This is a genomic window from Actinotalea fermentans (genome assembly GCF_007991475.1).
Lineage (GTDB): Bacteria > Actinomycetota > Actinomycetes > Actinomycetales > Cellulomonadaceae > Actinotalea > Actinotalea fermentans.
On the sequence record NZ_BJYK01000004.1, the window covers coordinates 114111 to 225550 of the forward strand.

A 111440-nucleotide genomic window follows, 5' to 3' on the forward strand; every position below is an offset into this window, starting at 1 on the left:
CTTGCCGGCGAGCGGCGCGTCCGCGCGCACCATCACCCGCAGGTCGTCGCCGGGTGTCCGGACGAGGTCCGGGTGGGCCAGGAGGATGCCCTCGACGAACTCGTCGACGAAGTCCTCGGGCGCGTTGATGATCTTCTTCATGATCGGTCCGTCCGTTCCGTCGGATCAGTGGGTGGGAGCGCTCGTGGCCGGTTCCGGGGCGGCCGTCCCCGACATCGCGCGACGCCCGCGTCGGCGCCGGAACTTCACCTGGTCGAGCACCATGACGCCGACGAGGATCACGCCCTGCGCGATGGCGTACTCGTAGGCGGACAGCCGGAGCGCGGTGAAGCCGCTGGAGACCACCTGGAGGGTGACGGCGGCGAGGAGCACGCCGAGCACCGTCGCGGAGCCGCCGTTCGGGTTCGTGCCGCCGAGCACCACGATCACGATGACCAGGAGCACGTAGCTCGAGCCGTAGTCGGCGCTCGCGGACGGGTTCCGGGCGAGGAACATGAGCCCGGCGACCCCGGCCAGCAGGCCGCTGGTGACGTACGTCGTCATGAGCGTGGCGCGCTTGCTGATGCCGGAGTACGTGCTCGCCACGGGGTTGGCCCCCTGGAGCTGCACCTTGCGACCGATCGGCGTGCGGTTCACGAGCACGGCCACGAGCGCGGCCGCGACGAGCAGCACCAGCGCGAGCACCGGTACCCCGGCGACGGCCGTCGACCCGAGCGAGCGGAGCGCCGCCGGCGCACCGGAGATCGTCACGCCACCGGTCCACACGAGCGCGAGCCCGTTGAAGACCTGCATCGTGCCGAGCGTCGCCAGGATCGGCGTGATGCCCACCATGCTGATGAGCACGCCGTTGACCGCACCGAGGAGCGCTCCGACGGCGAGCCCGGCGAGCAGCACCAGCGGCGTCATCGAGGCCGCCGCGTCCGCGCCCTGCGTCGTCGCGAAGTGCGTGTAGATCGAGGAGACGGTGATGGCGGCGCCGTTGGCGATGGAGACCACCGACAGGTCGATGCCGCCCGTGAGCATCGCGAGCATGAGGGCGAGCGCGAGCACGCCGATCTCGGGCGCGGCGATGCCGATGTTCTGCAGGTTGACGCTGTTGAGGAAGATCTCCGGCCGCAGGACCGCGAAGAACCCGAACGTCACGACGAGCAGCAGGGCCATCCGGCCCACGCCGTGGGCGACGTGGATGCGGTCGATCGCCGCGGAGAAGGCGTTGTCCACGCGGCCGTTCATCTCGGACAGCGCGCCACGGGTGCCGTTCACGCCGCCACCTCCTTCTGGACCGCGACGGGTCGGCTCCGGCCGCGCGTGGCGGCGAAGGCCTGGATGCTGACGCCCAGCAGGAGGAGCACGCCGACAGCAGCTCGCTGCCAGGTGCTCGGGATGCCGACGAGCACGAGGTTGTTGTTGATGAGCTGCACGAGCACGACGCCGAGCACCGTGCCGCCGACGGACCCGCGCCCGCCGAAGATCGACGCGCCGCCCAGGACGACCGCGGCGATGATGTCGAGCTCCGTGCCGACGAGGCTCTGGGGGTTGGCGTTCTTGCCGAGGATGACGTAGACGACGCCGCCGAACGCCGCGAGGGCACCGACGAGCATGTAGAGCCAGACCTGCGTGCGCACCACGCGGATGCCCACGCGCCGGGCGGCCTCGGTGTCGCCGCCGATGGCGTAGATGCTGCGCCCGAAGACGGTCCACTTCAGCATGGCCGCGACGAGCAGCACGATCACGACGACCGGGACGATCAGGAAGTGCAGGTACCCGCCACCGGCGACGTCGACGAGGTGCCGGTCGGAGGCCTCGGTGATCGCCGAGGGCAGGTCGCCCGCGGAGATGTAGGCCGAGCCGATGTAGGCGATGAGGACGCCCTTGAAGATCCCCTGCGTGCCGAGCGTCACGATCAGCGTCGGGAGCCGGAACCTCGCGATGACGACGCCGTTGAGCATGCCCAGGCCGGCGCCGATGAGCATCGCCACGGCGAAGATCACCAGGGCCGTCCCACCCGAGCCGTCCATGAAGAGCGTGACGGTGGTGTAGGCCGCGAAGATCGCGATGGCGGGGAACGAGACGTCGACGCCGCCCGAGATGAGCACGAGCAGCACGCCGAGCGCGAAGATCAGCGGCACCATCGAGCTGCGGACGAGGGCGAAGAACGTGCCCGCGGTGAAGAAGGCCGGGCTGGCCAGCGACATCGCGATGACGACGAGCACGATGACCGCGAGCAGCAGACCCTCGTTGTTGGGGCCGCGCAGACGGGCGAGCCGGGCGGTCATGCTGCCATCCTTCGCTGGATCTCGTCGGCATCGATGTCGTCGCCCGCGAGCTCGGCGACGACGTGGCCGTCGTGGATGATGAGGATCCGGTGGCAGCAGCTGACCAGCTCGGGGATGTCGTCCGAGATGACGACGATGCCCATGCCGGCCGCGGCCTGCTCCCGCAGGATCGTGACGATCTCCTCCTTCGAGCCCACGTCGACCCCGACGGTGGGGCCGTTGAGCAGGAGGATCGCGGGCTTGCGGTCGAGCCACTTGGCGAGGACGACGCGCTGCGCGTTGCCGCCCGACAGGCTCCGGACGACGGCCGAGGAGTTCGGGGCCTGGATGCGCAGGCGACCGAAGAGGTCCGCGATGGACCGCCGGATCCGCCGCCTGTCGAGCAGGCCGAACCGCGTGCGGTAGGCGTCGAGCGAGGCCGCGACCATGTTCTCGGCGATCGGGATGTCGAGGAACAGGCCCTGCGTGAGCCGGTCCTCGGGCACGTAGCCGATGCCCGCGTCGACGGCGTCGTGGATGGACGCGATCCGTCGGGGCTTGCCCTGGACGAGGATCCGGCCGGAGTCGGCCGGGTTGATGCCGAACACCGCCTCGGCGATCTCGGAGCGGCCCGAGCCGAGGAGCCCGGTGATGCCGAGGATCTCGCCGGCGCGGAGCGCGAAGGACACGTCGTCGAACCCGCCGGCCCGGCTGAGGTGCTCGACCTCGAGCAGCTGCGGGGCGTCGGGGGCGACGTCGTTGACCAGCCGGGTCTCGCTCACGTCGCGGCCGGTCATCGCCTTCGACACGGCGCGCCGGGTGTAGCCCGACGCGTCGCCCGACTCGACCACGCGGCCGTTGCGCAGGACGGTCAGCCGCTGGGAGATGGCGAGCACCTCGTCGAGCTTGTGGCTGACGAACACGATCGCGACGCCGCGCTGCTGCAGCCGGCGCACGATGACGAAGAGCCGCTGGACCTCGCTGTAGGTCAGCGCCGTCGTCGGCTCGTCCATGATGAGGACCTTCGCGTCGTTGACGAGCGCGCGGCAGATCGCGATGAGCTGGCGGTCGGCGACGGACAGCCGCTCCACCTCGGCGTCGAGGTCGAGGGACAGTCCCAGGTCGTCGACGACGCGCTGGGCGGCGGCGCGGATGCGCGACCGCGACGAGAGGACGCGGCGCTCGGCGAGCTCGCTCAGCATCGCGATGTTCTCGGCGGCGGAGAGGTTCGGGAAGAGGGAGAAGTCCTGGTAGATCACCTGGACGCCGCTGCGGATGGCCTCGTTGGGGGTGAGGTGCCCGTGCGTCGTGCCGTCGATGGTGATCGCACCGCTGTCGGCGCGCTCGACGCCGCTGATGATCTTGATGAGGGTCGACTTGCCGCTGCCGTTCTCACCGGCGAGGCAGTGCACCTCGCCCGGCGCGAGCGACAGGGAGACCCCGTCCAGCGCGTGCACACCGCCGTACGTCTTGACGATGTCGCGGACCTCGAGGACTGGTGTGGCAGTCACGGTCATGGGTTCCACCTGCATCCCTTGGCGCCCCCGCCTCCCGGGTGGGCCGGGCACGAGGCCCGGCCCACCCAGGAAGCGAACGGCTCAGCCGGTCAGAAGTCGTAGTCGGCCACGTTGGACAGGTCGACCGCGACGCCCGCGTTGCCGGCGAACGCGTTGTCAGCGCCCGCGAGCTTCACCAGGGACTCGTAGCCGGGGATACCGAGGTCGGTCCCCTCCTCGATCGTGCCGCCGTCGGCGAGGATCCGGGCGATGGCGAGCTGCGCCTTGCCGGCGAGAGCCGGGTCCCAGAAGAAGATCTTGTCGATCGCGCCGCTCTCGAGGTAGCTGCCACCCACGGACGGGATGCTCGTGCCCATGACGCACACGGAGTCGGACTTGCCGGCCTCCTCGACGGCCCGCGCGATGCCGACCACGTCGGTGCCCGCCGAGCCCTGGAAGCCCGCGATGTCCGGGTACTTCGCGAGGATCTCCTTCGCCTTGTTGTAGGCGACCTCCTCGTTCTCCTCCGACTCGATCGGGTCCTCGACCCGGACCATGTCGGGGAACTCGGCCTGCTGCAGGTCGTACGCGCCCTGGATCCACTCGGAGTGGGAGCCGTTGGTCAGGCGACCGACCATCTGCACGTACTGCCCGGTGCCGCCGGTGCACTCGCCCAGGTTCTCCATGATCTGGGCGCCGTACGCCTTGTTCTCGAAGGCCTCGATGTCGATGTCGACGTTCTCGATCCCGACGGCCTCGTGGCTGACGACGATGATCCCGGCCTCGCGGGCCTGGGCCAGGACGCTCTCGAGCCCGGCCAGGTCGTTCGGGACGACCGTGATGGCCACGGGCTTCTGCGCGATGAGGTCCTGGATGATCGACACCTGGCCCTCGTTGGTGGCCTCGGCGGGGCCCTCCTGGCGGGCGTCGAGGCCCGTCTCGGCGGCCCACTCGTCGACGCCGACCTCCATGCGGTCGAACCAGCCGATGCCCGTCGCCTTCACGACGGTCACGTACGCGCCGTCCTCGACCGGGGCGGACGACGAGTCGTCGCTGGCCCCGTCGCTCGGCTCGGCCTCGTCGACCGAGCTGCACGCGACCAGCGCCATCGCCATCGTGCCGACGAGGATCCCGCCGGCCAGCCTCCTGTGCTTCATAGGTTCACTCCCTTGTGATCTGGCATCGCCCTTGCCGTGCCGGCATCAGCGGTGAGCGCGACGGTACGGGTTTCCGCGCGCATCTGTCAACGAACTCGCGCATGCCTCTGCGCGGCTTCGCGAAGGGACATGCGCGATATCGCGCATACCGTGCGCTACGCTGTCGCGGAGCGAGAGGGGGTCGCAGTGTCGCGACAGGCTGAGACAGTCGAGCTACTGCTCGAGCGTGGCTTTGTGTCGGTGACGGACCTGGCGAAGCACTTCGGGGTCACCGAGTCGACGATCCGGCGCAACCTCGCCGAGCTCGAGGCGCGCGATCTCGTGCAGCGCACGCACGGAGGTGCGCTGCCGGTGCGCCAGACCGACGCGCCCATGGACCTCAAGCAGACGCTGCACCGGCCGCACAAGCGCGCCATCGGGCAGGCCATGGCGGACCGGATCCTCGACGGGCAGACGGTGCTCCTCGACAGCGGGAGCACGACGCTCGAGGTGGCCCGCCACCTGCACAGCAAGCACCTCACGGTCGTCACCAACGACCTGCTCATCGGGGCCGCCGTCGCGCAGAACCAGAGCGCGCACCTGGTCTTCATCGGGGGCGAGCTGCTGCCGAACGTCTACACGATGTGGGGCCCGACGTCGGTCCAGCAGCTGCAGAACCTGCGCGTGCACGTGGCGGTCTTCGGCGCCGACGCCGTGAACGAGGACGGGATCTACAACACGAACAGCTACGAGCTCGAGGTCAAGCGGACGATGCGCGCCATCGCGTCCGAGGCCTTCCTCGTCGCCGACAGCTCCAAGTTCGGGCGCGAGGCCCTCTTCAAGGTCTTCGACTTCGAGATGTTCACCGCCGGCATCACCGACGAGTACCTGGACCCGCTCCGCGCGGCACAGTTCCCGGTCCCCCTCATCCGGGCGACGCTCGACCCCCACGAGGACGGCGGCGACGACCATCGGCGACCGGGCCGCCCTCAGCCGCGCTCGGTGGACGCGCGGTCGTTGTAGAGCACCGCGCGCGAGCGCAGGCGCCCCCCGGCCAGGTCCGCGAGCGCACCCTGCGCCTGCGTCATCGGGTAGCGGTCGACGACCGTGCGGATCTTGCCCTCGGCGGCCAGGCGCAGCACCGCGCGCATCTGCTCGCGGTTGCCCAGGATCGACCCCTTGATCGTCTGGCCCCTGTTGAAGTGGAAGTCGCGCACGTCGATGGGGACGGCGTTGACCAGCGTCCCGCCCCAGGCGAGCGTCCGCATCGCCTGCTGCGTCACCTCGTCCGAGCCGGCGAAGGTGAGCACGGCGTCCGCGGAGTCCGCGATCGCCTCCATCGCCGCCGGGTCCCTCGAGTCGACGGTGCGCGCCGCGCCGAGCTCGCGCGCCACCTCCAGGTGCGCGGGCGTCCGTCCGACGGCCACCACCTCGGCCCCCGTCAGCGCGGCCATCTGCACGGCCATGTGCCCGACGCCGCCGAGCCCGAAGATCGCCACGACGTCACCGGGGCCGACGTCGACCTTGCTCACGACGCCGTACGCGGTGATCCCGGGGCAGAACAGGGGCGCGGCGTCGATCAGGTCGAGCTCGTCGGGGACGACGTACGTGTGGTGGGCCCAGGAGAGCATGAACTCCCCGTAGCCGCCGTCCACGTGCTCGCCCGTGATGATGCGGCGGTGGCAGAGCTGCTCCCGCCCCGTCCGGCAGAACCGGCACTCGCCGCACGCCCACCACAGCGGCTGCACGCCCACGCGGTCGCCGACGGCGAAGTCCGTCACGCCCTCGCCCAGGGCCGCGACGTAGCCGGTCACCTCGTGGCCCGGCACGATCGGGCTGATCGCAGGCACCCCGCCGTCGACCCAGTCGCCCTCGATCATGTGCAGGTTCGAGCGGCAGACGCCGCAGCCGGCCACCTCGATGAGCAGCTGGCCCGGCCCGGGCTCGGGCCGGGCGCGGTCGCGCCAGGCCAGCGGGCCGGTCGCGAGGGGGGCGGGCGTGGTCAGCTCGTTGGCGCGCATCATTGACACGGGGCCGACTGTGGACCTCGTCGGCCCCATGGTCAACTCGGTGGCCGTATCGATTCGACGGGAATGTACCGTGGGACCGCAACCATCGTGACGAACGTCACCCGCGGCTCAGCCGCCGGCGATCTCCGGCGTCGCGCCGGCGTCCTCACCCGGCCCGTCCAGGGCCCGCGGCCGCCGGTGCAGCACCTCGGCCGCGTGGTCGGCGAGCGCGTCGCCCGCCGAGCCGTACAGGTGGAACACCGCGTCCGCGCCGTGCCGCTGGAGCTCGAGCACGTCGTCGTCGTAGCGGGCGACCGCCGCGACGCGACCGGTGAAGCCGGCCGCGTGCAGCCGGGCGAGCGCGATGAGGTTGGCGCGGTGGAACGGCATGGCGAGCACCACGACGCGCACCTTGCCCGCGCGCTGCACCCGGTTCCAGAACTCCACGTCGGTGGCGTCCGCGCGCAGCACCTCGAAGCCGAGCGCGCGCAGGTCGTTCACCCGCACCTGGTCGTGCTCGACGCCGACCACGTGCAGCCCGTACTCGTCGCGCAGCTTGAGGTACGTCGCCGAGCCGATCCGCCCCAGTCCGAGCACCATCGCGTCGGCGTCCCCGACGTCGACCAGCCGGTCGTCGGGGTGCAGCTGCAGCGTGCTGTGGTGCGGCAGCAGCCGGACCATCCGCGTGGCCAGCTCCACGCCGCGCCGGTTGACCAGGGCGGACACCACGAAGCTGAACGCGACGGCCATCGAGATCGCCACCAGCCAGCGCTCGTCAAGAAACCCCGCCGACGAGCCCACGGACGCGACGATGATCCCGAACTCGGAGAAGTTCGCCAGCACGAGGCTCGCCAGGAACGCGGTCCGCCGGCGCAGCCGCAGCGCCCACAGCAGCACGGCGAAGATCGCCACCTGGAAGGGCAGCAGCGCCAGCACGAGCACGGCCAGCAGCAGCTCCTCCAGCCCCGGCGTCCCGTGGAGGCCGATCTGCAGGAAGAACGCGACGAGCATGAGGTCCTTGAACGTCATCAGCGAGCGCGACAGCTCCGGCGCGCTCGGGTGCCGCGCCAGCAGCACCCCCATGACGACGGCGCCCAGCTGCGGCTCGAGACCCACGGCGTCGAACAGCCCCCAGCCGAGCGCGACGGCGACCGTGACGCCGAAGAGCGCCTGCAGCTCGCCGTGGCCGATGTGGTCCCAGATGCGGTGCAGCACCCATGAGCCCGGGACGAGCAGGACGAGCGCGAGCGCCCACGGGCTCGGCGGCTCGTCCGCGACGAACGCCATGAAGAGGACCGCGACCACGTCCTGGAGCACCAGCACGCCGACGGCGATGCGCCCGTAGAGCGAGGTGGTGTCCGACCGGTCCTCGAGCACCTTCACGACGAACACCGTGGAGGAGAAGGACAGCGCGAACCCGATCAGCGCCAGCCCGCCGACCGGCTCGTCCGCGAGCAGCGGCGGGCCGACGAGCGCGACGAGCCCGAGGAACCCCATCCCGACGGCCGTCGCCAGGACGATGTGCACGCTCGTCGTCACCCAGATCTCGCGCCGCAGCAGCGTCCGGGCGTCGAACTTCAGGCCGATCGCGAAGAGCAGGAGCACGACGCCGAGGTCCGCGACGGCCTCGAGGCCGGCGGGCTCGGGCGCGCCGAACGCGCCGAGCGCGAACCCCGCGGCGAGGTACCCGACCAGCGGCGGGAGCCGCAGCCCGAGGGCGACGAGCCCGCCCACCACGGCGGCCACGAGGTACAGCCCGATGCCCACGTGCGCCTCCTCCCGCCGGTGGGGCGATCATCCCGCGTCCGGAGCACCCCGCGGGCACACCGCCCGAACCTTTCACCCCGGGCGCGCGGGCGCCGTCGCCCGGTGGTTGCATGAGCGCCAGGACGCGCCGCGCGACCGCACGGGGCCCGCCCGGACCGAGGGGAGGCTCCCGGATGGCGCTGCGGATCGAGGACTACGGGATCGTCGGCGACCTGCACACGGCCGCGCTCGTCGGGCGCGACGGCTCGATCGACTGGCTCTGCCTTCCCCGCTTCGACTCCCCCGCGTGCTTCGCGGCGCTGCTCGGCGACGAGGACGCCGGGCTGTGGCGCCTCGCCCCGGCGTCGGGCGGGCTCGCGACGAGCCGCCGCTACCGCGGCGACTCGCTGATCCTCGAGACGGAGTGGACGACGCCCGACGGCACCGTCCGGGTGGTCGACGCCATGCCGCCGCGGGGCGAGGCCGCCGACGTCGTGCGCGTCGTCGAGGGCGTCAGCGGGCGGGTGCCGATGGAGATGACCCTGCGCATCCGGTTCGACTACGGCCGCGTCGTCCCGTGGGTCCGCACGGTGGACGGCCAGCTGGAGGCCGTGGCCGGGCCCGACGCCGTGTGGCTGCGCTCGCCCGTGGAGCTCGAGGGCCGGGACCTGACGACGTACGCGCACTTCGCGGTCGCCGCCGGGGAGCAGGTCCCGTTCGTCCTCACCTACCGCCCGTCCCACGAGCCGCGCCCGACGCCCGCCGAAGCCGGGCGCGCGCTGGCGCAGACCGAGGAGTTCTGGGCGCGCTGGATGCACCACTTCCGCTACGACGGCGGCTGGCCCGACGCCGTCCGCCGCTCGCTGCTCACGGTCAAGGCCCTCACCTACGCGCCGACCGGCGGCATCGCCGCCGCCGCGACGACGTCGCTGCCCGAGCAGCTCGGCGGCCCGCGGAACTGGGACTACCGCTTCTGCTGGCTCCGCGACGCGACCTTCGCCCTCCAGGCACTGCTGGGCACCGGGTTCGTCGCCGAGGCCAAGGCGTGGCGCGAGTGGCTGCTGCGCGCGGTCGCGGGCGACCCGGCCGACCTGCAGATCATGTACGGGCTGGACGGCACCCGGCGCCTGCCGGAGTACCAGCTCGACTGGCTGGGCGGGTACGAGGGCTCCCGGCCGGTGCGTGTCGGCAACGCCGCGTCCGGGCAGCTGCAGCTGGACGTGTGGGGCGAGGTCCTCGACGGCCTGCACCTGTCCCGGGTCGCCGGCATCCAGTCGGAGGGCGGCGCCTGGGACCTCCAGCGCGCCCTGCTCGACTTCCTCGAGGGGCACTGGCACGAGCCGGACAACTCCCTGTGGGAGGTCCGTGGCCCGCGGCGGGACTTCGTGCACTCCAAGGTGCTCGCGTGGACGGGCGTCGACCGGGCCGTGCGCGCCGTCGAGCAGTTCGGGCTCGAGGGGCCGGTCGCCCGGTGGCGCGACCTGCGCGACCGCATCCACGCGGACGTCTGCGCACGCGGCTTCGACGCCGACCGGGGCACGTTCACGCAGTTCTACGGCTCGGCCGGCCTGGACGCCGCCCTCCTGCTCATCCCGCAGACGGGCTTCCTCCCGTGGGACGACCCGCGCGTCGTCGGCACGGTCGAGGCCGTCGAGCGCGAGCTGTACCGCGAGGGCTTCGTGCTCCGCTACGACCCGTTCGCCGACGGCGGCGTCGACGGCCTGCCCGGGGCCGAGGGCTCGTTCCTCGCGTGCACCTTCTGGTTCGCGGACGCCCTGCACGGCACCGGCCGGACCGCCCAGGCCCGGGAGGTCTTCGAGCGGCTCCTCGACCTGCGCAACGACCTGGGCCTGCTGGCCGAGGAGTACGACACCGCGACCGGTCGCCAGCTCGGCAACATGCCCCAGGCCTACTCCCACGTGGGCCTGGTGAACGCGGCCCGCCACCTGAGCGGGACCCGGCCGGCCCGCACCCCGGCCGCGCCCTGACGGCGACGGCCCCGCCCCCGAGGAGGAAGAGCACCATGCGCGCACTCACGGTGGTCCCCCAGCAGCCGGGTTCGCTCCAGGTCACCGAGATGCCCGACGCCATGGCGGGCGACGGCGACCTCCTCGTCGAGGGCCTGGCCGTCGGCGTATGCGGCACCGACCACGAGATCGTCGACGGCGACTACGGCTGGGCCCCGCCGGGCGAGGACCGGCTCGTCGTCGGGCACGAGTCGCTCGGTCGCGTGCGGACCGCCCCGCGCGGGAGCCGCTTCGCCGAGGGCGACCTCGTCGTCGGGGTGGTCCGCCGGCCGGACCCCGAGCCGTGCGGGGCGTGCGCGGCCGGGCAGTTCGACATGTGCCGCAATGGCCGGTATACCGAGCGCGGCATCAAGGCGATCCACGGCTACGCGAGCGACCTGTGGCGCGTCGAGGAGGACTACGCGGTGGTGCTCGACCCCGGGCTGGCCGACGTCGGCGTGCTCATGGAGCCGGCGAGCGTCGTGGCCAAGGCGTGGGAGCAGGTGGAGCACGTGGGCCGGCGGGCCTGGTTCGAGCCGCGCACGGCGCTTGTCACGGGCGCCGGACCGATCGGGCTGCGCGCGGCGCTCCTCGGTGTGCAGCGCGGCCTGGACGTGCACGTCCTCGACCGGGTGACCGACGGCCCGAAGCCGCGGCTCGTCAGGGACCTCGGCGCGACCTACCACCACGGCGACCTGGACGACGTCGCCCGCGAGACGAGCCCCGACGTCGTGATCGAGGCGACCGGTGTCCCGGCCCTCGTCTTCGGCGCGGTCGCCGCCACCGCCGCCTACGGCATCGTGTGCCTGACCGGGGTCTCCCCCACCGGGCGGCCGCTCCGGATCGACGGGGGCGGCCTGAACCGGGAGATGGTGCTGGAGAACGACGCGATCGTCGGGTCGGTGAACGCGAACCTTCACCACTACCGGCTCGCGGCGGACGCCCTGGCACGGGCCGACGTCGGCTGGCTGAGCCGCCTCGTCACGCGCCGCGTGCCCCTCGACCGGTTCGCGGAGGCCTTCGAGCGGCGCGCCGACGACGTCAAGGTGGTGCTCACGCTCGGGGGCGGGGCGTCCTGAACGCGGGACCAGGCGGGCCGCGCCGGGTGTCCGGGGCCGGCGCTACGGTCGCGACCTGCGCGAGAGAGGGGGAGGGCATGGAGATCCTGCTCGTCGGAGGGCTGTGGCTGGACGCGTCGGTGTGGGACGCCGTCGTCGGGGCGCTCGAGGCGCGCGGCCACCGGGGCGTCCCGGTCGCGCTGCCGGGCCAGGGCGACGGCGACACCGCCGCGACGCTCGCCGACCAGACGGCCGCGGTCGTCGCCGCCGTCGACGCGGCCGACCGCCCGGTCTGGGTGGTCGGCCACTCGGCCGCCGCGACGCTCGCGTGGCTGGCGGCCGACGCGCGGCCCGAGCGCGTCGCGGGCGTCGCGCTCGTCGGAGGCTTCCCGGCGGCCGACGGCGGCCGCTACGCCGACTTCTTCCCCGTGGCCGACGGCGTGATGCCCTTCGCGGGCTGGGACGCCTTCGAAGAGGCCGACGCCGCCGACCTCGACGACGCCGCGCGCCGCGCGTTCGAGACCCGCGCCGTCGCGGTGCCCGAGGGCGTCGTCCGCGGCGTCGTGCGCCTGCGCGACGAGCGGCGGTTCGCGGTGCCCGTCGTCGTGGTGTGCCCGGAGTTCTCGCCGGACGACGCCCGCGCCTGGGTGGGCAGCGGCGACGTGCCGGAGCTGGCCCGGGCCGCCCGCGTGTCGTACGTCGACCTCGACAGCGGCCACTGGCCGATGCTCACCGCGCCGGCCGAGCTGGCCCGCGTCCTGTCCGAGGCCGTCGACGGCGCCGACGGCGACGCTGCGGGACGCGCCGGCTGAGCACCAGGGCGCGCCCCGCAGCGGGTGCGTCGGCAGGGCACGCCGTCAGCAGAGGGCGGTGTCGACCGCCTGCTCGGCTGCGGCGAGTGCCTCCATCGACGGCACGAGCGACGTCGTGACGATCGTCGCCGCGCGCCCGTCCGCGACCACGCCGCCCCGGCTGGAGTACCCGGGGATGTCGCCGCCGTGCCCCCAGGCGACGACGCCGCAGCTCAGCTCCGTGCTGATGAGCCCGAGGCCGTAGCCGTCGCCGGGGTACTCCGGCGGCATCGGCACGGTCGTCTGCATCTGCTCGAGCTGCGCCGCCGGCACCACCTCGCCGGCGACGAGCGCCGCGAAGAAGCGGTTGAGGTCGCTCGGCGTGGACACCATGTCCCCCGCGGCCCCGCCCATCGACGGGTCGAGGCGCGTGATGTCGTCCAGGGTCCCGTCGGGCCGCGGGTGGTAGCCCTGCGGATACCGCCCGCGCAGGTCGCGCTCACCCGGCAGCGGGACGTACGTGTCGTGCAGGCCGAGCGGCTCGATGATCCGCTCGGTGACCTGCTCGGCGAGCGGCCGGCCGGTGACCCGCTCCACGATCAGCCCGGCGAGCACGTAGTTCGTGTTGTTGTAGGCCCACCGCTCGCCCGGCTGGAAGTCCGCGCCCTGCGCGAGCGACAGGTCCACCAGGTCTCGCGGCTGCCAGTACCTGTCGCGGATGGAGAAGAAGTCGGGCGGGCTGCCCAGGTCCATGCCGAGCAGGTACTCGGCCAGTCCGCTCGTGTGCTGGAGCAGGTTGCGCACGGTGATGGCGGTCGCGTCGATGCCCTCGCCGCGGACGACGCCGGGCAGGTACGTCTCGACCGGCTCGTCGAGCGCGACCTTCCCCTCGGCGACGAGCTGCAGCACCACGGACGCCGTGAACGTCTTCGTGTTGCTGCCGATCCGCACCTGGCCGTCGGGTGGTACGCGGCGGCCGGTCGCCAGGTCGCCGACCCCGGCGGTGTCGTCGCGCTCGCGGCCACGGGCGTCGACGACGGTCGCGAGCACCCCGGGGAACCCGTGGTCGGCAACGAGCCCGTCGAGGGCGACCTGCAGCTCGCGGTCGGGCGCCGCCGGACGGGTGGGCGAGGCGACGGCCGTCGGGCCGGGCTCCGCTCGCCCGGCCGCGCCGGCGGCCGGCGCGGTCCCGGCGAGGCCGCCGACGACGGCGCCCGCGGCGAGCAGCGCGGCGAGCGCGCGGCGCCGCGGGCCGCGGTGGTCGGGTGTGGTCATGGGTCCTCCTACGGTGGGGCCCGCGGCTGCGGGCGATGACCGGACCCGTCCACCCTCGGTCGGCAGGGCGACGCGCGCGATGGCGCCACCCCGCCGACCGGTGGTGGGGCCAGCCCCACCGTGCGGACCCCCGCCCGCGGCTAGTTCCAGTTGTCGATCTTGACGTCGCGCGGCGCGGGCCGACCGGCGCCGGTCTCGACGAGCTCCTTGAGACTCATCAGGAACACGGCCCACTTGGTGCTGCAGTGGTGCATGAACTCGACCGGCTCCGCCCAGCCCAGGTGACGGAAGAGCACCTCCGTCCAGCCGTCGGACTGCGCGAGGTCGAAGCCGACGTGCGTGCCGATCCACTCGGCCGGCCCGTCGACGACCTCCCACAGCACGCGCTGCCCGGGCACGGCCTCCTTCACGAGCATGTCGAAGCCGTCCGGGCCGTTCGCCGTCTCGAAGCGGAACCGGATGACGCCGCCGGGTGCGACGTCGCCGGTCGTGTCCTGCGTCCACCAGCCGGCGAGGCCGTCGAGGGTCGTGAGCGCGGCGTAGACGCCGTCGGGCGACGCCGATCGCACGGCGACCCTGTGCAGGATGTCCACCATCGTGATTCCCCTTTCGTCGCAGGAGCCGCGTCCGCCCTCGTCCGGGCGCGCGCGACCGACACCACCGCGGCGCGGTGGTGGTGGTGCAGGCGGGGGTCAGTCCGCCTGGCTGCGCTGGATCGCCTCGGCGATCCGCTTGATGCGGCGCAGACGCGCGTCCCACGCGGCGCCGACGTCGGCGAGCTGCGCGACCGCGCGGGCCAGCTGCGCCTCGTCGACCTCGTAGAGCCGCTCGCGCCCCGCGGGCGTCGAGCGGACGAGGCCGGCGCGGTCGAGCACGGCGAGGTGCTTGGCGATGGCCTGGCGCGTCACCGGCAGGTGCCGGCTGAGGGTCGTGGCGGTGCCGCGGCCGTCGGCCAGGAGCAGGTCGAGCATCCGCCGGCGGGTCGGGTCGCCGACCGCGGACCACAGGTCGTCGTCGACGGCGGTGCTCATCGCGGGGACACCAGCCCTTCGGCGTAGGACACCAGGCGCGGCAGGTAGTACGCCCAGCCGACGACGTTCTGCTGGTACCGCTCCTCGAGGACGGCGGCCTCCCACCCGCGCTCGCGGAACCCGATCTCCGTCAGCCGCAGGAGGGTGCCGGTGCCCGACGGCGTGATCTCGAACGTGGCGAGGTAGGAGTTCGTCGACGACGCCACCTCGCCCTCCTCGTAGGCCCAGCGGAAGGAGAAGCGGTGCGGCCGCTCGGCGTCGACCACCGTCATGGGGACGACGACGGCGTCCGGGTCGCCGGCCCGGCCGAAGGTCATGCGGCCGGCGCCGCCGGGTGCGGGGTCGAGCTCGATGTCGTCCGGCCACCACTCGCGCAGGTGCTCCGGAGAGGAGACGACGTCGTAGACGAGCTCGGGCGCGGCCTCGACGTAGATCTCCCGCTCGATGCTGCCGAACTCCATGGGGACCTCCCGCGATGCGCAACCTGTCGTTGCGTATGACAGTAGGGGACCTAGGCGGGATGCGCAACCTTTGATTGCAGATTCGTCCCGCCGTCGGGACGCGGGGCTAGGCTCGCCCGATCCCGCCGCCCGCGGGCGCACGAGGACGGGAGCCGACGATGCCAGGACACCGGATCTTCGCGATGAGCGTCGCGGACCTGCACCCGCTGTACGTCGCCAAGGCCGAGCGCAAGGGCCGCACCCGCCCCGAGGTCGACGAGGTCATCTGCTGGCTGACCGGCTACGACGCCGAGGGCCTCGCGCGCGCCATGGCCGACGGCGTCGACCTCGAGACGTTCTTCGCGCGGGCCCCGGCGATGAACCCGAACGCCGCGCTGATCACCGGCGTCGTCTGCGGCGTGCGCGTGGAGGAGATCGAGGACCCGCTCATGCAGAAGATCCGCTACCTCGACAAGCTCGTCGACGAGCTCGCCAAGGGCCGTCCGATGGCGAAGATCCTGCGCGGGCCGGCCTGACGGCGAACCGGTTACCCGCGCGTCGGCAGCTCCTGGACGGCCCAGGTGTTGCCGTCGGGGTCGGCGAAGTGCACGAACCGGCCCCAGGCGAGGTCCTCCACCGGCGAGACGTCGACACCGCGGGCGACGAGGTCGGCCCGCGCCTCGTCGGCGGAGGCGACCACCACCTGCAGCGCGCGCAGCGTGCCCGGCGCCATGTCCTCGCCGATGCCCTCCCCGAAGGCGATCGAGCAGGCGGAGCCGGGCGGCGTCACCTGCACGAACCGCAGGTCGTCGCTCACCCGGACGTCGTGGTCCACCGGCCAGCCCAGGGTGTCGCCGTAGAAGGCGCGGGACCGATCGGCGTCCGCGACCGGGACGAACACGAGCTCGATGCGGTAGTCGACCATCTGGGACCCCCTCGGGTGGACCGCCGGAACCCCACCGCCCCGGCCAGGACCGCCAACGTAAGCGGCGCCACCGACACCGCCATCGACACCGCCGACGCCCGCCCGCCGGCCGCGCGCGGGCGTAGGGTCACGTGCTCGTGACGCTCCCCCTCCCGTCCGCAGACCCCGCCGCCCCGCGCGTCGGGATCGTGGTGACCGACGGCTACCCGGCCGAGGACCCCGACCACGACACGCCCCTGCTGGTCGCGGCGCTGCGCGAGCGCGGCATCGACGCGGCGCCCGTCGTCTGGCACGACGGCGCCGTGGACTGGGCCGCGTTCGACCTGCTCGTGCTGCGCAGCCCGTGGGACTACCCCGAGCGGATGGCCGAGCTCACGGCCTGGCTGGCGCACGTCGAGGGCGCGACGACGCTCCTGAACCCGCCGGACCTCGTCCGCTGGAACCTCGACAAGCGCTACCTGGCGCGGCTGGCGGACGCGGGCGTCGCCGTCGTGCCCACGGTGTACTGCGACGACGTCGACGCGGCGGGCGCCGCACTGGCCGCGCGGACCGGCGCGCGGGTCGTGCTCAAGCCGGCCGTCTCCGCGGGCGCGCGGCACACCGGCCTGTTCGACGCGGACGACCCCGCCGCGCTCGCGCTGGCGGCGCGGATCGTCGCGGCCGGGAACGCCGTGATGGTGCAGCCGGAGATCCCCGAGCTCTCCGCCGGTCGCGAGAAGGCGCTGTACCTGGTCGACGGCGAGCTCACCCACGCCATCGCCAAGGGGGCGCTGCTCGCGCCGGGCGGCGGCCTGATCGGCGGCGTCTACCAGGAGGACCCGCAGCCGGTGGCGACGACCGACGCCGAGTCGGCGTTCGCGCGTCGGGCCCTGGCCGCCGTGCAGGCCGTGACGGGGTGCGCGATGCCGCTGTACGCGCGCATCGACCTCGTCGACTCGGCGGAGCACGGCATCGTGCTGCTCGAGGCGGAGCTGTTCGAGCCGGCCCTGAACCTGCACGTCGCCCCGCACGTGACCGCCGTCGTGGCCGACGCGGTGCTCGGCCGCCTCAACCCCGCGCGCTGACGGAACACGCCGCGAGGCTCCCCACTGAGCCGTAGCCTGGCCGTACCGCACGGCTTGGGGGGCTCCATGAGCGAGGACCAGGACCGACCGATCGTCGCCGCCGGGGTGCCCACGGGCCTCCACACGCCAGCGATGGGGATCGCCGCGCCGATCGGTGCGGTCAGCCGCAAGGACCGCCTGCGCGCCGCGCGCACCGCGCTGCGCCGCGACGGGTCGGACGTCGTCCTGCGCGTCGCGTTGCCGGGCACGGCGAGCCTGCAGCGCCGAGGGACTGACGGGGTCTGGGAGACCGTCGCGACGCGGCGCGTCGGGCGCCTGCGCACCGCGCGCTTCGCACCGGCGCCGGGCGCCACCGCGCGCGTGGTCTTCGCGCCCAGGAACACCGACATCTCGGCATGGGTCTCGGAGCCGCTCGAAGGCTGATAATGGAACCGTCCGCCGACGACGGCGGGGGGTGGGCGAGATGACCAAGGACGCGTGGTCGCGGCTCGCGGCGGCCTACGACACGGACCACACCTTCATCGCGGGCGCCGACCTGGTCGACGCCGTCCGCGAGCATCTCGCGGCGACGGTGCCCCGAGGCCGCGTGGTCGAGCTCGGCTGCGGGACCGGCCTGTACACGACCGCCTACGCCGGGCACTGCGAACAGGTGCTCGCCCTGGACCTGTCGAGCGACATGGTCGAGATGGCCCACTGCACGCTCAGCGCGATCCCCCAGGCCGAGGCCCGGGTCGCCGACGCCACCGCCACCGGGCTGCCCAGCGGGGAGGCGGACGCCGTCGTGGCCGTGAACCTGCTGCACGTCGTCCCGGACGCGAAGGCCGTCCTCACGGAGGTGCGCCGGCTGCTACGACCGAACGGGGTGCTGATCGCCGTCGACGCCACCGGCCAGGGCCTCTCTGCGCGCCAGATGATCGCCGCAGGCTGGCGGATCATCCGCCGGTGGGGGCCGGTGCCCCCACGCGCCAAGGGCCAACGCGACCTCGACCAGCCGGGGCTGGAGGCGCTGGTGCTCCAGGAGGGCTTCGAGTCCGTGACGGGACACCTGCTCACCGGCCGCCGGATGAACGCCGCGTGCGTGCAGGCGCTCACCCCCGCGCTCGCCGCGGCCGCGTGAGGCGCGTGCATCCGGCGGCAGGCCCGCCGACGGAGAACGGGGCTGGTGAGCCCCGCCCGAAGGCTCAGGGCGCGACGGCCGCCACGGCCTCGATCTCGACCAGGGCGCCGGGCGGGCCGACGTCGAGCACCTTGACCACGGTGATCGCCGGCGGTGCCGCCTCGCGCGGCCAGAACTCGCCGAACGCCGCGACGCCCTCCTGGAGGTCCGCTCCGTCGACGTAGAGGATCCGCCAGGCCACGATGTCCGTCACCTGCGCCCCGGCCGCCTCGACGGTGGTGCGCAGGTTGGCGAGCGCCTGCCGGGTCTGCTCGGCCATGCCGGGGCCGACCACCGCGCCGTCGGGCCCGACGCCGTCGTGTCCGCCGAGGTGGATGGTGTCGAAACCGGCCGGGACGCGGACGGCCCAGCTGAACAGCGGGCTCGCGTGGAGCTCGGGCGGGTTGATGTGGGTCGTGGTCTTCCGTTGAGTCGTCATCGGCCCATGTAACCAGTTAAACTAGTTACATGCACCTGGGGAGCGAGGCGGACCTGCATCGGCGCTTCCGCACGGGCCGGCCGTGCCTGGACCTCGTGCACACCGGCGGCGACGGCGGCATGGCACAGTTCGAGATCGCACACACCCCCGACGACCTGGGCCGCCTCCTCGGGCGCATCCTCGGCCTCCCGCCGCTCGAGGCGGACGATGCCGACCTCGTCGCCGCCCGCCGCCTGCGCGGCGCGATCACGCGCATCGCCTACGACGTCGCGGGCGGCTCCCTCCCGCCCGTGCCGGTCGACGCCCGCCGGCCCGGCGACGAGGACCTGGTCAACGCGGCGGCGGCCGCCCCGCCGCTGGTCCCGGCGCTGCTGCCGGACGGCGGCCGGGCGGTCGTTGCACCGACGGTGACGGCCGCGCTGTCCACGCTCGCCCGCGACGCGATCGACCTCTTCGCCGGACCGCTCGTCGCGCGGATCCGGGTCTGCGCCGCGGAGAACTGCGGCCTCCTGCTCGTCGACACCACCCGCGCGGGCGCGCGCCGCTGGTGCTCGATGGAGGTCTGCGGCAACCGTGCGAAGGTCCGCGCCCACCGCGCCGGCGCGTGACGCCCGTCGGGCACGGGAGAATCGACCCATGACGGCGACCGTGCAGGCCAAGGGCGTGAGCGCCGCTTTCGGTGACCGAACCCTCTTCTCCGGCGTCGACCTCGTGGTGGCGCCGGGCGACGTCGTCGGGCTGGTCGGGCCGAACGGGGCCGGGAAGTCCACGCTGCTGCGCGTGCTCGCAGGGCTGCTGGCGCCGGAGGCGGGCAGCGTGACCGTCTCCCCACCCGACGCCGAGCTCGGGTTCCTCGCGCAGGAGATCGAGCGCCGCCCCGACGAGTCGGTGGCCGCGCACCTGGAGCGGCGGACGGGCGTCGCCGCCGCGCAGGCCGCGATGGACGACGCCGCGCACGCCCTCGCCGAGCCGCCGGGCGGGGATCATGACGCCGCGGCCGAGGCGTACTCCGATGCCCTCGAGCGCTGGCTGCGCCTGGGCGGGGCGGACTTCGAGGCCCGGCGCGACGCGATCGCCGCCGACCTCGGGCTGACCGTCGACCTCGACCTGCCGATGACGGCCCTGTCCGGCGGGGAGGCGGCGCGGGTCGGGCTCGCGGTGCTGCTGCTCTCGCGCCTGGACCTGTACCTGCTCGACGAGCCGACGAACGACCTCGACGCCCACGGCCTGGACCTGCTCGAGGAGTTCGTGGCGCAGGCGACCGCCCCGATCGTCGTCGTCAGCCACGACCGGGAGTTCCTCAGCCGGACCGTGACGACCGTCGTCGAGATCGACCGGAGCCTGCAGCGGGTGCTCGTGTACGGCGGCTCGTACGACGCCTACCTGGAGGAACGCTCGATCACGCGGCGCCGTGCACGCGAGGCGTTCGAGGAGTTCGCGGCCCGGCGCGACGCGCTGGCGGCCCGGGCACGGATGCAGCGCGCGTGGATGGCGAAGGGCGTGCGCAACGCGCGCCGGAAGGCCTCCGACAACGACAAGCACGTCAAGCACCACCGCGGCGAGACCTCGGAGAAGCAGGCGGCGAAGGCCCGGCAGTCCGACCGGGCGCTGGCCCGCTTGGAGGCGCAGGCGGTCGAGGAGCCGCGCAAGGAGTGGCAGCTGCAGATGTCGATCCAGGCAGCGCCGCGCTCGGGCGCGGTGGTCGCGACGGCGGCGGGCGCGGTCGTGCGGCGCGGCGGCTTCACGCTGGGCCCGGTGGACCTGCAGCTCGACTGGCAGGACCGCGTCGCGGTGACCGGCCCGAACGGCGCGGGCAAGTCCACGCTGCTCGCCCTCCTGCTGGGCCGGGTGGCGCCGTCGGCGGGGAGCGCGTCGCTGGGCTCGGGGGTCCTCATCGGCGAGGTGGACCAGGCGCGCGCCGCGTTCGAGGGCGACGAGCCGGTCGCCGCCGCGTTCGGGCTGCAGGTGCCCGACTGGCCGACGGCGGACGTGCGCACCCTGCTCGCCAAGTTCGGCCTGGGCGCGCACCAGGTGGGGCGACCGGCCTCGTCGTTGTCTCCTGGCGAGCGTACCCGGGCGGCGCTCGCGCTGCTGCAGGCGCGCGGGGTGAACCTGCTGGTCCTGGACGAGCCGACGAACCACCTCGACCTGCCGGCGATCGAGCAGCTCGAGGCGGCGCTGGAGTCCTTCGACGGCACGATCCTGCTGGTCACGCACGACCGCCGGATGCTGGAGACCGTGCGCCTCACCCGCCGGTGGCACGTCGAGGGCGGGCGAGTCGCGGAGGTCGAGCCCGGCTGACGCCGGTCGCGCCCGACCGGGCCTGACGGGCCCCGACGGGCCCTGACGCAGCCGGGGTCAGGACGACGCGCCGGAGACCTCGTCCAGTCGCTCGAGCAAGCGGTCCGCCGCGCTCTCGATCGCGTCGTGCCCGTTCTGGGCCGCGCGTTGCTTGGCGTGGATGAGCGCCGCGCGGTTCACGCGCCGGAAGTCCCCGTAGGGGAAGGCGTAGCGGCCCTTGGTGTCCTCCGACGCCTCGGGGTCGACGGCCAGGTGCCACGCGCCGAACCCGTCGTAGCCGTCCCGCTCGACGACGCGGTTCTCCTCGTCGGCGCTCGGGGCCGCCTCGGACCACTCGGTCGTGGTGTCGTACGTGCCGTCGTCGATCAGGCGGCGGGCCTGACGGACGGCCGCATCGTTCACGGAGTAGGTGGGCATGTCCTCGACGGTAGGCGCGATCCGCCGGCGCGCATCCCGAGCGCTAGGTTCGGACGGCTCATCCCGGTCGGCCCATGGCCGATCGGAACGGTGCGACACCCCGCCGCCCGCGTCTTGCCAGAAGGAATCGCCTGTGCCCAGAGCCCACGTGTCGGCGCCCGGCGTCGTCCCGGCGCCGGCCCGGCCGAGGGACGACGCGCCGTGCGCCGACCCGCGGGACGCCGAGGAGGCGGCCGTCGTCACCCTGGGTGCCGATGCCCTCCGGAGCGTCCTGCAGCCGGTGGTCGACCTGCGCACGGGCGAGGCGGTCGCGCACGAGGCTCTCCTGCGGGGCCCCGCGGGTACGCCCTTCGAGTCCCCGCTCGCGCTCATCGCGGCCGCGCGCGAGGCCGGCCGCTCGGCCGAGCTCGACGTCGCCGCTCTGCGCCGGCACCTGACGCACGCGGGCTCGAGCCTCGCCGGGCCGGAACCGCTGCTCTTCGTGAACCTCGAGCCGACCACGCTGTCGGTGGCCCTCGACGAGGTGCTCGGGGTGCTGGCGTCCCGGCCGGACGGGCTGCGCCTGGTCGTGGAGTTCACCGAGCGCGCCCTCGCCACCGATCCCGCGGCGATCATCGACGCCGCCGAGCGCATCCGCGAGACGGGCTGCGCCGTCGCGCTGGACGACGTCGGGGCGGAGCCCGCCTCGCTCGCCTTCGTGCCCCTGCTGCGGCCCGAGGTGGTCAAGCTGGACCTCCGGCTGCTGCGGACCGTCGACGACCCGGCGACGATCACCGTCGCCCACGCGGTCCGCGCCTACGCCGAGGAGTTCGGGCGCGACGTCGTCGCGGAAGGCGTCGAGACCGCCGGGGACCGCACCCGCGCGGTCGTGCTCGGCGCGACGCTGGGCCAGGGCTGGCTGTGGGGGCGACCGGACCCCGCCCCGCGCCCCGCCGACGGCCGCGCACTGCGGGTCCGTGCGTCGCTGCCCCGCCTCGGCCGGGCGCCACGCACGCCGTTCGAGCTGCTGCGCCCGGACGAGACGCAGGCCGGCCCGAAGGAGCTGCTGCTGTCGGTCTCGCGCGGGCTCGAGCTCGCCGCGGTCCAGTCGCGGGTCCCCCCGGTGCTGCTCAGCGCGTTCCAGGACGTGCGCAACTTCGGCCGCCCGACGGCGCGGCGGTACTCGACCCTCGCCCGTGACCTGCCGCTCGTGGGCGTGCTGGGACACGGCATGGCGGGCACGCCGTCCCCGGGGGTCCGTGGCGCGTCGATCGCGCCCGACGACGACCTCGCGCGCGAGTGGACCGTCGTCGTGCTGGGGGCCCACGAGGCGATCGCGCTGATCGCGCGCATCCGGCCCGACGGTGCGCCGGGTGGGCCCGCCGCGGAGAGCGGTTCCGGCGTGTGGTTCGACTTCGCCGTGACGCACGACCGGGCCCGCGTCACCGAGGCCGCGCTGCTGCTGCTCGAGCGGCTCAGCGTCCGGGCCAGGTGACCCGGTCGGCGGGGCCGACCTGGCCGTGGCGGTCCCTGCCGTAGAGCACACACAGGCCCTGGCCCCGGCGCTTCGCGTCGTACATCGCGGCGTCGGCTGCGGCGACCATCGCGTCGACGGTCGGCAGGCCGTCGAGTGCCACGGCGACGCCGACGCTGGCCGTGATCGTGTAGCTGTGCCCGTCGAGCTCGTAGGGCGCCCGGAGCGTCTCGGAGATGCGGTGCGCGACGGCGAGCGCCGCCTCGGCGGTCGCGACGTCGTCGAGCAGGACGAGGAACTCGTCCCCGCCCACGCGCGCGGCGGTGTCGCCCGCCCGCAGGGCCGCGCTGATGCGGTCGGCGACCGTGACGAGGAGCTCGTCGCCCGCGGCGTGGCCGTAGGTGTCGTTGACCCGCTTGAAGTCGTCGAGGTCGAGGAAGAGCACGGCGAAGCCGGCGGAGCGGTTGCTCGCCAGGTGCATGCGGTGGTCCAGGCGGTCCCAGAACGCCGCGCGGTTGGACAGCCCCGTGAGGTCGTCGTGCAGGGCCCGGTGACGGAGCTCCCGCGTGGCGGCCGCGAGCTCGGCGGTGCGATCGGCGACGCGGCGCTCGACCTCCTCGAACGACGCCGCGAGCTCCTCGCCGAGCGAGTTCACGCCGGCGGCGACCGCGTCGACGATGTCGCCGTCCGGGCCGACGGTCGCGCGCGCGTCGAACCTCAGCGCCGCGAGCTCCTGGATCACGCTGACGACCTCTTCGAGTCGGCGCTCCAGGTCCGGAGGGCTCGCAGGGCCTCCAGGCTCCTGCGGCGGAGTCACCCCAGGTACCCCGTGAGCCAGGCGACCGCGGCGTCCTCGTCGTCGAAGAGCCGGGTCGGCGCCTTGGGCCGGTTCACGTTCATGAAGAAGTTGCCCATCATCCGGCTGAGCGGGTTCCCGACGACGATGCCGACGGCGGTCACCACCTCGTGGCGCCGGATGAACTCCAGGCGCCCGGCGCGGTCCTGCGGGCCGGCCTGCCGGACGTCGACCATGAGCGGGGCGGGGCGACCACCCGTGACCTCGGTCATCGCCTCGATCGTCGCGACGGCGTCCTCCAGGCCCGAGGGGACGGGCGGGGACCAGACGAGGCGGACGACGCCGTCGGGCGGCAGCCACATCCGGAACTTGGGGTGCGTGACCTCCGGGCGGCTCATCGCGAGCCCCCGGGCACCAAGGAGGTGCTCTCGTGACTCGCGGGCACGATGGTCACAGGTCCATCCCTTGTTCGGCGGCCCGGCTGACCTCGAGGGCCCCGTGGCTTTGCGTCCCCGCCTCGCGGCGGGTTTGCCTTGTCGTCGCTCACCTTCCTTATCGGCTCACGAGGGCGCCGTGATGAGGAAATGCCGGGCCCGACGGGGCGCCGACCGGGCTGTCGACGCCCCGCCGGGGGGACCGGCGGCAGCGCTCAGCCGCAGGCCACGCCTCCCAGGGCGACCGCGCTCGGCGCCGGTGACGACGGGCCGTTCGCGACGAAGCCGACCGTGACGGACGCGCCCGGGGCCAACGACGGCGACCACGCCGGCGCGGAGACCGTCACCGTGCGGCCGGACTGCGCGAAGGTGCCGTTCCAGCCGTTGCCGATCGTGACGCCGTCGGGCACCGAGAAGCTCAGCGTCCATGGTGAGACGGCGGCCCCGCCGTCGTTGGTCACGGTCACCGCGCCCTGGTAGCCGCCGGGCCACGCGTTCGCGATCGTGACGTCGGCACTGCAGGTCCCGACGGGGTCGGGCTCGCCCGGGTCGCCGGGGTCGCCCGGGTCCCCGGGGTCGCCGGGGTCGCCGGGGTCACCGGGGTCGTACGGCCGGGGCTGCGGCGGCACGAGGGAGTCGGCCAGGATCGCGTACTTGCGCTGGTTCACGGTCTGCCAGTCGTCGCCGACGATGCCGCCGGTGTCGCCGGAGTTCGGGTTCCACGACCAGTACGTGAACGACGTGCCCTTGGTGTCCATGTAGTCCATGAGCGCGGCGAGCCACTGGGCGTCCTGCGGGTCGGCGAGCGTGCTGCCGAACTCCCCCACGAGAACGGGGGCGATGTCGTCGGTCTGCAGGTAGCCCCAGAAGTGCTCCCACACGTCCGGCAGGTTCGCCGGGAAGTCGGGGTTGCGGGACGTGTCGAACCACGGCTGGCGGTCGTAGACGGACAGGCCGTAGTCGTGCGCGGAGTAGACCAGCCGGTTCGCGTGCTGCAGGCGCACCGGGTCTTCGCGCGCCCCGGCGAGGTTCCCGCCCCACCAGGTGCAGCCCATCGGGTCGTCCGGGATGTCGTCCCACGAGTTGGCGGTACCGCCCGACAGGCAGCTCACGCCTTCGACGACGATCAGCCAGTCGGGGTTGACCTGGTGAATGGCGTTGCCGATCCGCTCGGCGGCGAGCCGCCAGTCGCGGGCGGGGTCGCCGCAGCCCCAGCAGGCGCCGGTCGCTGCGGGATCGGTGCCCTCGGCGTGCGGCTCGTTGAACAGGTCCGCACCGACCACCGTCGGGTTGTCCGCGTAGCGCTCGGCGAGCAGCTGCCAGTCGGCGATCATGCTGGCCTCGGACACCGTGGGGGTGTACCAGAGGGGCGTCTGGCCGGCGGCGGACGGGCGGTGACGGTCGAGGATGACGCGCATGCCCAGGTCGCCGGCCTGCGCGATGACCTTGTCGAGGATCTCGAGCGGGCTCAGGCCCAGCAGGTCGGGGTTCACCGAGCTGTTGATGCTGGTCGCCTGGGCCCCCGGCCGCAGCGCGTCGCCCGCGAACGGGACGCGCAGCGTGTTGAAGCCGAGCTCGGCCATGTGGGCGAGCTGGTCCCGCCACGGCACGGCGGACCACAGGCCGTGGAAGGTCTTGTTGTCCGTCTCCATGCCGAACCAGTTGATGCCGGTGAGCCGGACCTCGGCGCCGGTGGCGTCGAGGATGCGGGCGCCGTCGGTGTGCAGGTACCCGGTCCCCGTGCCGACGGCGGCCGCGGCCGCGACGGGTGCGGCGGGCGCCGCGCCGGCCGTGCCGATGGCGCTGGCCATCGGACCGGCCGCGAGCGTCCCGGCGAGGAGCGCCAGCCCGGTGATCGCCCCGGCGAGGCGCGGTCGACGGCGTCGTGCTGTTCTCATGACCACTCCTTCAGCGCGCAGGCAGTCGTCGGCGGGCGCGACGGGCGCTCGTCGGCCTGGCACGACCAGCCATGCAAGCGGGAAGGAGGGGCGCCGCGGAGGGCCCGAAACGTGTAAGTCCTGCGGTCAGCCGGCGTCGGGCACGGCGGCCGGCTCCGGCGCGCGCCACACGCGGTACTGCGGCGGGAACACCCCGCGCGGCTCGTAGTGCGCCCACATCACGCGGTCGAGCAGGAGCTCCACGAGCGGCGTCTGCGCACCCGGCGTGAACGGGCACGCGGCCACGGCGGCCTCGCGCAGCGCGGCCTCGTCGCGCACGACGGCGTGCCCGGCGACCATGAGCTCGTCGTCGACGTCCTCCGAGCCGGTCGAGTGCAGGGCGTACCGCCCGTCGCGCTCGAGGTCACGCAGCTTCGGGGACGGCTCGATGAAGGCGAACAGCGAGCCGGAGGCCCAGACGGGCATGATCGGGTGGATCCGCGGCGCCCCGTTCGCGCCGACGGTCGCGAGGTAGCCGAACCCCTGCCCGGGCACCGTCAGCAGCGCTCGCGCCGCCTCGGCGACCTCAGGTGCGGACTCGGCGAACTGCCCCCATGTCGTCATGCGGGGATGCTCGCACCGTTGATCATCAACCCGCCAATCTCCGCGCCTGCCGTCCCCGCCCCCGTCCCCGCGCCCATCCCGCGCTCCGTCCCCGCGCCCATCCCGCGCTCCGTCCCCGCGCCCATCCCGCGCTCCGTCCCCGCGCCCATCCCAGAAGTCGCACCGCTCACGGAGGCCGTGTTCTCGCGCGACGGCTCGCGGAGGCGGGGACACTTCCGAGAAGTAGTTGCCGCGGAAAGCAGTTCTGAGAACAGTCCCCCCGCCGCGGCCGTCGCACCGGCACCAACAACGACTCGAACCTGCAACCGGCGCGGTCCAGCTGCCCCGCTCACGGCCGGCGGGTCAGCGACTGAGGCCCTGCAAGCGGGGGACGCAAGGAGCACGGGGCACACACGACGCACGGGGCACGCAAGACGCACGGGCACGCAAGGAGCACGGGGCACGCGAGGAGCGGGAACGCTTCTCAGAAGTAGTTGCTGCGGAAAGCAGTTCCGAGAAACCTCCCCGGCCGTCTGCCGCACCACCGCGCGAACCCACAGCGGATCGCTGAGCCGGTCAAACGCACAACGGATCGCCGGGCGGCAGCGCCCACAGCCGCCACAGCACCGACGCGCGGCATCCCGTGCGCGAAGGGAGGATCCGTGCGGCGCCGCGTCGGGCCGGCGGAGGCCCGATGCGGGAGGGCGTGGTGGGAGCCGAGGAGGACGTGGTGGGAGCCGAGGAGGACGTGGCGGGAGCCGAGCGGGGCCAGGTCGAGGACGGGTCCGAGGCGATCACGGCGGAGGACGACGCCGAGCTGTGGCGCCTGGAGCGGGCTCGGCAGGGCTGGGCGGAGCTCAGGGACGCGACTCGCGCAGCGCGCGAACGGAAGCGCGCCCGCCACCTCTGGCTCGACGACGGTGACGACCCCGCAGACGACGGCGACGCCCCCGGACGTGACGGCGCCAACCTGCAGGGCGGCCATGACGGCCCCGCGGACGACGATGGCGACCTGGCGCGGACCCGGCGGTGGCGCATGACGGCGTCTGAGGCGACGACCTGGGGGGCGCTCGCCGCTGTGCTCACCGCACTTCCGGCAGCCCTGGACGTCCAGCTCCGCCAGGACGCGGGCATGCGCCTCGTGGAGTTCCGGGCCCTCGCGTGGCTCGCGACCGCCCCTCGGCAGGCAGCGCAGCTGGCGGTCCTCGCGGAGGCCCTTGCCATCAGCCAGTCCCACGTGTCCCGTGTCGTCGGCCGCCTCGAGCAGCGCGGCTGGCTGCGGCGCGTCGCCGACCTCGACGACGGGCGCGGGATGCGCGCCGAGCTCACCGCCACGGGCCTCGACGCGGTCCGTGGCGCCGCACCCGAGCATCTGCGCGAGGTGCGACGACTCGTCGTCGGCGGCCTGCCGACCGCGGACCTCGCACAGCTGGAGCAGACGAGCCGCCGCATCCTCGAGGCCGTCCGCCCTGGGTATTGCCTCCGCCTGCCGTACTAGCGCGGGCGCCACCCATCCCGGTGCAGGCGCAACCTGGAGCCCCTCACCCGCGGGCGTCGGCGGCGAGGGCCTCCGTGAGCAGCGAGACCAGGGCCTCGAGCTGCACGTCCGTCGACGCCGACCCCTCCTCCTCGGCCGCCGCGCCGTCGAGCGCCCGGGCGGCCAGGCCCGACTTCGCGTCGATGAGCTCGGCGATCTTCGAGTCGATCGTCTGCGCTGCGATGATCCGCCACGCGGTGACCGGCTCCGACTGCCCGATGCGGTGGACGCGGTCGATCGCCTGCGTCTGCTCGGCGTCCGTCCAGGACAGCTCGGCGAGCACCAGGTTCGAGGCCACCTGCAGGTTCAGCCCCACGCCCGCGGCGAGCAGCGAGCACACCACGATCTGGACCTCGGGGTCCTTCGTGAACGCCGCGATGGCCTTCTCGCGCGCCTTGGGCGTCTGGTCGCCGCGGATCGACGTGTAGCCGATCCCCCGCTCCGCGAACGTCTGCTCGGCCGCGTCCATCACGTCGACGTGCTTGGCGAAGAACACGACCTTGCCCACGTTGCGCGCGAGCTGGGCGGCGTAGTCCGCGGCCAGGCCGGCCTTGGCCTGGCCGATGCGACGCACCATCGTGAAGACGTTGTCGCCCGTCTTCTTGTCGCTGGAGTCCTTGAGCTCGGCCGCCGCCACGCGCCGCGCGAGCTGCAGGTCGATCCCGACGACGTCCGCGCCGTCCGGCCGTGCCGCCAGGGCCGCCCGGTAGCGGCCCACCAGCCGACGCGCGAGCGCCTCCTCCGACGCCCGGATCGAGCGCCCGATGGCGCCGTCGAGCTCCACCGGCAGGTCCGCGACCCGGCGCGCGGGGATGTCGGCCGCGACGTCGACCTTGCGCCGACGCACGATGCCCATGTCGATCACCGAGCTGCGCGCAGCGGCGGAGAACCCGGGATCCGCGGGCGTCAGCCCGGTCTCCTCGAGCGCCGTCATGAGCGCGCCGAGCGGCTTCTCGTCGTCGATCCAGCCGAGGAACTGCCAGATCGCCCGGAAGTCCTCGATGTCATTGATGAGCGGGGTGCCCGTGAGCGCCATCATCAGCGGGCGCGCGGTCCGGGTGCGGAGCCGTTCCGCGAGCGCGAGCACGTTCTGCGAGCGCTGGGACGCCTTGTTCTTGATGAAGTGCGCCTCGTCGACCACCATGCCGCGGAACCCGTGGTCGCCCAACCAGCCCACGTGCCGGTCGAGGATCTCGTAGTTCACGATGACGACGTCCGCGAACGCGTCCACGCGGTCGCCGTCCCCGTGCACGACGGTGGCCCGCCGCAGCGGCGTCCACATGCCCACCTCGTGCGCCCAGTTGGTCTTCACGACGTTCGGCACGACGGCGAGCAGCGGGAACGCGTTGGCGGCCTGCGCGGCCAGCAGCGCCTGCGCCGTCTTGCCCAGGCCCGGCTCGTCGGCGAGCAGGAAGGTGCGATGCCCGCGCGCGGCGGCCGCGACCACCTGGGCCTGGTGCACCATGAGCTCCCGCCCGAGCGGGGCGGACACGAGACGCCCGTCGGGCAGCGGCATGCGGGCCGGCGCGCCGGGCCCGGCCACCTCGAAGGAGCGGAACAGCGGCTCGAGGAGCTCCCAGCCCGCGAGCCGGCGGGCCCGGGCGGCCCGGCGCTCGGCCGCGGCCTCGAAGTCCGGCTCGAGGAAGGGGTTGGCGAGCTGGCGCGCGAGCACGGACCGCGGCACCACCCGGTGCTCGGCGGCGGCCGCCGGCGCTGCGGACGCAGCGGGCTCGGCCGGGGCGGGCGCCTCCTCGGGGGGCTCCATCCCGCCCTCGCGCATGAGGGTCGCCTTGTAGGCGCGCGCGGCGTCGGACACGCGGGCGTCCTCGGCGAGCTGGGCCAGCAGGGAGGTGTCCCGCACGGCGATCCGGGCGAGCATCGTGGCGACACCGTCGAGCCGCTTGAGCTCGTGGTCGCGCTGAGCCGCGGTGAGGGACGCGTCGGTCATCACGCGGGTCCGCTCCTCGCGCACCAGGAGGGCGACGACCTGGAACTTCGTCCGGACGGCGGCGCGTGTCGGGGGGCGGCGGACCGCGTTGTCGACCTCGCGGGCGACCTGAGCCAGGACGGGGATGATCCCCTCCTCGTCGGCGGGGCGCCTGCGCTGCGCGCCCCCGGCGGCGCGCTGGGCGCCGCCACCGGCACGCCCGCGGCCGGACCGGCGCTGGCCTGGTCCTGACACGTCTCCTCCTTCGAAGCGTCGACACCGCGACGGCGACGGCGGCGTGGGCTGCGTCACGACCGCCCGGGACTCGTGGGTCCCGACGACCCGTGCTGCAGTCAGCCCGGGGACGAGCGCTCGGATCGAGCGTCTGGTCACCGCGCAGCGTCCCCCCGCGCGCCGCCCGCGGGCGATGCTGACGCCGGCCGCGGGATGTCTCCGGAGCCACCACGGGGAACGCGACCCCGCGTGGGACTCCAGGACGCGTCGAGCGTACCGCCCCGGACCCCATGCTCAGGTGCGCTGACGCGCGGAGGTCCCCGCGGGGACCAGGAGGACGATGGACTCCTGGTCCCGCGGGGACCTCGGTGGCGGCGTTGCCCGCCCGGGCGGTCACGACGCAGCCGCCCGGGCGACGACGGCGCTACGCCGCCTGGGGCAGGACGTGCGGGACGTGCGGCGGCCGCGGCGGGTGCGGCGGCCGGTGGTGCGGCGGCTTGGGCGGAGGCGGCTGCCGGAGCTCGAGCGCGTCGACCGCGGCCACGAGGGCGTCGGTCGCCGCGTTCACCCGCGCCTGCGGCCCACCCCGGTGCAGGACGCCGACGGCGTGCCCGAGGGCGGCCCGCACCTGCGCTGCGCTGCGCCCGGTGTAGGCGCGCAGGTCCAGGGTCCGCGCGGAGGCGACGACCTCCTCGAGCGCCGAGGTGTCGGTGATCTGCCCCCGCACGCCGAGCCAGCGCTCGGGATCGGCGACAGCAGCGGCGGCGAGCTTCTCGGAGAAGTCGCTGTTGAACAGCTGCGGGTTGTGCGTCGCCCGCCAGTTGAGCTGGTCGGTCAGACCCCAGAAGGTCACCCGGTTGATGTCCGCGGAGTACTTCTTGTAGACCGCGAAGTACTCGGCGTACCGCTGCGCCTGGATCGCCTCGAGCTCGGCCCGGTTGGTGATCTTGCCGACCCAGTACGTGAACCCGTCCTTGGAGATGCGGTCCGCGACGCTCGGGTCCGTCAGGTCGCGGTACCCCGCGGGGTTGGACCCCTCGGGCTCGCCGTTCCACGCCTCCCAGACCTGCAGGTCCAGCTCGCTGATGCTCGCCGTGAAGCCGGCCTCGGTGATCAGCTGGAGCGAGCGCTCGACGGACGCGTGGTCCGAGCAGGCGCCCGGCTGCCACTCCGCCGCGTCGTCGTCCACGAGGTTCGGCAGGCGCGTGAGGTCGGAGCAGGCGAAGGCCGGCGTCTGGTTGATGTAGTTGTGCGACTGCAGCCCGATCGCCTCGACCAGCGGGCGGGGGTCCTGCGGATGCTCGGCGGCGTACCGCGCGTTGAGGTCGGTGGCCATGGCGATGACCGCCTGGGCCTTGCCCTCGGACTGGAAGATGTTGAAGTCGTTGTACTCCAGCCGCACCTCGGGCCCGTAGGTCCGGGCGAAGACGAAGGCGTCGTACAGGAAGTCCGACGGCGTCTCGCCGGCCGCCGCATCGGCGCCGTTGGCGTAGGCGCGGTACCAGGGCGAGAACCCGCCGTTCGGGCCACCGCGCAGGAAGTCACGCCAGTCCTGCGTGGCAGGGTCGAACTCGTCGAGCCCGTCGACGAAGGCCTCGTTCACCACGTCCCACGAGACGACGCGGCCGGAGAAGTGCGTGAGCACCTCGCGGATGTACCGCTCCATGTTCGCCTTGGCGAGCGCGCGGGTCCCACCCGTGGTCCCGCTGTTGATGCGCGCCGGGGACTGCCCGTGCCAGACGAGCACGTGACCGTGCACGTCCATGCCGCGGGCCAGGGTCTCGTTCACGAACTGGTCGGCGACGTCCCACCGGAACGTGAACGCCCCGGTCGCGGGGTCGATGTTCGCGTTCGGCAGCAGCTCGACGGGCTTCATCGCGTTCTCGGCGGTCATCACGGAGTAGTGCCGGTCGACCGTCGCCGAGTTGGGCGAGCCCTCCGCGTACGTCTGCGACCCCGACCAGATGTTGCCGACGTCGAAGTAGTCCCGGTAGGCGTGCGCGAGCGGCGCCATCTCGTGGCGGAACGTCGTGTCGAGGACGACGTCGCCCTCCGGCATCGTGAACGAGCTGACGCGCGCGCCGATCCAGCCGAGCTCGGCGGACGTCCAGCCGCCCCAGACGTGCCGGGCGGCCGGCACGGCGGTCAGCTCGACCGTGTCGCCGGGGGCATAGCTGCCGGCACCGGAGACGGTGCCGCGGCCGGTCGAGCGGATCTCGACCTCGTAGGTGGCCTCGGCGACGGCCCCGCTCGTGGCCTCGCTGGTGGGCTCGGCGGTGACCTCGGGCTCGGCGGTGGCCGTGGCGGTCTCGGTGGGCTCCGGCTCCGGCTCCGGCGTGACGCTCCACGCCGGCCCGGCGAACCCGGCTGTCGCGAGCGCTGCCGCGGCGCCGGTGGCGATCCACCGCGCCGCGCGTGGCGTCGTCCTCGCGAGCGCACCGTCACGTCGTTGTGCGGTACTCCCCATCATGCGGTTCCTCCCCGGTCCGAACTGGAGCCGGCAGGACGGAGGGCGACCCCGCCCAGCCGGCATGCATGTCGTGCTTCCGACGCCTCCTCGCGCTCACGCGTGGGCGTCGGACCGGTCAGGCACCTCACCCCCTCCCCGTCGATCTGCAACGTTGGAGAACTCCGGAAAAGACGTCACCAATGACGTCATGGGGGGTGAGGGCACCGTAGGGACGCGCGCGGACGGGCGTCAAGGTTCCGGGGCTCGGCGCACGGGCCGCGGTGGCGACGACGACGGCGCGCCGCTCGCCGGAGCCCTACACCGCCAGGCGCGCGAGGAGGTCGACCAGGGCCAGCCCGGTGTCCCGCATGCGGTGCTCGACGTCGCAGGTCGGGTCCCAGGAGGCGATGGTGGCCGACGCGAGCGGCAGGCGTGCGAGCGCCGCGGCGACGGTCTCGCGGACCTCCTCCGGCAGGAGGCCGCCCGGTGCCGCGTAGGAGTTCGCCGGGGCGACCGACACGTCGTGGACGTCGAGGTCGACGTGGATGTGCACGGCGTCGGCGTACGCGGCGACGCGGTCGAGCACCTCGCCCGTGCGGCCTGCGCGGATGTCGGCGACGCTCAGCCAGGCGGGCCCGCCCTCGTCGAGGAGCGCACGCTCTGGCGCGTCGAGGTCGTGCCCGCCCACCAGGACCGCGCGCTCGTCGGGCAGCGGCACGAAACCGGGCACGGACGCGGCCAGCGTCTGCCAGCAGCGGCCGCCCATCATCGCGAAGCCCATGCCGTCGAAGAAGCCGCTCGCGGACGTGCTGGGGCTCTGCAGGTCGCCGTGCGCGTCGAACCAGAGCACCGCGACCCGCCGCTCGGGGGCCGCGGCGCGGAGCCCGGCCACGACGCCGAGCGTCACGCCGCAGTTGCCGGCCAGCACCACCGGGACGCGGCCGGGGTGCGCGGCGACGTCCTCGGCCACCCGGCGCATCACCTCGGCCCCGGTCGCCGCCTCGATCGTGAAGCCGCTCGGCCGGTCGAGCTCGACGCGGCCGTGGGCGACGTCGGCCCCGCGGGCACCGAGTCGCTCGACCGCTCCCGCGGCGACGAGGGCGCCCGGGCCGGCGCCGTGCCGCGCGTCGCGGTGGCCGGAGTCGTAGGGCACCTCGAGCAGGCGGAACCGGACGCTGGTGGACACGTCGCCCATCATGCACGGGAGCGGCCGGGCGCGACGTGGCCGCGCCGATGGCGCGCAGGCCCGGGTGGGGTCCACGCGCCATCGGCTGCGGCTCGGGGGTGGCGGCTACCGGTTCAGGCCCGGCGGGGTGCGCGGGGAGATGCCCGGGGTCGCGTTGGTGAGCGTCTCGAGCAGCGCGTCGTACGCCGGCTTCTTCTCGAAGTCGCCGGTCATGATCGTCGCGTAGCCCTCGGGGAAGACGAAGGGCACCCAGGAGCGCTCGTCGTCGAAGCCCCAGACCGTGAAGCTGGTGCAGGCGGCCACGTTCAGGCAGGCCTCGAGCATCGCGTCGTAGCGCTCCGCCTGGAGCGCGATCTGCTCGGCGGTCGGCTCGCCGTCCTCGCCCAGCGGCATGCGGACGTCGGCCTCGGTGACGGCCACCTTCAGGCCCAGGGCGGCGAACCGCTCGAAGTTCTCCTGGATGGTGTCGTCGAACCCGTACTGCAGGCTTAGGTGACCCTGCGAGCCCATACCGCCCAGCGGCACGCCGTCGGCCAGGAGCTCCTGCGCGAGCGCGTAGTAGGCGTTCGTCTTGGTGTTGATGCCCTCGGCGTTGTAGTCGTTGAGGAACAGCACGGCCTGCGGGTCGGCCTCGTGCGCCCAGCGGAACGCGTCACCGATGAGCGCGACCGGGTCGTCCGCGCACGCCGCGAGGAACGGGTTCGCCTCGGTGCGCAGCCGCACGCCGCCCGCGTCCCAGTCGTCCTGGAAGATCTCGTTGGCGACGTCCCACTCGTAGATCTCGCCGGCGTAGCGGCCGACGACGGTGCGGATGTGGTCCTCGAGGACCGCGCGGGCCTCGTCGCAAGTCCACGTCGCGGCGGCCTGCGTCACCCACTCGGGGTTCTGGCTGTGCCACAGCAGCGTGTGCCCGCGGACCTCCATGTTGTTGGCCTTGGCGAACGCGACGACCGCGTCGGCCCCGGAGAAGTCGTAGACGTCGGGCTCGGGGTGGATCTCCGCCCACTTCATGTCGTTCTCGGGCGTGATCGAGCTGAACTCGGCGGCCAGGATCCGCTGGAACTCGGTGGGGTTCTTGCGGTCGTAGTCCAGCAGGTCGCGCTGACCCCAGACTGCGGTGCCGATCTCGAGGTCACGCGGCGCCTCGTGCCGCAGGGTCGACGCGCGGGGAGCGGCCTGGGCAGCAGGCAGGGAGACGGCGACGGCGGTCAGCGCCGCTGCCGCGACGGCGACCAGGCGCGTCGCGGTTCGTGGATGGGACATCGTTGTTCCTCTCCGATCAGGTCCGGCGGCCTCGGACAGGTGGGCGCGCACCGATCTGGACCGGTCACGCCGCGGACGTCGATAACGATTTCTCACGGTCTGAAGGTCGGCAACCGGACGACGGAGTCCGGGCGCCGAGGCCGCCGGCCCGCGAGCGCGGGCCGACAGCGTCGCGCCCGGCCGCGGACCAGGCGATCAGTTCCCGCCCGCTCCGCGGTCTGTTCCGACAGGCGTGGCACGCGCCGCGCCCACCCGCCCCACCGCGCACCGGAGGCTCCCATGACGACCCCGCTCACCGACCCCGCCACCGACCCGACCGCGCTCCCCGGCCGACCGCGCGTCGTCGACCGGGAGAGCTGGCAGGCCGCCCGCGACGAGCTGCTGGCCAAGGAGAAGGCGCACACGCGCGCGGGCGACGAGCTGGCCGCGGCCCGACGCCGGCTGCCCATGCTGGAGTTCGACGGCTCGACGCAGGTGGTCGGACCGGACGGGCCCGTGCCGTTCCGGAAGCTCTTCGCCGGCCGCGACGAGCTCCTCGTCTACAAGCACATGTGGTACGACCACACGCCCCACCAGGGCCAGTGCGAGGGGTGCACCTTCACCGCGTGGCACCTGCGCGACGCCGTGTACCTGGCCGCCCGGGGGGTGTCGTTCGCCATCGTCACCGAAGGCCCGTGGGACGAGGTCGCCCCGTTCGTGGACTTCATGGGCTACACGCAGCCCTGGTACTCGGTGCGCGGGCTGGCGGAGCCGATCGGCGGGCCGATGGGCACCTTCGCCGTCTACCTGCGCGAGGGCGACCGCACCTTCCTCACCTACGACACCACGGGCCGGGGCGTCGAGGGCGGCGTCGGCACGTTCGCCCTGCTGGACATGACGCCCTACGGCCGCGGCGAGGCGTGGCAGCAGAGCCCCGCGGGCTGGCCGGAGGGGCACCAGCCCTGCTGGTACTGGCGCACCGACGTCGAGGGCACGCCCACGTTCGGCCCGACGAGCCGCCCCGCCGCCCAGTGGACCCGCCCGGGTGCGACGCCGGAGACGACGCTCGGCAGGCACGGGCACCACCACGGCTGACGGGCGGCGGCGCGTCGTCCGCGCGTCGTCCGCGCGTCGTCCGCGCGTCGTCGGGGCGTCAGCGGCCGGTGGCGCAGCCCACCCCGATGCACTGCGGGGTCGACGCGTTCGCGGCTGCGGCGTTCCCGCCGCCGTCGACGACGCCGGACACCTCGATCCCGTAGCCGCCGTTGCGGTAGGCGGTGTTGCGCGTGAGCGTCGCGACCCCTGCGCCCGTGCCGACGATGCCCGTACCGCCGTTGCCGACGGCGCGGTTGCCGACGACGTCGACGCGCCCGAACGAGCCGAGGACCGAGAAGACGAGGCCCTCCTCCGCGTTGCCGAGGAACTGGTTGCGCTCGACCCGCACGCCGTTCGCCCCGCTGCCCGGGGCCGCGACGTTCAGCTCCACGCCCGTCCGGCAGTCGATGAAGCGGTTGCCGCGCACGAGCGTGGGGCTCGCCGGCCAGCTGTCGCGCGCGTCCACGCCGACGTCGCAGCGCAGGAACGTGTTGCGCTCGGCCACGACGTTCGCGGCCAGGCCGGTGGTGACGCCGCCGCCGATGAACGTGGAGTCGTAGACGTCGGTGTAGGTCTGCGCGGTCGAGTCCACCCCGGACCGGACGAAGTGCGAGCGCCGCACCACGGTCCGCGACTCGACGTTCCCGCCGCCGACGCCGGCGTCGACGAACGTGGACCGCTCGACGCTCAGCGTGCCGGGATAGAGCGGCCCGGCGCCGAGCCACTCCCGCACGCCCCGGACCGTCAGGTCCTTCAGCGTCAGGTCGAGAGTGCCGTCGCCCCCGACGGCCGTCTGGAATCCGCGGACCTGCCCGTTGCGCACGACGACGGCGCCACCCCCGGTCGAGGTGACGCGCACCCCGGTCCCGGTGCCGTCCCCGACGACGGAGCGCCGGCCGAGGTCGAGCGTGATGGTCTGCCCCGGACCCACCTGGACGTTGATGGCGGTGCCCGAGCACCGCAGGTCCGAGCGGAGCGTGTAGCTCGAGGTGACGGTCAGGCCGCAGTCGGCCGGGCGCGCCTGCGCGGGCGCGGCCGCCAGGGTCGCGATGAGGGCGAGCGCTGCGGCCGCGGCCAGCTGCGCTCGTCGGTGGGTGGTGGTGGGTGCTCGTCGTGCCATGTCAGTTCCCCGTTCGTCGCCGGACGGGTCCCGGCCCGATGCCGGAATCCCCCTTGGACGCGCGTCTGGCGGCGCGCGTCAGGGGGATTGTGCACACAAACCGGGCGATTACACCCGGACTTCGCGAGTTTTTCTCGCGCGCAGGGGCTGCCCGCCGCGGCGGACGAGCGCGACCACCCCGAGCGCGAGCGCGAGGAGCACGCAGGCGACGACGAGCACCATGCCCGCGCCCAGGCAGACGAGGCCGAACACGAGCCCCGCCAGCCAGCCGCCGGGGGTCACGGTCTGCCGGGCGAAGGGCAGGCCCCCGCCGTCGGCGTGCGCGCTGCGGAGACCCTGGGTGCCGAGGGACGTGATCACGACCGGGGACGGGGCGACGAGGGTCTGCGACATACCCTCAGCCTCCCGACCGGGCCCGGGTCGGCGGAACCACCCGAGGTCGGGTTCGCCGTCATCCGAAAGCGGTGCTTCTCCCCCGCCCGGGGTACGCCTGAGGGGGGACAGGCCGGGCTCAGGACGCGCGGGACGGGGCAGGACGGGTGCCGATCGCTCCATGACTCTTTCGACCGTCGGAGGCAGGGTCAATGATTGGCCGATGACGACCTACTTCCGCACCAAGGAGTTCGAAGGCGCGAGCTTCGTCAAGGCGAGCTTCAAGGGCGCCACGCTGCGGTTCTCCGACGTCAGCGGCGTGACGATGCGCGCCGTCGACGTCGGCGGGCTCGACATCGACAGCCACGACCTGTTCTTCGGCAGCCTGATCGTCAACGGCGTCGACGTCGTGCCGCTGGTGGATGCCGAGCTCAACCGGCTCTTTCCCGGGCGCGAGCTGCAGAAGGCGGAGACGCCCGAGGGGCTGCGCGAAGGGTGGGTGGCGGTGCAGGCCGCGTGGCGGGAGACGGTGGAGGGCACGCCCGCCGAGCTCCGCGACGCGCACGTCGAGGACGAGTGGTCGCTGGCCCAGACCCTGCGGCACCTCGTGCTCGCGACGGACGCGTGGCTGCGCGGCGGCATCATGCGGATCGACCAGCCGTTCCACGAGATCGGGCTGATCTTCACCGGCGCGGCCGAGATGGGCTTCGACATGTCGATCTTCCGCACGGACGAGCCGACGTTCGAGGAGATCCTCGCCGTGCGGGCGGAGCGGCAGCAGCTGGTCACGGACTTCCTGGCCGACGTGGCGCCGGAGCTGCTCGCCGAGGAGCGGGCGGACCCGTGGGGCGGCGGGGACGAGTGGCGGCCGACGGTCGGCGACTGCGTGCGCGTGATCCTCAAGGAGGAGTGGGCGCACCTGCGCTACGTGCGCCGGGACCTGGCGATCCTGAGCGCGGACTAGGCCACGGCCGCGGGCCAGCGAGCCTCGCGCCACTGCGCCCAGGTGGCGAAGCCGGCCGGCGGGTCGTCGAGGGGCTCGGTGCCGTCGATCTCGCCGGGCGTCGGCGGGGTGAAGCGCGCGGCCCAGCCCGCGAGCTCGGCGTCGGACATGTGCCAGGTGGTGTGCGGCTCGTCGGCCTGCCGGCGGTCCAGGCGGCGCCGCTGCTCGGCCAGGTCGAGCTCGAGGTAGCGGATGACGACGCGCGCCCCGACCGCCGCACCCGCCTCCCGCAGCGCCGTGCGCTCCTCCTTGCTCCACAGCCCGAAGTCGACGACGACATCGACGCCCAGCTCGAGCGCGCGCAGCGCGATGGCGATCAGGCGGCCCTCGATGACGTCCGTCGCCTCGGGTGGGTTCGCCTGCCCGTAGAGCGCCTTGACCCACTCGTCCTTCGTGAGGCGGAGGGCACCCTCGGCCTCGACCTGCCGCGCGACGGTCGTCTTGCCCGTGCCGGGCAGGCCCACCATCAGGACGAGCGTGGGCCGCACCGTCGTCTCCTCCGCCACGCGGAGACCCTAGCGGCGCGGCGATGAGTTCGGGCGCCGGCGGGAGTCGTCACCGACACTGGCCCTGCTCGCACCATCCCTGGAGGCACCGTTGAAGCTGCTCCTCACGTCGGGCGGCGTGACCAACCCGAGCATCCACGCGGCGCTCGAGCGGCTGCTCGGCAAGCCCGTCGGCGAGGCGCACGCGCTCTGCATCCCGACGGCGCAGTGGGGCCACCCCGCCTGCGGCCCGACGTCGGTGCGCGGCCTCCTCGCGGCCGACTCGCGGTGGGCCCACCTGACTGGCCTGGGCTGGGCGTCGCTCGGGGTCCTCGAGCTCACCGCGCTGCCGACGATCGGCGCGGAGCGGTGGGTGCCCTGGGTGCGCGCCGCGGACGTCCTCCTGGTCGACGGCGGCGACGCCGCCTACCTGGCCCACCGGATGCGGGAGTCGGGGCTGGCCGACCTGCTGCCCTCGCTCGAGGAGACCGTCTGGGTGGGCGTGAGCGCCGGCAGCATGGTGCTGACGCCGCGCATCGGGCAGTACTTCCTCGAGTGGGCAGGAGCGCCGGACGACCGGACGCTCGGCGTCGTCGGCTTCTCGCTCTTCCCGCACCTCGACGCGTTCCCGACCAACACCATGGCCGACGCCGAGCGGTGGGCCGCCGACCTCGACGTCCCCGCCTATGTCATCGACGAGCAGACGGCGATCGTCGTGGCCGACGGCGCGGTCGAGGTGGTCTCCGAGGGCCGCTGGGCGATGCTGGAGCCTCAGGAGAGGGGGCGTCGATGACGCAGGATCCGCCGGGGTGGACGCCGGTCACGTACGAGAGCTGTGCCGACGTCGTCGGGCCGTTCTTCCACGGGACGCGGAGCGAGGTCACGGTGGGGACGGAGCTCGTGCCCGGGTACGGGTCGAACTACCAGGACGGCCGCGTGTCGAACCACATCTACTTCACGGGCCTGATCGAGACCGCCGCGTGGGGCGCCGAGCTGGCCACCGCGCTCGCCGGGGTCGAGGAGCGCGGGCACGTGTACGTCGTCGAGCCGCTGGGGCCCTTCGAGGACGACCCGAACGTGACGAACAAGCGCTTCCCGGGGAACCCGACGCAGTCGTACCGGACGCGCGCGGGCCTGCGCGTCGTGGAGGAGGTGCCCGACTGGCCCGGGCACGAGCCGGAGGTGCTGCAGTCGATGCTCGACAGCCTCGCGCGGCTGCGCGAGCAGGGGCTCGACGTCATCGACGACTGAGCAGACGGGCTGCGGGCGCCGCCCATTCCGCCGGCGCAACCAGTGCGTCAACTCCTCTAAAAATCGGCGACGGCGGCCGATGGGGCAGGTGCACGCAAAGACGCGTGGCAGGGACGCACGGCTCACCCTCCCCCCTGTGGCCGTAGATCAGGACATGTCGGATGAAGGCACTGGTCGTTTTCGAGTCCGCGTCGTCGAACACCAAGATGATCGCCGCCATGGTGAGCAAGGGCATGGAGGAGTTCGGTGAGATCCAGCGCACCGACGTCGCCACCGCCCCCGCGGAGATCCCGAAGGACCTGAACCTGCTCATTGTCGGCGCCGCGGGCGGCGACGGTCAGAAGGCACTGATGAACTGGCTCGACAAGGTGCGCGTGCCGCTCGGCTGCTCGGGCGCGGCGTTCGACACCCGGGTGAAGAAGCCGCTCTTCGGCGATCCCGCGGCGCGCACCGTCGAGAAGCGCCTCGGGCAGATCGGCTTCCGCGTCTCGGCACCGGCCGAGGGCTTCATGGTCGACGCCGCCACGGGCGGCCTGGTCGCCGGCGAGTCCGTGCGCGCGGTGCGCTGGGGGGCGACGGTCGGGGCGCCGTTCAAGAACCGCTAGGGGCGCGCGCTCACCACTGGGGCTCGAAGTACGGCGGCGACATGGTCTGGAGGATCTCGCCGGTGTCGGCGTCGAGCACGACGACGGCGTCCGGCGGCAGCGCCAGCCCTGCCGGGACGGCGTAGTCGGGGATCGAGCTGCAGGCGATCCGGTCGAAGGACTCGAGGACCTTCCCGTTGCGGGTGTCGACGAGCACGGTCCGCGGGTGCTCGCGCATGATCGGTGGCCAGTCGGCGGGGTCGGTGCGCACCCCGCCGTCCTCGGTGGCCGGCGTGGAGCTCCACCAGCCCTCGTAGGACGGCCCGGTGCCGGCGATGCCGGCCGGAAGCTCGGCGCACATCTCGGGCAGGGCGCTGACCGGGTCCGCCACGGCGGCGACGCACGCGTCGACGTCGCTGCCCGGGCAGCCCGCCAGCAGGGCCCGGCCGGGGCCGTCGGTGATCGTGACGGCGTAGCCCTCGCCGTCGCTGACGCCGGCGCTCGGGTCGAACGCGACGAGGTAGAGCAGACGGCCGTCCGGGGTGGGCGCCGCGAAGGTGGGCACCGCGAGCGCGCGGCCGGTGCTCCCGTCGGCGAGCCGCACCTCCCCGCTCAGGTGCAGGGTCACGGTGGGATCGGTGATCCACGACGGCACGGCGCCGAGGAGCAGCGTGTGGCCGGCGACCGACTCCTCCACGACCTTCGTGGGCGCCGGGTAGACGCCGTCGGGGTAGTCCGCCGGGGTGTCGGCCGGCAGCCAGGACAGCGTCGCCACGCGCGTGCGCAGCCCCTCGGCCGACGCCGTCCACACGCGGACCTCCGCGCCGGGCGGTGCGGCGTCGAAGACGGGGTCGACGTCGGGCTCGGGGTTCGCGCCCTGCGCCGGTCCGGTCGTGAGCGCGAGGCGGTCCCCGAGCGAGGGCCACGCGTCGCCGAGCCCCAGGTCGAGGACGGCGGTGCCGTCGGCCAGGGTCGTCGCCACGGGCAGGTTCACGGCCCGGATGCCCTCGGCGAGCCCGACGGCGGCCGCGTCGTCCGCCGGCTGCGGGTCGGCGTCGGTGGGCTGCGGCGTGGTCGGCCCGGGCACCTCGTCCACGGGGGGCGTGGGCCGGTCCCAGCGGTCGGCGAGGGTCACCCCGCCCACGACGACGGCGCCTGCCACCACCAGCGCGGCGGCCGCGCGCGCGCCGCGGACGAACGCCCGCTTGCGCCGGCTGGACGCCAGCACGACGCGCGGGTCCAGGCCGGACGGCGGGACGGCGTCGAGCGCGTGCCCGCGGAGGAAGGCGACGAGGACGTCGTCGTCGGTGTGCGTCACAGCGGCCTCCCGTCGATCGCCGGGGCGAGGAGGGCGCGGAGGCTCGCGAGCCCACGCGCGGCCGTCGACTTCACAGTCCCGAGGGGCAGGTCGAGCTCGGCGGCGACCTGCGCCTCGCTGAGGTCGAGCAGGTACCGGAGCACGACGACGCGGCGCTGCTTCAGCGGGAGCGCCTGGAGGGCGCGCAGCACCTCGTCGCGGTCACCGAGGTCCGGGTCGGTCCACGTTGCCTCGCGGCCGGCGATCGTGTGCGGATCGGCGAGCACCTCGCGCCGCGTCCGACGCCAGCCGTCGACGCGGAGGTTCATGAGCACCCGCCGGGCGTAGGCGAGCGGGTCGCCCTCCCGGGCGCGCGGCCAGGCCCGGTAGGTCCGCTCGAGCGCGTGCTGGGTGAGCTCGTCGGCGCGGTGCGCGTCCCCGCACAGCAGGAACGCCGACCGGTGAAGGGCCGGGATCGCGGCCGCCATGAAGGCGGTGAACTCCGCGTCGCGGTCCTCGGCGGAGCGGGCGGCGAGCAGCTCCAGCTCACCGCTCTCGTCGCTCACGACGTCGCTCCCCTCGGCCCCCACCACCCGTACACGCACGACGCGCGGCACAGGTTCCATCCGGACGGCAGGGTCCCACGGACGGAGTAGTCCGGGCCCGCGAGCGCGCCCGGTGGTGACCACGTCCCACCGGGACGTGTCGCCGCTCCCTACGGTGTGCATGGACTCCCCGGTCCACCCGCCCGGCGCCGACCCCGCCCTACGGCTCGACCCGAGCGGGTACTCCATCGGCGCCGGGACGCACTCGTGGACCCAGACGCCGTTCGAGGTCGCGCATATCGAGGTGACCGACGACGGCGTCGTCGCCCAGGCGCGGTTCACCGACGCAGACGGGCGGCTGATCGAGATCGACGTCGACGACCGTGACGGCCGTCCGCGTCGGCGCGGCGGGTTCCTCGCACCGGTCAGCGCCGCCGTCACCGAGCCGCGGGCGATGCTCGTGGTCTGGATGCCGATCTTCGACCTGGTCCACGAGGTGCCCGGCCGGTCGCCGGTCATCCGGATCGACGGGGAGGACGCCCGCATCGGCGCCCTGCCCGGGCGTCGCCTGCACCGCCGTCACCTGATCAAGTACGCGGGCCCCATCTGCTCGGCCCGCCTCAACGCGGACGACGACGTCGCGGCGGGCAGCCCGGGCGATGGCGTGGTTGAGCCTGGGCCCGACGGCGGCGTGCGGGCCGTGACGGCCGCCGCGGCCGGCCACGGGGTCGCCGTGCGGTTCACGCCGCCGCTGCCCGACCTGGGCCGCGAGGGCGCGGTCGCCGACGGCACGTGGGTGCTCGAGATGGACGACGCGCGGGTCACCGGCGGCGTGTGGTCGGTGCGCCCGGCCGGCGACGACCGCGAGGTGTCGCTGCAGGCGACCCGGCGCTGGCGCCCGCGCCGGCTCCCGCTGCTGATGCGCGTGGTCACGACGGTGGTCCCGGTGTTCCGCCGCTGGCCGACCACGTACGCGTGGCGGGCCGTGGTGACCGCCGACGGTGTCGTGACGGACGCGGGCTGGTCCCGGACGGGCACGGAGGACGGGAAGGGTTACCGGCGCGCGACCGGGAGTTGACGCGTCGGCAGTCCCGCCGCACACCCGGCTCGGTCCGACGAGTCGTCACGACGCCCGCGCGTCCCGCACCGGTGACAGCGCCGCGATGGCGGCAGCCCCGGCGAAGACGACCGCCACCGCGACGAGCGTCGGCCGGTCGCCGAGCTGCCCGACGGCGAAGCCCCCACCGAGCGCCCCGACGGCCGCCGCCGTCCGGTTGGCGGACCGCCTGGTGGCATTGGCCCGTCCGAGCACCCCGTCCGGGGTGAGCGACTGCCAGAGGGCCATCTCGTTCGCGTTCTCCGCACCGGCGGCGAGGCCCTGGATGATCAGCGCGAGGAGCAGCAGCAGGGTGCCGGCCGTGCTCTGCGGGGCGAGCGCGACGAGCGCCCAGGCGAGCGGGTACGCCGCGCGCGTCAGCACGACGACGCGGCCCGGCCCCTGCCACGTGCCGAGCCGAGGCGCCAGCGAGGCGCCGAGCGGCGTTGACGACGCCGACCTCGAACGGCGTCGCGCCGAGCTGCTGGACCACCAGCACCGGGAGGGCGACGCCGGTCACCGCGGTTCCGAACGCGCTGATGGCGTCGGCGGCCCAGTAGCGGGCGAAGGGTCGCGGGAGCCTGCGCGCGTCGTCTCCCTGGGCCCTCCCGCTCGCGCCTCCCGTCACCTCACGCGGCCGCCGCGCCCCGCTCGAAGGACGCCGTCAGCGCGTCCATGGTGGTGGTGCGCTCCTTGCGGGCCATCCGCCGCAGGATCGGCGTCGCGAGGCGCCACATGCCGTACGGGACGAGCCTGGCGTGATGGCGGACCACCGTCGCGCCGTCGTCGGCGGGCTGAAGGTGGTAGCCCGGCCAGCCCTCGAACTTGGGCCGGCCCGACCGGGACGTGCTCCACCAGTGGAAGACGATCGTGTGCGGTGGCTCCAGCTCGGTGACCTCACCGGGGATCTTTCCCTGGCTCGTCTCGTCGACGAACGTCGTCCCGACGGCGGGCGCCCCGGGTGACGTCTGCCGAGTTCGGCGCAGCATCGTCCCGCTGCCCGCCATCCAGGCGTTGTACCCCTCGATGTCGACGAGCCGGGCGAACACCTGGTCGATCGGGGCACGGACGGTGCGCTCGATCTCGAACTCGATCGGAGCCATCCGCCGATCATCCACGCCCGGCGGGTGCAGCACCAGACACCGGTACAAAGTCCGCGCCGCGGGGCGACCGGCTCACCGCCCGCTCAGTTCCCGCGTCGAGCACGGTCTGCCCAGCATGACGACGACGAGAGTGCTCAGCGTGTCCCTGCCCGTGACCGACCAGGACGCGGCCCTGGCCTTCTACACCCAGGTGCTGGGGTGCGAGCTGCGCTTTGACGCCGTGGTGCCGCCCGGCGTGCGGATGATCGAGGTGGTCCCGCCCGGATCCGAGGTTGGCCTGCTGCTCCTCCCCCCGGACAGCCCCATCCCCGTCGCCCTCCGCCTGGGCACCGACGACGCCGACGCGGCCTACGCGCGCCTCGCGGCCGTCGACGGCGTGGTGCACCACAACGACGAGGTGCTCCGGTGGGACGGCGTGCCGCCGATGTTCCACTTCAGCGATCCCGAGGGAAACAGCCTGGTCTACCTGGAGGACGCCGCCGCCGGGTGACCCGTGGCTAGGCCGGCTGCTCCGCGGGCGCCGCGCGCCGGCCGAGCGCCTCGCGCAGGATGAGCCCGGCCACCGCCACGGCCACGGCGAGCGCGAGGGTCTCGCCCACCAGCGCGGTGTCCGTGGCCGCGAGCCTGAAGACGCCCGCGCCGTACTCGAGCATCCCGGGCAGGTCCCGCGCGAGGATGCGCGTGCCGAGGGCGGCGGAGATCGCGGTCGTCAGCGGCGGCGCCAGCCAGACGAGGACGAGGCTCACCAGCGCGGAGAAGACCCGGCCGACCGTCCGCACGCCGGCCCACGCGATCGCCGCCCCGACGAGGACGGGCATGACGTAGGTGAACGCGCGGAGCAGCCCCATCGGGGCCGAACCGGGGCCGCTCGTCTCGACGACGACGATCGGCAGCCACACGCCCACGGCGACGGCGCCCGTCGTCAGGCCGAGCAGCGCGCCGGCAGGCGGGGCCAGCGCGACCAGGGCGAACACCCCGGCGCTGATCAGCAGGCAGGCGACCATGCCGCCCCCGATGCCGACGAGGTACACGGACGAGTCCCGCCCGTCCCGCAGGCCGGGCGCCACGGCCGCGATGGTCTGCACGACGGCGACCACCTGCCCGACGAGCAGCCCGCCGCCCATCCACAGCGCCGGTCCCCGGCCGCCGGCCAGGGCGACGAGCGCGCGGGCCGCGACGCCCGCCACCGCCCCGCCCACGACGAGCAGCGCGAAGATCGACGTCACGTGGTACTGGCTGAACGGCAGCAGCACGACGGGCGCCTCGGCCGGGATCCCGCCGTCCCAGAGGTTCTGCAGGGGCAGGCGCGCCCCGCCGGCGAGCCACGGCGCCAGCCCGACGACGGCGGCGACCATTCCCGCGAGGAACGTCGCCCAGGGCGGGACCGGCCCCGTACGCCCGGCAGCCCGCGCGTCGGCGGGCGGCGCGCCCTCCTGCGAGACGGCGTCGTCCACGAGCTCTGCCATCGGTCCCCCTGCGTGTGCGGCTGCGGCGCACGGCGTGCGCCATCGACCGGCCACGCTAGTCGAGGCAGAACTCGTTCCCCTCGACGTCCTGCATCACGAGGCACGATTCGTCGAACCCGTCGGCCTCCATCAGCCGCACGCGCGTCGCGCCGAGCGCGAGCAGTCGGGCGCACTCCGCCTCGAGGGCGGCGACGCGCTCCTCACCCACCAGCCCCGTGCCGACCCGCACGTCCAGGTGCACCCGGTTCTTGACGACCTTGCCCTCCGGCACGCGCTGGAAGAACAGCCGCGGCCCGACCCCCGTCGGGTCCTGGCAGGCAAAAGCCGAGCCCTGGCGCTCGGCCGGGAGGGACCGGTCGAACTCCTCCCACGAGGTGACCCCCGCGGGCGGCGGCGGGACCACGTACCCGAGCACCTCGCACCAGAACCGGCCGACCCGCTCCGGCTCGGCGCAGTCGAACGTGACCTGAACCGTCCTGACCTGTGGCATGGCACCCACGTTAGGGCGCTCGTCCGACCGCGACGAGCCGATTCCCGACACCGGGCGGCGCGCCTCAGCGGTAGCCGAAGACCTCGGAGGCCGTGGTCACCAGCAGGGTGCCGTCCCGCGCGAGGTGCAGCCCGACGGCGTCGGCGGGCAGCGCCATCCGCCAGCGCTCCTCCCCCGTCCGCAGGCCCAGGGCGGCGAGCGCAGGGCCGTCGGACTCGGGGACGAGAACGACGTCGCCGTCGGTCAGCGGGTCGAACGCCAGGTCGGTGGCGGCCGGGTGCACCCACAGCCACGCGCCCGTCTCCGCGTCGAGGGCCGCCACGGACGACCCGATGGCCACGATCGCGGTGCCCTCCAGCAGGAAGAACGGCCGGGCATCGCCGTCCGGGCCCAGGCCCGCGATGCGCTCGCCGCCGGTCGCGACGTCGCGCAGGGCCGTGCCGACCCGCCCCAACGCCGCGTGGACCTGGCCCGCCCACGTGCGCCTCGCGAGGCCGGGCTCGGGGTCCGCCTCGGCGCCGTCGTCCACGGAGACCGCCACCGTCCGGGCGCCGTCGAGCTGGAGGACCTCGCCGTCCTCGACCAGGTGCCAGCTCAGGTCGGCGAGAGCCTGGCGGGGCCGGACGCCGGAGCCGCTCGTCCAGTCCCAGGCGACGCGCCCGGACCGCGGGTCCACCCGCACGACGCCGACCGCTCCCCCGGCGCGGGTGGTCAGCAGGAGCAGCCCCCCGCCCACCTCGGCGTGGCCGAGGAGCTGACCGGCGACCGTCACCCGCCCCTGCACCGCGCCCGTCTCCAGGTCCACGAACGCGATGGGCACCGACGCGGCCTCGGCCGGCGGAGTGCCGTCGCTGCCGGGTGCGTCGTAGGCGAGGCACATGAGCATCTGCGGCCGGCCGACGGCGGACGGGGCGCTCGCGCCCTGCGTCGCCTCGTCGAGGACCGGGCTGCACTGCTCGTTCGTGTCCGGGCGTTCCCACAGCACCTGGCCGGTGGCGGTCGCGACCGCGCGCAGGGTGAGGTCGGCGCCGTCGGACTGGGTGACGACCGTCCCGTCCGTCTGGGTCAGCACCGCACCGCCGGGCGCCCGCCAGGCCTCCTTGGGCGGCCCGGTCATCGCGGGCATCACCCACCCGAGGTCGGCGAGCGCCTCCCGACGAGCGGCGTCGCGGCGCGCGTCGGCGACGCCCACGGCGACCGCGCCGAGCAGCAGGGCCGCGACCAGCGCGATCCCCAGCCGACGCAGCACGCGCCGGCGTGCCGAGTGGGGAGCGGCGCCATCGGGCCCGGCGGGGGCGGTGCGCTCCGCGGGCACGCCGCCGGCGTCGGTGACCTCCACCATCTCCACCCCGACGCGCGCGTCGGGCCGGCCGGGCCGGCGCATAGCGCCGACCCTAGCCGCGAGGGGTCGAGGGTCGCCGCCCACCGGAAACATGTCCGTGATCAGCGGCGAACACGCCGTTCACGCCGTCAGGGGACCGTGGAGGGGCCTCGCCGAAGGGACCCCCACCATGACCCTCGACATCGATCCGAACCCGGCTGGTCCGGCCGCCCTCGACCGCTCGCCCGCCGCCCGCGAGAACACCCGCGTCACCGCGCTGCTCGAGATGATGTCCCATGCGATCGAGCAACGCTCGGCGCAAGGCATCGCCGTCGGGGTGAGTGCGCTGATCCGCGACGGCGTCCTGCCGCCCGGCACGCGGCTGCCGACCGTGCGGCACACCGCGGCCGCGCTGCACGTGAGCGCGACGACGGTGACCGACGCGTGGCGCCGGCTCGCCCGCGAGGGGCTCGTCCGGTCGGCCCGGCGCAGCGGGACGATCGTGCTCCGCCCGCGGGCGGTGGCCATGCAGGACCGCTCGCGCGACGCCTCGTGGGCCGTCGGCCTGCGCCGCTACGACTTCAGCAACGGCACACCGGACCACGAGCTCCTGCCGAGCATCCAGGCGGCGATGCGGTCGGTCGCGGAGACCGCGGGGGTGACCAGCTACAGCGAGCCGCACACGATGCCCGAGCTCGCCGACCTCGTGCGCGCACGATGGCGGACGGCGCTCGCGCCGGAGGAGATCATCGTCACGAACGGCGCCTTCGACGCCATCGACCGGCTGCTGCGCGACCGGGTGCACCTCGGCGACCGCGTCCTGGTCGAGGACCCGACGCAGCCGACCCTCATCGACACGATCGAGAGCTTCGGCGGCATCCCCGTCCCGGTGCACATGGACCACGAGGGCATGGTCCCCGAGGCCCTGCGAGCACGGCTCGCGCTCCGACCGGTCGCGCTCGTGCTGCAACCCAGGGCCCAGAACCCGACGGGGATCTCGACGACGCCCGCCCGCGCCGGCGAGCTCGGCCGCGTCCTCGCCGGCTCGTCGGTGCTGGTCATCGAGGACGACCACACCTCGGACGTCGCGACCGCCCCGCTCGTCAGCGTCGCGCCATGGCACCCCGACCTGACCGTCCACGTCGAGAGCTTCTCCAAGGCCTACGGACCCGACCTGCGGCTGGCCGCCGTCGGCGGCCCACGCGACGTGCTCGACTCCATCCAGCGCCGCCGGAGCATGGGACCCGGCTGGTCGGCGCGGATCCTCCAGCAGCTGCTGGTCTTCATGCTCTCCGACCCGGCGACGCAGGAGACCGTGACCCGGGCCCGGACGGTCTACCAGCAGCGCCGTCGCGCCCTCATGGAGGCGCTCGGCGCGATCGGCCTCCCGTCGACGGGCACCGACGGCCTCAACCTCTGGGTCGAGGTGCCGTCGGAGCGCGAGGCCCTGCGGCGCGCGGCCGCGGCGGACATCTCGATCAACCCGGGGACGCCGTTCACGCTCGAGGCCGACGGTCGCCAGTTCATCCGCATCACGATCGCGCGGATCGACGACCCGCAGCGGCTCGCCGAGGTCCTGACGGGACTGGGTGCACCGACCTCCCCCGCCTGAGGCGCCGCTACAACGCGCGGAGCGCGGGCAGGACGTCGTTGCCGAAGGACTCGAGGAACGCCGCCTGGTCGTGACCCGGGGCGTGGAAGACCAGGTGGTCGAAGCCCAGGTCCCGGTAGAACCGCACCTGCTCGACGACCTCCTCCGCCGTCGTGGCGACGATCCACCGCTGCGCGACCTCCTCGATCGGCAGGCGGTCGGCCAGGCGCGCCATCTCCGTGGGGTCGTCGACGCCGTGCTTCTGCTCGGCGGTCAGGGACAGCGGGGCCCAGAAGCGGCAGGCCTCCAGCGCCGTCGCGCGGTCGGCGGCGTAGGACAGCTTGATCTCGATCATCTTGTCGATGCCGGACGGGTCCCGCCCCGCGGCGGCTGCGCCCTCGGCCACCGCGGGCATGAGCTTGTCCCGGTACAGCTCGACGCCCTTGCCGGAGGTGCAGATGAACCCGTCCCCGACCCGTCCCGCGTACCGGGCCACGACCGGCCCGCCGGCCGCGACGTACACGGGAAGGCCGCTGGAGGGCCGGTCGTAGACGGTTGCGTCGGACGTCGCGTAGAAGGCCCCGTCGAACGAGACGCGGTCCCCGGCCCAGAGCGCGCGCATGAGCTCGACCGACTCGCGCAGGCGCGCGAACCGCTCCTTGAACTCGGGCCACTCCAGGGCCGGGTCGACGGCACGCTCGTTGAGGGCCTCCCCCGATCCGACGCCCAGCGCCACGCGTCCGGGAAACAGGACGCCGAGGGTGCCGAACGCCTGGGCCAGGACCGCCGGGTTGTACCGGAACGTCGGCGTGAGCACGCTCGTCCCGAGGAGCACCCGGGACGTACGCTCGCCGGCCGCGGCGAGGACCGCCAGCGCGAACGGCGCGTGCCCGCCCTCGTGCCGCCACGGCTGGAAGTGGTCCGAGACCCACACGCTGTCGAGCCCGGCCTGCTCCGCCAGCACCGCCAGGTCCACGAGCTCTCGCGGCCCGAACTGCTCCGCCGACGCCTTGTAGCCGATGCGCATGACCCTCAGCTCCCGACGGAACGCTTGAGGAACGCGCCACCCGAGCGGGTGCCGCAGAACTGCCCGTCGTCGACGATCTTCTTCCCCCGCAGGAACGTCGTGACGACGCTGCCGGGCAGCGTCTGACCCTCGTAGGCCGAGTAGTCGACGTTCATGTGGTGGGTCTGGGCCGAGATGGTGCGGGGCCGGTTCGGGTCGAAGACGACGACGTCGGCGTCGGCCCCCGCCGCGAGCAGCCCCTTGCGCGGGTGCAGCCCGAAGGTCTTGGCGACCTGGGTCGAGCACACCTCGACCCAGCGGTTGAGCGTCAGGTGGCCCTGGACCACGCCCTCGTAGATCTGCTCGACGCGGTGCTCCACCCCCGGCACCCCGTTCGGGATCGCCCGGAAGTCGGCCAGGCCCAGCTCCTTCTGGTGCATGCAGAAGGGGCAGTGGTCGGTCGCGACGGTCGCCAGGCCACCGGTGGCGAGCCCGCGCCAGAGCGCGTGGTGGTTGTGCGCCTCGTGCCGCACCGGCGGCGAGCACACGAACTGGCTGCCGACGAAGTCCGGCTTCCGCAGGTCCTCGAGCCCGAGGAAGAGGTACTGGGGACAGGTCTCGGCGGAGATCCGCACCCCGCGCCGGCGTGCGCGCTCGACCTCCTCCAGGGCGGGCGCGGACGACAGGTGGACGATGTAGACGGGCGCGCCGGCGACCTCCGCGAGCCGTGCCACGCGGTGGACGGCCTCCGCCTCGAGGGCCTCGGGCCGGGTGAGCGAGTGCCACACGGGGGCGGTGTCGCCGCGCAGCGCCGCCTCGTCGCGCAGGACGTCGATCACGAGGCCGTTCTCCGCGTGCATCATCACGAGGGCGCCGATCTCGCCGGCGTGCCGCATCACCCGGAAGATCGTGTCGTCCGTGGAGTACCACTGGCCCGGGTAGGCGGTGAACATCTTGAAGCTCGTGACCCCCTGGTCGACGAGCATGCTCATCTCCGCGAAGGTGGTCGCGTCCACGTCGCGGGTCATCACGTGGAAGCCGTAGTCGACGGCGCAGCTCCCGTTCGCCTTGTCGTGGTACCGCTCGACCGCACCCAACACGCTGCCGCCCACGAGCGGGGCCGCGAAGTCGAGGATCGTCGTCGTCCCGCCGTGCGCGGCGGCGATGGTCCCCGTCTCGAAGGTGTCCGACGACGTCGTGGGGTCCTGGCCCGCCTCCATGTGCGTGTGGGCGTCGATCCCGCCGGGGATGACGTACTTCCCTGTCGCGTCGACGACCTCGGCGTCCTCGCAGAAGCGCCGCACCAGGTCGGAGTCCTCGTGCGCGACGGCGACGATCGTCTCGCCGTCGATCAGCACCGCCGCCCGCAGCGAGTCGGAGGCGTTGACGACGAGGCCACCGGTGATGGCGGTGCGCGTCACGGCTGCACCGCCGCCTCCGCCGCTGCCGTCTCCGCTGCTGCCGTCTCCGCGTCGAACTCGGCGAACGCGTTCCGCGCCACCTCGACGGACGACAGCGCCGTCGGGAAGCCCGCGTACGCGATCAGCTGACGGAAGATCTCGAGGATCTCCCGCTTGGTGAAGCCCTGCTGGAGCGCGCTCTTCACGTGGCCGTGCAGCTGCACCATCCGGTTCTGGTTGGCCAGCGTCGTGATGACGATGATCCGACGGGTCCGCTTGTCGAGGCCGTCGCCCGCCCAGATGTCACCGAAGCAGTGCTCCCCGAGCAGCCGGTCCAGCTCCGGGCCGACGTCGGGGTCGACATCGCGCCAGAAGGCGAGGCCGTCCGGGTCGTTGTTCATCGACGCGAGGACCTCTCGCCCACGCAGGTAGCGCTCGCCGGTCTCGTAGCTGGCAGTCATCGCAAGGCCTCCAGTGCTGCGGGGTAGGTGTGCCGGGTGTGCGGAGGGGGCGGCGCGCCGGCCGCGGACGTGATGCGGTCGGCGACCTCGAGGCCCTTGTCCAGCGCGGCGAGGGCGTCGTCGATCGTCGTGGGGGTGACGCAGAGCGGGGGGCACGCCATGAGCCACGGGCCGCGCAGCGCCGCGAGCAGGCCGTTGTTCACCATGGTCCTGGTGACCTCGCGGACGATCGGGTCCTGCGGGCCGGTGAGCGGGAACAGCTCCACCTTCGTCTCGCGGTCGTGGACCAGCTCGATGGCGTTGAAGAGGCCCGCGCCCCTGACGTCCCCGACGCACGGGTGGCGCGCGGCGAGCTCGCGCAGCCCGGCGCGCAGGTAGTCGCCCATCACCGCGGAGTTCTCGATGAGGCCGTCGCTCTCGTAGATCTCGAGCGTCGCCTTCGCGGCGGCGAGCCCCACCGGGTGGGACTGGTACGTCAGCCCGGAACCGAGGGGGACCCCCTGGACCGCTGCGGCGATCGGTCCGCTGAACATCGCCGCGCCGAGCGGCACGTAGCTGCTGGTCAGGCCCTTGGCGAGCGTCATGATGTCCGGACTGACCTGCTCGTGGTCGACGGCGAACCACGCGCCCGTGCGGCCGACGCCGCTCATCACCTCGTCGCAGATGAGCAGGATCCCGTACCTGGTGCACAGCTCCCGCAGGCCGGTCAGCCAGCCGCGCGGGGGGACGATCAGGCCGTTCGAGCCCGTGATCGGCTCCACCATCACCGCCGCGATCGTGTGCGGGCCCTCGAGCTGGATGATCTCCTCGGTCTCGGCCAGCACGTGCTCGCAGAACTCCTGCTCGGACTGGCCGTCCACGAGGCGGCGGTAGTAGTACGGGTCGGGGATCCGCGCGATGTCCCCGACCCCGCCCTCCACCGCGTACCGGCGCGGGTCCCCCGCGAGCGGGAGCACCCCCATCGTCGCGCCGTGGTACGAGCGCCGTCGGACGAGGATCTTCCGGCGACCGGTGACCAGTCGCGCCGTCCGGATCGCCGCCTCGTTCGCGTCCGCCCCGGCAAGCGTGAAGAACGCCTTCTCCAGCCCGTCCGGGGTGAGCGCGTTGAGCTTCTCCCCGACCTCCGCGCGGACCTCGGTGGCCCAGTACGGCGAGGCGAACTCGATCTTCCTGAGCTGGGCGGCGATCGCGTCCGCGACCCGGGGGTCGCCGTGGCCGATGTTCACCGAGACGGACACCGAGTTGAAGTCGATGTACCGGGTCCCGTCCGCGCCGAAGACGTGGGCGCCCTCACCCCGCTCGACGACGAAGGGGTCGACGTCCTGCGTACCCCACTCGAACAGGGTGTACCTCTTGGTCCGCTCGGCGATCGAGGCGATCTGCTCGGCGGTCATGGTCGTGCTCACGGCTCTCCTCGGGGACGGTGCTGCTCGGACGGCGTCGCTGCTCGGACGGCGTCGCGCCGGGGTCAGGGGGCGACGAGCGCGTCGTACGTGTCCGGACGGCGGTCGCGCCAGAACGTGTTCGGCATGACCGACCGGTCGGGTTCCGTGAGGTCCAGGTCGGCCAGGAGGATCTCCTCCTCGCTGCCGGCCTGCGCGATGATCGTGCCGTTGGGGTCCGCGACGTAGGACAGCCCGTAGAAGTCGTTCGGGCCGACGTCCTCCAGGCCCACGCGGTTGTTCGTCGCCACGTAGTAGCCGTTGGCCTTGGCGTGCGCGCGCTGCTCCAGGAGCCACCACTCGCGCGACTCGCCGGCGGTGGCCGACGGGATGAAGACGATCTGGGCACCGGCGATCCCCAGCGCCCGGGCGCCCTCCGGGAAGTGGCGGTCGTAGCAGATGTAGACGCCGATCCGGCCGACCGCCGTGTCGAACACCGGGTACCCGAGGTTGCCGGGCTTGAAGTAGTACTTCTCGTAGAAGAAGTTCCCGTGCGGGATGTGGTTCTTCCGGTACATGCCGAGGTACGTCCCGTCGGCGTCGATGACGACGGCGGTGTTGTAGTAGAAGTTGTCGGCCTTCTCGTACAGCGGCACGACCAGCACGACGCCGAGGCGCCGCGCGGTCTCCATCATCAGCTGCGTCGTCGGGCCGTCGGGGACGGACTCGGCCAGGTCGAACCACTCCGGGTCCTCCACCTGGCAGAAGTAGGGCCCCGTGGAGAGCTCCTGCAGGCAGACGACCTGCGCGCCCTGCTCGACCGCCTTCTCGATCAGGGCGACGTTGTGCTTGTTCTGGGCCTCCATCGGGCTGAGCCCGACGGTCTGGATGAGTGCTGCGCGTACGACGGTCACGATGGCCTTCCTCGGTTGTGCGTGCGTGGGGTCCCGGTCCGGTCGCGCGAGGGACTGCGCGACCGGACCGCGACTGGGGCGTGGTGGGGCGGGCGCCCGCCCGCCTAGTCCTGGAAGTACGTGTACGGGTCGATCACCATGGGCTCGAAGTCGGCGCCGATCAGGTCGGCACCCTCGGCCTCGAGCTCGGCGGCGACCTTGTCGCGGAACGACATGTCGACCACGTCCTCGCGCACCGGCTTCCCTGCGATGACCTCGAACTGCACGAGCAGGTCCTCGTTGCGGTCCCACTCCTCCTCGGGCACCGTGAACAGGCCCGCGCTCGACGGCCAGATGAGCTTGTTGATCTCGTTCATCTGCCACGTCTGGAACTTCTCGGGCAGGGCCGGTCCGAGCTCGAGGGTGGTGTCGACGCCCAGCTGCGGGTCGTCCCGGACGTCGAGCCAGCCCCGCATCGAGGCCCGCAGGAAGCCCTCGACGAGCTCGGGGTTCTCCTCCAGCCAGGCGCCGTCGACGACGAGGTTCTGCTCCATGACGGCGGTGCCGAGCTCGTTGTAGTCGATGAGCGCGAGCTCTCGGCCGCCGCAGCCGGCGATCGCCTGGGCCCACTCGTTGTAGACCATGGCGTCGGCGAGGTCGACGCCCTCCTGGCAGAAGTTGGTCATGTCGAACGACTGGTTGGAGATCTCGATGTCCGCCAGGTCGACGTCGTACTTCGAGGCCGTCGCGGCGAAGGTCGCCTGCCAGCCGCCCCACAGGCTCACCTTGGTGCCCGCCCAGTTGGCGGGGTCGGCGAGCTCGGGTCGGTCGGCGAAGTAGACGAGACGTCCGGCGCCGCGCTCGAACGCCGGCGCGATCGTCACGAGGTCGGCTCCCGCCTCGACCGCGGCCAGCTGCTGGCCGTACCCGCCCAGGGCGATGTCGGTCTGTCCGGCGGCGAGGAGCTGGAACGGGCTGACGTCCGGCCCGCCGGGCCGGATCTCGATGTCGATGCCCTCCTCCTCGTAGTACCCCTTCTTGTCGGCGACGTAGAAGCCGGCGTACTCGGCCTGGGTCACCCAGCTCAGCGTGAGGCTGAGGGGCGTCAGGCCCTCGGCGGTGTCGGCGGGCTCCTCGGCCTCGGCCGACGAGCAGGCCGTGAGCGCGGTGGCCGCGATGGCGAGGACCGCGGTGGTGGCGAGCGGTCGGCGCAGTGACGTGTTCATCGTGTGCTCCTCGGGGGTCAGGGGTTGGGGTCCGGGTCGAGGGATGCGGGGCAGGAGGGATGCGGGGGCAGGGGATGCGGGCAGGGGGAAGGGAAGGGCGGGTTCAGGTGGTGGCCGGGACGCCGGAGCGGGCGGCGAGCGTGCGCTCGAGCAGGGCGCCGAGCACGAACGCGAGGACCCCGAGGAGGCAGGCGAAGACGATGGCCGCCCAGAGGTCGATGGTGTGGAGCTGCTGGGCCATCAGCCGGATGTGCGCGCCCAGGGTCGAGGTCGAGCCGCCGAAGTACTCCCCGACGATGGCCGTGATGACGCTCAGCGGCAGGGCCGTACGGATGCCGGTGAGCAGGTGCGGCGTGGCCAGCGGCACGCGGACCTTCCAGAACGTCTGGGACCGGTCGGCGCCGACGACGTGCATGAGCTCGTCGAGGTCGGACTTCTGCGTGAGGCCCTCGAGGACGTAGCTGAAGACCAGCGGGGCGAGCGCGATCGCGATGATCGTCTGGACGGCGAGCGACGTCGTGCCGAGGAAGACCGTGACGATCGGGTAGAGCACCACGGTCGGCATCGCGCGCCCGGCGCCGGCGATCGACGCCGAGAGCTGCGCCGCCGTCCGGCTGCGGTGCACGAGCACGGCCGCGAACGTGGCGACCGCCGTCGCCGCCAGGAGCCCGAGGATGGCCTCCTTGCCGGTGAGCCAGAAGAAGCCGCCCAGCTGGGACCGGTTGGTCCACGCCTGCGCCGCGATGCCCGACGGGGCCGGCAGGAAGAGCGGCTTCACGGCGAAGGCCTTGACCGCGAGCTCCCAGAGGGCGAACGCGACAGCCAGCGCGACGGCGGGGCTGCCCACGGAGACCAGGCGCTCCTTGACGGTGGCCGGCACGTCAGTGCCCTCCGGCCGTCGCGAGCAGCGCGCGGATCCGGGACTCCGCCGCGTGGAACGCCGGGTCCGTCCGCGCACCCGGGTCCCGCGGGTACGGCAGGTCGACGTCGACGACGTCGACGATCCGTCCGGGACGCGCGCCCATCACCACGACGCGGCTCGAGAGGAACACCGCCTCGGGGATCGAGTGGGTGATGAAGAGCACGGTCGGGCGGAGCCGTCCCCAGATGGACAGGAGCTCCTGGTTGAGCCGCTCGCGTGTGATCTCGTCGAGCGCGCCGAACGGCTCGTCCATGAGGAGGACGTCCGGCTCCGTCGAGAGCGCGCGGGCGATGGCGACGCGCTGCTGCATGCCGCCCGACAGCTGCCGTGGCAGGTGCTTCTCGTACCCCGCGAGCCCGACGAGCTCGAGCAGCTCGCGCGACGTGGCGTCGCGGGCGACCTTGCCGCGCCCCTCGACCTCGAGCGGGAGGCCGACGTTGCGCAGGACGCTCCGCCAAGGCATCAGGTTCGCCTGCTGGAACACGACGCCGAGCCGGCGGTCGGCCCGCGCCAGCTGCGGCGAGATGCCGTCGACCACCGCGGTGCCGCTCGTGACCGGGATGAGGTCGGCGAAGATCCTCAGCAGCGTCGACTTGCCGCAGCCCGAGGGCCCGATGACGGAGACGAACTCGCCCTTGGGGATCTCGAGGTTGATGGTGTCGAGGACGAGGTTCTCCTTGCCCTTGACGGAGAACGTCTTGACGACGTCGCGGGCGGCGAGCCCGACGAGTCGGGTCTGCCTCTCGGTCGCCTCGGTGGTGTCGGTGCTCACGTCAGGCCCCCTTCGGGTCGGCCGCTGCGGGAACGAGCGTGCGGATGGCGCGGACGGCGAAGACCACGAAGGCGCCGAGGGCGCACGAGGCGATGGCCGCGAGGTAGAGGGAGGTCGGCTGGATCGTGTAGTACTGCCAGCTGGTCAGGATGACCATGCCGAGCCCCTCGGTGGCCCCGAACGGCAGCTCCGCCACGATCGCGCCGATGACGGCGACGCCGGCCGCCGTCTCCAGCCCGACGAAGATGAGCGGGAGGGCGGAGGGCAGCCGCACCTTGACGAGCGTCTGCCAGCGGCTGGCTGCGCAGACCCGCATCAGCTCGAGGCTCTCGGCGCTGGTCGACGCGATGCCCTTGGCCGTGGCGACCGTGACCGGGAAGAAGGTCAGGAAGGCCGCGATGGCCGCCTTGATCTCCCAGCCCGTGCCGAGGAACAGCACCATGGCCGGGGCGATGGCGACGATCGGGATGGTCTGCATGAGCGCGGTGATCGGGAGCAGCGCGGCGCCGACCACCCGGTTGCTGGCGATCCACACCCCGAGCGCGACCCCGAGCAGCGAGCCGGCGAGGAAGCCGGCGACGGCGTTGCGCAGCGTCACGACCCAGTTCTCGGCGATGTACGTCAGCCACGTCCCGTCGGGGCCGGCGGGCTCGCCGAGCTGGGCGAAGACCGCCCACGAGTGGGGCATGAGGCTGTCGTCCGTGCCGGTCACGAGCTTCGCCAGCTCCCAGAGCAGGCAGAGCCCGACGACGAACGCGACGCCCATCACGGCCGCGACGCCCCAGCGCGCGGCGACGCGTCGGACCCGCACCCAACCCGAGCCCCACGCCGGTGACGCGACCGCCGGGCGCGCACCCACCACCTGAGCTGCTGTCATGTCCGCGTCCCTCCTCGTCGTCCGCCGTCAGACGCCGGCGGTGGCGGAGTGCTTCCCGATGCGGCGGATCGTGTCGAGGCCGCCGAGCCCGGGGCTCTGGGGCGTCAGCACGGCCTCGGTGACGCCCGCCTCGACGAACTCGTCGATCTTGTCGACGGCGTCGGAGGTGCTGCCGCACGCGCAGACGGACTGCACGAACTCGTTCGAGAGCAGCGACATCGCGTCCTTGATCTGCGCCGACGTCGCGGGCCAGCCGACCTTGGCCTTGACCGCCGCGATGAGCTCGGGGTCGGCGCCGGAGAACTCGGTGATGTGCGACTGCTGGGCGACGTACTGCGTGAGGAAGTACTTGCACTCGTCGATGGCCTTCTGCGGGTCGTCGTCGTCGACCGAGCAGGCGATGAGCTGCGGGACGCCGAAGCCCTCGAGCGAGCGGCCGGACTTCGCGGCGCCCTTGCGGATCGCCTCCCACGCCTCGACCGTGTACGACGGCGGCAGCAGGAAGTCCAGCAGGACGCCGTCGGCGATCTCACCGGACAGCGCGACCATGCCGAAGCGGACGGCGCCGATGTAGATCGGGACGTCGTACGTCCGGCCGAAGTCGTCGTGCGGGCTGTCGAACCGGATGTCCGTCACGTCCACGAACTCACCGTGGAAGGTGACGGTGCGGCCGGCGAGCAGCTCCTTGGAGACCGTGATGACCTCACGCATCGCCGTGAGCGGCTTGGTGTTCGGCAGGCCCAGGCGCGTGGCGAGCGGCTCCCACCAGGGGCCGAGGCCCATGATCGACCGGCCGGGCGCGAACTCGTCGAACGTCTTGAACGTCCCGGCCAGGATGCCGACGTTGCGCGTCCGGTAGGGGAGGATCCCGCTGCCGACCTTGATCGTGCTCGTCTCCCGCAGCACGGCGGTCATGTGCGGGATGACGCTCCCGGTGAGGCGTCCCTCGCCCAGCCACACCGTCCCGAAGCCGAGAGCCTCGGCCTCCTTCGACAGTGCGACGTGCTCGTCGATCGGCTTCCCGCCCATCATCAGACCGAACTGCGCCATCCGACCTTCTCCGATCCGTGGTTCGTGGTGGCGGCGCCGTTGCCGTGGTCTTTCGCGATGACCGGGACGCTACGGAGCCGATGTCGCGGCGACGTGGCACCGCGATGTCCGAGGCGTCACCGTCAGATACCGCTCAATGGCGGGACGCGGGCCGTCAGGGCTTGAAGGCCGGATCCGCGAGCATGTCCATCAGCTCGGGCACGGTGACGCCGATGTCCTCCGCCCAGACGTCCGGCTTCTCGTGGGCGAAGCGCTCGAGGATCTCGTAGCAGGCGAGGTCGTCGTGGACCGTGACCTCCATGCCGATCGACCGGAGGAACTCCGACGGCAGCTTGCCGGACCCCAGGTAGTTGGTGTTCCGGCGGCTGTGGATCTCCTCGCCGATGACGAGCCGCGGCACGCCGAACAGCAGGGTGGTGCCGGCGCACATCGTGCACGGCGAGTGGGTCGTGTACAGCGTCGACTCCCGGTACACCTCGGCCGGCTGGCGACCCGCGTTCTCGAACGCCGTCATCTCGCCGTGCAGGATCGGGTTGCTGCGCTGGAACCGGGAGTTGTGGCCCCGGCCGATGATCTCGCCGCGGTACACGATCACCGCGCCGATCGGGATGCCCCCCGACCGGTAGCCCTCGAGGGCGACGTCGTAGGCGGCGCGCATGAACGGGTCGTCGACGGTGCAGACGGGCAGGTCGTCGGTCACGGGTGGCTCCTTGGCGGGTCGTGGGGTCCGGCGGCCCGGCGCGGTGCGCGCCGGCCGCTCATGGATGCCGACCGTAGGGAGCGGGTGTTGCGCCCCTCGTCGGGCGGGGTGTCACCCGTGTCACGAAGAAATACCGCGCAACCAGGGCGGTCGCGGACGCCCTTCTCGCGGCTAGCGTCCCGACCCGATGACCACCTCCCCGAGCCGACCCGACACCCGCGTGCACGTCGGGCTCGCCACCGCTGCCCTCGCCCTCGGCACGTTCGTGATCGGCATGACCGAGTTCGTGACGATGGGCCTGCTGCCCGAGATCGGCCACGCCGTGGGGACCGATCCGGCCGAGACCGGCCGCGTCATCGCGACGTACGCCGTCGGCGTCGTGATCGGCACCCCTGTGATCGTCGGGCTCGTCACGCACCTGCCCCGGCGGACGCTGGCGGTGGCCCTCGTCCTCGCCCTCGGCCTCGGCAACCTGCTCACAGCACTGGCGGTCAGCATCGAGTCCCTGCACGCGGTGCGGTTCCTCGCGGGTATCCCGCACGCGGCGTACTTCGGGACGGCGCAGGTGCTCGCGGCGTCGCTGGTCCCGGCGCACCGTCAGGGGCGGGCCGTCGGCTACGTCGCCCTCGGGCTCAACCTCTCGACGCTGACCGGCGTCCCGCTCGGCACGTGGCTCGGCCAGGTGGCCGGGTGGCGCTGGGCGTTCGTGCTGATCGCCGCGCTGGCCGTCCTGGCCGCCGCGCTCATCGTGCGGTTCGTCCCGCGGGCACCCGGGGACCGGTCCCTCGACATGCGCGCCGAGCTGTCGGGCCTGCGGCAGTCGCAGGTGGTCTTCGGCGCCGTCGGCGTCCTGGTGACGGCGAGCGGCGTCTTCGCGACCTACGTCTACGTCGCCCCGCTGGTCACCGACGCGGCGGGCGCGCCGCAGGCCCTCGTCCCCTGGGCGATGCTCGCGTGGGGTGTGGGCGGGTCGATCGGTGGGGTGCTGGGCGGCCGCGTCGTCGACGCGGGGCCGCTGCGCGCCGTCGTCGTGAGCAGCGCGCTGACGGTGCTGACTCTCGTCGGGCTGTGGCTCACGGCGTCGTCCGTCGTCGCCCTGGTCGTCTGCCTGTTCCTGATCGGCCTGCTCGGGCCACCCGCAGCGATCGGGTTCACCCTGCGCATCATGCGGTACGCGGGGCGTGCGCAGCTGTTGGGCGCCGCGCTGACGAGCCTGGCCTTCAACGCGTCCAACGGCGTGGGTGCGCTGGTCGGCTCGTTCGCCATCCTGCGCGGCTGGGGCTACGCGTCCACGGGCCTGGTCGGTGCCGTCGTCACGGTGACCGGGCTCGCGGCGTTCTGCCTCGGCCTGCGGTTCAGCCCGCCGGAGCCCGCGGATCCACTCCACCCCATCCTCGAGAGGACCTGACCATGCACGACATCTTCGTGATCTACCGGCGCCCGGCAGACCCGGACGCCTTCGACGCCTACTACCGCGACGTCCACGTCCCCCTGGTCCACGCGATCCCTGAGCTCGTCGAGTTCGTCTGGAGCAAGGTCGACAGCACTGACCCCGAGGCGCCGTACGTGATCGCCCGGCTGACCTACCCCGACGCCGAGACGGCCGATCGCGCCACGGCGTCGCCGCAGGGGCAGGCCTCGCGCGCGGACGTGGCCAACTTCGGCCAGGCCGGGAGCGTGACGTGGAGGGCCGACAGGCAGTAGGGCGCGGGCGATGCGCCTCCGCGCGGTGTACCGTCTGCCGCATGCGCAGGCGACAGCTGACGACCACGCCGGATCACTCCGGCGCCCTCGCGTTGTCCTGACACCGCGCAGTCCACAGGCCCCGGAGCGATCCGGGGCCTTCGTCGTTCTCACGACCGGTTCCGGCACGCTCCCGGGGCATCTTCTCCTCGCTGCCGCACACCTGCAGGTAGCGACGGAGTGGCGAGGGGAGGTGGTGCGCGTGATGTCGATGCACAAGCTGACGGCCGGGGAGGGGTACGCCTACCTGTCCCGGCACGTCGCCGCGGGCGACGCCGGGCTCGAGCCGGGTGCGTCGCTGACCGCCTACTACGAGCACACGGGCAACCCGGCCGGCCGCTGGTTCGGCGAGGGGCTCGCCGGGTTCGGCGACACGAGGCGGCGTCTCCGCCCGGGTGACGTCGTCACTGAGGCGGCGATGACGGCCGTGTTCCGCGACGGCGTCGACCCACTGACCGATGACGCACTCGGCCGGCCCTATGGCCGGTTCGATGACGGGAAGCGGCACGCCGTCGTCGGCTACGACCTGACATTCACCGCGCCCAAGTCCGTCTCCGTCCTCTGGGCGCTGGCCGATGACGCAACGCGCGTCATCGTCTATGACGCGCACCGGGCGGCGTTGGCGTCATCGCTGGAGTTCGTCGAGCAGCGCGTCATCCGCACCCGCACCGGTGAGGCAGGGCGTCATCAGGTCCGCACCCGCGGGATGGTCGCTGCGGCGTTCGACCACTGGGACACCCGGGCCGGGGACCCGAACCTGCACACGCACGTCGTCACGTGCTACACGTGCCCTTGGGCGCCCAACTACAACTCCGGCGCACAGGGCCCGTCTCCGAGGTCTGCCAGGCCCGCGAGGCGCCGGCCTCGTGAGCCCGCCGGCACCCGGGGATCGGGGCGTACCCGACGGCGGACGCGGCCCGAGGGCCGGACCCGCGCGTCCGGCGACCAGTCGGGCTCCCCACGGGTATCGAGACGGTAGGGCGGGGCACGAAAGCTCACGATGTCGGCGTCGTCAGTGTCGCGATGATGGCCTCAGCGCGCCGAAGGTCGACGAACGCTTCCTCTGCTGCTTCTCCCTCTTGTGGCTGGAGCCACAGCGCCTTGTCACCGGCCAGCCGGAACACCTGGCCTGCGCCCAGTTCAGTCGGGATGGTAAGGAGCGCACGGTCGGCGGGTCGGAAGAGGTAATGGGTGGCGGCGTTCCCCGGCTCAACCTGGGTGAATGCCAAGTAGTGCTCATTGAGCGCGACGTCCGCCAGCGTCTGCCCTGCTACGGACGTGAACTGCGTAGTCCCATACTCGGTCGTTAGCCACAGCGTTGTCTTCATCGTGCCCGGGCTTGCTGCCAAGCCTTGGTCGTCCGCGTCCGTCTCCGCCGGCTCCTCGCGAGTAACCGCCCAGCCGAGCGCCTGGTCGCACGCCGCGACGTCCTCGAGGAACTCGTCAGCCGCCAGGTCGATCTGGGCCACGACCTCGACCGGGCCCGGCCCCTCCGCGTCTACGGGGACGCGGAGTATGCGCGCCTCGCCGACACCTGGATCGGCGAAGACGAGCGCAGGCACCGGAGAGCAATCGTCGGCCGTCGCCATGAAGCCCCTGCCTGCGACGACAACGGGTGCGCTCGAGCCGTCGAGAGGCGCCGTCACGATCTGGGCTCGGTCCGCTGAGCCGTCCTTTCCGACAGGCACGTCGACCCAGAACGCCCAGTCTCCGACGATCGTTGGGCGGCTGTACCCAGCGACAGTGCGTGACCGACCCTCAGGATCGCGGCTCGTCTCTCCGAGCTTCCTGATCTCACCGGTGTGCCGGTCGGCGGAGTAGATCACGGAGTCCAAGGCCGCGAGCTCGCTCGAGGTGCTGTCCGCCCAGAGCACCCAGTCATCGGTAAGCGCACCGAGCCATGGAGTCACGCTCGGGGCGACAGATCCCGGTTCCCGCAGAATGGTCTCGACGTCACCATCCGCGTCGAAGACTGCGATACCGCTGGCGTACTGAATCTCACCCAGTGGATCCTGCTCGGTCGGCAGGAGGAGGGCGAGGGTCTCGCCATCACTGTCGAGAGCCAGCGCGGCCGGCAGGGACCCTTCTTCACCCCCGACGCGTGCGTCGACCGTGAAGTCACAACCCTCGCGAGCCGGGCCGGGCCGGACCTCTGCCAGGTCGACAAGTGTGGCTTCAGCGATCACGGCGAGCTCGCAGTCGGGCTTCACCTCGTTGGCGCAGGCTGCCGCCCCGGCCATGATCAGGATTCCGGCCAGGGCAGCAGCCGTGCTGCGAGCAGAAGTCACCAGATGATCCCGTGCACCTGCAGGTACTTGTTGGTGAAGTCCGCGGTACCGGTGCTGAACTTCTGGTAACCACCCCAGAGCTGCCACGACGGGTCGGCGATGTAGATCGTGTCGCCGCTCGCTGCGTAGCCGAATCCGGTCACCCAGTGGCCAATGCTCTTCCACAGTGGGTGGTTGTTGTACCGGGCAAGGCTCGTCTGAGACTCGTACGTCTCCAAGGCGAAGGGCCAGCTCTGGTCGATGTCGTAGACGAGGGCACTCTTGACGAGCGTCGCGTTCGGCTTCGCGTTGGCGACGTACCGATAGTTGTCGGCGCCGCCGATCCACCTGTTCAGGCCAGTGCGCATTGCCCCGCTGCCCCAGGTGGTCGCGCCGTTCGCGTCGGTCTTGAGGTACGTGCTCGACGCGAGCGTGGTCTGGCTCAGGCCGTGGTTCTTGTTGTACTTGGAGACGGTCCTACCCTTGTAGGCCAGGATGTTGTACGCCGCTGCGGGGCCGCAGTAGTAGTTGGTCGATTGGGCGACAGAACCGACTGCGAGGACCCGGGAGATTGCGGCCGCCGTCGCGTTGGTTGACGTGCCACCGCCAAGCCGGCTGCTGGCCACCCGGAGTTGCATCGCGTCCGGGTTGAGAGCTGGGTTGCTCGCGGCGGCCTCCTGCACGAGGACGTTGAACTGGGACGGCGCGAGCACGCCCCGGCGAACGTCCATGTACGCCATCGCGATCTGCGCCTTCGCGTTCGCTTCGGACTGCACTTGTGCGGGCAACGGGACCCTGTCTTCGGGACGAGCACCGTCGTCGGTGCGTCCGGTTCCGGCGTCGTCCGTGCCGATGACCCCGTCCTCCGTAGCGAGCGCCGGTGCCGAGAACATCGTGGTTGCCACGATGGCAGCAAGCGCCATCTTGGGCAGGCGAGAGTAATGCATGAAGAAGCCCCCTTGATCAGAGTCATCCACGCTGATGACCGCAGTCAGTGTCTACCGCAGTCAGGCGCCGATTGTGGCCCGCTTTCGCAGGCAATCCGCCGATGGACCGGTGCTCGGTCGCTGACGAAGGCCACACCCAACCCATCAGAGGGACGCGGCGCGGGTGCTCGGGTTGCCGCCCCGGACGGTGTACCACCTGGTCGAGCACGAGCAGATCCCGAGCCGCACTGGCTGCGGCCGGAGCAGCTCGGCCGGCTGGTCATGGCGGTGCCGCTGCTGTGCCAGCCCGTGGTGCTGTTCCTCGGGACCACGGGATGCCGGTTCTCCGAGATGGCCGCGCTGCGGGTCGACGACGTCGTGCAGACCCCGCACGGGCTCGGGGTGCGGGTGCACCGGGCCGCGACGCAGTCGAAGCGGACCAGCGGGGCGGTGTTCGGGCCGGCCAAGACCCACCAGACCCGGACCGTGCCCGTGCCCGCGGCGCTGGACGAGTACGTGCGGACGCGCGTGGCCTTCACCGCGCCTGGCGGGTACTTGTTCCCGAGCCCGGCCGGCGGCGTGTGGACGAACACGAACTTCCGGGCGCGGTCGGGGTGGATGGACGCCACGCGCCGGGCAGGCGTCGAGGGAATGACGATCCACGACCTGCGGCACACGGCGGCGTCGCTGCTCATCGCGGCCGGGGCGGACGTGAAGGCGGTGCAGGTGATCCTCGGACACTCGACCGCGACGATGACGATGGACCTGTACGGGCACCTGTTCAGCGAGGCGACGTGGCAGGCGATGGAACGGCTGCCGGTGATCCCACTGATGCAGACGCCACGGACGATCGAGCCGCCGCCGGCTCCGGTGCAGCCGGTCTGAACAGGGCGGTGCCCGTAGGCCGCCTGCGGTCCGGGCGCCACCTTCACTCCCGCCACGGCGTCTGCCTGGTGGCCGCGCGGCGGCGCCGTGGTACAGTTGTTCGAAGTTGGTTTCTCGGCAACCGAACTGGTGAAGCCCGGTTGACGGCCGGTCCGCAAGGTCCGCGCGAATCGAAGGCCGCCGCTCCGCGAGGGGTGGCGGCCTTCGTGCGCCCGCCTCCGTGCGTCTACCGCGCGGAGCGGTACTCCGCCGCGAGCGGGCACTGGAACGGGTCGCGCGCGGCCAGCCCGACCGCGTTCAGGTAGCGGATGACGATCGCGTACGACCGAGCAAGGCTCGTCTCCGTGTAGTGCACGCGGTGGGCCGCGCAGAACTCGCGGACGATCGGCTGGGCCCGCCGCAGGTTCGGCCGGGGCATGCTCGGGAACAGGTGGTGCTCGATCTGGTAGTTGAGACCACCCATGGCGACGTCGGTGACGCGCCCGCCGCGGATGTTCCGGCTCATCAGCACCTGCCTGCGCAGGAAGTCGATCCTCGCGTCACGCGGCACGATCGGCATGCCCTTGTGGTTCGGGGCGAACACCGCCCCCATGTAGACGCCGAAGATGCCGAGCTGGACGCCCAGGAACGCGAACGCCATCCCCACCGGCAGCACCCAGAACACGAGGGCCAGGTAGCCGCCGAGCCGGAGCGTGATGAAGGCGATCTCCACCGGGCGTCGCTTCACGGGGCCGCGGCCGAAGATCGTCTTGACCCCCGAGACGTGCAGGTTCAGGCCCTCGAGCAGGAGCAGTGGGAAGAACAACCAGCCCTGCCGCTGGGTGAGCCAGCCGCGCACACCGGTTCGGGGCCGCTCCAGCTCTGTCGTGTGGAAGACGATGACGTCCGGGTCGATGTCCGGGTCCGCGCCCACCTGGTTGGGCTTGGCGTGGTGCCGGCTGTGCTTGTGCTGCCACCAGCCGTAGCTCATCCCGGCGTAGAGGTTCGCGATGACGAGGCTGGACCAGTCGTTCCACCGCCCCGAGGCGAAGATCTGCCTGTGCGCGGCGTCGTGCCCGAGGAACATGACCTGCCCCAGGAGCACCGCCAGGACCGCTGCGATCCCGAGCTGCCACCACGTCGGGCCCATGACGACGAACAGCACGGCCAGGCCGACGAGCCCGGCCGTCAGGCCCACGAACCACGACCAGTAGTAGCCGAGGCGTCGCTCGAGCAGCCCCGCCGCGCGCACCGCCTGTGCGAGGTCCGTGTACTCGCTGACCTGTCGGTCCAGAGGTCGCGTCCCGTCGCCGACCGGCGTCGGTGTCGTCGTCGTCCGGGTGTCGCTCATGTCGCCTCCCCGGCCGCAGGCTCGTCGCCGTCAGCGGCAGCGAAGAAGCTGATCTCCGCAGCGTCCCTGGCGATCGCGGCCAACCGTGCGCGCTCGTGGGACAGCCGGGCCTCGGCCGACGCCGTGACGCGGTCCTGCTCGGCCAGGAGGTCCGTCCCGATCTGCTGCAGCATCCGCCCGATGGCGGACGCGAGGCCGTCCTTGAGCAGACGCAGGCTCGTGTTGTGGATGAGCAGGCGCCGGTCGTCGACGGTGAACGCCAGGCCGGGTTCCGTGCCCGTCGCCTCGACGAGCCGGCGTGCCGTCCCGGGATCCTCGATGGCCTCTCGCTCCGCAGCGGTGACCTGGCGCGAGAAGACCACCGGAACGGTGTAGAGCGCCGGTTCGTCCGGGGTGCCGAGCTCGACGGGCAGGCCGGAGGCGAGGATCGACACGAGCCGCAGGGCACGGGAGTCTCCACGGGGCCGGCCGGGCTCGCCTGGGGACGGCACAGGGCTGTCCTGCGCATAGGTCTTCAGGGTCGTCGACATGGGATGGCCGATCTGTGAGGGGGCGGGGACGCCTGGTGGACGTCCGTCGTGCGTGCTTCAGCGCTTGTGGGCGGTGCGCCCCGCCGGGTCGGATGCGCCACCGATCCGACGGCGGAGCTGACCGATGCGCAGGCTGCCGACGATCAGGGTCACGACGGCGAACCCGACGCCCGCGATGAGCAGCGTCGCCGAGAGGGGCGCCGTCCCCCGAAGGCCGAAGAAGGCGACCTCGACCGGGGCGGTGTTCTGGAGCATGAAGACGATGAGCAGGACCAGCACGGCGACGGCGACGGCGATGCCGACCCAGGCCGCTCCTGCGCGCGTCCGCGCGACGGGCTGCCGGCCCACCCTGCTGTCGTTCGGCGCGGGCCGCGCGTCGGGAAGGTCGTGGGTGCTCGGAAGGTGGTCGAACGGGCTGCCGGACGACGTGGGCGATGAGCTTCGGACGGGCATGACGCCCTCCTCAGAAGTGCCGGGTGGCGGGCCGCGGAAGCCGCTGACCCTTCGTCCCGGGACTGCTTCCAGTGTAGCCCCGGCAGCCTGCGCCGGCCCGGCGGGCACCGGCCGCCGAGACCCCGTATCGTCCGTTCCATGGACGGCGCGCCGGCTGCGGACATCGCCGATGCGATGGCCTCCGTTGCGCGCGCGCTCCAGGCCGAGGACGACCCCCAGCACACGCTTCAGCGCATGGTCGACCTGTCCGTCACGACAGTCGCCGGCTGCGAGTACGCGGCCGTCTCCCTCTTCACCCCGGCCGGGATCTACACACCCGCCGCCTCGGACGCCATCGCACTGCAGCTCGACCAGATCCAGTACGACACCGATCAGGGTCCATGCCTGTCGGCGATCCGTGACCGGGACATGTACGTCACCGGTGACCTGCGGGCGGAGCACCGGTGGACGACCTTCGCCGCCCGCGCCACCACGGAGAGCGGCATCCGGTCGATGCTCTCGCTCCGCCTCTTCGTGGAGGGCGACACCCTGGGCGCCCTGAACATGTACTCCCGGCAGCCGGACGCCTTCGACCAGAGCTCTGTCGCCGTCGGGCGGCTCTTCGTCGCCCACGCGGCGATCGCCCTGTCGGCGGCGACGGAGCACGCACGGTCGGAGAACCGCGCCGACCGTTTCCAGGCACAGGCGGGCATCGCCGTCGTCCTGCAGCGGAGCATGCTCACGACGCTGCCCGACCTGGCCCCGTTCGCCGCGGTCGCACGGTACGTGCCGGCCGCCGCCGAGGCCGAGGTCGGCGGGGACTGGTACGACGCCCTGGTGCTGCCCTCGGGCGACATCCTGCTCGTCGTCGGCGACATCACGGGGCACGACGTCTCGGCCGCCACCGGGATGGCGCAGGTCAGGAGCACCCTGCGGGCCCTCGCCGTGAACCACGACGAGGCGCCGGCCGACCTGCTCACCCGCCTGGACGAGACGCTGGGGCGGCTCGGGCAGGACCTCATCGGCACCTGCCTCGTCGTCCGCCTGTCCCACCGGGACGGGCAGTGGTGGGCACGCGTGGCCACGGCGGGCCACCCGGCACCGCTGCTGATCGACGGCGACGGCGCCGCCTACGTCCCCATGCCGTACGACATCCTGCTCGGCATCGCGCGCTCCGCCGCCCGCACCACCACCGAGGTCGCCTTCCGCCCCGGGTCGACGTTGCTGCTCTACACCGACGGCCTGGTCGAGCACCGCAACCGCGGGATCGCCGACGGCATGGCGGCGCTGAGAGACATGGCGGCCGAGCTGGGCACGGGTGACCTCGATGCGCTGTGCGACACGCTCGTGCGCCGGCTCGCACCCCACCCCACCGACGACGTCTGCCTGCTCGCCGTCCAGCTCGCCGGCGCAGCTCCCTGAGTGTCGAGGGGCGGTGAGGTGGCTGGTCGCAGGGCGCCGCGGGCGTTGACGCCGTCACCGGGCGATGCCGTCTGCCGGCGTCCGACCACGCCCATGACAGGCCGTCCACGTCCTGGGACCCGAGACAGAGGCGGCAGGTTCGGCCCGCCGACACCCGCTTTAGGAGTTCGATCTCGGTCTGTGGATAACGCTCTGACCTGCGGAACTACATGCGAGTAGTTCGCGTCGTGACCCCGTTCCGGGGTGGACGCTGACCACACGCTGACCACCAGACTCGCCAGCACTTCCTAGGACGGCCCGTAAACATGGGCCCAAAGCCGGGGGGACGTATCGATCCGCGGTGGCAGCCTTCGTCGCGGCCTCCCTTGGAGCCGGCGACAGAGGACGTCGCCATCCACCAACTACTTTACGGTGCACATGTCCGCAACAAATCATTCACCTGCGACTCCAGTCGCGCATCAAGAACGGTAGCCAGAGCCTTCAAGAACAGGATGGCCTCGTCCAGCTGGTCTCGCGTGATGCGCCGAACATCAACCGCGTGTGCGACCGCATTCCGGCGCCCCACGATTTCTTCGAGTTTGTCCTTCAGGAACGAACTCGCCTCAGGCCGCCCCCAGAGCGCATCGAAGCCGCCGCGAACGACCGTGAAGATGTCAGCAACACCCACATCCGCGTACATCTCCTGCACGGTTCCGGGACCGGGGTTGGCCTTGGTCTCAGCGAACGCACCCGGCGAGACGATCTCCGCACCGACGACGCGTGCCGCGTAGATCACCTCCGCAAGTCGGTCAACCCGTTCCGTCTTCGAGCCGCGCGGACCTCGCATAGCTAGACCCAGTGACTCCCAGACGCTCTTGAGTCTCATCCGGTCCGGCAGCTTCGAGAACGCGATGACCGGCGGCTGCTGCGTCAGCGATCCCAGGCGCTCCAAGAATAGCGCGTGTAGGAACGCCTCGAAGGAGGACACCATCAAGATGGCTGCTCCGCCTCGAAGCGCGAGGCCCAGCGCCTCGGTCGCGCCAGAGGGAGGATCGGGGAGCGGCCGCTCTGCCACCACGAGTTCCTCCGCCATGGCGAGCGAGTCGAGAAACTCGAGCAGGGATTTCGAGGACGGCACTAGCCCACCTGCTCGCCGATCAAGTCCCGCACTCGCGTAATGCGCCGCTTGAATAGGCTAGGTGTATTCGTTGCCGCGTCGACGCTCGCCAAGAATTCGGCGTCCCTAAAGAGCTCCTGCATCCCCGAAAGTATCGGCTCTCGCTTCTCGAGCAGCACCTCGCGCTCTTGACCCCGACAGGCGAACATCTGTGCATCGAACAGAGCCGCCAGCACCTGCCGACGCCATTGCCCGCTAGACGGGACCCACCTCTGGAAAGCGTGTTCGCCGAACGCCGCCTGCACATTGGATACGGTCGCGAGGAAGTCTTGCCTCATCTCCTCCAGAACCGCAGCGTCGGCGTACTGGCGCCGTGCCATAAACTCGTCCATGTGCCGCTGCATTCCTCCTGAGAAGGTATCCCAGGTGTCCCTGAACGTGAAGTACCTCAGCACGAACTCTGCGTCGCGCATCTCACGCCAGATCAGCGAGCGGTCACGTCGCTGGATATTCAGGAGATCGTGAAACGCGCGCTCCTCCGACAACTCGAGCACCAGGTTATTGAACGGCCCGGCCCAGGTGCTGTTCCGGATCTCCTGGGGATTCAGCCGCACACCGCCCGTGTTGAGACGCTTGAAGACCTCGAACTTCACATCCTTGTCAGACTGCCGGAGGATAATGATCGCCTGCAACGCCGCTCGGGTCTCAATTGCGTTTCGAAGCGGCGTCGGGATCTCCTCAACGGTGCTCCCGTTAAGCTCCGAGAAGACCTTGAGTCCGTTGAGCCTCAGGCGCCCCCTGAGGAAGTTGTGTACTGCAGTGAGCCTCTGCTTGCCGTCAATTACTGAGTACTTCCCGTAGTCGTCCTCATTAAGGAAGACCGATGGAACCGGGACGTTCATTAGGAACGACTCGATCAGCGCGCTTTGCCGCTTCTGGTCCCATCGAGCGCGCCGCTGGTACCTGGGCGACAGGTCGATCTTCGAGCTATGAATCAGGTCGGACAGCGTGCCGAGGTTGTAGTTGAGCACACTGACGACCAGTTCTCGCTGCCGGCTCTCCCAGAACCGAACGGGATCTACCTCCTCCCCCTCTTCGTCGAGGTCAGTCGCACTCTCCTCGAGGTCGACCTCAATGTCGACGGGCTCGCCAGTGCCAGCCTCAGTCAGGTCCTCGCGCTCGTCGGCCACCGTGGGCCTCCTTTCCACTGCTGGACGATATCGGACGAGCACGTCGCGCGATGCCAGGGCTGGCCGATACGACGCTCGCCAAGGGCCCAGGCGCACCCTGGCAGGGACCGCGCCCGCTCAGGCCCGGATGGAGGGCCACACTTGGCGCCGACGCCCACACTCACGCCGGGCGCGACGGCAGACGCGGCCTGCGCCACCTCTCTGATTACGCCTTGTCGTGCACCTTGCGGTCTTCTCCCACACGTAGCCGTCGGCCGTAGAAGTCAAGCCCGTCGAGTTGCGCGATGAGATCGGTTGTGACGCCGGCGCTCTCGACGACGGCAAACCCGAACCCGCGGTTTCTGTCACCCTTCTGCCCAGGCGGGAGGGTGACACTTAGGACCTCTCCGAATCCACTCAGCACAGCAACGATCTCTGCCTCGGATGCAGCAAGCGGCAAGTTGCCCAGGAATAGGTAGTGAGCACCCCGCGGTTCCTCGTCCTCACGCGGCGCACTCGCACTGGCATCCTGGCGCACGCGGTAGCTCTTCACCTTGCGAGTCGCGACTCCACGCCGTCGAGCCTCCGCACGCACCTTGCTGCGATCCTTTGTGCGCTCGATCAATCCGGCATTTCGAAGCGGTGTCAGGATGTCCTGTAGTTGGCCTACATCGACGATGCCGAGCGTGTCAATTGCATCCTGAGCCGAGAATTCACGGCCGTTGTAGCCTAGCGCCATCACCGCACGCTGCGCTTCCGATAAGTGGGCGGCATCAAAACTGCTCAGCCAGAGACTTACGTCTGGCTCGTAGAGTGACTTGTTGTACAGAGCAACTGTGAAGTTGTCGGACCCGTTTCTCAGCTCGGGTTCAGCGAGTCCACTCGAGCGCATCACGTTGAAGATGCGCACCACCCCTTCGCCCATCTCTCGCACGAGACCCACCTCGCGCAGGACCCGCGCGATGAGCGGGTTGCGCGACTCGTGCACACCACGAAGCTGGGTCAGGTCGGAGAGGGCGACGGTTGACAGAAGGGTTCCTGGGCTGACGATCTCCATACGGTCTGAATAGATGCTGACCTCAACACCTCGCCCTTCGATAGCGTAGTCGCGGTGTACTATCGCATTTAGCAGTGCTTCCCGACATGCGAGCTGAGGGTACAGGTAGTTCTGTTCGAATCGCGCGGTCTCGGTGAACGTGGGCTGCTGAGCCATTGCCAGAGTCAGTCGTTCCCATGCCGTGTCGACGAGCGTGAGAATGTTCCCCGCAACAACGTCGTCCTTGACCACGTTGTAGGAGGGCGCCGTCAATCTCTCCTTTCCACGCACCGTGATGATTCTGACCTGGGAGCGTGGGTGCCACCGTCGCACGTCCTTCGCGAACAGCGCGAGCGCCGCATTCTTGAGGCGCAAGCCGTCTGGCGTGAACTCCGCCAAGTCGAAGTATTGCAGGCATTTTTCCACGGATATGCCATACGCAACCTGCGCGGCCACCGAAGTGACGAGATCGAGGTCCAGGTCGCTCAGCCTGGCCGAGTAAACGACTTCTCGATCCCAGATCCGCGATCGGTCTTCCTCTCGGCTGTGGACGATCCGTTCAGCCGTGTCGGGGACGCTCGCGCGGTCTTCGCGCCGAATGCACCGCCCGTCTGACGTTAGGTAAACGAAGTCGAGGCCCTTGCTGATTGCGAAGTAGAGGATCTTGTCGCCGTCTACCTTGACAAGGGTCGCGGTCATGGCCGGGAGAGGCGTATCGCGATGCACGTGGGTGCGCGGCGCGGCCAGCAGCTCTTGGATTTCCGTCGCATCGAACGGGAGGCCAGTAACGGTACCGTCGTCTTCAACGCCCACGAGAAGCTCGCCGCCGTCGGCATTGGCGAACGCGACCAGCGTGCGCGCGATGTCCACGGCCACGTCCTTCGGACTGCGTCCGGTCCTGGCGCCGGGCGGTCCTGCCATCGCGCTCTTGAACTCCCGGAAGTGGCTCTCGCCGATGCGAATCGCCAGCGACGCTCGCTCAGTGAGTTCCAGGGCCTCGGTCATCGCAGCCGCCTTCGGTCGACACCGCCAACGTGCCGAGGCTACTCACCCGGCGTCGTGTCCAGGGGGCGAAGTGCGCGGAGCTCAACGCGGAGCGCAGGTGCAAGAGGAGTCACGGCGCGTCATCGGCCCAGGCCTGGCCGGCCCTCGAGTCAGCGAGGCGGGAACAGAGCCCGGTCGCAATCCCACTCCTCCACTGCGCGTAGGAGCTCGGGGACAGTCGTCGTCACGGTGACGAAGAAGTCGTAGAGGTCCACGTCGTCTCCCGGCGGGGTTGCCCATCGGGGCCTCGCCTCGAGCGAGAAGTGCACCCGGACGGACCTGCAACCCTCAGCGGTCGCGGCGAGGCTGAAACCGAGGTTCGGCTCCGTGAAGACCAAGAGCTGCTCTTCGTCAGCCGGGAAGGGAATCGCCCTGACCTCGCCGGCGGCGGCCGAGCGCAGCCAGCCGGCGAGCTCCGCGGCCTCCCACGTGGTCAGGCACGCGTCCTCAAAGTGCCAGCGCCTCCCATCCGCTAGGCGTACGTCGCCCCGGATGTAGAGCCAGTTGGCATCCCAGTCGCGAGGCCCATCCCCCTCGATGCTCGGGTACTGGTAACCCAACGGTCGGAGCTCGATCTCTGCTCCGTCGGTCGAAGTCAGCCTCACCCCGCCATCTTGCCCGTCTGTGCCTGCGGCGGGATGGCAAGACGACCGCTCCCGCCAGGAGCGGTCCCGAAAGACGTGTGGCCTCAGGTTGGTAGGCCCGCTGGCACACCTCTTCCTGAACGCCGTCGCGGCGGCAGCTGCGCATCTTCTCCCCCGCTGCCGCACACCTGCAGGTAGCGACGGAGTCGCGAGGGAGGTGAGGCGGGTGATGTCGATGCACAAGCTGACGGCTGGGGACGGGTACGCCTACCTCACCCGGCACGTCGCCGCGGGCGACGCCGGCCTCGACGCCGGCGCGTCGCTGACCGCGTACTACGAGCAGACCGGAAACCCTGCCGGTCGCTGGTACGGCGAAGGCCTCCCCGGCCTCGGTGACACGACCCGGCGGCTCCGCCCGGGCGACGTCGTCACCGAGGCGGCGATGACGGCCGTCTTCCGCGACGGTGTCGACCCGCTGACCGATGACGCGCTCGGCCGGCCCTATAGCCGGTTCGATGACGGGAAGCGTCACGCGGTGGTCGGGTTCGACCTGACCTTCACCGCGCCCAAGTCCGTTTCGGTCCTGTGGGCGCTGGCCGATGACGCGACCCGCGTCATCGTCTATGACGCTCACCGGGCGGCGCTCGCGTCATCGCTGGAGTTCGTCGAGCAGCGCGTCATCCGCACGCGCATCGGCGAGGCGGGCTGTCATCAGGTCCGCACCCGCGGGATGGTCGCGGCGGCGTTCGATCACTGGGACACCCGGGCCGGGGACCCGAACCTGCACACCCACGTCGTGGTCGCCAACAAGGTCCAGGGGCCCGACGGCGCTTGGCGCAGCCTCGACGGGCGGACCGTGCACGCCGCGGTCGTCACCGTCTCCGAGCTGTATGACGCGCTGCTTGCCGACGAGCTGGCGCGGCGCCTGCCCGTGGAGTGGTCGATGCGCGACCGCGGCCCGCGCCGGAATCTCGCGTTCGAGGTCGACGGCGTCGGCGAGGACCTGCTGGCCCACTTCTCGACCCGTGCCGAGGCGATCCACTGCGCCGAGCAGGAGTGGCTCGCCCAGTTCGAGAGCACCCACGGCCGGGCGCCGACCCGGGTGGAGACGACGCGGGCGCGCCAGCACCTGACCCGCGCCACGCGGCCACCGAAGACCATCCGACCGCTGGCAGACCTGCTGGTGGACTGGGCGAACCGTGCCCGCGCGCTGACTGGGCTCGAGCCGCGCGACCTCGCCGCCCGGGCGCTGGCCGGCACCTACGGGCGGGCGCTGCACGCGCACGACGTCGGCCCGGAGGTGCGTGCGGCGATGGTCGCCCAGGTCCTCGACGACGTCTCGACCCGGCGGTCGGTGTGGACGACGTGGAACCTCGGCGCCGCCGCCGTGCGGGCCTCGAAGCTGCTGCGGATGGCCTCGCCCGCGGAGCGGCGGGCGCTGCTCAACGACCTCACCACCGAGGCCGCCGCGGCGTGCGTGCACCTGGACGACAACCGCGACCCGATGACGCGGCGCGTCGGGGAGTCGCTGTTCACCTCGACCGCGCTGCTCGGCGCGGAGAAGGCGCTCATCGACGCGGCCGAGACCACCGGCGCACCACACCGGCCGGCGGAGATGCTCGGCGCCATCCCGCTGCGGACCGAGCGCCACCTCGGCGCCCTCGCCCCCGACCAGCGCGCGGCCGCCGAGGCCGTCATCACCTCCGGTCGGCTCCTCGACGTGCTCGTTGGGCCGGCCGGGTCGGGCAAGACGACGACCCTCGCCGCGCTGTCCTCGTTCTGGCGGCACGGCATCGGCTCGGTGGTTGGGCTGGCGCCGTCGGCAACTGCGGCTCGGGCGCTGGCGGAGTCGCTCGGGGTGCCGTGCGAGACGACGGCGAAGTGGCTGCACGAGTCCACCGGCGACGGCGCCACCATCCGCACCCTGCGCTACGCCGACGCACTCGCCCGCATGGCGACCCGGGACTACCGGGAGCAGCGCGCGGCCAACGAGGAGCACTGGCGGCTTCGCGCCGAGCAGGACCAGTGGCGCTTCTCCCCCGGGCAGCTCGTCATCGTCGACGAGGCCTCCCTCGCCGACACTCGCACGCTGGCCGCGATCGTCGAGCAAGCGCGGGCGGCGACGGCGAAGGTGCTGCTGGTCGGGGACCACCTGCAGCGCGGGTCGGTCGACGCCGGAGGCGCGTTCGGCATGCTGGCCCGCCGCGGACCCACCGCCGAGCTCACCAGCCTCTGGCGGTTCGCCCACCCCTGGGAGGCACGCGCCAGCCTCGAGCTCCGACGCGGCCACGCGGCGGCGCTCGACGCCTACGAGGCCCACGGCGCCATCACCTCGGGTGGCCACGACGCGACGCTCGACGCCGCCATCGACGCCATCACCACGGCCAGCGAGCACGTTCGGGTCGCGGTGCTGCAGGCCGTCGACAACCGGACCGTCCGCGAGCTCAACGCCCGCATCCGAGCCGACCGCATCACCACCGGCCACGTCGCCCCCACCGGCGTCGCCCTGCACGAGGGGCTAACGGCCGGCGTCGGCGACCGGATCGTCACCCGCCGCAACCACCGCCGCGTGACCACCGCCGACGGGTTCGTGCGCAACGGCGCCCTGTGGGACGTGACCGCCGTCCTCCCCGACGGGTCTCTCCGCGTCCGCCCCGCCAGCCACCCCGACGCACCGACCGTCCGCCTCGCCGCCGAGTACGTCGCCGAGCACGTCGAGCTCGGCTACGCCACGACCATCGCCCGGACCCAGGGCATGACCGTCGACGAGACCCACACCATCGCCACCCCCGGCATGGGCCGCGAGGACCTCTACGTCGCGATGAGCCGCGGCCGCCACACCAACCGCGCCTACGTCGTCGTCGACCAAGGCGACCCGGAGTGCCTGCCCGGCCACGCGCCGTCGTCGGGCCGCGAGGTGCTCGAGCAGATCCTTGCCACCAGCCACGCCGAGCCCAGCGCTACCGAGACCTGGGACACCTACCACCCCGGCCGCGCCGCGCCCCTCGTGCCGCCCGTGCATCCACAGCAGCCACGGAACCCCTGGCCTCCACAGCCCGCGTCGCACCCCTTGACCGCAGCGCCGCCGTCGTCCGCCGATGGACCGGTGCTCGGTCGCTGACCACCACCACATCCAACCCAACAGAAGGAGAAGGTCATGACCACCACCGCACAGCACACCGCCCCCGCCACCGCGGCCCGGCAGTACTACCGCGTGAAGGACGCCGCCCGGGTGCTCGGCGTGCCGCCCCGGACGCTGTACCACCTGGTCGAGCACGAGCAGATCCCGTACCGGCGGCTCGGCACGGTGATCCTCCTCCCGGCGGCGTGGGTCGAGCGCGAGCCGACGATGCCGGTGAAGCGGCGCTGATGTCCGTCACCAGACGGCAGCATCCGACGGGCAAGGTGACCTGGCGCGCGAAGGTGTTCTTCGAGGGCTGGGTCATCGCGCAGCGGTCGTTCGAGCGCCGGGTCGATGCCAAGCGCTGGGAGGCGGACCAGCTCGCGAAGCTGGACGCCGGCTCGTGGATCGACCCGGCGCGCGGGCGGATGATGTTCGCGGCGCTGGCCGAGGAGTGGCAGGCCTCGCGTGGCCACCTGGCGGTGCGCAGCCAGGAGACCACACGGTTCCTGCTGGACAAGTACGTGATCCCGGAGATCGGGGCGTACCCGATCTCCGGGATCTCGGCGGCCGACGTCGAGCGGGTGATGTCCGCGTTGACGGCGCGGGGGCTGGCGACGGCGACGCGGCGTCGGGCGCTGTCGATGATGCGGCTGGTGTTCGACTACGCGATCCGCGACCGGCGGCTGTCGGTGAACGTGGCGCGGATGGTGGCGCTGCCCCGCGGGGGGACCAAGCGGGAGCCGCACTGGCTGCGGCCCGAGCAGCTCGGCCGGCTGGTCATGGCGGTGCCGCCGTTGTGCCAGCCGGTGGTGCTGTTCCTCGGGACCACGGGGTGCCGGTTCTCGGAGATGGCGGCATTGCGGGTCGACGACGTCGTGCAGACCCCGCACGGCTTGGGGGTTCGGGTGCACCGGGCGGCGACGCAGTCGAAGCGGACCAGCGGCGCGGTGTTCGGGCCGACGAAGACGCACCAGACGCGGACCGTGCCGGTGCCGGCGGCGCTGGATGCGTACGTGCGGACGCGGGTCGCCTTCACCGCGCCGGGCGGGTACCTGTTCCCGAGCCCGACCGGCGGCGTGTGGACGAACACGAACTTCCGGGCGCGGTCGGGGTGGATGGAGGCGACGCGGCATGCCGGGGTCGAGGGGACGACGATCCACGACCTGCGGCACACGGCCGCGTCGCTTCTTGTCGCGGCCGGGGCGGACGTGAAGGCGGTGCAGGTGATCCTCGGGCACTCGACCGCGACCATGACGATGGACCTGTACGGGCACCTGTTCAGCGAGGCCACGTGGCAGGCGATGGAACGGCTGCCGGTCATACCGCTGATGAAGGCGCCGCGGGCGATCGAACCACTACCGCCTGACCTGCGCGGTGACTGAGGTCCACCGCGAGTCCCCTGCCCACACGGGCTCGCTCGGACCGCGCGTGGTCGACCGAACTCGCTAATTATCCGCGTATTCTTATCACGTGCCCCGACCTGTGCTGACCGACGGCGACCGAGCACGCGGTCGCGCCCTGGGGCAGGCGCTCCGAGCAGCCCGCGGGGAGCGATCACAGGCGGAGATCGCTCGGGCCGCGTCCTTGTCGCTCGACACGCTCCGGAAGCTCGAACAGGGCGGCACGCCCACACCGGGCTTCTTCCTCATCGCGCTGGTAGCCCGCGAACTCAACCTTGCGCTCGACGATCTGGCGTGCGCAGTGTTACCAACCGAAGGAAGGCGACCATGACGACCATCGCTGCACCGCGTCCCTCGCAGGAGCTGGCGCACGAGCCGGTTGGTGAGGACGTGGTGTTCTGCGGCTCCGACTGGCGCCGTGTGGTCCGCTGGCACGATGCCACGCGCCTAGGTACGGCGGCCTTCTGGATAGATCAGGCGCGTCGCCGGCCGCGGCCGGCGACCTACCAGGTCGGTAGCGGTCTGCACCAGGAGGTGGCACTGTGCCTCCTCGGCGGCTACGGGATCACCGAGAGGATGGCGTACCACGCATACAGGCGGCTGCTTGACGAGCAGCTCCTGAGCGGCGAGCCGGTCGACGTCGAGACACTGCGTGAAGCCCTCGCGCGGCCATTTGACCTGCCGGGTCACCCTCGCCCAGTGCGGTATCGATTCCCGTCGCTCAAGGCCGAGCGTCTCGCAGGTGCGCTCGAGTATCTGCGCGAGAACTCGCCTCCGTCGATCGCCCAGCCAGTCCCCCTTAGAGACTGGCTGACGTCATTGCCCGGAATTGGCCCGAAGACTGCGTCGTGGGTCGTACGGAACGTCACCCGGACCAACGATGTCGCCGTCATCGACATTCACATCCGTCGAGCTGGAGTCGTCGCCGGCGTCTTCGACCCAACCTGGAAGCTGCCGCGCGACTACCGCCGCTTTGAGGAAGCATTCGTCACATGGGCTCACGTCGGGGGCATACCGACGGCTGACCTTGACGCCTGCATCTGGTCCACGCTGGCGACCATGGGCCGTGGCGCCCGATTGATGTTCGGTGTCGCCACTTTGGGTGATCTTGACTGAAGCACCCCCTCCAGGCCCACCAAACCCGGTAGGGTTGCCGTGCGAAGAGGCGGCTGCGACCGAGGGGGCAAACAATGGGCGGAAGCGGTGGCTCGGGTTACGAAGTCGACATCATCGGCGGGGGCGCTGGCGGACCTTCGTGCTCGACCCTCTCGTTCGACGCACCTGTAGCGTCGCCCGATCCTGCTGTCGTCGCGCAGATCTCGGTCCACGACACCTGCGACGTAGTCGTCGCCGGCGTGCCGCCGCAGGTGCGTCTGCTGGTCCGGCCCATCGGCGCTCAGCTCGGCGCGCTTACTGAACGCATTGCCGACCTCACGAAGTGCATAGCGGACGGGTACCGATACGAGGCCGAGGTGATCAGCACAGCACCGGTTGTGCGGGTGCGAGTCCGGCCCCAGCGCAACAACTGACGTGATGGACGTCACGGTCGTCGGTGGCGTCTACGACGAGGTCTGCGTCGACCCAGCTGCACACCGTCTCATGGGCTCGGGACTGCGGGCGGCACGCCTGCTTCACGCTCTCGGGGCCGATGCGAGCCTTGCCACCTGCGTGGACGAAGCGACAGCGCCGGAGCTGGGCGCCGTGGCGGCTGCTTTCGAGGTGCCCGTCTCCACGACACCTCGCACGGCTCCGGTGCGCTACTTGTACGAGACACCCGTACACCCAGCGATCCGGCCCGGCTCAACCGGCGGTGGACCGATCGCCGCGGACGGCGACGTTGTCGTTGGCTTCGGGATGATTGAGACCGAGTGGACGGCCAGAGGCGATCGCGTTGTCATTGACCCGCAGCACTCCGAGGTCGCCGACCTGCTCGGCAGGGTCAGTGCCCCCCACCGGGCGCTCGTGCTGAACGAGCACGAAGCGCGGCGCTTCGCAGGACACGGCGACCTGCGCAGCGCGGCTCGGCACTTCCTCGAACTTGGCATCGAGGCGGTCGCCATCAAGAGAGGGGCCCGTGGCGGGTTGGTCGCCACGGCGAGCGGTCTCAGCGCGTTCGGAGCGGTTCCGACCCGTCGGGTCGACCCAATCGGCTCGGGCGACGCGTTCACCGCGGGTTTCGCCCACGCCTGGGCAGTAGAAGCAGCCGAGCCGCTCGAGGCCGCGCGCTTCGCCTCCCGCGTCGCGGCGGCACATTCACTCGAGGGTGCAGCCGGCTTCAACGCCGACGTCCTCGCGAACGTCGGCGAGCCCACCGCATACCCGCAGGACTCAATGCCGTCTGTGTACCTCGCGGGCCCGTTCTTCAACGTCGCTCAGCGAATGCTCATCCGCGTGGCTCGACGGGCCCTACTACATCTCGGTGTGGAGGTGTTCTCACCGCTCCACGAGATCGGCCACGGAGGCGACGAGGTCGCCGAGCTCGATATCGCGGGTCTGGAACGCTGCACGAGCGTCCTCGCGATCCTCGATGGCGCTGACTCGGGCACCGTCTTCGAGACGGGTTGGGCAACAAGGGCCAACATCCCCGTCGTCGCACTCGCCGAGAACGCCGATGACCACGCTTGGACGATGCTTCGCGGAACCGAGGCACTCGTGCTGCCCGACCTCTCCAGCGCGATCTACAACGCTGCGTGGGCGGCCCTGGGCCGAGACGCCGAGAAGTGAGCCGGCTCCTGCTCCTCTCCGGAGGGCTCGACAGCACGGCCATTGCCGCCATGACTCGTCCCGACCAATGCCTAACCATTGACTACGGACAGGTCGCGGCTCAGGCAGAGGCCCGGGCCGCCAAGCAGGTGGCCACGTTGCTCGGTATTCATTGGAGCATGATCACCGTCCCGGCGAGAGAAGTGGGCGCCGGGCTGATGACGGGAACGGCCACCGATCCGCAGGGGCCTCCGGACGCCGCTCCTGAGTGGTGGCCGTTTCGCAACCAACTTCTGATCACCCTGGCAGCCGCGTGGGGCGTCACTCGGGGCATCACCGTCGTGGAGGTCGGGACTGTCGCATCCGACGGCGCTCGGCACCTCGACGGCACCAGCCTCTTCCTCGAGGCCATTGATCACGTTGTCGCAAGTCAGGAGGGCCACATCCGCGTTCGCGCGCCGGCCGCGAAGCTGGGGGCCGTTGAGCTGCTCACGACCTCGCCGGTGACCGAGGACGTCCTCGCCTGGACTCACTCATGCCACCGCGCGAACTTGCCTTGCGGAGCCTGCCCGGGATGCACCAAGCGCCGAGAAACCCTGGCGGCTGTGGGCCTCCTGCAGTGACTGCCAAGAGAGGACGCCTCGCGACCGCCGGCTGGGTCGCGACCTTCGTCGCCTGCGTCGCGCTCGCGAACTGGGCAATCATCCACATTGGAGCCGACAACGGCGACGGTGGTCCTCGCACCCTTCCGCTCGGGTTCGGCCTGCACGCACCGTCCGGGGTCATCTTCGCGGGTGCCGTCTTGACAGTGCGCGACATGATTCATGAACGACTTGGCACTCTCGGCGTTCTTGCCGTGATCGCGGCGAGCGCTCCTGTGACTGCTCTGACATCGACGCGATCACTAGCGATTGCGTCGGTGGTGACATTCGCGATCGCGGAGATCGCTGACCTGCTCATCTACGAGCGCATGCGCCACCGCCGTCGGATCCGTGCGGTCGTCGTCAGCAACGCGGCCTCCGGCGTCCTAGACTCCGTCATCTTCCTTGCCATTGCCTTCGGCACAGAAGCAGCCATCACGGGAGCGCCTGGGATGGCAATCGGCAAGGTGGGGGCGTCAGTGTTGACCCTCGCACTCGTTGAGATCCTCCGGACCCTTGTGATTCCACGAAGAGCCGTAGGGACGGAAGCGAACGAGCGAGGCGCCGAGGCGGAACCGTCACGCGCAGAGCGAGCCGTCCGGTGACCGCCTTCACGAACTGCTGGCGGGAATCACCAACTGCAGCAGCCGTTCGCGGATATCATCGGGGGCGGAGAGGTATCCCCAGTTGATTACAACGCTGGCGACCGCATCCGCAACAGCGAAGGAAGGCGCGCCGTCGTTTAGCGCATCGACCTCTCCGGCCCACATCAGCGAGGCTTGCGACGCCCGGGAACGAATACCCAGCACTTCGAGATCGACGTAGCTCTCGAGGCTATCCCGGATCGCGTCGCGACGCAGGGCGCCTCTACCCTGGGCGTGGAGCTCAAGGATCCCGGACGTGGGCACGGCCTCGCCGTACTCGTCAGCCAACCATGCAGGCATCGCCCTCATCGCGTGCCGCGCGAGGTCAGCGAGGCTCCCAAGCACCCCGGAGGCGGGCAATGGGCCGACCGGGACCGAAAGGCTGACGTCTGCGATGAATCGCAGACACGGGCCACCGTCAAACAGAGCTAGAGCCGAGCGCACCGAAGCCTCCGGCTCACCTCCGGCGGACCGTGCGCAGTCCTGCTCTGCGACGAAAAAACTGTCAAAGGTGTGCGTCGCGTCCAAAGCGGCTTGCTGAGGACCACCGACGCCACCGTTGCGGGCGTAGTAGCTGTGCCATCGATCCAAGACCGCAGTGGGGACCGTGGAGAGGAACGCGGCCGGATTCGTCAAACGGGCAAGACCCTGTTCCCAACTACTGGGCCGCCATACTGCCCGGAGATGGACGCAGGGTCTGTTCTGGTTCAACTCGGCGAATCGAGCCGGGTGACTATTCGCCAGTAGCGAGTCGAGACCATAGCGGGCGAGTGTTGTTGTGACAACCGCGGGGGAAGTGTGGCGGGTGCTCGGCGCCGCATGCACAGAAGAAGTAGCCGCAGGTCTCTCCCGCGTTGACCGTGACCCTTGCTCCTCGATGACCTTCTTCGCGGCGAGCACGGATCCGTTTAGAGCAGCGAGCAAGTTACCGTCGCGCCGGGCCCGATAGTCCGGAAGTCTCGTCAGCCCAAACAGGTCACTCGGCAGCCTTACGCCCGATTCGACCTCAGGACACAGAATCAATACGCGGCGGACGCCCAGTATCCCAATGAAGAGTCCCAACTCGAGGATTACGTTGTCGCGAGGAGATGCACCGCGCTCTCCCCGACTCTCAGTGAGGTCGTCCGGTGCGGCTATCAAGATTGCGAAGTCCGCTTCGCGCGCGGCCTTGGTCAATGACTCCAAAGCGTACTCGGACGGCGTGAAGACGTTCTGGTCCCAGACCGTTGCCTCGCACTTCACCGCCTGTTCCAGAGCGACGTGCAGGTTTCTTGCCACATCCAAGCGCTCTGATGAGGATCCGATGAAGACCCTTGGTCGATCCATACTTCTCCACTCGCGAGGCGCCGACGTTTGGAGCCTACTAACGCCGGCGCCGCTCATGGGCCCGGCGCGACCAGTCCGCAGCAAGTCGCACGTGGAGCTGACCGAACCGTCAGCGTGACAGGCGGCGGTGCACGACCCCACCGCGCAGGCCGCCACGACTCAGCTCCACGCCCTTGGGAGGGCTCTGGCGGCCTTGCACGCTCCGCCGTCTAGCGTCCGTCGGCGTCCGTCCACGTTCTTGACAGGCTGTCCACGTCCCGAGACAAGTCGCTGACCACACGCTGACCAATGCCCGGCAAATCGGACATTGCCCCACCGCCGCCGCGGCACCCACACCGACTCTGACCTGCAAAAACACTGTGTGCGCCTGGGCAGATTCGAACTGCCGACACCCGCTTTAGGAGAGCGGTGCTCTATCCCCTGAGCTACAGGCGCGTGGACCCGCGAACCTCCGCGCGACCCCGCGAGCCCCGACCGCGCGTCGTACGCGGCGTAGGCCGCTACGAGAGTACCGGCACAGCCCGCCACCCCACCGCACCCACCGACCACTCCTAGCCGATCGGCTAGGACCTCCTACCCGCACCCCCGCCCACCCCCGCTCCTACCGTCGACCACATGACCGACACCCTCGTCCTCGGAGGCACCGGCCTCCTCGGCTTCCACACCACCCTCGAGCTGCTGGCCCGCGGCCACGGCGTCACCACGCTGTCCCTGCCGACGACCGAGACGGCCCACCTCCCGGCGCAGGCGGACGCGCACTTCGGCGACCTCACGGCGATGTCCGACGACGAGCTCCGCGCCCTCCTCACCGGCAAGCACGCCGTGTTCTACGCCATCGGCGCCGACGAGCGGACAGTCCCGCCGGCCCCCGCCGCCCACTTCTTCTACGAGGCGAACGTCCTGCCCACGCAGCGCATGGCGCGCCTGGCCCGCGAGTCGGGCGTGGCGAAGTTCGTGCTCTACGGCTCCTACACGGCCGAGTGGGCCGAGCAGTGGCCGGACCTCGGCTACCGCACCCGCAACGGGTACCCGCGCACGCGCCTCGCGCAGGAGGAGGTCGCGATCCTCGAGGGCCAGGGCGCGATGGACGTCATGGTGCTGCGTCTGCCGTACATCTTCGGCCGGGTCGAGGGGCAGCGACCCCTGTGGGAGATGTTCTTCCCCATGGTCCAGACGGACGGGCCGGTGGCCTGCCTGCCGGGCTCGACGTCGTCGGTCACCGTGCGGCAGGTCGCCCAGGCCGCCGTCGGCGCGATGGAGCACGGCGAGCACGACGGCCGCTACCCCATCAACGCCTACGACCTCACCTACGCCGAGTTCTTCCGCATGTGCTGCGAGGCCCTCGGCCGCGACCCGGGCGACGTCATGGTCCTCCCGCTCGAGGCGATGCTGCCCGGGTACGAGGCGGCGCAGGCACAGACCGAGGCGGCCGGCGTGGAGCACGGCATCCACCTGCCCGACTCCGCCCGCTTCCAGTCGCGCGACGCCGTCAGCGACCCGGCCGCGAGCGCCGTCCTGGGCATCGAGCCCGACGACGTCCCCGGCGCCATCCGCGAGACCCTCCGCTGGTGCGTCGAGCACCCGCGCGAGGCGACCGAGGGCTGAGCACCCATGCCGCGGGGTGACGCGTCCGCCGAGCGGGTCTGCGCGTGCGCGCTCGACCTGTTCTCCCGGCACGGCGTCGCGGGCACCTCGCTGCAGATGATCGCCGACGCCCTCGGCGTCGCGAAGGCCGCCGTCTACTACCGGTACCGCACCAAGGACGACATCGTGCGGGCCGTGCTGGCGCCGGCCTTCGACGCCTTCACCACCCTGCTGGACGAGGTCGAGCTGCGGCCCGTCGACGAGCGCGCCGGTGCGCTCGTCGACGGGCTCGCCCGGCAGGCCGTCACGCACCGGCGGCTGTACGCCGTCGTGCTCGGCGACGTCAGCGCCGCCGACCTGGGGCGCCGCTCCCCCGACGACGCCGCCGTCTGGCTCCGCCTCCGCGAGACCCTCGCCGGCCCCGCGCCCGACGACGTCTCCCGCACCCGCGCGGCCATCTTCCTGTCCGGGCTCATGGGCCCCGCGGTCGACGCCGACGTCGCGCGCCTGGATGACGCGACCCTCGAGCGCGCGGTCGCGAGCGCCGGGCGGCGGATCCTCGGGCTCCCGGACTGACGCCGCGCCACGGTCGGTCCCCACACGACGTCCGTCGAGGTCGAGCTCTGCGCTCGAGGTCGAGGGTCGCAACCTTCGACCTCGGTCGAAACCCTCGACCTCGGCGCGGGCAGGGCGGAAGTCCGCCGGTGTCGGCGGGCTCGACCCGGCGTAGCGTGACGATCATCGAAAGGGGTACGTCATGAGACTCACTCATGCGCACAAGGCCCCGAGACCAGGGCAACGGGGCCCCGGGCGACGATCATCCTCAGCCACACCACTCCTGGCCGCCACCGCGCTCCTCGGCGGCCTGCTCGCCCTGCTGCTGGGCGCCGTCGGGCCGGCCGGCGCGGCACCGGCACCGGCACCCGCGCCCCCACCGCCGAGCTTCCCGGTGAGCACCGCCGAGTGCGCGCACGGCGGGTACGCCGACTTCCCGGAGCTCGACTTCCACAACCGGGGCCAGTGCACCCGGTGGGTGCAGCAGTACGTCGTGCGGCCGGCCTGCCACCCGGGCGCGCTCGCCGACTTCCAGGCGGACGGGCCCCGGTTCGCCCACCAGCTCGGCCTCCCGCTCGGGCGGTTCATCGCCACGGTCTGCCGCGGCCAGGACTTCCCGGTGAGCAACAACAGCTACGTCGTCGACGACCCCGCCGGCACGGACCTGCTCAGCCTCGCCTCGGGCAACACGGCGCCGTTCACGTCGAAGGTCGGGTACATCTACTGGATCGAGGTGCAGGGCACCTGGCAGAGCGGCCTGTTCGAGGTCGACGCGACCTACGTCTCCACCGATGGCTGGGCCACCTGGGCGGACGGCCCGTACGGCATGCCGCGGCAGACGTCGACGCAGATCGAGAACCGGTTCGTCGACTGGGGCCCGTACGACGCCGGCCACCACTACGACTACTGGGTGCGCGGCAACGGGACGCCCGTCAACCTGCGCGTCTTCGAGGGCAACGCGTTCACGAACACCCCGAACCCGGCGGCCTACGCCGACAACTGGTTCCCGGGCATCGGCGGCGGCATGCCGGCGCTGGTCTTCGAGTACCAGCTCTGGCGGTGACCTAGCCGGCGGACGCGACGGCGACCTGGCCGAGCGCCGCCTGGCGGCGCACCATGCGGGTGCAGTCGCGGGCGGACAACCACCCGGCCAGGGCGCCGACCACCAGGCTGACCAGGGTGTAGGCGACGAGGTCCGGCACCCTCGGCTCGGACGTCACCAGCACGAAGACGACGGACAGGGCCGTGGCGCTCACGCCGCCGGCCAGCGCACACGCGCGGCGTGAGCCGCCCGACCAGCGTGCCGCGGCCCACACGACCGTCCCCTGCACGGTCCCCCCGACGGCGAACACCGGGGTCAGCAGCGCCGTCCAGAACAGGTAGCTCGCGGCGACCATCCCGAGGCCGCCCACGGCGCCCCACAGGTCCGGCCCGCGCATCGCGCCGGTGGCCAGCCCGACCACCGTGGCGACGGCCGTCATCCCGACGATCACCACGAGGTACGCGACGAGGATCCGCAGCGCCCAGATGCCCGCCAGCCGCAGGATCTGCCACGGCGGGATCGGTGGGGTCACCGTGCCAAAGTAGCCGCGGCGGCGCTACGCCGCGAGGCCGTGCCGCTCGCGGCCGCGGGCAACGACGGCGCCGTCGGGCACCACCGCGTCCTCCGGCACGACGGCGCCCGCCGCCACGCGCGCCCCGGCACCGATCTCGGCGCGCGCACCCACCCGGGCACCCGCGCCGACGACGGCGTCGCGACCCACGCGCACGCGGCTCGCCAGGTGCGCGCGCGGGCCGATCACCGCGCCGCCCTCGACCCAGCCGTGCTCGCCGATCGACGCGCCCGACTCCACGCGCGCGCCGGCGTCGACCCACGCCCAGGCGCCGATCCGCGCGTCGTCCGCGACCTCGGCACCGGAGGCCACCAGGCCGCCCGACGCACCGCGCTGGTAGCGCACGACGCGGCCGGTCTCGTCCTCGAACTCCTCGTACTTCCGCAGCATCGTCATGATGCTCATATCAACGGTGCAGCCGTGCGAATCGTTCCGTGAGGTGCGCCACGCCCGGGTCGGCGCCGGGCCCGCCCCGGCCTACTCCGGCAGCACGGTGAACTGCTGGATCGAGACCTCGCGCGCCTGGGCGAGGGCCTCCGGCGTCGCCGTCCCGGACGACTCAACGACCGCCGCCCACCGGTCGATCGAGCCCTTGTTGAACTCGACGACCTCGGGGCTGTTCGCGGCCTCGACCGGGTCGCCGATGACATCCCCGCGCAGGTGCAGCCCCAGGCCCATGACGGCGCCGTCCCAGCCGGGCCCGACGTACAGGGCACCCGCACCGCCGCCGGCCATCGCCGTCGGGACCGCGTGCCGCAGCTCGAGCGTCGTCCGGGCACCCTCGGCGCTCAGGCGCAGCTCGAGGATGCTCTCGGGCCCGCCGAACGTCACGCGCAGCAGGCCGGGACGGTCGCACACGAGGATCTCCCCGCCCGCGTTGCCCTGGATCTGGTAGCTCCCGCCGACGCGGAAATCGCCGGTCACCGGCGAGAACCACCGGGGCAGCCGCTCGGGGTTGGTCAGGGCGTCCCAGACGTCCTCGGCGTCGGCGTCGTAGGTGCGGGTGAGCGACACCGCCACGGTGTCGCCCTCCCCCGGCCCGACGGCGCGGCGGGTGGCCTCCAGCTCGGTGAGCATGTCGAAGATCATGTGTCGGTCCTCCCAGGTGGATCGGTGGCGCCGTCGGCGGCGGCGCGGGCGGCTGCCCGCTCCCGCTCCCGGCGGCCTCGGGCGAGCTCCGTGCCGAGGGCGTCGAGCCGCTGGGTCCAGAACGCCCGGAAGGGCTCCAGCCACACGTCGACCTCCCGCAACGGGGCGGGCTCGACGGCGTACAGCCGCCGGGCACCTTCGGGGCGCACGCGCGCGAAGCCGCTCTCCCGCAGCACCCGCAGGTGCTGGGAGACGGCGGGCTGGCTGATCCCGAACTCGCGGCGGACGACGGCGGTCACCTCACCCGCCGACTGCTCGCTCTCGAGCAGCAGCTCGAGGATCCTCCGCCGGACGGGATCCCCCAGGACGTCGAACGCGTGCATGCAGCTGACTGTATGCGTGCCGACTTATATAAGTCAACGCTTCCGGCTGTCTACTTCGCGGATGGAGGGGGCGGAGGGTCGGGGGGTGTGCGCGGGGTCGCCGCCAGGAGGAGCTCGGCCACCGACCGCGCGTCGAACGCCGGGCGCGGGGACTTCTCGCGCAGGCCGGCCACGCTCGCGCCGTCGTAGAGCATGAGGAGCTGGCGGGCGAGGGCGCCGTCCTTGTCCGCGTAGCCGTGCGCAGCCAGGCACTGGGCGAAGAAGGCGCGCTGGTCGTCTTTCTGCTCGACGGCCTCGCGGTGCGCGGGCTCGGCCGGGTCGGGGATCTCGACGAGCGTGTTGAGGAACGCGCACCCGCGGAAGGCGGTCTCCTCGAGCCGCTCCGCGAGCACGTCGAACGTGTCCAGCGGGTGCCCGCCGCGCTCGAGGACGCGCGGCACGGTGATCGTCGCCCAGCGCTCCCGGCGTCGGCGCAGCACCGCGACGACGAGCGCGCCCTTGCTGGCGAAGTGCCGGTAGAACGACGCGCGGCCCACGCCGCTGACGTGCAGGATCTGCTCGATCCCGGTGCCCCGCGTGCCCTGCGCGTAGAAGAGCTCCTCCGCGGTGTCGAGGAGCCGCTCGCGGGCGTTCGTCGCCATCGGACCAGCGTACGAGGGTCTTGCGCTTTGCGGAACCGATCGGTACCGTTCGAGATGGAACCGATCGGTTCCGTTTCAGCCGGGCGGCCGAGCCCCCGCTGCGATGACGCCGCCCACCGAAGAGATGGGGATCATCGTGCGCATCGGCATCAACGGCTTCGGCCGCATCGGACGCAGCTTCGTCCGCGCCGCCCTCGAGCGCGGCAGCGACCTCGAGATCGTCGCCGTCAACGACCTGACCGACGCCGCCACCCTCGCCCACCTGCTGCGCTACGACACCGCGTTCGGCACCCTGCCGGCCGACGTCGCGGTGGACGGCGACGCCATCGTCGTCGGCGCGAAGCGGATCCGGGTGCTGTCCGAGCGCGAGCCCGCCGCCCTGCCGTGGGGCGAGCTCGGCGTCGAGCTGGTCGTCGAGTCGACCGGCCGCTTCACCAAGCGCGACGGCGCCGCCGGCCACCTCGCCGCGGGCGCCCGGAAGGTCCTGGTGAGCGCGCCGGCGTCGGGCGACGACCTGACCATCGTCATGGGCGTCAACGACCACCTCTACGACCCGGCGCAGCACCACGTCGTCTCCAACGCGTCGTGCACCACGAACTGCCTCGCGCCGCTCGCGAAGGTGCTCAACGACGCCGTCGGGATCGAGACCGGCGTGATGACCACCGTGCACGCGTACACCGCGGACCAGAACCTGCAGGACGGCCCGCACCGCGACCTGCGCCGGGCGCGGGCGGCCGCGCAGAACATCGTGCCGACGTCGTCGGGCGCCGCGAAGGCGATCGGGCGCGTGCTGCCCGAGCTCGACGGGCGCCTGTCGGGCTTCGCGCTGCGGGTGCCGGTGATCACCGGGTCCATCACGGACCTCACCGTGACCGCGTCGCGCGACGTCACCGTCGAGGAGATCGACGCCGCCTACCGCGCGGCAGCCGCGGGACCCCTCGCCGGGGTGCTCGCGTACTCGAGCGACCCGATCGTCTCGAGCGACATCGTCGGCAACCCCGCGAGCGCCATCTACGACGCGCCGCTCACCACGGTGATGGGCCGGACCGTGAAGGTGCTGGCCTGGTACGACAACGAGTGGGGCTTCACCAACCGCCTCCTCGACACGGCGGAGCTCATCGCCCGCGCCGGCTGACGCACCCACCGCCCCCTCCGACCCGCCCGTCCCCACCCACAGCTCACCCGGCCGAGGTCGAGCCTTTCGTTCGAGGTCGAGGGTTACCGCCTTCGACCTCGAGTGGAAAGCTCGACCTCGAACGGAGAGCTCGACCTGGGCGGGGGGCGGGCCGGCGGCGGAGGTGGAGCGGCGGCGGAGTAGCGTCTGCCCGTGTCCCGGCTGAGTGCGTGGCGGTTCGTCGTCGCGTTCGGCGTCGTGAGCCTGCTGGCCGACGTCGTCTACGAGGGCGCCCGCTCGGTCACCGGGCCGCTGCTCGCGTCGCTGGGTGCGGGCGCCGTCGTCGTCGGGACGGTGACGGGCGCCGGGGAGGCGGCCGCGCTCGTCCTGCGGCTGGTCTCCGGGACGCTGACCGACCGGACCCGCCGGTTCTGGGCCTGGACCATCGCGGGGTACGCGGTGACGGTGATCTCGGTGCCGCTGCTCGGCGTCGTCGGGGTGCTGTGGGCGGCGGCCGCGCTGGTCATCGCCGAGCGCGTCGGCAAGGCCGTCCGCTCCCCCGCCAAGGACACACTGCTCTCGCACGCGACCGCCGTCACGGGCCGCGGCCGCGGGTTCGCGGTGCACGAGGCCCTCGACCAGATCGGCGCGCTGCTCGGGCCGCTGGTGGTGGGCGGGATGCTCGCGCTCACCGGCGGCGACTACGGCCCGGCGCTGGCCGTGCTCGCGGTGCCCGGCGTCGGCGTCATGGCGCTGCTGCTCTGGCTGCGCGCCCGCGTCCCCGACCCGGCCGCCTACGAGGAGGACGCCGCCGGCCCGGCGCCCGACGCCGCCTCGGCGCCCTCGCCCGCGCCCGACGCCGCCGCGCCCCACCCCTCCTGGCTCGCCGCCCTGCCGCGGGTCTTCTGGGTGTACGCCGGGTTCAGCGCGCTGGCGATCCTCGGGTTCGCGACGTTCGGCCTGGTGTCGTTCCACATGGTGCAGGTCGACGTCGTCCCGGTCGCCTGGGTGCCGGTCGTCTACGCGGCGGCGATGGTCGCCGACGCGCTGGCGGCGGTCGCGAGCGGCTGGGCGTACGACCGGGTCGGCGGGGCGCGCGTCCTCGTCGTCGTGCCGGTGCTCACGGTCGCGGCCACGGCGCTGGCGTTCGGCGGGACCCTGACCGCCGTGCTCACCGGCACGATGCTCTGGGGCGTCGCGCTCGGCATCCAGGAGTCGACGATGCGCGCCGTCGTCGCCGACCTCGTGCCCACCCGCCGCCGTGCGACCGCCTACGGGCTGTACGCGGCGGTCGTCGGGGGCGCGGCAGCGGTGGGCGGCGCCGCACTGGGCGCTCTCTACGAGGCGTCGGTCGGGGCGCTCGTCGCCGGGGTCGCCGTGGCGGAGGCGCTGGCCCTGGTCCTGCTCGCCGCGACCTACCGCGGGCGCCGGGCCGCCGTCCTGGCCGCGTAGCAGACTGCGGTGATGGACCAGCCGACTGCGGCCGCCTCCGCACCGATCCTGCGACCCGCGCGCGACGACGACGCCCTCGAGATCGCGCGCATCTGGCTCGTCGGCTGGCACGACGGTCACGACGGCCACGTGCCGCCCGAGCTCGTGGCCCACCGACCCCCGGAGTCCTTCCCGCCGCGCGTGCGCGAGCGCATCCCCGCCACGTGGGTGGCCGACCGCGACGGCGAGGTGCAGGGCTTCGTCACGGTGCACGACGACGAGGTCGAGCAGCTCTTCGTCGACCGCGCGGCGCGCGGGTCCGGCGTCGCGCGCGCCCTGCTGCGCCGAGGCGAGGAGCTCGTGGCCGCGGCCGGGCACGAGGTGGCGTGGCTCGCCGTCGTCGCCGGCAACGCCCGGGCCCGCGCGTTCTACGAGCGCGAGGGCTGGGTGGACCGCGGCCCCTTCCCCTACCAGGCGCAGACGTCGTCGGGCGAGGTCACGGTCCCCACCCACCGCTACGAGCGCAACCTCGCCACCCGCTGACCCGACCCCGCCGTCGCCGACGCCCACGCGAGAACGAGGGTTTGCCGCGAGACCGAGGGGACGGAGCCCTCGTCCTCAGCGCAAACCCTCGTCGTCGGCGGAAGGAGGGGCCTCGGCGGGCGGGAGGGCCTCGGCGGGCGGGAGGGCCTCGGCGGACGGGAGGGCCGGGGCGGCCGGGTCCGGGTCCGCGCGTCGGGGGGCGGGCGGGGTGCGCGCCGCGGTGCGGCGGAGCGCGGCGAGGTACTGGGGGCGGACGCCCGTCGTGCGCATCTCCTGGAGCACGTGGTCGCGCACGCCCATGGCCCGGAGGGTCGCGGACAGATCCGCCACGTCGTCCTCATCCAGGCTCGTCGGGTCGACCGTCGTCCTCACCTGCACCGCGACCCCGGCGTCGAGCACCAGGCGCAGCGACGCGAAGGCGAGGTCCTCGCTCGCGGCGACGCCCGTGATCGCCGCGTACCGGCCCCGTGGCGCCTTGATGTCGATGCCCACCCAGTCGACCAGCGGCAGCAGCTCGCGCAGTCGCCGCGGGTAGGCGCCGCTCGTGTGCAGCCCGACGGCGAACCCCCGCGCCCGTACGTCCCGCATCGCGTCCGCCAGCCCGGCCTGCCGCGTCGGCTCCCCGCCGGAGAAGACGACCCCGTCGAGCCGCCCCTGACGGCGGTCCAGAAGCTCGCGCACCTGCGACCAGGCGACCGTGCCCGCGCGTCGGGGGTCGATGAGGTCCGGGTTGTGGCAGTAGGTGCAGTCCCACGGGCAGCCCTGAAGGAACGCCGTCGCCACCAGGTGGTCCGGCCAGTCGCACGTCGACAGCGGGACGAGGCCGGCGATGACCAGCTCGTCCGCCGACGACGCGCGACCCGGCGCCGCTCGATCGGCCACCCCGGCGCCGGCCGACCCCACAGGGCCGGCCGGCGCGATGTCGTCAGACACCGGCCACCTCGAGCTGGGGCAGCGCGACCTCCTCGACGAAGTGCACGCGCTCGGCGTGCTCGCCCTTCTTGCCGACGTTGAACGAGCTCACCGGCCGGTGGTAGCCCATGACGCGCGTCCACACCTCGCAGGCCACGGGCGCCGCCGCCGGATCGGCCTCCGCGCAGCGCGGGCAGGTCGTGTGCTCCCCGGCGAGGTACCCGTGCGTCGGGCAGATGGAGAACGTCGGGGTGACCGTGATGTAGGGCAGGTGGTGCGTGGCGAGGGAGCGACGCACGAGCTCGCGGCACGCGGCGGACGACGACACTCGCTCGGACATGTACAGGTGCAGCACCGTGCCGCCGGTGTACCTGGTCTGCAGCTCGTCCTGGCGGTCCAGTGCCTCGAACGGGTCGTCGGTGAACCCGACCGGCAGCTGGCTCGAGTTCGTGTAGTACGGGTTCTCCTCCGTCCCCGCCTGAAGGATGTCGGGGAACCGGCGGCGGTCCTCCTTGGCGAACCGGTACGTCGTGCCTTCCGCCGGCGTGGCCTCCAGGTTGTACAGGTGGCCGGTCGCCTCCTGGAACTCGACCATGCGCGCGCGCACGTGGTCGAGCAGCCGCACGGCCAGCGCGTGACCCTCGGGGCTCGTGATGTCGTGCGCGTCGGCGGTGAAGTTGCGGATCATCTCGTTGATCCCGTTCACGCCGATCGTCGAGAAGTGGTTGCGCAGGCCCGCGCCCAGGTAGCGCCGCGTGTAGGGGAAGAGCCCCTCGTCGATCAGCCGGCCGATGACCTTGCGCTTGATCTCCAGCGACTCCTTGGCGAGCACGAGCAGCCGGTCCAGCTCGCCGAGCAGCCCGGCCTCGTCGCCGCGGTGCAGGTACCCGAGCCGGGCGCAGTTCACGGTGACGACGCCGAGCGAGCCGGTCTGCTCCGCCGAGCCGAACAGGCCGTTGCCGCGCTTGAGCAGCTCCCGCAGGTCGAGCTGGAGCCGGCAGCACATCGAGCGGATCTGGTTCGGCTCCAGGTCGGAGTTGATGAAGTTCTGGAAGTACGGCAGGCCGTACTTCGCGGTCATCTCGAACAGCAGCTCGGCGTTCGGCGACTCCCACGGGAAGTCCTTGGTGATGTTGTACGTCGGGATGGGGAACGTGAACACCCGACCCGACGAGTCGCCCGTCGTCATGACGTCGATGTACGCGCGGTTGATCAGGTCCATCTCGGCCTGGAGCTCGCCGTAGGCGAAGTCCTGCTCCACCCCGCCGATGACGGGGACCTGCGCGCGCAGGTCCTCCGGGCACGTCCAGTCGAACGTGAGGTTCGTGAACGGCGTCTGGGTGCCCCAGCGCGAGGGCACGTTGAGGTTGTAGACGAGCTCCTGCACGCCCTGCCGGACGGCGGCGTAGTCGAGCCCGTCGACGCGGACGAACGGCGCCATGTACGTGTCGAACGAGCTGAACGCCTGGGCGCCCGCCCACTCGTTCTGCATCGTGCCGAGGAAGTTCACGATCTGCCCGACGGCGGACGAGAAGTGCTTGGGCGGGCCCGCCTCGACCTTGCCCGGCACCCCGTTGAGGCCCTCGGTGAGCAGCGTGCGCAGTGACCAGCCGGCGCAGTAGCCGGCGAGCATGTCGAGGTCGTGGATGTGGATCGCGCCGTCCCGGTGGGCGTGGCCGACCTCCGGCGGGTAGACGTGCGAGAGCCAGTAGTTCGCGGTGACCTTGCCGGAGGTGTTGAGGATCAGCCCGCCGAGCGAGTAGCCCTGGTTCGCGTTCGCGTTGACCCGCCAGTCGCTGCGGTCGAGGTACTCGTTGACCGACGACTCCACCTCCACGACGGTCCGGGCGTCGTCGCGCAGGCGGGCGTGCTGCTCCCGGTAGGCGATGTAGGCGCGCGCGGTCCCGGTGTGGCCGGCGTCGAGCAGCGCCTGCTCGACGAGGTCCTGGACGTGCTCGACGTGCGGGTAGGGCACGCCGTCGGCCGCGAGGCGGGCGAGGACGGCGTCGGCGACCGGGGCCGCGTAGGCGTCGGCGTGCTCGACGTCGGTCGCGCCGGTGGCCAGGCCGGCGCGGGCGATCGCGGAGCGGATGAGCTCCGGCCGGAAGGGCGCGGCGGCCCCGTTGCGCTTGATGACGCCCTGAAGTGGGGTCATGGCTCCATCCTCCTCCGTCGGTGGAACATCTGGTGGCCCGCAGCGCGTCAACCACTAGATGTTGGGTACGGCGAGCGATCTTGGCCCCGGGCCCCACCGCCAACCGGGACGTAGGTCCCAAGCCGCCCGTCGCCGCACGGAGAACACGCCGAAACTCCTCGGCGTGTCGTCGCCCGGCTCGATGACCCCCACATGTAGGGCCATCGACACGCGCAACCACAACATCTTGTGGACCCTCGGAGCCTTCGGTGTAGGCTCGCGGAGCCGACGGTCCACCCGTGCGGCGAGCGCCGGAGACGGCGGGCGACGTGCGGGTGGGGCAAGAGGGAACCCGGTGGAACTCCGGGACTGCCCCGCAGCGGTGAGTGGGAACGACAGTCGTCATCAGCACTGGGCACCAGCCCGGGAAGCGACGACCGGTAGGTGCGGGTACCCCGGTACCCGCGAGCCCACGAGTCCGAAGACCTGCCGCCGGTGCGCGTACCGCCGGTACGCGCGGTTCCGGCGCCTCTCGGGTGGGCTCGGCGGAAGGGCGCGTGCGCGCCGTCGTCGTCCCAGGGCACCGGAGCACCGGCTCGACCTGGGAGCACGCCGATGACGACCCTTGCCGACCCCGCCGTCCGACCGCCGTCCGCCGCGGCACCCCCAGCGCCCGACGGCCGCATCCACGTCACCAAGCGCGACGGCTCGCGCGAGCCCTACGACGCCGACCGCATCAACCGCGCGATCGAGCGCGCCACGACCGGCCTGGCCGACCCGATCGCCAAGGTCACGCAGATCGCGTCCGAGCTCGCGATCACCCTCTTCGACGGCATCACCTCCGAGCAGCTCGACGAGGCGGCGATCGCCGTCACCGTGCAGAACGTCAAGGACGACCCCGCGTTCGACACGATCGCGGCCCGCCTGCTGCGCAAGGTGATCTACAAGCGCGTGCTCGGCGGCTACCGGACCGACGTCGAGCTGGCCCTGCTGCACCGGGCGCGGTTCCCGGGATACGTGCGCGACGCCGTCGAGGACCGCCTGCTCGACGCGCGCCTGGCCGAGCTGTTCGACCTCGACGCGCTGGCCGCGGCGCTCGACCCCGGACGCGACGAGCTGCTGCGCTACATCGGCACGGTCACGATGACGAACCGCTACATGATCACCGGGCGCGACCGGAAGCCGCTCGAGGTGCCGCAGTACTTCTGGATGCGCGTGGCGATGGGCCTGTCGCTGAACGAGGCCGACCCCACCGCGACGGCGCTCGCGCTCTACGACGCGATCTCCCGGCTGGAGTACCTGCCGGCAGGCTCGACCCTCGTCAACGCCGGGACCGCCTACCCGCAGCTGTCCAACTGCTTCGTCATCCAGATGGACGACGACATCGAGCACATCGCCACGTCCGTGCGCAACGTCATGTGGCTGACCAAGGGCACCGGCGGCATCGGGCTGTCCGTGACCAAGCTGCGGTCCGAGGGCTCGCCCATCCGGTCGAACAACACGGTCTCGACCGGCCCCATCCCGTTCATGCACACGATCGACTCGACGCTGCGCGCGATCTCCCGCGGCGGCAAGAAGTTCGGCGCCCTGTGCTTCTACATGGAGAACTGGCACCTGGACTTCGGCCAGTTCCTGGACCTGCGGCAGAACTCCGGCGACCCGTACCGCCGCACCCGCACCGCGAACACCGCGGTCTGGATCAGCGACGAGTTCATGAAGCGCGTCGCCGCCGACGAGGACTGGTACCTGTTCGACCCCGCCGAGACGCCCGACCTGGTCGAGCTCACCGGCGCCGCGTTCTCCGCCCGCTACGCCCAGTACGTGGCCGACGCCGAGGCGGGGCGGCTGCGCACCTTCGGCCGGGTCCGCGCCCGCGAGCAGTACAAGCAGATTCTGGTGACCCTCCAGACGACGTCGCACCCGTGGCTGACCTGGAAGGACACCATCAACACCCGGGCCCTGAACACCAACACCGGGACCATCCACCTGTCGAACCTGTGCACCGAGATCTGCCTGCCGCAGGACCGGGACACCATCTCCGTCTGCAACCTCGCCTCGATCAACCTGCCGGTCTTCCTGGCCGACGGCGCGGGCGCCGCTGCCGATGGCGCGGGCGACCTCGACTGGGAGCGGATGGCGCGAGCCGTGCGTCTGGCCGTCCGCCAGCTCGACAATCTCATCGACATCACCATCTCGTCCGTCCCGGAGTCCGAGCGCGCCAACGCCGACAGCCGCGCCGTCGGGCTGGGCATGATGGGCTTCACCGACATCGCCGAGCGGCTCGGGCTCGCCTACGACTCGCCCGAGGCGGCCGACCTCATCGACCGGGTGGTGGAGTTCGTCTCCTGGCACGCGATCGACGCGTCGGCCGACCTGGCGGCCGAGCGCGGCGCCTACCCCGCGTTCGAGGGGTCGGGCTGGTCGCGCGGCCTCGTGCCGTTCGACACCCTCGCCGCCGTCGAGGCCGACCGTGGCGTGCCCGTCGAGGTCGACCGCACCACCCGGCTGGACTGGGACGCGCTGCGCACCAAGGTCAGCCGCGGCATGCGCAACTCGACGCTCATGGCCATCGCCCCCACGGCGTCCATCGGCCTCGTCGCCGGCACAACCCCGGGCCTGGACCCCCAGTTCTCGCAGATCTTCAGCCGGGCGACGTCGTCGGGCAAGTTCCTGGAGGTCAACCGCAACCTGGTCACCGACCTGCAGCGGCTCGGTCTCTGGGAGAACGTGCGCGAGCGCCTGCTCGCCGCCCAGGGGGACCTGTCGGCGATCGACGAGGTGCCCGAGCATCTCAAGGCCGTCTACCGGACGTCCTTCCAGCTGTCCCCGTACGCGTTCCTCGAGGTCGCGGCCCGCGCCCAGAAGTGGATCGACCAGGCCATCAGCCGCAACATCTACCTCGCCGACCGCAGCGTCGACGCGATGACCGACCTGTACGCCACCGCGTGGCGCAAGGGCGTCAAGACGACGTACTACCTGCACATGATGCCGCGGCACACGGCCGAGCAGTCGACCGTGCGGGTCAACAAGACGGAGAACATCAACGCGACGGGGTCGGCGAGCGGTCGTCCCGCATCGGCGGCCCCGGCGCCGGTCGCCACGGGCGGCCCGGCCCGCACCGGCTTCGCAGGGTTCGGCGCCGCTCGCAAGGCGACGACGCCGTCACCCGCCGCGCCGCCATCGGCCGCCGTGCCCGCCGTGCCCGCCGTGCCCTCCGTGGCCACCGAACCGCCGTCGGGCGCGACGGTGCTGGACCTCGCCGACACGGAGATCGTCGACGGCGTCGCCTGCCCCGTCGACCCGATGGAGCGCCTCCAGTGCGAGTCCTGCCAGTGACCTCGTGACCCGTCGACCCCTCATCCGACCCCTGATCGCTACGCAAGGAGCACACCCATGACCAGCACGCGCACCGGCATCCTCGGCGCCGGCATCTCCGACGGCCTCCTGCTCAAGCCCGTCACCTACCCCTGGGCGATGGACCTGTACAACCAGGCCGTCGCGAACACCTGGTTCCCGAACGAGATCCAGCTCGGCGAGGACCTCGCCGACTTCGCCCGGATGACCGACGACGAGAAGCATGCGCTCGTGCACCTCGTCTCGTACTTCAACCCGAACGAGCTGCTCGTGAACAAGGCACTCGCGTTCGGCGTCTACCCCTACATCAACGCGCCCGAGGGGCACCTGTACCTCGCCAAGCAGATGTGGGAGGAGGCCAACCACACGATGGCCTTCGAGTACATCCTCGAGACGTTCCCCATCGACCGCGAGGCCGCCTACTCCAACCACGTCACCGTGCCGTCGATGGCCGCGAAGGAGGCGTTCGAGACCCGCTTCATCCAGCGGATGACGTCCGAGACGCTCGACATCACGACCACCGAGGGCAAGAAGGACTTCGTCCGCAACCTCATCGCGTACAACATCGTGCTCGAGGGGATCTGGTTCTACTCGGGCTTCATGGTCGCCCTGTCGTTCCGGCAGCGGAACCTGCTGCGCAACTTCGGCTCACTGATGGACTGGATCATCCGCGACGAGTCGCTGCACCTGCAGTTCGGCATCAACCTCATCCTCACCGTGCTCGCCGAGAACGAGGACCTGCAGACCGCCGAGTTCGCCGACGAGGTGCGGGCGATGATCCTCCAGGCCGTCGAGATGGAGGAGGCCTACAACCGGGACATGTTCCCGCGCGGCATCCTCGGCCTGAACGCCGACTACGTGAACCAGTACGTCAAGTACCTCACGGACCGTCGGCTGGAGGAGCTCGGCTTCGAGCCCGAGTTCGGCGTCTCCAACCCCGCGAAGTGGATGGCGACCGCGAACGACACCCTCCAGCTCGTGAACTTCTTCGAGGCGACCAACACCTCCTACGAGGTCAACGCCCAGGCGACGGGACGCTGACGAGCCGCGCGCCGGGCCCCTGAGGGGGCCCGGCGTGGCAAGATGCGTCCGATCCCCCGCCGAGGAGCACCATGAACGTCGCCCGCCTCCTGCGCAGGCGGGCGCGGGCCCACGCGGGGCTGCTGCTGCTCGTGCTCGCCCAGGTGGCCCTGACGACCGCCGCCGTCGCGGGCGCGACCGGCTACGTCTCGCTCGCGGTCCGCGCGGGCCTCGGCGACACGCTGACCGGTTCCCCCGACGCAGCGCTCCGGGTGCAGACCGGCCTGTCCGACGACGCGGCCGCGCAGGCGCAGGCGGCCGCGGCCGTCCTCGACGAGCACCTCGGCGCCCTGCCCGTCACGGCCACGGCCTGGACCGCCACCGCCGCGCTGCCCGCGACCCTCGGCAGCACCGCGGACGGCGAGCCGCTCGGGGCCGACGCCGTGCTGTGGGCCGACCCCACCCTCGCGGAGGCCGCCGTCCTCGACGAGGGCACCTGGCCCACCGGACCCGACGAGACCGCCGTCCAGGTCGCCGCCGCCACACTCCTCGGGATCGCCCCGGGTGACGTCGTCACCGTGGCCGGCGACGGCGACGCCACGGCGACCCTCACGGTCACCGGCACCTGGCACCCGGCCGACCCGCTCGCGCCCCGCTGGGCGGGCGACCCGCTCGCCGCCGAGGGCGCGGACGACGACGGCGCGACCGCCGGCCCGTTCGTCGTGACCCCCGCGCGGCTCGCCGACCTGCCGGGCACGCGGTACGCACGCTGGACCCTCGTCCCGGACGTCGCGGCCCTGGCCCCGGACGACGTCGGCCGGCTCCGCCAGGCGCTCGACGCCGCGACCGGAGCGCTGCGCGACGACGACGCCGTCGCCGTCCGCGGGATGTCGGTCTCCGGCGGGCTCGCGAGCCTGCTCAGCACGGCCGAGGGCCGTCTCGGTGGCATCCGCGGGGTGACGACCGCCGCCGTCATGCTCGTCGTCCTGACCGGCCTCATCGCGCTGGCGCAGATGGCCCGCCTGCTCGCCGACGTCCGGCTCCCCGAGACCGTCCTCCTGCGCTCGCGCGGGACCACCGTGCGCCAGCTCACGACGGCGTCGCTCGCCGAGGCCGTCGTCGTCGCGCTGGCCGGGTCGGGGCTGGGCGCGGCCGGCGCGTGGGCCGTGCTCACCACGACCCAGGACGCCGCGCCGCCGGTCCTGGGCGTCGTCCTGACCGGCGTCGTCGCCGCGGTCCTGGCGGCCGGCGTGCTGGCCCAGCGCGCGGCGAGCCACGCGATCGGCGTCGTGCGACGGGGCCGGACCGACGCGGCCGGGCGCGGGCGGCGCGCGGTGCGGGCCGGCGCGGTCGTCGCGGCGCTCGCCGGGGCCGGGCTCGCCTGGTGGCAGCTCGACAGGTACGGCTCCCCCGTCTTCACCGACACCTCGGGCCTCGTCCAGGTGGACCCGCTCGCGGCCGCGGCCGTCGCGCTCGGGCTGCTCACGGTCGCCCTCGGCGCGACGGCGCTCCTGGTCCCGGCGACCGTCGCCGGCGCGGGCGCGGCGCAGCGCCGTCGCGACCTCATGCCGGTCCTCACGCTGCGCGAGCTCGCGCGCCACACGCCCGTGCACGCCGTCACCGTGGTGCTCGTCGTGCTCGCGGCCGGCGCCGCGACGTTCGTCGGGGCCTACGCGGGCACGCTCGACGCGTGGCGCGCCGACGTCGCGCGCGCGGCCACCGGCGCCGACATCGCCATGGAGGTCGCCACCGCGCCGACCGGGGCCCTGCCCCTCGCGACCGCCGCCCTGCGCGACCCGGTGGCCGAGGCCGCGGCGCCCGTGCGCCTGCTGAGCGTGCGCGCCGGAGGGGCGGCCGGTGACCTCGTCGCCGTCGGGCGCGGGCTGCCGCTGGGCGCGGGCCTGGGCCGGTTCACCGACGCGCTGGCCGGCCAGGGCGAGGCCGGTCCGGCGTTGCCCGAGGCCGGCGGCACGCTCCGCCTGACCGCGACGCTCGACGCCGGGCTGCCCGAGAACCCCGCGCTCACGGCGCGGGTCTGGCTCGCCGACGACGGCGGCGAGCTCGTCGCGCTCGACGGTGTCCCCGACGGCTCTCCCGGCGACGGCCACGACGGCGCCACCACCTGGACCGCCCACGTCCCGGCCGGGGCCTGGACGCTCGCGGCGGTGGACCTCACCTACGACGCGATGCCCCCCACGCCCGAGACGCTCGCGGCCGAGGCCTGGCTGAGCGAGCAGACCGACCCGGCCGCCCTGGACGCCTGGCGGCCGCCCGCCGAGCACCCCGTCACGCTGGGCCTGGCCGGGCTCGACGTCGGCGGCACCGACCTGCTCGCGGCCGCCCCGCGCTGGTCCGCGAGCACGTTCACGGGGGCCGAGGGCGTGACGCACGAGACCGCCGGCGCCTCCGTGACGCTCGGCCGCGACGTCGCCACGCCCGCCGTCCGCACGCCCGTGCGCCTGCTGCCGGCGCCGGTCGCCGCGAGCGCGGCCGCGCCGCTGCCGGTCGTCGTCACCGCCGGCTGGCGCGCGGGCTACGACGTCGCCGTCGGCGAGGGGACCACGATGCGCGTGGCCGGTCAGGACACGCAGGTCACGGTCGTGGGAGAGACGGCCGTCGTCCCGGGGTCGTCCGCGGCGCGCGCCCGCACGATCGCCGGCGCAACCGGGCAGGAGGGGGACACCGAGGCGGGCGACGCGGCGGCCCCCGGCGCGCTCGCCGCGCTCGCGGACCTCGCCGCGGTCAACCGGCTCCTGCTGGTCACCCGCGCGGATGTCCCCGCGCCCGACGCCGTCTGGGTGGACGTGGCCGCCGACCCCGGCCTGGTCTCCCAGCAGATCGCGGACGCGGTCGTGACGCAGGGCACCGACGAGGCCCTCCACCCGCTCACGGCGGTCACGACGGCGACGCCGACCCCCGATCGGCTCTCCTCACCGGCGGTCGTCGCGTCGTGGCTGGCGGCCGCGTGCGCGCTCGTCGTCATGGTGCCCGGCGTCGCGTCGACCGCCCTCGCGCTCGCCCTGGCCCGGCGCCGGGAGGCGGCGGTGCTGCGGGCCCTCGGCATCGGGCCGGGCCAGCAGGCCCGCGCGCGGCGCGCCGAGCTCGCGCTCGTCTGCGCGGGGGCCGTGGTGACGGGCGTCGTCGGCGGCCTCGCCGTCGCGTGGCTGACCGCGGGGCACCTGGTCCGCGCCACCGCGCCCGGGCCGGCGGACCTGCCGACGGCGCTGGCCCCGCACGTGCTGGGCACCGCCGGGGCGCTCGCCGCCGCCGTCGTGCTGCTCGCCCTGGTCGTCACCGGGTTCGGGGCCGCCGTCGCCCGGCAGGTGCGGTCCGCGACGCGCGTGGAGGACGAACGATGAGCGCCCCCCGGTTCACGGCTCCCCGCTTCACGGCCGCGCGCCTGGTCCGCCGCCAGCTGGCCGCCGAGCCCGCGACGGGCGCCCTGGTGGCGGCGACGGTCCTCGTCGTGTCGCTCGTCCTCTCGCTGTGGCCGCGCGCCGTCGACGCGCTGCTGGGCGACGACCTCCACGAGCAGGTCACCTCCCTGACTCCGGCTCAGCGGGACGTGACCGGCCGGATCGCCGCGTGGTTCACGTACGAGCCCGGGCCGGGCGCGCCCGGCGACGCCGACCCCAGCCTCGAGGGCGACGAGCTCGACGGGAGCGCGCACCTGGCCGGCTGGCTGGAGCAGCTCGAGGGCAACCGGGCGGCGGCCGGCGACCAGCTCTGGCACGTGCTCGGCCCGCCTGAGGCGGTGGCAACCCGCCCGTCCGACCCGATCGACAAGGGCCCGCGCGCGGCCGGCGTCGTCGCGGAGACCCTCGCCATCCGGACCGACCTGCGCATCGGCGACCGCGTCCGCGTCGTCGAGGGGCGCGCCCCGGCCGCCTACGACACCGGCGGCCTGTACGACGCCGGCTCGCCGCTCGACGTCGTCCGCGACCGGCCGCTCGAGCTCATGGCCAGCGTCGACACCGCGGACCGGATGCGCTGGGCGGTCGGCGAGACCCGCCTGATGACCGGCGTCGTGCCGTTCCGCGTGACGCTCGTCGGGACGTTCGAGGCGGTCGACCCGGACGCCGGGTACTGGTCGCACCTGGAGTCCACGCTCTTCCCGTTCATCGACGAGGACGGCAACGTCGGCACCACGGTCAACGGCACCGCGTACGCGGACCCGAGCGCGCTGCCTGCGCTGGTGCTCGCCGACGGCGTCGCGGTCGACTTCTGGTACCCGACGCTGACCGCGCAGACCGCGACGGCCGACCACGCCGACCTGCTGCGCGAGCTGCGCGCCTTCCTGGCCGAGGCCGGGATGACGAGCGAGCTCACCGCCCGGCTCGAGGACGTGACCGCGCGCCACGCCACGTTCACCGGCCTGCTGCAGGTGCTCGCGGTCGGGCCGATCGGCGTCGCGCTCGCGGTGCTCTGGCTGGCCGCCGTGCTCGCGACGGAGCGCCGCCGCGGCGCGCTCGCCCTGGCAGGGGTCCGCGGCGCGTCGCGGACCGGCGTGCGCGCGGCCTTGGCCGCCCAGGGCCTGGTGGTCGGGGTGCCACCGGCCGCGCTGGGCGCCTGGCTGGCCGCGCTGCTCGTGCCCCGGCCCTCGGCACCGGTCGCCGTGTGGGTGCTCGCGGCGGCCGTCGGGCTCGCCCCGGCGGCCTGCATGGCCGTCGCCGCCGGGCCCGCCATGCGGGCGGCCCGCCCCGCCCGCCCCGACGCCCGACGCGCGGACGGCGCGCACAGCACCGCCGGCCCGTCGGTGTCCGGCGCACTCCGGCGCCGCGCCCGGCTCGGCCTGGAGCTCGCCGTCGTGGGCCTCGCGGCCTTCGCCGTCTGGTCGGCCCGCGGGCGCGGGCTCGGCGGGGACGCGGACGGCGGGACGGACCCGCTGCTCGTCGTCGGGCCGGTGCTGCTCGCCCTGGCGGGCGGCCTGGTCGCGCTGCGCCTGTACCCGCTCCCCCTGCGCGCCCTGACCCGCTGGCTGCACTCCCGACGTCGCCTGCCGCACTTCCTCGGCGCCGCCGAGACGACGCGGTCGGCGCGCGCGGGCCTCGCCGCGGTCGTCGCGCTCGTCCTGGCCGTCGGGGTGGGCACGTTCTCCGGCGTGACGCTGTCGACCGTGGGCTCCGGCGTCGAGCGGACGGCGGCCGCCGCCGTCGGCGCGGACCTCGTGCTCGAGGGCGAGGGCCTGCCCGCGGACGCCGCGGCGCGCGTCGCTGCGCTCGACGGGGTCGCGCACGTCGCCACCGTCGGCAACGCGGGCCGGGCGCCGGGACGGCTGCTCGGCAGCGACGGGCGCGTGGACGTGCTCACCGTCGAGGTCGCCGAGGTCGCGGCCGTGCAGGCCGGCCTGCCCGGCGTCGGCGCGCTGCCCGCCCTCGCGGCCGACGACGGCGCTCTCCCGGCGATCATCGGCGGACGCGACCCCGAGGACGTCGGCGACGGCGGGGAGTCGTTCGTGCGCTGGGGCTCCGACCTGGCCCAGCTCGCGTTCGAGCCCGTCGCGGCGGCCCGGTCCCTCCCCGGCGTCTCCGCCGGCTCGGCGTGGGTGGTCGTGGACGCCGACGCCTGGGCCGCCCGGACGGGCGCGGCGGCGCCGGTCGCCCGGGTGCTCGTCGACCTCGCCCCCGGTGCGGACACCGACGACGTCGCCACCGCGGCCCGGTCCGCCCTGGGTGCGCCCGACGACGCCGCCGACCGGCCCGGCCTCGACGCCGGCCCGCGGATCGCCACGACCAGCACCGACGCCGTCCGTGCCTCCGTCGGCGACCGCGCCCTCGTCCGTGGCCTGACCGTCGGCCTGCTCGCCGCGTCCGGGCTCGTCGCGCTCCTCGCCGTCGTCGTGCTCGGCCTGGCCCTGACCATCCGCGCACCCGAGCGCGGGCGGCTGGTGGCGCTCCTGGCCACCGTCGGCGCACCCCGCGGGACGACGTGGCGCCTGGTGGCCTGGGAGGTGGTGCCGCTCGTCGCGGTCGCGCTGGCGACGGGCACCGGCGTCGGAGCCCTCCTGCCGTGGGTGGTCCTCGACGTCGCCGACCTGCGGCCGTTCACCGGCGGGATCGCCCACCCGCCGATCACCGTCGACGCGGGTGTCCCCCTCGCGGGGGTCGGGCTCGCCGTCGTCATCACCGTGCTGGCCGTCGCGCTCGCCGCGGCCCGCGCCCGGCGCACGCGCACCGTCGTCGTGCTGCGAGAAGGGGAACGACCATGAGCGCTGAGGTCGACGTGGCCACGGCCGGGGGCGCGGCGCCGCCCGAGCGGCCGGACATCGTGTGCGAGGACCTCGTGCGCGTGTTCTCCACCGAGGGCGTGGAGGTCCAGGCGCTCCAGGGGCTCAACCTGCACGTGGCGGCCGGCGACCTCGTCGCCGTCGTCGGGGCGTCCGGGTCGGGCAAGTCGACGCTGCTGACGATCCTGTCCGGGCTCGACCGCCCGACCGCCGGGTCCGCCGTCGTCGCCGGCGTCGACCTGCTCACCATGACGAACGCCCAGCGCACCGCCTACCAGCGCGACGTCGTCGGCTTCGTCTGGCAGCAGACCGGACGCAACCTGCTCCCCTACCTGACCGCCGCCGAGAACGTCGCGCTGCCGCTCGTCGTCGCCCGGCGCACGCGTGGCACCCGGGCCCGTGCGGCGCGGGTCGCCGAGCTGCTCGAGCTCATGGGCGTCGCGGAGGTGCACGACCGCCTGCCGCGCGAGATGTCCGGCGGGCAGCAGCAGCGCGTCGCGATCGCCGCGGCCGTCGCGAACTCCCCGCGCGTGCTCCTCGCGGACGAGCCGACGGGCGAGCTCGACGAAGAGACGTCGGCCGCGGTCTTCGAGGCGATCCGGCACGTCAACCGCGAGGTCGGCGTGACCACCCTCATCGTGACGCACGACCCTGCGGTCGCGGAGCACGTGCGCCGCACGGTGCAGATCCGGGACGGCCGGACGTCCACGGAGGTGCTGCGCCGGTCGACCGTCGACGAGCACGGGCGCGAGCACCTCGTCGCCGAGGAGTTCGCCGTGCTGGACAAGGTGGGCCGGCTGCAGCTGCCGCACGGCTTCGTCGAGGCGCTCGACCTGCGCGACCGCGTCCGGCTCGGGCTCGAGGAGGACCACGTGAGCGTGTGGCCGGACCGGGAGGAGGGGCGATGAGCGCGGCAGCGGCCCTGCGCGGCGAGACCCTCGTGCGGACCTACGGGTCCGGCCGGGGCGCGGTCGAGGCCGTCCGCGGCGTCGACCTCGAGGTCGGCGCCGGGCAGCTCGTGATGATCCGCGGGCGGTCCGGCTCGGGGAAGACGACCCTGCTCAACCTCCTCGGCGGGCTCGAGCGGCCGACGTCGGGCCGGGTCTGGGTGGGCGAGCGCGAGCTCACCGCGATGTCGGAGGACGAGGTGCTCGAGCTGCGCCGCCAGCACCTGGGGTACGTGTTCCAGTCGTTCGGGCTGGTGCCGTCGCTCTCGGCGGCGGAGAACGTCGAGGTGCCCCTGCGGCTGCTCGAGCTGGACCCCCGCGAGCGCGACGCGCGGGTGGCGGAGGCCCTCGAGCTGGTCGGCCTGGCGCGGCACGCCAAGCAGCGCCCCGGCGAGATGTCGGGCGGTCAGCAGCAGCGCGTCGGCATCGCCCGCGCGCTGGTCGCCCAGCCCGCCGTGCTGCTCGCCGACGAGCCGACCGGCCAGCTCGACTCCCGCAACGCGGTGGTCGTCATGGACCTCCTGGCGGACCTGGTCCACACGCGCGGCGTGGCGGCGGTCGTCACGACGCACGACCCGCTCATGGTCGAGCGCGCCGACCGCGTCCTCGACCTGCACTCCGGCCGGCTGCAGGGCTGAGCCCGGGCGCCGCCCGGGCCGGCTCAGGCGGGCAGCAGCCGCACCCCCGCCTCCGCGAGCGCGCGGCAGGGGGCGCCGTCCGGGTCCGCGTCCGTGATCACGCCCGCCACCGCGTCCAGCCCCAGCACCGCGAACGACGACGCCGCACCCACCTTCTCCGCACTGGCCAGCACGTACGTCTCGGCGGCGCGGGCGGCCAGCGCGCGCTTCATCGCCGCCTCGTCGGCGTCGCCGGTGGTCAGGCCGGCCTCCGCGTGCACGCCGGTGACGCCCAGCAGGAACAGGTCGGCGCTCACGGCCGACGCGGCCTCCACGGCCGCCGCGCCGCAGGCGACCACCGAGTGCTTGAACAGCCGCCCGCCGATGACGTACACGTCCACGGTCGGGTGCTCCGCGAGGGCCGCGGCGACCGTCGGGCTGTGGGTGACGACCGTCGCGCGCAGGTCCGCCGGGAGCGCCCGGGTGACGGCGAGCGCCGTCGTGCCGCCGTCGAGCAGGACGGTCATCCCGGGCCGCACGAGGGCCGCCGCGACGCTCGCGACGCGCGCCTTGCCCGCGACCGAGACCTCCTGCCGCGCGGCGTAGCCGACGACGGCCGGCGATGCGGGGAGCGCGCCGCCGTAGACGCGCTGGACGAGCCCGGCGGCCGCGAGGTCGCGCAGGTCGCGGCGCACGGAGTCCTCGGAGACGCCGAGCTCGGCGGCGAGGTCCTTGGCGACGAGGCGCCCGTCGGCGCGCAGCCGCTCCAGGAGCAGCTCGCGGCGGTGGGCGGCGTGCGGCGTGGAGGGTCTCGAGGCGAACGGTTTCACGATTCTCCTTGTTCTTGCACGATTCTGCACGTACGGTACCGCACCATGACCACTCACGACACCCTTCCGACCGTCCCGGCCGCACCCGTCACCGCCGCTCCGGCCGCTCCAGCCGCCGACGCCCCTGCCACTCCCCCCGCGGCCGCCCCCGCGCCGGCGGGCTCCGGCGCCGACCGCCCGCTCCTCGTCCTCATCGCGGGCCCGTACCGCTCGGGTACGGGCGACGACCCGGCCCTCATGGCGGCGAACCTCGCCCGCCTCGAGTCCGCCGCCTGGCCCGTCTTCGAGCGCGGGCACGTGCCGATGATCGGCGAGTGGGTCGCCCTGCCGGTGCTGCGCGGCGCGGGCGCCGTCCGGCCCGGTGGCGAGGCCGACGTCACCGCGCCCCTCGCCGACGCCGTCATGTACCCGACCGCCGAGCGCCTCCTCGCGCACTGCGACGCCGTCCTGCGCCTGCCGGGCGACTCCCGCGGCGCCGACCAGGACGTCGCCCTCGCCCGCGAGCGCGGCCTCCCGGTCTGGACGTCGGTGGAGGAGATCCCCGCCCGCGCGCCCCGGTGACATCAGCGCTGCCCGCCGCCGCCCGCCGAGGTCGAGCTTTTCGCCCGAGGTCGAGCGTCACGACCTTCGACCTCGAGCACAGAGCTCGACCTCGCGAGGGAGGGAGCGGCATCGGTGCGCGATGGGCCCCGGCGCGCGAGACCCGACACGGCCGCGCATCCTTGATCGGTGCCCGACGACGCCCATCGCCCCGCCGCCGCGACCTCACCGTCCTCCGCACCCTCGCCGGCGTCGCCGTCCTCGACGCCCATCACCGGCGATGCGGTCCCACAGCACGACGGGCGTCGCCCCTCCTGGCGCGCCGTCGTGCCCGCCGCGGGCGTCTCGCTGTCGGCGTTCCTGCTGTTCGGCGCCCACGTGCGCCCGCTCGGCTGGGTCGTGCTCGCCGCGTCCCTGGTCGCGGCCTGGCTGCTCGACCGGCCGTCCACCCGCGACGCCGCGCCCAACGTGGGACCCGCGCCCGACAGCACACCCGCCCCCGACGGCGAGCCCGGCCCCGCCCGTGGCGACCACGCCAAGGATCTCCTGCTCATCGGCCTCGGCATCTCGATCGTCAGCACCACCTCGATGGCGGCCGACGTGTCGTGGCCGCGCTTCGTCGCCATCGGCACGGCGCTGGTGCTCGCCGTGACCGTCCCGTTCGTCGTCGACCGCGTGGTCTTCCGGCGTCGGGCCATCCGGTTCCCGTGGCGGGGCGGGCGCGCCTGGCCCCGGGCGGAGCGCGCCTACCTCGTCGCGGTGCCGCTGCTGGGCTGGCTGATCCTGCCCTGGTACTTCATCTCCTCCGGCGCCT

General features: G+C 72.8%; 109 protein-coding genes, 1 tRNA gene and 2 riboswitches (2 of these 112 cut by a window edge). Of the genes, 48 read left to right on the plus strand and 62 right to left on the minus strand.

The genetic code is table 11. From position 1 onward, the window contains the following. From AFE02nite_RS07780 to AFE02nite_RS07800, 5 genes are all read right to left on the minus strand, one after another. Positions 1-141, minus strand: partial view of a dihydroxyacetone kinase subunit DhaK gene (locus AFE02nite_RS07780; protein ID WP_034245204.1) — the 5' portion only. It extends 861 nt beyond the left edge of the window; the window shows 141 of its 1002 coding nt (coding positions 1-141); it begins with the start codon at positions 139-141; the stop codon falls past the left edge of the window. A gap of 24 nt (positions 142-165) precedes the next feature. After that, positions 166-1263 (minus strand): ABC transporter permease, encoded by a 1098-nt coding sequence (locus AFE02nite_RS07785; protein ID WP_261765534.1) that lies wholly within the window; start codon positions 1261-1263, stop codon positions 166-168. Then, positions 1260-2276 carry an ABC transporter permease gene (locus AFE02nite_RS07790; protein ID WP_034245207.1) on the minus strand — a complete coding sequence of 339 codons (1017 nt, stop codon included), beginning with the start codon at positions 2274-2276 and terminating at the stop codon, positions 1260-1262. Before AFE02nite_RS07790 ends, AFE02nite_RS07785 begins: the two co-directional genes overlap by 4 nt. Continuing rightward, positions 2273-3772 carry a sugar ABC transporter ATP-binding protein gene (locus AFE02nite_RS07795; protein ID WP_034245210.1) on the minus strand — a complete coding sequence of 500 codons (1500 nt, stop codon included), beginning with the start codon at positions 3770-3772 and terminating at the stop codon, positions 2273-2275. Before AFE02nite_RS07795 ends, AFE02nite_RS07790 begins: the two co-directional genes overlap by 4 nt. Before the next feature lie 89 nt (positions 3773-3861). After that, positions 3862-4908, minus strand: coding sequence for a substrate-binding domain-containing protein (locus AFE02nite_RS07800; protein ID WP_034245213.1), 1047 nt, complete (start codon positions 4906-4908; stop codon positions 3862-3864). A 129-nt stretch (positions 4909-5037) separates the two neighbouring features. Between AFE02nite_RS07800 and AFE02nite_RS07805 the strand changes: the two genes are divergently transcribed. Next, positions 5038-5910: a DeoR/GlpR family DNA-binding transcription regulator gene (locus AFE02nite_RS07805; RefSeq protein ID WP_261765535.1), complete on the plus strand. Its 873-nt coding sequence runs from the start codon at positions 5038-5040 to the stop codon at positions 5908-5910. Here the strand turns inward: AFE02nite_RS07805 and AFE02nite_RS07810 are convergent. Continuing rightward, positions 5877-6911, minus strand: coding sequence for an alcohol dehydrogenase catalytic domain-containing protein (locus AFE02nite_RS07810; RefSeq protein ID WP_052113588.1), 1035 nt, complete (start codon positions 6909-6911; stop codon positions 5877-5879). The genes AFE02nite_RS07805 and AFE02nite_RS07810 overlap by 34 nt on opposite strands. 114 nt (positions 6912-7025) lie before the next feature. After that, a complete protein-coding gene (locus AFE02nite_RS07815; RefSeq protein ID WP_034245216.1) occupies positions 7026-8663 on the minus strand; it encodes a cation:proton antiporter family protein in 1638 nt (545 codons plus the stop codon). A gap of 173 nt (positions 8664-8836) precedes the next feature. On the opposite strand from AFE02nite_RS07815, the gene AFE02nite_RS07820 reads away from it, so the two are divergent. The 3 genes from AFE02nite_RS07820 to AFE02nite_RS07830 all read left to right on the plus strand — a co-directional run bounded on the left by AFE02nite_RS07820 (position 8837) and on the right by AFE02nite_RS07830 (position 12518). Beyond that, a complete protein-coding gene (locus AFE02nite_RS07820; RefSeq protein WP_034245220.1) occupies positions 8837-10630 on the plus strand; it encodes a glycoside hydrolase family 15 protein in 1794 nt (597 codons plus the stop codon). Positions 10631-10665: 35 nt separating this feature from the next. Next, positions 10666-11727 carry a glucose 1-dehydrogenase gene (locus AFE02nite_RS07825; protein ID WP_034245223.1) on the plus strand — a complete coding sequence of 354 codons (1062 nt, stop codon included), beginning with the start codon at positions 10666-10668 and terminating at the stop codon, positions 11725-11727. A gap of 77 nt (positions 11728-11804) precedes the next feature. Continuing rightward, positions 11805-12518 (plus strand): alpha/beta fold hydrolase, encoded by a 714-nt coding sequence (locus AFE02nite_RS07830; protein ID WP_146819399.1) that lies wholly within the window; start codon positions 11805-11807, stop codon positions 12516-12518. Positions 12519-12563: 45 nt separating this feature from the next. Here the strand turns inward: AFE02nite_RS07830 and AFE02nite_RS07835 are convergent, their stop codons facing one another. From AFE02nite_RS07835 to AFE02nite_RS07850, 4 genes are all read right to left on the minus strand, one after another. Next, positions 12564-13772, minus strand: a complete 1209-nt coding sequence (locus AFE02nite_RS07835; protein WP_146819400.1) for a serine hydrolase domain-containing protein — start codon at positions 13770-13772, stop codon at positions 12564-12566. Between the two features lie 140 nt (positions 13773-13912). Then, complete coding sequence (locus AFE02nite_RS07840; RefSeq protein WP_146819401.1) at positions 13913-14368, minus strand: SRPBCC family protein; 456 nt, start codon at positions 14366-14368, stop codon at positions 13913-13915. 96 nt (positions 14369-14464) lie between these two features. Continuing rightward, positions 14465-14803, minus strand: coding sequence for an ArsR/SmtB family transcription factor (locus AFE02nite_RS07845; protein WP_034245805.1), 339 nt, complete (start codon positions 14801-14803; stop codon positions 14465-14467). Beyond that, positions 14800-15264 (minus strand): SRPBCC domain-containing protein, encoded by a 465-nt coding sequence (locus AFE02nite_RS07850; RefSeq protein ID WP_034245808.1) that lies wholly within the window; start codon positions 15262-15264, stop codon positions 14800-14802. Before AFE02nite_RS07850 ends, AFE02nite_RS07845 begins: the two co-directional genes overlap by 4 nt. Positions 15265-15422: 158 nt before the next feature. Here AFE02nite_RS07850 and AFE02nite_RS07855 point away from each other — a divergent pair, with 158 nt between their 5' ends. Then, positions 15423-15779: a DUF2200 domain-containing protein gene (locus AFE02nite_RS07855; protein WP_034245811.1), complete on the plus strand. Its 357-nt coding sequence runs from the start codon at positions 15423-15425 to the stop codon at positions 15777-15779. Positions 15780-15790: 11 nt separating this feature from the next. On the opposite strand, the gene AFE02nite_RS07860 is transcribed toward AFE02nite_RS07855, so the two are convergent. Continuing rightward, positions 15791-16168 carry a glyoxalase superfamily protein gene (locus tag AFE02nite_RS07860; RefSeq protein ID WP_034245813.1) on the minus strand — a complete coding sequence of 126 codons (378 nt, stop codon included), beginning with the start codon at positions 16166-16168 and terminating at the stop codon, positions 15791-15793. Positions 16169-16299: 131 nt separating this feature from the next. Between AFE02nite_RS07860 and AFE02nite_RS07865 the strand changes: the two genes are divergently transcribed. From AFE02nite_RS07865 to AFE02nite_RS07875, 3 genes are all read left to right on the plus strand, one after another. Next, entirely contained in the window at positions 16300-17232 is a 933-nt protein-coding gene (locus tag AFE02nite_RS07865; protein ID WP_052113642.1) for an ATP-grasp domain-containing protein, read from the plus strand. Between the two features lie 66 nt (positions 17233-17298). Next, positions 17299-17655, plus strand: coding sequence for a hypothetical protein (locus tag AFE02nite_RS07870; protein ID WP_034245815.1), 357 nt, complete (start codon positions 17299-17301; stop codon positions 17653-17655). Between the two features lie 40 nt (positions 17656-17695). Continuing rightward, entirely contained in the window at positions 17696-18349 is a 654-nt protein-coding gene (locus AFE02nite_RS07875) for a class I SAM-dependent methyltransferase (RefSeq protein ID WP_146819402.1), read from the plus strand. A 64-nt stretch (positions 18350-18413) separates the two neighbouring features. On the opposite strand, the gene AFE02nite_RS07880 is transcribed toward AFE02nite_RS07875, so the two are convergent. Then, entirely contained in the window at positions 18414-18827 is a 414-nt protein-coding gene (locus AFE02nite_RS07880) for a RidA family protein (RefSeq protein ID WP_034245818.1), read from the minus strand. Positions 18828-18856: 29 nt separating this feature from the next. On the opposite strand from AFE02nite_RS07880, the gene AFE02nite_RS07885 reads away from it, so the two are divergent. Beyond that, positions 18857-19435 carry a CGNR zinc finger domain-containing protein gene (locus tag AFE02nite_RS07885; protein ID WP_034245821.1) on the plus strand — a complete coding sequence of 193 codons (579 nt, stop codon included), beginning with the start codon at positions 18857-18859 and terminating at the stop codon, positions 19433-19435. 28 nt (positions 19436-19463) lie between these two features. Further along, complete coding sequence (locus AFE02nite_RS07890) at positions 19464-21128, plus strand: ABC-F family ATP-binding cassette domain-containing protein (RefSeq protein WP_034245824.1); 1665 nt, start codon at positions 19464-19466, stop codon at positions 21126-21128. Between the two features lie 57 nt (positions 21129-21185). Here the strand turns inward: AFE02nite_RS07890 and AFE02nite_RS07895 are convergent, their stop codons facing one another. Then, the gene (locus AFE02nite_RS07895; RefSeq protein ID WP_034245827.1) at positions 21186-21545 is read right to left on the minus strand and encodes a hypothetical protein; all 360 of its coding nucleotides are present in this window, start codon (positions 21543-21545) and stop codon (positions 21186-21188) included. Between the two features lie 133 nt (positions 21546-21678). On the opposite strand from AFE02nite_RS07895, the gene AFE02nite_RS07900 reads away from it, so the two are divergent. Continuing rightward, entirely contained in the window at positions 21679-23019 is a 1341-nt protein-coding gene (locus AFE02nite_RS07900) for a sensor domain-containing phosphodiesterase (RefSeq protein ID WP_186814501.1), read from the plus strand. On the opposite strand, the gene AFE02nite_RS07905 is transcribed toward AFE02nite_RS07900, so the two are convergent. The 4 genes from AFE02nite_RS07905 to AFE02nite_RS17350 form a co-directional block, all read right to left on the minus strand. Further along, positions 23000-23740 carry a GGDEF domain-containing protein gene (locus AFE02nite_RS07905; protein ID WP_052113645.1) on the minus strand — a complete coding sequence of 247 codons (741 nt, stop codon included), beginning with the start codon at positions 23738-23740 and terminating at the stop codon, positions 23000-23002. The genes AFE02nite_RS07900 and AFE02nite_RS07905 overlap by 20 nt on opposite strands. A gap of 71 nt (positions 23741-23811) precedes the next feature. Then, the gene (locus tag AFE02nite_RS07910) at positions 23812-24192 is read right to left on the minus strand and encodes a DUF7793 family protein (RefSeq protein WP_034245830.1); all 381 of its coding nucleotides are present in this window, start codon (positions 24190-24192) and stop codon (positions 23812-23814) included. A 70-nt stretch (positions 24193-24262) separates the two neighbouring features. Then, positions 24263-24337, minus strand: a riboswitch (cyclic di-GMP riboswitch). 106 nt (positions 24338-24443) lie between these two features. Further along, the gene (locus AFE02nite_RS07915) at positions 24444-26126 is read right to left on the minus strand and encodes a cellulase family glycosylhydrolase (RefSeq protein WP_034245832.1); all 1683 of its coding nucleotides are present in this window, start codon (positions 26124-26126) and stop codon (positions 24444-24446) included. A gap of 126 nt (positions 26127-26252) precedes the next feature. Beyond that, the gene (locus AFE02nite_RS17350; RefSeq protein WP_034245834.1) at positions 26253-26729 is read right to left on the minus strand and encodes a pyridoxamine 5'-phosphate oxidase family protein; all 477 of its coding nucleotides are present in this window, start codon (positions 26727-26729) and stop codon (positions 26253-26255) included. Positions 26730-27402: 673 nt separating this feature from the next. Between AFE02nite_RS17350 and AFE02nite_RS07925 the strand changes: the two genes are divergently transcribed. Further along, complete coding sequence (locus tag AFE02nite_RS07925; RefSeq protein WP_146819404.1) at positions 27403-28206, plus strand: MarR family winged helix-turn-helix transcriptional regulator; 804 nt, start codon at positions 27403-27405, stop codon at positions 28204-28206. 43 nt (positions 28207-28249) lie between these two features. Here the strand turns inward: AFE02nite_RS07925 and AFE02nite_RS07930 are convergent, their stop codons facing one another. The 4 genes from AFE02nite_RS07930 to AFE02nite_RS07945 all read right to left on the minus strand — a co-directional run bounded on the left by AFE02nite_RS07930 (position 28250) and on the right by AFE02nite_RS07945 (position 35304). After that, positions 28250-30427 (minus strand): DEAD/DEAH box helicase, encoded by a 2178-nt coding sequence (locus AFE02nite_RS07930; protein ID WP_146819405.1) that lies wholly within the window; start codon positions 30425-30427, stop codon positions 28250-28252. A gap of 403 nt (positions 30428-30830) precedes the next feature. Next, entirely contained in the window at positions 30831-32876 is a 2046-nt protein-coding gene (locus tag AFE02nite_RS07935; protein ID WP_146819406.1) for an endo-1,4-beta-xylanase, read from the minus strand. A 295-nt stretch (positions 32877-33171) separates the two neighbouring features. Next, positions 33172-34041: an arginase family protein gene (locus tag AFE02nite_RS07940; protein ID WP_186814502.1), complete on the minus strand. Its 870-nt coding sequence runs from the start codon at positions 34039-34041 to the stop codon at positions 33172-33174. 105 nt (positions 34042-34146) lie between these two features. Continuing rightward, positions 34147-35304: an endo-1,4-beta-xylanase gene (locus AFE02nite_RS07945; RefSeq protein ID WP_034247655.1), complete on the minus strand. Its 1158-nt coding sequence runs from the start codon at positions 35302-35304 to the stop codon at positions 34147-34149. A 279-nt stretch (positions 35305-35583) separates the two neighbouring features. Here AFE02nite_RS07945 and AFE02nite_RS07950 point away from each other — a divergent pair, with 279 nt between their 5' ends. After that, a complete protein-coding gene (locus AFE02nite_RS07950) occupies positions 35584-36378 on the plus strand; it encodes a DUF899 family protein (protein WP_034247657.1) in 795 nt (264 codons plus the stop codon). Between the two features lie 58 nt (positions 36379-36436). Here the strand turns inward: AFE02nite_RS07950 and AFE02nite_RS07955 are convergent, their stop codons facing one another. Together AFE02nite_RS07955 and AFE02nite_RS07960 are read right to left on the minus strand one after the other, a co-directional pair. Beyond that, positions 36437-37498, minus strand: a complete 1062-nt coding sequence (locus AFE02nite_RS07955; protein ID WP_034247658.1) for a right-handed parallel beta-helix repeat-containing protein — start codon at positions 37496-37498, stop codon at positions 36437-36439. Between the two features lie 108 nt (positions 37499-37606). Beyond that, positions 37607-37891, minus strand: a complete 285-nt coding sequence (locus AFE02nite_RS07960; RefSeq protein WP_034247659.1) for a hypothetical protein — start codon at positions 37889-37891, stop codon at positions 37607-37609. A gap of 202 nt (positions 37892-38093) precedes the next feature. Between AFE02nite_RS07960 and AFE02nite_RS07965 the strand changes: the two genes are divergently transcribed. Beyond that, positions 38094-38834 carry a DinB family protein gene (locus AFE02nite_RS07965; RefSeq protein WP_034247660.1) on the plus strand — a complete coding sequence of 247 codons (741 nt, stop codon included), beginning with the start codon at positions 38094-38096 and terminating at the stop codon, positions 38832-38834. Here AFE02nite_RS07965 and AFE02nite_RS07970 read toward each other — a convergent pair. Further along, complete coding sequence (locus AFE02nite_RS07970; protein WP_261765536.1) at positions 38831-39379, minus strand: AAA family ATPase; 549 nt, start codon at positions 39377-39379, stop codon at positions 38831-38833. The genes AFE02nite_RS07965 and AFE02nite_RS07970 overlap by 4 nt on opposite strands. Before the next feature lie 91 nt (positions 39380-39470). Here AFE02nite_RS07970 and AFE02nite_RS07975 point away from each other — a divergent pair, with 91 nt between their 5' ends. The 3 genes from AFE02nite_RS07975 (at position 39471) to AFE02nite_RS07985 (ending at position 41214) form a co-directional block, all read left to right on the plus strand. Further along, complete coding sequence (locus tag AFE02nite_RS07975; protein WP_052113879.1) at positions 39471-40151, plus strand: Type 1 glutamine amidotransferase-like domain-containing protein; 681 nt, start codon at positions 39471-39473, stop codon at positions 40149-40151. Beyond that, entirely contained in the window at positions 40148-40609 is a 462-nt protein-coding gene (gene arr, locus AFE02nite_RS07980) for an NAD(+)--rifampin ADP-ribosyltransferase (RefSeq protein ID WP_034247661.1), read from the plus strand. The genes AFE02nite_RS07975 and arr overlap by 4 nt, the downstream gene beginning before the upstream one ends. 161 nt (positions 40610-40770) lie before the next feature. After that, on the plus strand, positions 40771-41214 hold the full coding sequence (locus AFE02nite_RS07985) for a hypothetical protein (RefSeq protein WP_034247663.1): 444 nt from the start codon (positions 40771-40773) through the stop codon (positions 41212-41214). Between the two features lie 10 nt (positions 41215-41224). Here the strand turns inward: AFE02nite_RS07985 and AFE02nite_RS07990 are convergent, their stop codons facing one another. After that, the gene (locus AFE02nite_RS07990) at positions 41225-42511 is read right to left on the minus strand and encodes a hypothetical protein (protein WP_146819408.1); all 1287 of its coding nucleotides are present in this window, start codon (positions 42509-42511) and stop codon (positions 41225-41227) included. After that, positions 42508-43056 carry a SigE family RNA polymerase sigma factor gene (locus tag AFE02nite_RS07995; protein WP_052113419.1) on the minus strand — a complete coding sequence of 183 codons (549 nt, stop codon included), beginning with the start codon at positions 43054-43056 and terminating at the stop codon, positions 42508-42510. Before AFE02nite_RS07995 ends, AFE02nite_RS07990 begins: the two co-directional genes overlap by 4 nt. Before the next feature lie 160 nt (positions 43057-43216). Here AFE02nite_RS07995 and AFE02nite_RS08000 point away from each other — a divergent pair, with 160 nt between their 5' ends. Continuing rightward, on the plus strand, positions 43217-44113 hold the full coding sequence (locus AFE02nite_RS08000) for a hypothetical protein (RefSeq protein WP_034243629.1): 897 nt from the start codon (positions 43217-43219) through the stop codon (positions 44111-44113). A gap of 45 nt (positions 44114-44158) precedes the next feature. Here AFE02nite_RS08000 and AFE02nite_RS08005 read toward each other — a convergent pair whose 3' ends face one another. Together AFE02nite_RS08005 and AFE02nite_RS08010 are read right to left on the minus strand one after the other, a co-directional pair. Continuing rightward, positions 44159-44515, minus strand: a complete 357-nt coding sequence (locus AFE02nite_RS08005) for a hypothetical protein (RefSeq protein ID WP_052113403.1) — start codon at positions 44513-44515, stop codon at positions 44159-44161. A gap of 245 nt (positions 44516-44760) precedes the next feature. Continuing rightward, entirely contained in the window at positions 44761-45234 is a 474-nt protein-coding gene (locus AFE02nite_RS08010) for an SRPBCC family protein (protein ID WP_034243631.1), read from the minus strand. 115 nt (positions 45235-45349) lie between these two features. On the opposite strand from AFE02nite_RS08010, the gene AFE02nite_RS08015 reads away from it, so the two are divergent. Further along, positions 45350-45724: a VOC family protein gene (locus AFE02nite_RS08015; protein WP_034243632.1), complete on the plus strand. Its 375-nt coding sequence runs from the start codon at positions 45350-45352 to the stop codon at positions 45722-45724. A gap of 7 nt (positions 45725-45731) precedes the next feature. Here the strand turns inward: AFE02nite_RS08015 and AFE02nite_RS08020 are convergent, their stop codons facing one another. From AFE02nite_RS08020 to AFE02nite_RS17355, 3 genes are all read right to left on the minus strand, one after another. Then, complete coding sequence (locus AFE02nite_RS08020) at positions 45732-46700, minus strand: hypothetical protein (protein ID WP_052113404.1); 969 nt, start codon at positions 46698-46700, stop codon at positions 45732-45734. 55 nt (positions 46701-46755) lie between these two features. After that, positions 46756-47190, minus strand: a complete 435-nt coding sequence (locus tag AFE02nite_RS08025; RefSeq protein ID WP_034243667.1) for a VOC family protein — start codon at positions 47188-47190, stop codon at positions 46756-46758. Positions 47191-47254: 64 nt separating this feature from the next. Further along, positions 47255-48574, minus strand: coding sequence for an outer membrane protein assembly factor BamB family protein (locus AFE02nite_RS17355; protein WP_034243634.1), 1320 nt, complete (start codon positions 48572-48574; stop codon positions 47255-47257). Between the two features lie 127 nt (positions 48575-48701). Here AFE02nite_RS17355 and AFE02nite_RS08035 point away from each other — a divergent pair, with 127 nt between their 5' ends. After that, positions 48702-50123, plus strand: a complete 1422-nt coding sequence (locus tag AFE02nite_RS08035) for an aminotransferase-like domain-containing protein (RefSeq protein WP_052113405.1) — start codon at positions 48702-48704, stop codon at positions 50121-50123. 7 nt (positions 50124-50130) lie between these two features. Here AFE02nite_RS08035 and fgd read toward each other — a convergent pair whose 3' ends face one another. From fgd to AFE02nite_RS08090, 11 genes are all read right to left on the minus strand, one after another. Continuing rightward, positions 50131-51129 (minus strand): glucose-6-phosphate dehydrogenase (coenzyme-F420), encoded by a 999-nt coding sequence (gene fgd, locus AFE02nite_RS08040; RefSeq protein ID WP_034243635.1) that lies wholly within the window; start codon positions 51127-51129, stop codon positions 50131-50133. Positions 51130-51134: 5 nt separating this feature from the next. Continuing rightward, positions 51135-52529: a dihydropyrimidinase gene (gene hydA, locus AFE02nite_RS08045; protein ID WP_034243637.1), complete on the minus strand. Its 1395-nt coding sequence runs from the start codon at positions 52527-52529 to the stop codon at positions 51135-51137. Next, positions 52526-52969, minus strand: a complete 444-nt coding sequence (locus tag AFE02nite_RS08050) for a carboxymuconolactone decarboxylase family protein (protein ID WP_034243638.1) — start codon at positions 52967-52969, stop codon at positions 52526-52528. The genes hydA and AFE02nite_RS08050 overlap by 4 nt, the downstream gene beginning before the upstream one ends. Then, on the minus strand, positions 52966-54375 hold the full coding sequence (locus AFE02nite_RS08055) for an aminotransferase class III-fold pyridoxal phosphate-dependent enzyme (RefSeq protein ID WP_052113406.1): 1410 nt from the start codon (positions 54373-54375) through the stop codon (positions 52966-52968). Before AFE02nite_RS08055 ends, AFE02nite_RS08050 begins: the two co-directional genes overlap by 4 nt. A 62-nt stretch (positions 54376-54437) precedes the next feature. After that, on the minus strand, positions 54438-55265 hold the full coding sequence (locus tag AFE02nite_RS08060; protein ID WP_034243639.1) for a nitrilase-related carbon-nitrogen hydrolase: 828 nt from the start codon (positions 55263-55265) through the stop codon (positions 54438-54440). Between the two features lie 104 nt (positions 55266-55369). Next, the gene (locus AFE02nite_RS08065; protein ID WP_034243640.1) at positions 55370-56470 is read right to left on the minus strand and encodes an ABC transporter substrate-binding protein; all 1101 of its coding nucleotides are present in this window, start codon (positions 56468-56470) and stop codon (positions 55370-55372) included. A 103-nt stretch (positions 56471-56573) separates the two neighbouring features. Further along, positions 56574-57350, minus strand: coding sequence for an ABC transporter permease (locus tag AFE02nite_RS08070; RefSeq protein WP_034243641.1), 777 nt, complete (start codon positions 57348-57350; stop codon positions 56574-56576). 1 nt (position 57351) lies between these two features. Beyond that, on the minus strand, positions 57352-58164 hold the full coding sequence (locus AFE02nite_RS08075) for an ABC transporter ATP-binding protein (protein ID WP_052113407.1): 813 nt from the start codon (positions 58162-58164) through the stop codon (positions 57352-57354). Between the two features lies 1 nt (position 58165). Further along, positions 58166-59041: an ABC transporter permease gene (locus AFE02nite_RS08080; RefSeq protein ID WP_146819413.1), complete on the minus strand. Its 876-nt coding sequence runs from the start codon at positions 59039-59041 to the stop codon at positions 58166-58168. A gap of 27 nt (positions 59042-59068) precedes the next feature. After that, positions 59069-60091, minus strand: coding sequence for an LLM class flavin-dependent oxidoreductase (locus AFE02nite_RS08085; RefSeq protein WP_034243642.1), 1023 nt, complete (start codon positions 60089-60091; stop codon positions 59069-59071). 154 nt (positions 60092-60245) lie between these two features. Continuing rightward, positions 60246-60791 carry a nucleoside deaminase gene (locus AFE02nite_RS08090; protein WP_261765538.1) on the minus strand — a complete coding sequence of 182 codons (546 nt, stop codon included), beginning with the start codon at positions 60789-60791 and terminating at the stop codon, positions 60246-60248. 187 nt (positions 60792-60978) lie between these two features. On the opposite strand from AFE02nite_RS08090, the gene AFE02nite_RS08095 reads away from it, so the two are divergent. From AFE02nite_RS08095 to mobF (AFE02nite_RS08105), 3 genes are all read left to right on the plus strand, one after another. Then, positions 60979-62199, plus strand: coding sequence for an MFS transporter (locus tag AFE02nite_RS08095; RefSeq protein ID WP_052113409.1), 1221 nt, complete (start codon positions 60979-60981; stop codon positions 62197-62199). A 2-nt stretch (positions 62200-62201) separates the two neighbouring features. Then, positions 62202-62495 (plus strand): EthD family reductase, encoded by a 294-nt coding sequence (locus tag AFE02nite_RS08100; protein ID WP_052113410.1) that lies wholly within the window; start codon positions 62202-62204, stop codon positions 62493-62495. Between the two features lie 244 nt (positions 62496-62739). After that, positions 62740-63513, plus strand: coding sequence for a MobF family relaxase (gene mobF, locus AFE02nite_RS08105; protein WP_261765556.1), 774 nt, complete (start codon positions 62740-62742; stop codon positions 63511-63513). A gap of 16 nt (positions 63514-63529) precedes the next feature. Here the strand turns inward: mobF (AFE02nite_RS08105) and AFE02nite_RS08110 are convergent, their stop codons facing one another. Next, the gene (locus AFE02nite_RS08110; protein ID WP_146819414.1) at positions 63530-64774 is read right to left on the minus strand and encodes a hypothetical protein; all 1245 of its coding nucleotides are present in this window, start codon (positions 64772-64774) and stop codon (positions 63530-63532) included. A gap of 44 nt (positions 64775-64818) precedes the next feature. Beyond that, positions 64819-65778: a C39 family peptidase gene (locus AFE02nite_RS08115; RefSeq protein WP_146819415.1), complete on the minus strand. Its 960-nt coding sequence runs from the start codon at positions 65776-65778 to the stop codon at positions 64819-64821. 231 nt (positions 65779-66009) lie between these two features. Here AFE02nite_RS08115 and AFE02nite_RS08125 point away from each other — a divergent pair, with 231 nt between their 5' ends. Continuing rightward, positions 66010-66612: a tyrosine-type recombinase/integrase gene (locus AFE02nite_RS08125; protein ID WP_407643091.1), complete on the plus strand. Its 603-nt coding sequence runs from the start codon at positions 66010-66012 to the stop codon at positions 66610-66612. A 226-nt stretch (positions 66613-66838) separates the two neighbouring features. Here the strand turns inward: AFE02nite_RS08125 and AFE02nite_RS08130 are convergent, their stop codons facing one another. From AFE02nite_RS08130 to AFE02nite_RS08140, 3 genes are all read right to left on the minus strand, one after another. Then, on the minus strand, positions 66839-67942 hold the full coding sequence (locus AFE02nite_RS08130; protein ID WP_052113411.1) for a fatty acid desaturase family protein: 1104 nt from the start codon (positions 67940-67942) through the stop codon (positions 66839-66841). Continuing rightward, the gene (locus AFE02nite_RS08135; protein WP_052113412.1) at positions 67939-68376 is read right to left on the minus strand and encodes a hypothetical protein; all 438 of its coding nucleotides are present in this window, start codon (positions 68374-68376) and stop codon (positions 67939-67941) included. Before AFE02nite_RS08135 ends, AFE02nite_RS08130 begins: the two co-directional genes overlap by 4 nt. Positions 68377-68529: 153 nt before the next feature. Continuing rightward, a complete protein-coding gene (locus AFE02nite_RS08140; protein ID WP_146819416.1) occupies positions 68530-68925 on the minus strand; it encodes a LapA family protein in 396 nt (131 codons plus the stop codon). A 138-nt stretch (positions 68926-69063) separates the two neighbouring features. On the opposite strand from AFE02nite_RS08140, the gene AFE02nite_RS08145 reads away from it, so the two are divergent. Next, complete coding sequence (locus AFE02nite_RS08145) at positions 69064-70326, plus strand: PP2C family protein-serine/threonine phosphatase (RefSeq protein WP_052113414.1); 1263 nt, start codon at positions 69064-69066, stop codon at positions 70324-70326. 406 nt (positions 70327-70732) lie between these two features. Here AFE02nite_RS08145 and AFE02nite_RS08150 read toward each other — a convergent pair whose 3' ends face one another. The 4 genes from AFE02nite_RS08150 to AFE02nite_RS08165 form a co-directional block, all read right to left on the minus strand. Then, positions 70733-71443 carry a HEPN domain-containing protein gene (locus AFE02nite_RS08150; protein ID WP_034243646.1) on the minus strand — a complete coding sequence of 237 codons (711 nt, stop codon included), beginning with the start codon at positions 71441-71443 and terminating at the stop codon, positions 70733-70735. Then, positions 71443-72612 (minus strand): DUF262 domain-containing protein, encoded by a 1170-nt coding sequence (locus AFE02nite_RS08155; protein ID WP_052113415.1) that lies wholly within the window; start codon positions 72610-72612, stop codon positions 71443-71445. The genes AFE02nite_RS08150 and AFE02nite_RS08155 overlap by 1 nt, the downstream gene beginning before the upstream one ends. A gap of 205 nt (positions 72613-72817) precedes the next feature. Beyond that, a complete protein-coding gene (locus AFE02nite_RS08160) occupies positions 72818-74632 on the minus strand; it encodes an ATP-binding protein (RefSeq protein WP_034243647.1) in 1815 nt (604 codons plus the stop codon). Positions 74633-74781: 149 nt separating this feature from the next. Beyond that, positions 74782-75276 (minus strand): WapI family immunity protein, encoded by a 495-nt coding sequence (locus AFE02nite_RS08165; protein ID WP_034243648.1) that lies wholly within the window; start codon positions 75274-75276, stop codon positions 74782-74784. Between the two features lie 214 nt (positions 75277-75490). Between AFE02nite_RS08165 and mobF (AFE02nite_RS08170) the strand changes: the two genes are divergently transcribed. The 9 genes from mobF (AFE02nite_RS08170) (at position 75491) to AFE02nite_RS08210 (ending at position 83728) form a co-directional block, all read left to right on the plus strand. Then, positions 75491-78376 (plus strand): MobF family relaxase, encoded by a 2886-nt coding sequence (mobF, locus tag AFE02nite_RS08170; RefSeq protein WP_261765540.1) that lies wholly within the window; start codon positions 75491-75493, stop codon positions 78374-78376. Positions 78377-78412: 36 nt separating this feature from the next. Then, positions 78413-78625, plus strand: a complete 213-nt coding sequence (locus AFE02nite_RS08175; RefSeq protein WP_034243649.1) for a helix-turn-helix domain-containing protein — start codon at positions 78413-78415, stop codon at positions 78623-78625. Beyond that, a complete protein-coding gene (locus tag AFE02nite_RS08180; RefSeq protein WP_034243650.1) occupies positions 78625-79761 on the plus strand; it encodes a tyrosine-type recombinase/integrase in 1137 nt (378 codons plus the stop codon). Before AFE02nite_RS08175 ends, AFE02nite_RS08180 begins: the two co-directional genes overlap by 1 nt. A gap of 100 nt (positions 79762-79861) precedes the next feature. After that, a complete protein-coding gene (locus AFE02nite_RS08185; protein ID WP_222594370.1) occupies positions 79862-80110 on the plus strand; it encodes a helix-turn-helix domain-containing protein in 249 nt (82 codons plus the stop codon). Further along, positions 80107-80895 (plus strand): endonuclease III domain-containing protein, encoded by a 789-nt coding sequence (locus AFE02nite_RS08190; RefSeq protein ID WP_052113417.1) that lies wholly within the window; start codon positions 80107-80109, stop codon positions 80893-80895. The genes AFE02nite_RS08185 and AFE02nite_RS08190 overlap by 4 nt, the downstream gene beginning before the upstream one ends. 74 nt (positions 80896-80969) lie before the next feature. Then, positions 80970-81308: a hypothetical protein gene (locus AFE02nite_RS08195; RefSeq protein WP_034243651.1), complete on the plus strand. Its 339-nt coding sequence runs from the start codon at positions 80970-80972 to the stop codon at positions 81306-81308. Between the two features lie 4 nt (positions 81309-81312). Beyond that, positions 81313-82503 (plus strand): PfkB family carbohydrate kinase, encoded by a 1191-nt coding sequence (locus AFE02nite_RS08200; RefSeq protein ID WP_034243652.1) that lies wholly within the window; start codon positions 81313-81315, stop codon positions 82501-82503. Further along, on the plus strand, positions 82500-83105 hold the full coding sequence (locus AFE02nite_RS08205; RefSeq protein WP_034243653.1) for a 7-cyano-7-deazaguanine synthase: 606 nt from the start codon (positions 82500-82502) through the stop codon (positions 83103-83105). Before AFE02nite_RS08200 ends, AFE02nite_RS08205 begins: the two co-directional genes overlap by 4 nt. Continuing rightward, positions 83102-83728, plus strand: coding sequence for a VUT family protein (locus tag AFE02nite_RS08210; protein ID WP_052113418.1), 627 nt, complete (start codon positions 83102-83104; stop codon positions 83726-83728). Before AFE02nite_RS08205 ends, AFE02nite_RS08210 begins: the two co-directional genes overlap by 4 nt. Before the next feature lie 6 nt (positions 83729-83734). Here AFE02nite_RS08210 and AFE02nite_RS08215 read toward each other — a convergent pair whose 3' ends face one another. Next, positions 83735-85150: a nucleotide-binding protein gene (locus tag AFE02nite_RS08215; protein WP_146819420.1), complete on the minus strand. Its 1416-nt coding sequence runs from the start codon at positions 85148-85150 to the stop codon at positions 83735-83737. A 305-nt stretch (positions 85151-85455) separates the two neighbouring features. Beyond that, positions 85456-85528, minus strand: a tRNA-Arg gene (locus tag AFE02nite_RS08220). Between the two features lie 180 nt (positions 85529-85708). On the opposite strand from AFE02nite_RS08220, the gene AFE02nite_RS08225 reads away from it, so the two are divergent. From AFE02nite_RS08225 to AFE02nite_RS08235, 3 genes are all read left to right on the plus strand, one after another. Then, positions 85709-86698 (plus strand): NAD-dependent epimerase/dehydratase family protein, encoded by a 990-nt coding sequence (locus AFE02nite_RS08225; RefSeq protein ID WP_034243655.1) that lies wholly within the window; start codon positions 85709-85711, stop codon positions 86696-86698. A 6-nt stretch (positions 86699-86704) separates the two neighbouring features. Continuing rightward, positions 86705-87253: a TetR/AcrR family transcriptional regulator gene (locus AFE02nite_RS08230; protein ID WP_034243656.1), complete on the plus strand. Its 549-nt coding sequence runs from the start codon at positions 86705-86707 to the stop codon at positions 87251-87253. A gap of 373 nt (positions 87254-87626) precedes the next feature. Further along, positions 87627-88295, plus strand: a complete 669-nt coding sequence (locus AFE02nite_RS08235) for a hypothetical protein (RefSeq protein WP_034243658.1) — start codon at positions 87627-87629, stop codon at positions 88293-88295. 1 nt (position 88296) lies between these two features. On the opposite strand, the gene AFE02nite_RS08240 is transcribed toward AFE02nite_RS08235, so the two are convergent. The 5 genes from AFE02nite_RS08240 to AFE02nite_RS08260 all read right to left on the minus strand — a co-directional run bounded on the left by AFE02nite_RS08240 (position 88297) and on the right by AFE02nite_RS08260 (position 90958). Then, a complete protein-coding gene (locus AFE02nite_RS08240) occupies positions 88297-88806 on the minus strand; it encodes a hypothetical protein (RefSeq protein ID WP_034243660.1) in 510 nt (169 codons plus the stop codon). A 24-nt stretch (positions 88807-88830) separates the two neighbouring features. Then, on the minus strand, positions 88831-89250 hold the full coding sequence (locus tag AFE02nite_RS08245) for a transferase (RefSeq protein ID WP_261765542.1): 420 nt from the start codon (positions 89248-89250) through the stop codon (positions 88831-88833). A 72-nt stretch (positions 89251-89322) separates the two neighbouring features. Continuing rightward, positions 89323-89934, minus strand: a complete 612-nt coding sequence (locus AFE02nite_RS08250) for an SRPBCC family protein (RefSeq protein WP_052114050.1) — start codon at positions 89932-89934, stop codon at positions 89323-89325. Beyond that, positions 89931-90317: an ArsR/SmtB family transcription factor gene (locus AFE02nite_RS08255; protein ID WP_034248963.1), complete on the minus strand. Its 387-nt coding sequence runs from the start codon at positions 90315-90317 to the stop codon at positions 89931-89933. Before AFE02nite_RS08255 ends, AFE02nite_RS08250 begins: the two co-directional genes overlap by 4 nt. Before the next feature lie 50 nt (positions 90318-90367). Then, on the minus strand, positions 90368-90958 hold the full coding sequence (locus AFE02nite_RS08260) for a TetR/AcrR family transcriptional regulator (RefSeq protein WP_052114049.1): 591 nt from the start codon (positions 90956-90958) through the stop codon (positions 90368-90370). Between the two features lie 130 nt (positions 90959-91088). On the opposite strand from AFE02nite_RS08260, the gene gap reads away from it, so the two are divergent. The 3 genes from gap to AFE02nite_RS08275 all read left to right on the plus strand — a co-directional run bounded on the left by gap (position 91089) and on the right by AFE02nite_RS08275 (position 94046). After that, entirely contained in the window at positions 91089-92093 is a 1005-nt protein-coding gene (gene gap, locus AFE02nite_RS08265; RefSeq protein ID WP_146819487.1) for a type I glyceraldehyde-3-phosphate dehydrogenase, read from the plus strand. 192 nt (positions 92094-92285) lie between these two features. Then, positions 92286-93524, plus strand: coding sequence for an MFS transporter (locus tag AFE02nite_RS08270; RefSeq protein ID WP_261765543.1), 1239 nt, complete (start codon positions 92286-92288; stop codon positions 93522-93524). Between the two features lie 12 nt (positions 93525-93536). Beyond that, positions 93537-94046 (plus strand): GNAT family N-acetyltransferase, encoded by a 510-nt coding sequence (locus AFE02nite_RS08275; protein WP_034247580.1) that lies wholly within the window; start codon positions 93537-93539, stop codon positions 94044-94046. Positions 94047-94121: 75 nt separating this feature from the next. On the opposite strand, the gene AFE02nite_RS08280 is transcribed toward AFE02nite_RS08275, so the two are convergent. Together AFE02nite_RS08280 and AFE02nite_RS08285 are read right to left on the minus strand one after the other, a co-directional pair. Then, positions 94122-94979, minus strand: coding sequence for an anaerobic ribonucleoside-triphosphate reductase activating protein (locus AFE02nite_RS08280; protein WP_307726040.1), 858 nt, complete (start codon positions 94977-94979; stop codon positions 94122-94124). Then, on the minus strand, positions 94972-97113 hold the full coding sequence (locus tag AFE02nite_RS08285) for a ribonucleoside triphosphate reductase (RefSeq protein WP_146819422.1): 2142 nt from the start codon (positions 97111-97113) through the stop codon (positions 94972-94974). Before AFE02nite_RS08285 ends, AFE02nite_RS08280 begins: the two co-directional genes overlap by 8 nt. Before the next feature lie 324 nt (positions 97114-97437). Further along, positions 97438-97580, plus strand: a riboswitch (cobalamin riboswitch). Positions 97581-97707: 127 nt separating this feature from the next. Between AFE02nite_RS08285 and AFE02nite_RS08290 the strand changes: the two genes are divergently transcribed. From AFE02nite_RS08290 to AFE02nite_RS08315, 6 genes are all read left to right on the plus strand, one after another. After that, on the plus strand, positions 97708-100428 hold the full coding sequence (locus AFE02nite_RS08290) for a ribonucleoside-diphosphate reductase subunit alpha (RefSeq protein ID WP_146819423.1): 2721 nt from the start codon (positions 97708-97710) through the stop codon (positions 100426-100428). Between the two features lie 57 nt (positions 100429-100485). Beyond that, entirely contained in the window at positions 100486-101487 is a 1002-nt protein-coding gene (locus AFE02nite_RS08295) for a ribonucleotide-diphosphate reductase subunit beta (RefSeq protein WP_034247582.1), read from the plus strand. Positions 101488-101558: 71 nt separating this feature from the next. Then, entirely contained in the window at positions 101559-104825 is a 3267-nt protein-coding gene (locus AFE02nite_RS17360; protein ID WP_186814504.1) for an FtsX-like permease family protein, read from the plus strand. Beyond that, positions 104822-107674 carry an FtsX-like permease family protein gene (locus AFE02nite_RS08305; RefSeq protein WP_146819424.1) on the plus strand — a complete coding sequence of 951 codons (2853 nt, stop codon included), beginning with the start codon at positions 104822-104824 and terminating at the stop codon, positions 107672-107674. Before AFE02nite_RS17360 ends, AFE02nite_RS08305 begins: the two co-directional genes overlap by 4 nt. Further along, complete coding sequence (locus tag AFE02nite_RS08310; RefSeq protein ID WP_034247616.1) at positions 107671-108600, plus strand: ABC transporter ATP-binding protein; 930 nt, start codon at positions 107671-107673, stop codon at positions 108598-108600. The genes AFE02nite_RS08305 and AFE02nite_RS08310 overlap by 4 nt, the downstream gene beginning before the upstream one ends. Next, the gene (locus tag AFE02nite_RS08315) at positions 108597-109277 is read left to right on the plus strand and encodes an ABC transporter ATP-binding protein (protein ID WP_034247614.1); all 681 of its coding nucleotides are present in this window, start codon (positions 108597-108599) and stop codon (positions 109275-109277) included. Before AFE02nite_RS08310 ends, AFE02nite_RS08315 begins: the two co-directional genes overlap by 4 nt. A 23-nt stretch (positions 109278-109300) precedes the next feature. On the opposite strand, the gene AFE02nite_RS08320 is transcribed toward AFE02nite_RS08315, so the two are convergent. Continuing rightward, positions 109301-110086, minus strand: coding sequence for a DeoR/GlpR family DNA-binding transcription regulator (locus AFE02nite_RS08320; RefSeq protein WP_052113873.1), 786 nt, complete (start codon positions 110084-110086; stop codon positions 109301-109303). A 45-nt stretch (positions 110087-110131) separates the two neighbouring features. On the opposite strand from AFE02nite_RS08320, the gene AFE02nite_RS17715 reads away from it, so the two are divergent. Both AFE02nite_RS17715 and AFE02nite_RS17720 read left to right on the plus strand, forming a co-directional pair. Further along, positions 110132-110647, plus strand: coding sequence for a hypothetical protein (locus AFE02nite_RS17715; RefSeq protein WP_261765544.1), 516 nt, complete (start codon positions 110132-110134; stop codon positions 110645-110647). A 249-nt stretch (positions 110648-110896) separates the two neighbouring features. Further along, on the plus strand, positions 110897-111440 hold the 5' portion of the coding sequence (locus AFE02nite_RS17720; protein WP_052113875.1) for a CPBP family glutamic-type intramembrane protease. 380 nt of this gene lie beyond the right edge of the window; only the first 544 of its 924 coding nucleotides appear in the window; its start codon is at positions 110897-110899; its stop codon lies off the right edge, out of view.

Coding starts and splice junctions, on each gene's coding strand:
- AFE02nite_RS08025 (WP_034243667.1), bottom strand. CDS start 47,190: ATGCCACAGGTCAGGACGGTTCAGGTCACGTTCGACTGCGCCGAGCCG.
- AFE02nite_RS17355 (WP_034243634.1), bottom strand. CDS start 48,574: ATGCGCCGGCCCGGCCGGCCCGACGCGCGCGTCGGGGTGGAGATGGTG.
- AFE02nite_RS08200 (WP_034243652.1), top strand. CDS start 81,313: ATGGACGTCACGGTCGTCGGTGGCGTCTACGACGAGGTCTGCGTCGAC.
- AFE02nite_RS17715 (WP_261765544.1), top strand. CDS start 110,132: ATGACCACTCACGACACCCTTCCGACCGTCCCGGCCGCACCCGTCACC.
- AFE02nite_RS08015 (WP_034243632.1), top strand. CDS start 45,350: ATGACGACGACGAGAGTGCTCAGCGTGTCCCTGCCCGTGACCGACCAG.
- AFE02nite_RS08175 (WP_034243649.1), top strand. CDS start 78,413: ATGACCACCACCGCACAGCACACCGCCCCCGCCACCGCGGCCCGGCAG.
- AFE02nite_RS07855 (WP_034245811.1), top strand. CDS start 15,423: ATGCCAGGACACCGGATCTTCGCGATGAGCGTCGCGGACCTGCACCCG.
- AFE02nite_RS08230 (WP_034243656.1), top strand. CDS start 86,705: ATGCCGCGGGGTGACGCGTCCGCCGAGCGGGTCTGCGCGTGCGCGCTC.
- AFE02nite_RS07935 (WP_146819406.1), bottom strand. CDS start 32,876: ATGATGGGGAGTACCGCACAACGACGTGACGGTGCGCTCGCGAGGACG.
- AFE02nite_RS07825 (WP_034245223.1), top strand. CDS start 10,666: ATGCGCGCACTCACGGTGGTCCCCCAGCAGCCGGGTTCGCTCCAGGTC.
- AFE02nite_RS08145 (WP_052113414.1), top strand. CDS start 69,064: ATGGACGGCGCGCCGGCTGCGGACATCGCCGATGCGATGGCCTCCGTT.
- AFE02nite_RS07820 (WP_034245220.1), top strand. CDS start 8,837: ATGGCGCTGCGGATCGAGGACTACGGGATCGTCGGCGACCTGCACACG.
- AFE02nite_RS08020 (WP_052113404.1), bottom strand. CDS start 46,700: ATGGCAGAGCTCGTGGACGACGCCGTCTCGCAGGAGGGCGCGCCGCCC.
- AFE02nite_RS08180 (WP_034243650.1), top strand. CDS start 78,625: ATGTCCGTCACCAGACGGCAGCATCCGACGGGCAAGGTGACCTGGCGC.
- AFE02nite_RS07955 (WP_034247658.1), bottom strand. CDS start 37,498: ATGGCACGACGAGCACCCACCACCACCCACCGACGAGCGCAGCTGGCC.
- AFE02nite_RS07805 (WP_261765535.1), top strand. CDS start 5,038: ATGCGCGATATCGCGCATACCGTGCGCTACGCTGTCGCGGAGCGAGAG.
- AFE02nite_RS07875 (WP_146819402.1), top strand. CDS start 17,696: ATGACCAAGGACGCGTGGTCGCGGCTCGCGGCGGCCTACGACACGGAC.
- AFE02nite_RS08245 (WP_261765542.1), bottom strand. CDS start 89,250: ATGAGCATCATGACGATGCTGCGGAAGTACGAGGAGTTCGAGGACGAG.
- mobF (WP_261765556.1), top strand. CDS start 62,740: ATGTCGATGCACAAGCTGACGGCCGGGGAGGGGTACGCCTACCTGTCC.
- AFE02nite_RS08085 (WP_034243642.1), bottom strand. CDS start 60,091: ATGGCGCAGTTCGGTCTGATGATGGGCGGGAAGCCGATCGACGAGCAC.
- AFE02nite_RS07895 (WP_034245827.1), bottom strand. CDS start 21,545: ATGCCCACCTACTCCGTGAACGATGCGGCCGTCCGTCAGGCCCGCCGC.
- AFE02nite_RS08255 (WP_034248963.1), bottom strand. CDS start 90,317: ATGCACGCGTTCGACGTCCTGGGGGATCCCGTCCGGCGGAGGATCCTC.
- AFE02nite_RS07790 (WP_034245207.1), bottom strand. CDS start 2,276: ATGACCGCCCGGCTCGCCCGTCTGCGCGGCCCCAACAACGAGGGTCTG.
- AFE02nite_RS07870 (WP_034245815.1), top strand. CDS start 17,299: ATGAGCGAGGACCAGGACCGACCGATCGTCGCCGCCGGGGTGCCCACG.
- AFE02nite_RS07950 (WP_034247657.1), top strand. CDS start 35,584: ATGACGACCCCGCTCACCGACCCCGCCACCGACCCGACCGCGCTCCCC.
- AFE02nite_RS07840 (WP_146819401.1), bottom strand. CDS start 14,368: ATGGTGGACATCCTGCACAGGGTCGCCGTGCGATCGGCGTCGCCCGAC.
- AFE02nite_RS07985 (WP_034247663.1), top strand. CDS start 40,771: ATGAAGGCACTGGTCGTTTTCGAGTCCGCGTCGTCGAACACCAAGATG.
- AFE02nite_RS08275 (WP_034247580.1), top strand. CDS start 93,537: ATGGACCAGCCGACTGCGGCCGCCTCCGCACCGATCCTGCGACCCGCG.
- AFE02nite_RS08035 (WP_052113405.1), top strand. CDS start 48,702: ATGACCCTCGACATCGATCCGAACCCGGCTGGTCCGGCCGCCCTCGAC.
- AFE02nite_RS08160 (WP_034243647.1), bottom strand. CDS start 74,632: ATGACCGAGGCCCTGGAACTCACTGAGCGAGCGTCGCTGGCGATTCGC.
- AFE02nite_RS07885 (WP_034245821.1), top strand. CDS start 18,857: ATGCACCTGGGGAGCGAGGCGGACCTGCATCGGCGCTTCCGCACGGGC.
- AFE02nite_RS08050 (WP_034243638.1), bottom strand. CDS start 52,969: ATGACTGCCAGCTACGAGACCGGCGAGCGCTACCTGCGTGGGCGAGAG.
- arr (WP_034247661.1), top strand. CDS start 40,148: ATGACGCAGGATCCGCCGGGGTGGACGCCGGTCACGTACGAGAGCTGT.
- AFE02nite_RS08195 (WP_034243651.1), top strand. CDS start 80,970: ATGGGCGGAAGCGGTGGCTCGGGTTACGAAGTCGACATCATCGGCGGG.
- mobF (WP_261765540.1), top strand. CDS start 75,491: ATGCACAAGCTGACGGCTGGGGACGGGTACGCCTACCTCACCCGGCAC.
- AFE02nite_RS08080 (WP_146819413.1), bottom strand. CDS start 59,041: ATGACAGCAGCTCAGGTGGTGGGTGCGCGCCCGGCGGTCGCGTCACCG.
- AFE02nite_RS08065 (WP_034243640.1), bottom strand. CDS start 56,470: ATGAACACGTCACTGCGCCGACCGCTCGCCACCACCGCGGTCCTCGCC.
- AFE02nite_RS08215 (WP_146819420.1), bottom strand. CDS start 85,150: ATGAGCGGCGCCGGCGTTAGTAGGCTCCAAACGTCGGCGCCTCGCGAG.
- AFE02nite_RS07965 (WP_034247660.1), top strand. CDS start 38,094: ATGACGACCTACTTCCGCACCAAGGAGTTCGAAGGCGCGAGCTTCGTC.
- AFE02nite_RS08250 (WP_052114050.1), bottom strand. CDS start 89,934: ATGATCTTCGACATGCTCACCGAGCTGGAGGCCACCCGCCGCGCCGTC.
- AFE02nite_RS07835 (WP_146819400.1), bottom strand. CDS start 13,772: ATGACCACACCCGACCACCGCGGCCCGCGGCGCCGCGCGCTCGCCGCG.
- AFE02nite_RS08140 (WP_146819416.1), bottom strand. CDS start 68,925: ATGCCCGTCCGAAGCTCATCGCCCACGTCGTCCGGCAGCCCGTTCGAC.
- AFE02nite_RS07960 (WP_034247659.1), bottom strand. CDS start 37,891: ATGTCGCAGACCCTCGTCGCCCCGTCCCCGGTCGTGATCACGTCCCTC.
- AFE02nite_RS07860 (WP_034245813.1), bottom strand. CDS start 16,168: ATGGTCGACTACCGCATCGAGCTCGTGTTCGTCCCGGTCGCGGACGCC.
- AFE02nite_RS08225 (WP_034243655.1), top strand. CDS start 85,709: ATGACCGACACCCTCGTCCTCGGAGGCACCGGCCTCCTCGGCTTCCAC.
- AFE02nite_RS08000 (WP_034243629.1), top strand. CDS start 43,217: ATGGACTCCCCGGTCCACCCGCCCGGCGCCGACCCCGCCCTACGGCTC.
- AFE02nite_RS07850 (WP_034245808.1), bottom strand. CDS start 15,264: ATGGAGTTCGGCAGCATCGAGCGGGAGATCTACGTCGAGGCCGCGCCC.
- AFE02nite_RS17360 (WP_186814504.1), top strand. CDS start 101,559: ATGAACGTCGCCCGCCTCCTGCGCAGGCGGGCGCGGGCCCACGCGGGG.
- AFE02nite_RS07890 (WP_034245824.1), top strand. CDS start 19,464: ATGACGGCGACCGTGCAGGCCAAGGGCGTGAGCGCCGCTTTCGGTGAC.
- AFE02nite_RS08315 (WP_034247614.1), top strand. CDS start 108,597: ATGAGCGCGGCAGCGGCCCTGCGCGGCGAGACCCTCGTGCGGACCTAC.
- AFE02nite_RS08290 (WP_146819423.1), top strand. CDS start 97,708: ATGACGACCCTTGCCGACCCCGCCGTCCGACCGCCGTCCGCCGCGGCA.
- AFE02nite_RS07810 (WP_052113588.1), bottom strand. CDS start 6,911: ATGATGCGCGCCAACGAGCTGACCACGCCCGCCCCCCTCGCGACCGGC.
- AFE02nite_RS08285 (WP_146819422.1), bottom strand. CDS start 97,113: ATGACCCCACTTCAGGGCGTCATCAAGCGCAACGGGGCCGCCGCGCCC.
- AFE02nite_RS08190 (WP_052113417.1), top strand. CDS start 80,107: ATGACGACCATCGCTGCACCGCGTCCCTCGCAGGAGCTGGCGCACGAG.
- AFE02nite_RS07800 (WP_034245213.1), bottom strand. CDS start 4,908: ATGAAGCACAGGAGGCTGGCCGGCGGGATCCTCGTCGGCACGATGGCG.
- AFE02nite_RS08125 (WP_407643091.1), top strand. CDS start 66,010: ATGGCGGTGCCGCTGCTGTGCCAGCCCGTGGTGCTGTTCCTCGGGACC.
- AFE02nite_RS08130 (WP_052113411.1), bottom strand. CDS start 67,942: ATGAGCGACACCCGGACGACGACGACACCGACGCCGGTCGGCGACGGG.
- AFE02nite_RS08260 (WP_052114049.1), bottom strand. CDS start 90,958: ATGGCGACGAACGCCCGCGAGCGGCTCCTCGACACCGCGGAGGAGCTC.
- AFE02nite_RS07845 (WP_034245805.1), bottom strand. CDS start 14,803: ATGAGCACCGCCGTCGACGACGACCTGTGGTCCGCGGTCGGCGACCCG.
- fgd (WP_034243635.1), bottom strand. CDS start 51,129: ATGCGCATCGGCTACAAGGCGTCGGCGGAGCAGTTCGGGCCGCGAGAG.
- AFE02nite_RS07945 (WP_034247655.1), bottom strand. CDS start 35,304: ATGTCCCATCCACGAACCGCGACGCGCCTGGTCGCCGTCGCGGCAGCG.
- AFE02nite_RS17350 (WP_034245834.1), bottom strand. CDS start 26,729: ATGACGACATGGGGGCAGTTCGCCGAGTCCGCACCTGAGGTCGCCGAG.
- AFE02nite_RS08110 (WP_146819414.1), bottom strand. CDS start 64,774: ATGGCCGGGGCGGCAGCCTGCGCCAACGAGGTGAAGCCCGACTGCGAG.
- AFE02nite_RS08305 (WP_146819424.1), top strand. CDS start 104,822: ATGAGCGCCCCCCGGTTCACGGCTCCCCGCTTCACGGCCGCGCGCCTG.
- AFE02nite_RS08010 (WP_034243631.1), bottom strand. CDS start 45,234: ATGGCTCCGATCGAGTTCGAGATCGAGCGCACCGTCCGTGCCCCGATC.
- AFE02nite_RS08100 (WP_052113410.1), top strand. CDS start 62,202: ATGCACGACATCTTCGTGATCTACCGGCGCCCGGCAGACCCGGACGCC.
- AFE02nite_RS08095 (WP_052113409.1), top strand. CDS start 60,979: ATGACCACCTCCCCGAGCCGACCCGACACCCGCGTGCACGTCGGGCTC.
- AFE02nite_RS07880 (WP_034245818.1), bottom strand. CDS start 18,827: ATGACGACTCAACGGAAGACCACGACCCACATCAACCCGCCCGAGCTC.
- AFE02nite_RS07915 (WP_034245832.1), bottom strand. CDS start 26,126: ATGAGAACAGCACGACGCCGTCGACCGCGCCTCGCCGGGGCGATCACC.
- AFE02nite_RS07830 (WP_146819399.1), top strand. CDS start 11,805: ATGGAGATCCTGCTCGTCGGAGGGCTGTGGCTGGACGCGTCGGTGTGG.
- AFE02nite_RS08310 (WP_034247616.1), top strand. CDS start 107,671: ATGAGCGCTGAGGTCGACGTGGCCACGGCCGGGGGCGCGGCGCCGCCC.
- AFE02nite_RS07795 (WP_034245210.1), bottom strand. CDS start 3,772: ATGACCGTGACTGCCACACCAGTCCTCGAGGTCCGCGACATCGTCAAG.
- AFE02nite_RS07925 (WP_146819404.1), top strand. CDS start 27,403: ATGCGGGAGGGCGTGGTGGGAGCCGAGGAGGACGTGGTGGGAGCCGAG.
- AFE02nite_RS08295 (WP_034247582.1), top strand. CDS start 100,486: ATGACCAGCACGCGCACCGGCATCCTCGGCGCCGGCATCTCCGACGGC.
- AFE02nite_RS07910 (WP_034245830.1), bottom strand. CDS start 24,192: ATGAGCCGCCCGGAGGTCACGCACCCCAAGTTCCGGATGTGGCTGCCG.